This is a genomic window from Ignavibacteria bacterium (assembly GCA_041649015.1).
Taxonomy (GTDB): domain Bacteria; phylum Bacteroidota; class Ignavibacteria; order Tepidaquicellales; family Tepidaquicellaceae; genus CAIKZJ01.
Genome location: JBAZNU010000002.1, coordinates 173,015 through 288,357, shown reverse-complemented (window position 1 = coordinate 288,357; position 115,343 = coordinate 173,015). Strand labels below are relative to the sequence as shown.

The 115,343-nt window shown below is 33.4% G+C and carries 87 protein-coding genes and 4 tRNA genes (2 of these 91 running past the window's edge); 48 read left to right on the top strand and 43 right to left on the bottom strand.

Annotated elements, in window-relative coordinates:
• The 4 genes from WC644_04350 to WC644_04335 all read left to right on the top strand — a co-directional run.
• A protein-coding gene (locus WC644_04350) for a hypothetical protein (GenBank protein MFA5011165.1) crosses the window boundary here: on the top strand, positions 1-189 show its end. The gene continues 681 nt to the left of window position 1, outside the view; only the last 189 of its 870 coding nucleotides appear in the window; its start codon lies off the left edge, out of view; the stop codon is at positions 187-189.
• On the top strand, positions 186-1,220 hold the full coding sequence (locus WC644_04345) for a hypothetical protein (protein MFA5011164.1): 1,035 nt from the start codon (positions 186-188) through the stop codon (positions 1,218-1,220). Before WC644_04350 ends, WC644_04345 begins: the two co-directional genes overlap by 4 nt.
• Positions 1,207-2,430: a DUF87 domain-containing protein gene (locus WC644_04340; GenBank protein ID MFA5011163.1), complete on the top strand. Its 1,224-nt coding sequence runs from the start codon at positions 1,207-1,209 to the stop codon at positions 2,428-2,430. The genes WC644_04345 and WC644_04340 overlap by 14 nt, the downstream gene beginning before the upstream one ends.
• A 296-nt stretch (positions 2,431-2,726) precedes the next feature.
• Positions 2,727-3,509, top strand: coding sequence for a hypothetical protein (locus tag WC644_04335; GenBank protein ID MFA5011162.1), 783 nt, complete (start codon positions 2,727-2,729; stop codon positions 3,507-3,509).
• A gap of 517 nt (positions 3,510-4,026) precedes the next feature.
• Here the strand turns inward: WC644_04335 and WC644_04330 are convergent.
• From WC644_04330 to WC644_04320, 3 genes are all read right to left on the bottom strand, one after another.
• Complete coding sequence (locus WC644_04330) at positions 4,027-5,055, bottom strand: Shedu immune nuclease family protein (protein ID MFA5011161.1); 1,029 nt, start codon at positions 5,053-5,055, stop codon at positions 4,027-4,029.
• An 86-nt stretch (positions 5,056-5,141) separates the two neighbouring features.
• Positions 5,142-5,750 (bottom strand): hypothetical protein, encoded by a 609-nt coding sequence (locus WC644_04325; protein MFA5011160.1) that lies wholly within the window; start codon positions 5,748-5,750, stop codon positions 5,142-5,144.
• An 86-nt stretch (positions 5,751-5,836) separates the two neighbouring features.
• Positions 5,837-6,136 (bottom strand): DUF5663 domain-containing protein, encoded by a 300-nt coding sequence (locus tag WC644_04320; GenBank protein ID MFA5011159.1) that lies wholly within the window; start codon positions 6,134-6,136, stop codon positions 5,837-5,839.
• A 277-nt stretch (positions 6,137-6,413) separates the two neighbouring features.
• On the opposite strand from WC644_04320, the gene WC644_04315 reads away from it, so the two are divergent.
• The 12 genes from WC644_04315 to WC644_04260 all read left to right on the top strand — a co-directional run bounded on the left by WC644_04315 (position 6,414) and on the right by WC644_04260 (position 27,319).
• The gene (locus WC644_04315; GenBank protein ID MFA5011158.1) at positions 6,414-7,214 is read left to right on the top strand and encodes a BrxA family protein; all 801 of its coding nucleotides are present in this window, start codon (positions 6,414-6,416) and stop codon (positions 7,212-7,214) included.
• Positions 7,189-7,767, top strand: a complete 579-nt coding sequence (locus tag WC644_04310; protein MFA5011157.1) for a BREX protein BrxB domain-containing protein — start codon at positions 7,189-7,191, stop codon at positions 7,765-7,767. Before WC644_04315 ends, WC644_04310 begins: the two co-directional genes overlap by 26 nt.
• A gap of 2 nt (positions 7,768-7,769) precedes the next feature.
• A complete protein-coding gene (gene pglX, locus WC644_04305) occupies positions 7,770-11,699 on the top strand; it encodes a BREX-1 system adenine-specific DNA-methyltransferase PglX (protein ID MFA5011156.1) in 3,930 nt (1,309 codons plus the stop codon).
• Between the two features lie 21 nt (positions 11,700-11,720).
• The gene (gene brxC / locus WC644_04300; protein MFA5011155.1) at positions 11,721-15,347 is read left to right on the top strand and encodes a BREX system P-loop protein BrxC; all 3,627 of its coding nucleotides are present in this window, start codon (positions 11,721-11,723) and stop codon (positions 15,345-15,347) included.
• Positions 15,348-15,350: 3 nt separating this feature from the next.
• Positions 15,351-17,921 (top strand): PglZ domain-containing protein, encoded by a 2,571-nt coding sequence (locus WC644_04295; protein MFA5011154.1) that lies wholly within the window; start codon positions 15,351-15,353, stop codon positions 17,919-17,921.
• 10 nt (positions 17,922-17,931) lie between these two features.
• The gene (brxL, locus tag WC644_04290; protein MFA5011153.1) at positions 17,932-19,959 is read left to right on the top strand and encodes a protease Lon-related BREX system protein BrxL; all 2,028 of its coding nucleotides are present in this window, start codon (positions 17,932-17,934) and stop codon (positions 19,957-19,959) included.
• A 1,053-nt stretch (positions 19,960-21,012) separates the two neighbouring features.
• Complete coding sequence (locus WC644_04285) at positions 21,013-21,480, top strand: hypothetical protein (protein MFA5011152.1); 468 nt, start codon at positions 21,013-21,015, stop codon at positions 21,478-21,480.
• Between the two features lie 19 nt (positions 21,481-21,499).
• Positions 21,500-21,721 (top strand): hypothetical protein, encoded by a 222-nt coding sequence (locus WC644_04280; protein ID MFA5011151.1) that lies wholly within the window; start codon positions 21,500-21,502, stop codon positions 21,719-21,721.
• Positions 21,718-22,680, top strand: coding sequence for a tyrosine-type recombinase/integrase (locus tag WC644_04275; protein MFA5011150.1), 963 nt, complete (start codon positions 21,718-21,720; stop codon positions 22,678-22,680). Before WC644_04280 ends, WC644_04275 begins: the two co-directional genes overlap by 4 nt.
• A gap of 122 nt (positions 22,681-22,802) precedes the next feature.
• Positions 22,803-23,603 (top strand): type IV toxin-antitoxin system AbiEi family antitoxin, encoded by an 801-nt coding sequence (locus tag WC644_04270; protein ID MFA5011149.1) that lies wholly within the window; start codon positions 22,803-22,805, stop codon positions 23,601-23,603.
• Positions 23,593-24,381 carry a nucleotidyl transferase AbiEii/AbiGii toxin family protein gene (locus tag WC644_04265; GenBank protein ID MFA5011148.1) on the top strand — a complete coding sequence of 263 codons (789 nt, stop codon included), beginning with the start codon at positions 23,593-23,595 and terminating at the stop codon, positions 24,379-24,381. Before WC644_04270 ends, WC644_04265 begins: the two co-directional genes overlap by 11 nt.
• Before the next feature lie 28 nt (positions 24,382-24,409).
• Positions 24,410-27,319, top strand: a complete 2,910-nt coding sequence (locus WC644_04260; protein MFA5011147.1) for a DEAD/DEAH box helicase family protein — start codon at positions 24,410-24,412, stop codon at positions 27,317-27,319.
• A 300-nt stretch (positions 27,320-27,619) separates the two neighbouring features.
• Here the strand turns inward: WC644_04260 and WC644_04255 are convergent.
• The 14 genes from WC644_04255 to WC644_04190 form a co-directional block, all read right to left on the bottom strand.
• Positions 27,620-27,692 (bottom strand) — tRNA-Thr (locus WC644_04255).
• A gap of 14 nt (positions 27,693-27,706) precedes the next feature.
• Positions 27,707-28,981: an adenosylhomocysteinase gene (locus WC644_04250; GenBank protein ID MFA5011146.1), complete on the bottom strand. Its 1,275-nt coding sequence runs from the start codon at positions 28,979-28,981 to the stop codon at positions 27,707-27,709.
• Between the two features lie 61 nt (positions 28,982-29,042).
• A complete protein-coding gene (gene aspS, locus WC644_04245; protein ID MFA5011145.1) occupies positions 29,043-30,839 on the bottom strand; it encodes an aspartate--tRNA ligase in 1,797 nt (598 codons plus the stop codon).
• A gap of 323 nt (positions 30,840-31,162) precedes the next feature.
• Positions 31,163-33,988, bottom strand: a complete 2,826-nt coding sequence (locus WC644_04240; GenBank protein ID MFA5011144.1) for a response regulator — start codon at positions 33,986-33,988, stop codon at positions 31,163-31,165.
• A 134-nt stretch (positions 33,989-34,122) separates the two neighbouring features.
• Positions 34,123-35,586, bottom strand: a complete 1,464-nt coding sequence (hppD, locus tag WC644_04235) for a 4-hydroxyphenylpyruvate dioxygenase (GenBank protein ID MFA5011143.1) — start codon at positions 35,584-35,586, stop codon at positions 34,123-34,125.
• Positions 35,587-35,646: 60 nt separating this feature from the next.
• Positions 35,647-37,032, bottom strand: a complete 1,386-nt coding sequence (locus WC644_04230) for a sigma-54 dependent transcriptional regulator (protein ID MFA5011142.1) — start codon at positions 37,030-37,032, stop codon at positions 35,647-35,649.
• 38 nt (positions 37,033-37,070) lie between these two features.
• A complete protein-coding gene (locus tag WC644_04225; protein ID MFA5011141.1) occupies positions 37,071-39,437 on the bottom strand; it encodes a phospholipase D-like domain-containing protein in 2,367 nt (788 codons plus the stop codon).
• A 44-nt stretch (positions 39,438-39,481) separates the two neighbouring features.
• The gene (locus WC644_04220) at positions 39,482-41,272 is read right to left on the bottom strand and encodes a hypothetical protein (protein MFA5011140.1); all 1,791 of its coding nucleotides are present in this window, start codon (positions 41,270-41,272) and stop codon (positions 39,482-39,484) included.
• Positions 41,273-41,275: 3 nt separating this feature from the next.
• Complete coding sequence (locus WC644_04215; GenBank protein ID MFA5011139.1) at positions 41,276-42,283, bottom strand: hypothetical protein; 1,008 nt, start codon at positions 42,281-42,283, stop codon at positions 41,276-41,278.
• A gap of 68 nt (positions 42,284-42,351) precedes the next feature.
• Positions 42,352-43,350: a PorV/PorQ family protein gene (locus WC644_04210; GenBank protein ID MFA5011138.1), complete on the bottom strand. Its 999-nt coding sequence runs from the start codon at positions 43,348-43,350 to the stop codon at positions 42,352-42,354.
• Positions 43,351-43,364: 14 nt separating this feature from the next.
• Positions 43,365-46,214: a TonB-dependent receptor gene (locus WC644_04205; protein ID MFA5011137.1), complete on the bottom strand. Its 2,850-nt coding sequence runs from the start codon at positions 46,212-46,214 to the stop codon at positions 43,365-43,367.
• A 3-nt stretch (positions 46,215-46,217) separates the two neighbouring features.
• A complete protein-coding gene (locus WC644_04200; protein ID MFA5011136.1) occupies positions 46,218-47,594 on the bottom strand; it encodes a hypothetical protein in 1,377 nt (458 codons plus the stop codon).
• 57 nt (positions 47,595-47,651) lie between these two features.
• Positions 47,652-49,934, bottom strand: coding sequence for a T9SS type A sorting domain-containing protein (locus WC644_04195; GenBank protein ID MFA5011135.1), 2,283 nt, complete (start codon positions 49,932-49,934; stop codon positions 47,652-47,654).
• Between the two features lie 37 nt (positions 49,935-49,971).
• Positions 49,972-52,017 carry a hypothetical protein gene (locus WC644_04190; protein MFA5011134.1) on the bottom strand — a complete coding sequence of 682 codons (2,046 nt, stop codon included), beginning with the start codon at positions 52,015-52,017 and terminating at the stop codon, positions 49,972-49,974.
• 329 nt (positions 52,018-52,346) lie between these two features.
• Between WC644_04190 and WC644_04185 the strand changes: the two genes are divergently transcribed.
• From WC644_04185 to WC644_04165, 5 genes are all read left to right on the top strand, one after another.
• Positions 52,347-54,110 (top strand): sodium:solute symporter family protein, encoded by a 1,764-nt coding sequence (locus tag WC644_04185; GenBank protein MFA5011133.1) that lies wholly within the window; start codon positions 52,347-52,349, stop codon positions 54,108-54,110.
• A gap of 1 nt (position 54,111) precedes the next feature.
• The gene (locus WC644_04180; protein ID MFA5011132.1) at positions 54,112-54,984 is read left to right on the top strand and encodes a permease-like cell division protein FtsX; all 873 of its coding nucleotides are present in this window, start codon (positions 54,112-54,114) and stop codon (positions 54,982-54,984) included.
• Positions 54,985-54,995: 11 nt separating this feature from the next.
• Positions 54,996-55,448 carry a thioredoxin-dependent thiol peroxidase gene (bcp, locus tag WC644_04175; GenBank protein ID MFA5011131.1) on the top strand — a complete coding sequence of 151 codons (453 nt, stop codon included), beginning with the start codon at positions 54,996-54,998 and terminating at the stop codon, positions 55,446-55,448.
• A gap of 10 nt (positions 55,449-55,458) precedes the next feature.
• Complete coding sequence (locus WC644_04170) at positions 55,459-56,595, top strand: hypothetical protein (protein MFA5011130.1); 1,137 nt, start codon at positions 55,459-55,461, stop codon at positions 56,593-56,595.
• A gap of 271 nt (positions 56,596-56,866) precedes the next feature.
• A complete protein-coding gene (locus WC644_04165; GenBank protein ID MFA5011129.1) occupies positions 56,867-57,205 on the top strand; it encodes a DUF2007 domain-containing protein in 339 nt (112 codons plus the stop codon).
• On the opposite strand, the gene WC644_04160 is transcribed toward WC644_04165, so the two are convergent.
• On the bottom strand, positions 57,202-57,720 hold the full coding sequence (locus WC644_04160) for a hypothetical protein (GenBank protein ID MFA5011128.1): 519 nt from the start codon (positions 57,718-57,720) through the stop codon (positions 57,202-57,204). The two genes, WC644_04165 and WC644_04160, sit on opposite strands and share 4 nt — an antisense overlap.
• 137 nt (positions 57,721-57,857) lie before the next feature.
• Here WC644_04160 and WC644_04155 point away from each other — a divergent pair, with 137 nt between their 5' ends.
• A complete protein-coding gene (locus WC644_04155; protein MFA5011127.1) occupies positions 57,858-58,487 on the top strand; it encodes a T9SS type A sorting domain-containing protein in 630 nt (209 codons plus the stop codon).
• 57 nt (positions 58,488-58,544) lie between these two features.
• Here WC644_04155 and WC644_04150 read toward each other — a convergent pair whose 3' ends face one another.
• From WC644_04150 to WC644_04130, 5 genes are all read right to left on the bottom strand, one after another.
• A complete protein-coding gene (locus WC644_04150; protein ID MFA5011126.1) occupies positions 58,545-60,593 on the bottom strand; it encodes a S8 family serine peptidase in 2,049 nt (682 codons plus the stop codon).
• Positions 60,594-60,745: 152 nt separating this feature from the next.
• On the bottom strand, positions 60,746-61,090 hold the full coding sequence (locus WC644_04145) for a nitrous oxide-stimulated promoter family protein (protein ID MFA5011125.1): 345 nt from the start codon (positions 61,088-61,090) through the stop codon (positions 60,746-60,748).
• Positions 61,091-61,216: 126 nt separating this feature from the next.
• Positions 61,217-63,103 carry a T9SS type A sorting domain-containing protein gene (locus WC644_04140; GenBank protein MFA5011124.1) on the bottom strand — a complete coding sequence of 629 codons (1,887 nt, stop codon included), beginning with the start codon at positions 63,101-63,103 and terminating at the stop codon, positions 61,217-61,219.
• A 168-nt stretch (positions 63,104-63,271) separates the two neighbouring features.
• On the bottom strand, positions 63,272-64,336 hold the full coding sequence (locus tag WC644_04135; GenBank protein ID MFA5011123.1) for a hypothetical protein: 1,065 nt from the start codon (positions 64,334-64,336) through the stop codon (positions 63,272-63,274).
• 805 nt (positions 64,337-65,141) lie between these two features.
• On the bottom strand, positions 65,142-65,381 hold the full coding sequence (locus WC644_04130) for a DUF559 domain-containing protein (protein MFA5011122.1): 240 nt from the start codon (positions 65,379-65,381) through the stop codon (positions 65,142-65,144).
• 224 nt (positions 65,382-65,605) lie between these two features.
• Here WC644_04130 and WC644_04125 point away from each other — a divergent pair, with 224 nt between their 5' ends.
• From WC644_04125 to WC644_04105, 5 genes are read left to right on the top strand one after another with little or no spacing between them, the layout of a single operon-like run.
• On the top strand, positions 65,606-65,836 hold the full coding sequence (locus WC644_04125; protein ID MFA5011121.1) for a hypothetical protein: 231 nt from the start codon (positions 65,606-65,608) through the stop codon (positions 65,834-65,836).
• A gap of 3 nt (positions 65,837-65,839) precedes the next feature.
• Positions 65,840-67,810 carry a hypothetical protein gene (locus WC644_04120; GenBank protein MFA5011120.1) on the top strand — a complete coding sequence of 657 codons (1,971 nt, stop codon included), beginning with the start codon at positions 65,840-65,842 and terminating at the stop codon, positions 67,808-67,810.
• Positions 67,800-68,669, top strand: a complete 870-nt coding sequence (locus WC644_04115; protein ID MFA5011119.1) for a hypothetical protein — start codon at positions 67,800-67,802, stop codon at positions 68,667-68,669. The genes WC644_04120 and WC644_04115 overlap by 11 nt, the downstream gene beginning before the upstream one ends.
• A gap of 11 nt (positions 68,670-68,680) precedes the next feature.
• Positions 68,681-69,424 carry a DUF6339 family protein gene (locus tag WC644_04110; GenBank protein MFA5011118.1) on the top strand — a complete coding sequence of 248 codons (744 nt, stop codon included), beginning with the start codon at positions 68,681-68,683 and terminating at the stop codon, positions 69,422-69,424.
• A 17-nt stretch (positions 69,425-69,441) separates the two neighbouring features.
• Positions 69,442-70,500 (top strand): DNA cytosine methyltransferase, encoded by a 1,059-nt coding sequence (locus WC644_04105; GenBank protein MFA5011117.1) that lies wholly within the window; start codon positions 69,442-69,444, stop codon positions 70,498-70,500.
• A 6-nt stretch (positions 70,501-70,506) separates the two neighbouring features.
• Here the strand turns inward: WC644_04105 and WC644_04100 are convergent, their stop codons facing one another.
• The 11 genes from WC644_04100 to WC644_04050 all read right to left on the bottom strand — a co-directional run bounded on the left by WC644_04100 (position 70,507) and on the right by WC644_04050 (position 82,366).
• Entirely contained in the window at positions 70,507-70,923 is a 417-nt protein-coding gene (locus tag WC644_04100; protein MFA5011116.1) for a very short patch repair endonuclease, read from the bottom strand.
• A 17-nt stretch (positions 70,924-70,940) separates the two neighbouring features.
• Positions 70,941-71,396, bottom strand: a complete 456-nt coding sequence (locus WC644_04095) for a hypothetical protein (GenBank protein ID MFA5011115.1) — start codon at positions 71,394-71,396, stop codon at positions 70,941-70,943.
• Between the two features lie 2 nt (positions 71,397-71,398).
• Positions 71,399-72,070: a hypothetical protein gene (locus WC644_04090; GenBank protein ID MFA5011114.1), complete on the bottom strand. Its 672-nt coding sequence runs from the start codon at positions 72,068-72,070 to the stop codon at positions 71,399-71,401.
• A 76-nt stretch (positions 72,071-72,146) separates the two neighbouring features.
• Positions 72,147-73,925: a phosphoenolpyruvate carboxykinase (GTP) gene (locus WC644_04085; protein MFA5011113.1), complete on the bottom strand. Its 1,779-nt coding sequence runs from the start codon at positions 73,923-73,925 to the stop codon at positions 72,147-72,149.
• Positions 73,926-74,671: 746 nt separating this feature from the next.
• On the bottom strand, positions 74,672-75,757 hold the full coding sequence (locus WC644_04080) for an AI-2E family transporter (GenBank protein ID MFA5011112.1): 1,086 nt from the start codon (positions 75,755-75,757) through the stop codon (positions 74,672-74,674).
• 2 nt (positions 75,758-75,759) lie between these two features.
• On the bottom strand, positions 75,760-76,455 hold the full coding sequence (queC, locus tag WC644_04075) for a 7-cyano-7-deazaguanine synthase QueC (protein ID MFA5011111.1): 696 nt from the start codon (positions 76,453-76,455) through the stop codon (positions 75,760-75,762).
• Entirely contained in the window at positions 76,443-77,756 is a 1,314-nt protein-coding gene (locus WC644_04070) for an acetyl-CoA hydrolase/transferase C-terminal domain-containing protein (GenBank protein MFA5011110.1), read from the bottom strand. The genes queC and WC644_04070 overlap by 13 nt, the downstream gene beginning before the upstream one ends.
• Before the next feature lie 608 nt (positions 77,757-78,364).
• Positions 78,365-79,756, bottom strand: coding sequence for a class II fumarate hydratase (gene fumC, locus WC644_04065; GenBank protein MFA5011109.1), 1,392 nt, complete (start codon positions 79,754-79,756; stop codon positions 78,365-78,367).
• Positions 79,757-79,780: 24 nt separating this feature from the next.
• On the bottom strand, positions 79,781-81,454 hold the full coding sequence (sulP, locus tag WC644_04060; GenBank protein ID MFA5011108.1) for a sulfate permease: 1,674 nt from the start codon (positions 81,452-81,454) through the stop codon (positions 79,781-79,783).
• A gap of 19 nt (positions 81,455-81,473) precedes the next feature.
• Complete coding sequence (gene queF / locus WC644_04055) at positions 81,474-81,851, bottom strand: preQ(1) synthase (protein ID MFA5011107.1); 378 nt, start codon at positions 81,849-81,851, stop codon at positions 81,474-81,476.
• Between the two features lie 68 nt (positions 81,852-81,919).
• Positions 81,920-82,366 (bottom strand): hypothetical protein, encoded by a 447-nt coding sequence (locus WC644_04050; GenBank protein ID MFA5011106.1) that lies wholly within the window; start codon positions 82,364-82,366, stop codon positions 81,920-81,922.
• Between the two features lie 98 nt (positions 82,367-82,464).
• On the opposite strand from WC644_04050, the gene WC644_04045 reads away from it, so the two are divergent.
• The 4 genes from WC644_04045 (at position 82,465) to WC644_04030 (ending at position 85,897) form a co-directional block, all read left to right on the top strand.
• Positions 82,465-82,536: transfer RNA gene (locus tag WC644_04045), tRNA-Gly, on the top strand.
• Between the two features lie 77 nt (positions 82,537-82,613).
• On the top strand, positions 82,614-83,498 hold the full coding sequence (locus WC644_04040) for a proline iminopeptidase-family hydrolase (GenBank protein MFA5011105.1): 885 nt from the start codon (positions 82,614-82,616) through the stop codon (positions 83,496-83,498).
• A 10-nt stretch (positions 83,499-83,508) separates the two neighbouring features.
• Positions 83,509-84,591: an aminotransferase class V-fold PLP-dependent enzyme gene (locus tag WC644_04035; GenBank protein ID MFA5011104.1), complete on the top strand. Its 1,083-nt coding sequence runs from the start codon at positions 83,509-83,511 to the stop codon at positions 84,589-84,591.
• A 1-nt stretch (position 84,592) separates the two neighbouring features.
• Positions 84,593-85,897 carry a replication-associated recombination protein A gene (locus WC644_04030; protein MFA5011103.1) on the top strand — a complete coding sequence of 435 codons (1,305 nt, stop codon included), beginning with the start codon at positions 84,593-84,595 and terminating at the stop codon, positions 85,895-85,897.
• Between the two features lie 2 nt (positions 85,898-85,899).
• Here WC644_04030 and WC644_04025 read toward each other — a convergent pair whose 3' ends face one another.
• The 5 genes from WC644_04025 to WC644_04005 all read right to left on the bottom strand — a co-directional run bounded on the left by WC644_04025 (position 85,900) and on the right by WC644_04005 (position 91,224).
• Positions 85,900-86,844 (bottom strand): polysaccharide deacetylase family protein, encoded by a 945-nt coding sequence (locus WC644_04025; GenBank protein MFA5011102.1) that lies wholly within the window; start codon positions 86,842-86,844, stop codon positions 85,900-85,902.
• Entirely contained in the window at positions 86,844-87,866 is a 1,023-nt protein-coding gene (gene ltaE / locus WC644_04020; GenBank protein MFA5011101.1) for a low-specificity L-threonine aldolase, read from the bottom strand. The genes WC644_04025 and ltaE overlap by 1 nt, the downstream gene beginning before the upstream one ends.
• Positions 87,866-90,349 (bottom strand): DNA gyrase subunit A, encoded by a 2,484-nt coding sequence (gene gyrA, locus WC644_04015; protein MFA5011100.1) that lies wholly within the window; start codon positions 90,347-90,349, stop codon positions 87,866-87,868. Before gyrA ends, ltaE begins: the two co-directional genes overlap by 1 nt.
• 41 nt (positions 90,350-90,390) lie before the next feature.
• A tRNA-Ala gene (locus tag WC644_04010) sits at positions 90,391-90,463 on the bottom strand.
• Between the two features lie 113 nt (positions 90,464-90,576).
• The gene (locus WC644_04005) at positions 90,577-91,224 is read right to left on the bottom strand and encodes a hypothetical protein (protein MFA5011099.1); all 648 of its coding nucleotides are present in this window, start codon (positions 91,222-91,224) and stop codon (positions 90,577-90,579) included.
• A 75-nt stretch (positions 91,225-91,299) separates the two neighbouring features.
• Here WC644_04005 and WC644_04000 point away from each other — a divergent pair, with 75 nt between their 5' ends.
• Positions 91,300-91,719, top strand: a complete 420-nt coding sequence (locus tag WC644_04000) for a DCC1-like thiol-disulfide oxidoreductase family protein (protein MFA5011098.1) — start codon at positions 91,300-91,302, stop codon at positions 91,717-91,719.
• A gap of 35 nt (positions 91,720-91,754) precedes the next feature.
• Positions 91,755-92,258 (top strand): cupin domain-containing protein, encoded by a 504-nt coding sequence (locus tag WC644_03995; protein ID MFA5011097.1) that lies wholly within the window; start codon positions 91,755-91,757, stop codon positions 92,256-92,258.
• Between the two features lie 6 nt (positions 92,259-92,264).
• Here the strand turns inward: WC644_03995 and WC644_03990 are convergent, their stop codons facing one another.
• Positions 92,265-93,341, bottom strand: a complete 1,077-nt coding sequence (locus tag WC644_03990) for an Omp28-related outer membrane protein (GenBank protein ID MFA5011096.1) — start codon at positions 93,339-93,341, stop codon at positions 92,265-92,267.
• 148 nt (positions 93,342-93,489) lie between these two features.
• Positions 93,490-95,601 (bottom strand): elongation factor G, encoded by a 2,112-nt coding sequence (gene fusA, locus WC644_03985; GenBank protein MFA5011095.1) that lies wholly within the window; start codon positions 95,599-95,601, stop codon positions 93,490-93,492.
• 147 nt (positions 95,602-95,748) lie between these two features.
• Here fusA and WC644_03980 point away from each other — a divergent pair, with 147 nt between their 5' ends.
• From WC644_03980 to WC644_03960, 5 genes are all read left to right on the top strand, one after another.
• Positions 95,749-97,278, top strand: a complete 1,530-nt coding sequence (locus tag WC644_03980; protein MFA5011094.1) for a serine hydrolase domain-containing protein — start codon at positions 95,749-95,751, stop codon at positions 97,276-97,278.
• 31 nt (positions 97,279-97,309) lie between these two features.
• A complete protein-coding gene (gene def / locus WC644_03975) occupies positions 97,310-97,873 on the top strand; it encodes a peptide deformylase (GenBank protein ID MFA5011093.1) in 564 nt (187 codons plus the stop codon).
• Between the two features lie 12 nt (positions 97,874-97,885).
• Positions 97,886-98,809 carry a methionyl-tRNA formyltransferase gene (gene fmt, locus WC644_03970; protein MFA5011092.1) on the top strand — a complete coding sequence of 308 codons (924 nt, stop codon included), beginning with the start codon at positions 97,886-97,888 and terminating at the stop codon, positions 98,807-98,809.
• Between the two features lie 92 nt (positions 98,810-98,901).
• On the top strand, positions 98,902-99,753 hold the full coding sequence (locus tag WC644_03965; GenBank protein ID MFA5011091.1) for a WYL domain-containing transcriptional regulator: 852 nt from the start codon (positions 98,902-98,904) through the stop codon (positions 99,751-99,753).
• 121 nt (positions 99,754-99,874) lie between these two features.
• The gene (locus WC644_03960; GenBank protein ID MFA5011090.1) at positions 99,875-101,770 is read left to right on the top strand and encodes a M1 family metallopeptidase; all 1,896 of its coding nucleotides are present in this window, start codon (positions 99,875-99,877) and stop codon (positions 101,768-101,770) included.
• Here WC644_03960 and WC644_03955 read toward each other — a convergent pair.
• Both WC644_03955 and WC644_03950 read right to left on the bottom strand, forming a co-directional pair.
• Positions 101,767-103,128, bottom strand: coding sequence for a sigma-54 dependent transcriptional regulator (locus tag WC644_03955; GenBank protein ID MFA5011089.1), 1,362 nt, complete (start codon positions 103,126-103,128; stop codon positions 101,767-101,769). The two genes, WC644_03960 and WC644_03955, sit on opposite strands and share 4 nt — an antisense overlap.
• Positions 103,128-104,318, bottom strand: a complete 1,191-nt coding sequence (locus tag WC644_03950) for a response regulator (protein MFA5011088.1) — start codon at positions 104,316-104,318, stop codon at positions 103,128-103,130. Before WC644_03950 ends, WC644_03955 begins: the two co-directional genes overlap by 1 nt.
• Before the next feature lie 200 nt (positions 104,319-104,518).
• On the opposite strand from WC644_03950, the gene WC644_03945 reads away from it, so the two are divergent.
• The 10 genes from WC644_03945 to alaS form a co-directional block, all read left to right on the top strand.
• A complete protein-coding gene (locus WC644_03945) occupies positions 104,519-105,796 on the top strand; it encodes a hypothetical protein (protein ID MFA5011087.1) in 1,278 nt (425 codons plus the stop codon).
• Position 105,797: 1 nt separating this feature from the next.
• On the top strand, positions 105,798-107,105 hold the full coding sequence (gene purD / locus WC644_03940) for a phosphoribosylamine--glycine ligase (GenBank protein ID MFA5011086.1): 1,308 nt from the start codon (positions 105,798-105,800) through the stop codon (positions 107,103-107,105).
• Complete coding sequence (locus tag WC644_03935; GenBank protein ID MFA5011085.1) at positions 107,102-108,028, top strand: NAD-dependent epimerase/dehydratase family protein; 927 nt, start codon at positions 107,102-107,104, stop codon at positions 108,026-108,028. Before purD ends, WC644_03935 begins: the two co-directional genes overlap by 4 nt.
• Positions 108,025-108,969, top strand: a complete 945-nt coding sequence (meaB, locus tag WC644_03930; protein MFA5011084.1) for a methylmalonyl Co-A mutase-associated GTPase MeaB — start codon at positions 108,025-108,027, stop codon at positions 108,967-108,969. Before WC644_03935 ends, meaB begins: the two co-directional genes overlap by 4 nt.
• A gap of 120 nt (positions 108,970-109,089) precedes the next feature.
• Entirely contained in the window at positions 109,090-109,353 is a 264-nt protein-coding gene (locus WC644_03925) for a hypothetical protein (GenBank protein MFA5011083.1), read from the top strand.
• A 105-nt stretch (positions 109,354-109,458) separates the two neighbouring features.
• Positions 109,459-109,540 (top strand) — tRNA-Leu (locus WC644_03920).
• Positions 109,541-109,558: 18 nt separating this feature from the next.
• Positions 109,559-110,839, top strand: a complete 1,281-nt coding sequence (gene clpX, locus WC644_03915) for an ATP-dependent Clp protease ATP-binding subunit ClpX (GenBank protein ID MFA5011082.1) — start codon at positions 109,559-109,561, stop codon at positions 110,837-110,839.
• A gap of 185 nt (positions 110,840-111,024) precedes the next feature.
• Positions 111,025-112,620: a carboxyl transferase domain-containing protein gene (locus tag WC644_03910; GenBank protein ID MFA5011081.1), complete on the top strand. Its 1,596-nt coding sequence runs from the start codon at positions 111,025-111,027 to the stop codon at positions 112,618-112,620.
• A gap of 316 nt (positions 112,621-112,936) precedes the next feature.
• Positions 112,937-113,656: a hypothetical protein gene (locus WC644_03905; GenBank protein ID MFA5011080.1), complete on the top strand. Its 720-nt coding sequence runs from the start codon at positions 112,937-112,939 to the stop codon at positions 113,654-113,656.
• Between the two features lie 138 nt (positions 113,657-113,794).
• Positions 113,795-115,343: the 5' portion of an alanine--tRNA ligase gene (gene alaS / locus WC644_03900; protein MFA5011079.1), read on the top strand. 1,181 nt of this gene lie beyond the right edge of the window; the window shows 1,549 of its 2,730 coding nt (coding positions 1-1,549); its start codon is at positions 113,795-113,797; its stop codon lies beyond the right edge, outside the window.

Sequence of the window (115,343 nt, the reverse complement as noted above, 5' to 3'; positions counted from 1 at the left end):
ACTACATATATAGATTTTATGTTTTACTCTGATCATATTAATGAGTTATTTAGTCAAACATTAGAAGTGTGGGAAGGTGTAAGTAATGGAAGTACAATTTTGCCATCTCAATTTGCATATAATAAAAAAATTGAAACTAATAAATTAAACAAAAATAAAAATTCGAAAAATAAAAAGAATAAAAAATGATTTGGTTTATTATAGGATTAGCAATAGTTGTTTTTGTTGGAAGTCTAATTGATTTTTCTTGCAATGGTTGGGATTTAACTAAGCAATTTTTTACAGATTCAGGATGGGGTATGATTGCCATAATTGCAGGGTTCATTTCATTATTATTATTCTATGCTTCTAGTAAATCATATAAAGACCTAAAAATCAATGAATCTTTTTTACCAAATCCGAAAAATTTTAATAAACAAAACAAAGGGAGATCAGCAATGTCAGTATTAAATAAAGATAACCAAATAATTGAATATGATTTATCGCAGTTAACAATGAAATCATTAGTCAAAAAAATGGCTTATGAAATGACTAAGCCTGGTCCGGTATTTTTTAAGGGTTGGGGTAATCATAGATTAGAATTCGATGTTGAAAGAGTTAAGATTATCGGTCGTTATATAACATCTCTTAGGGATACTGGAAATGAATTAATGCAATTACACGCTGATTCTATTTTGAGTTTTGAGACAATAGAAAAATTAACTTTAATAAAAAGAAATGATTTACAAAAACAATTAGAACAATCTAAAGTCGATTTGAATTTCGTTAAATTTGAATATCAACATAGAATAAAAATAATGAGTTTAGAAGAAGAAAGATTAGAAGAAGATATTTTAATGCAAAGAGCTTTAAGAGAGAAAGTTGAGACAGAAAATTTAGTACTTAAATTAAAATCAGAAGCCGAATATCAATTAATGATTGCTAAAGGTTTGAAAGAAACACAGGTGGCTCTAATTTTAGCTGAAGCTGTAAAATATTTTAATGAATTACCCGCAGTACTAAAATCATATGTGACTGTTCAATTAGGTAATGAAAATGCTGAGAATCCTGATAAAGATATGGAATTGCAAGAGCAAGTTAAAGAATTCGTAATTAGAAAACAAAATGCAGAAGCTAGAAAAATCGAATATGAAGCTGATGAAAATGAAGCAAAAAAAGATACTCTTAAAGCAAAATTAGAAAGAGAAAGGTTAAAATATTTAGATAATGGAAAGATATAATCTTAGTTTAGGATTTTTAAATGATTTTAATCATGAACAACCAGAGATATATGATCTAAAAGACCGCTTTGAACATACTTATATTGTGGGTAAAACTGGTATGGGTAAGTCTTCCCTACTGGAACGAATGGCTGAATATGATATTAAGCAAGGTATTGCCACTATTTTTATTGACCCTAAAGGTGACAGTGTTAAAAAACTTTATGAACTAACCGAAGACAAATCACGAATAATTTATATTTCGATTAAAAGCCCAATTGTTATAAATCCTTTAAATAAAGAAGGCTACAAATTAGATAATATAATTCAAGAGTTTATTCAGATTCTTGATGTTTTAGTAACATTAACCGCTTCTAATCCTGAAAGCACAGTTTTAATGAGAGAAATAATTGGAGTTGCTATGAGGTCAATTACTAAAGAAGAAGATAAAAATCTTGAATACCTTACTAAGTTTTTATTATATCCCGAAACAAGACAAAAGCTTTTAAGCACACTAAGACCAATGAGTGATGAGTATATTTATTGGAAAGATTTTGATGAAAAAGATAGAAATATACCTCGTAATAGATATAAAATTGAAAGCGCGCAGAGATTAGCTTCCCGTTTAATTGAAATCTCAACAGGTGAAATGAAAGATTTTGTTATTGGTAAAAACGAATTAGATATAACAAACATTGTAGAAAATAACAAAGTTGTTTTAGTAGATACTTCACGAATGAATCGTAATAGTAGAATTTATTTATCTAATCTTATTGTATACGCTGTACTTTCTTATTGTGAATTTGCTGATAAGAAACTTAATCCTTTAATGGTTTACGTTGACGAATTTCAAATAGTAGTTTCAAGTCTTTTCTCTGAACTATTAGCTAGAAGTCGAAGCTCTAAAGTAGGTTTTACTTTAGCACACCAAAACTTTCAACAGATACCTAAAAACATTCTTGGCTCTATTTTTGGAAATGTCGGAACAACTATTTGTTTTCGTTGCGGTGATGAAGAAGCAGAACGCTTTGCACCTATTTTTGATGTAAAAACTAAAGACCTTTTTAATCTTCCGAAATATCAAGCGCTAGTCAGACTGGGTACCAATAACATTTTAGTAGAAACATATCCGCCTAAACTTGAAGACACACCCGAAATAATAATAAAAGAAAAACCTACCATAACAAATCAATCATTTATGTTTTTAGGTGACGAATGGATTAATTTTTGATATATTAAATATGTAAGTCTGAAATGTGTTGCTTGACTTGGTAGTACTTTTAAGATTGAGTATTATGACCGTATATTCAACTATTCATTTGCACGCCCTTTTGGTGTAATGCCTTAGGGGGCTTGGGATATATGGGAAGAAGGACTTGCTCAAAATTGCGGTTAAGACGAGTTAGTCCCACAAACTTTTCTTAATTGTTAGACTTACTTAAAGCATTAGGAATAGCATCACAAAGTTTGCTATTTCTTTTGCTATATGGTACAATAAAATAAACTTAAAATAAGGAGTATTGTACCTTGTCAAACACATATCTTAATTTCGCAGAAATAAGCACAGTTCCTTTCAAAGATTTATTGGACTGGCTTAATATCCCCTATCAACAGGATAACGGGGAATTAAAAGGAGATGGCTTTATTATCAATGTCTCTAAGAACCTTTTCTTTGAACCTAAAGGTCAAAACAAAGGCTCAGTAATAAACTTTCTTTCTAATATAAAAGAAATTGATTTAAGGACAGCCGCGCTTGAAATCAAAACTCAATTTCAATCACAGGCTCAAGAACAAAAGAAAGAACTTCCTAATCTCTTACTTGAACATCATAAGATGTTAGAGCCTTACGGGATTACAGAAGAAATCGCGAAAGAGTATGAAGTAGGTATTGTCAGGCAAAAAAGTATATTTGCCGGTAAAATTGCTTTTAAGGTTTTTGATGAAAACGGAAATCATACTGGTTACATTGCTTATGACAATAAAACAGGAAATTGGCTTTTCCCTAAGAATTTTAAACGAACTGTTTATAACATTCACAGGGTAAAAGAACCGTTCGCTATCTTAGTACCAAGCACTTTTGATGTTTTTCATCTTTTATCAATCGGATATCCTAACACCGTAGCTTTAATGGCTAAGTCAATGACTGAAGAACAGGAAAGACAGCTTAAAGCATTTAAGCATATTCTTTTACTTCATTCTGAACCTGACAATATCGTCATCAGACTATCTAAGAACCTTTTTATACAAGCACCCCAGATTGATAAAAAAGTATCTGAGCTCACAGAAGAAGATATTAAGTCTCTTTTGTAAACTAAAAGCCCTGTTATCCTCTTGACAGGGCTTTTTACTTGCAATTATTTTCCTGTTTGATATAATATAGCTAATAAATCTTAAACTAACATTATGATCGAAATCCTGAATTTAATAAGAAGAATAAAAAATCAGAATAATATTAACATTATATTGCTTTTGATAATTATTTACGTATTAAAAAAAAGAAATCATTAATTATATGATTCGCTTCATACTTTTCCTTATTTTTATATATATAATATTTTTCGTTTTCGGAAATGAGACTCTTGAATTGATTAGTTCGGTGATTTTATTATTGACAAAATTCGTAAATTATTTTGCGAGTATTATTCCAAGCACATATACTTTTTGAATCATTAGGCAATTATAGACTTAGTATGTGCAAATAACACATTACCAGAGGCTAAAAATTGCCCTATAACGCACGAAAACACAAAAGAGGTATCAAAGTACCTCTTTGTTACTTTAGGCTCAATATTCTTTAATTGGACGTAAGATTTTACGGTGAACATGCTTAGAATGGAAAATCGTCAGCTTCAATTTCTCCTATGCCTGTATTTTGATTTGTTTCCTCGGTATCGTTAATTCCTATAATCCGTTTGGCTCTACTCAAAACATGGTCGTAGGTCATTATCGATAAATTATGATAGCTAGAATTCAAAATTCGAAAAGCTTCTCTTTGTTCATTGTTCCAATTATATGATCTTCCAAAAATCAATATACAGCGTGGTTTTATCGTTTTAACATTACCAACTCGTTCCAAGAATTTAATACTATTTGCTTCACGCTCCACCTCGTAAATATATTTCGTTGCTTGCGTGATAGCTTTGGTTAAGTCGGCTGACGGCACATAGTTCCCATGGTCTTGCGAGTCGGCCCAATACCTCAAACTGCCTTCGGGTCGTTTGATTTCGATGATATCCAAAAAACCATCATAAGCTTGCATTAAATAATCTGTTATGTTTTCGGTATCAATTTCTCTCTCGTCTAAAATCCTTACGAATTCGCTCCCAAGCACCCAGTCATTATTTTTCAACCATTCTTGCCATTTTTGTTCAACTAAATTTTGGTTGAGCATATTCTCGAATTCTCTGACTGCATTTATTCTTGTTTGATTTTGTAAACTAGCGATGAGATCTTCCGGTAAGATATTATTCTTCGCGATAAAGTCTAAAACTTTCTGTTTGTCTGGATCAGCAAAAATTGCCTTTAAATGTTTAACTTGTTGATGGTCAAACTTTTCATCAATTGGAATATATTCCTTAACTCCCTTTTTGAACGGCTCGTAGTTTTCTGATAAAAACGCAAGCAAATTTTGAAATTCCTCATTGTCTAAAGTCAATTCACTTTTGGGATTTTCAACTTCAGGTGTATCTGGTGCAAAATTATTTTTGCTATATCTTCCAATTTTTAAGCAAATATCCTCTTGGTGTGCCTTACGAGGAATCTTCCAAAAGGCAACTCGCGTAAGCGTTTTCGTCTTTACTTTAAGTAATCCGAAAAGATACTCAATTCCGCTATCAGTTCTTTTTATCGTTGCCATTTTATTATTCCAAATCTAATTTATCCAAATTATCACTTACACCCATAATATTTTATATTTCACAATGATGTATCAAAGTACCTCTATTATGCTATATTCTCTATATTATTTAATTCTTTTAAAAATTCTTCAGCATCTTTTTTGGATTGTTCATCAGTATATCTCCTATCTGAATCTTTTCCTTCAATAAAATAATTCAATTCTTTTTTTACTTCATCAGTATTAATATGATTATTATCTAATAGATAGGAAGTAAGTCTTCCTGACGGAAATCTTTCAATAATTTTTTCGAATAATTTGATTAAATCTTGTTTATTTTCAGTAACCATCTTCAATATTGGTGTTTGTTTTCTTTCGTTTAGGTAATAACTTTTAACATATTCACAATCACCCCTGTTAAAAAGAACATCAAAAAATTTTGCCTCTGAGAAATAATCATATGCTTTTGTATAATATATTATTGTTATTCTAACAATACCACCATGCCCGTCAATCTCTTCAAATTTTATATCATCTAATAATCTTTTTTTTACTGGATGAACACTATAGGCATTCACTTTTTCTTTAATATTTTTTGATTCATTGTAAATATTTCCATTTATATTGATTTTTATGTCTACTATATAACTAGATTCTGAACCACTTTCACTTATAGCATTATTTATGCTTACCTCAATTAGATCAACATTATTCATAGATACTCCCTTTTATTTTGTTTAATTTTTTAAAAGTATAGAGCTAATATTTAGCCCAAAAATATATATTAAATTATTATTATTAATTATTTTATATACAATTGTCTAAATTCCTTTATCGCATTAATTACCACTCCACCAAAATTAGGAACGTTTTTAAATAAAAAGTCTTGTATTTTATCTTCATCTTCAGTGTCTAAGAGATTTTCAAATTCTTTTTGTTTCTCTTTAGGAATATTATCTAAAATTGCAATATTGATTCTATCTTCTATTCTAGTTCTATAATCACTTTTTAATTGTTCAACAATTTCTAGGCTTAAATCTTCATTCATCGTACTAATAATATCGTCAATACATTGTTCTATTATTTTTTCATTATCTTCCATAGAATATCCTTTCTTATAATAATTTTAAAATTAGCTTTTAATTGTATCGATTATGTTTATTTACTGTAAAATACATATATTATAGTTTAATTTAACTGATAAATTATCAGGAGGTTATAAATTTCTGACAATAAGGTAAATTTTAAAGAATAATCTATAAATAAATCATTGCGTTCTATTTAAAATTCAAAAATAAAGAATTTTAATTGAATTATAATTGAATGCTATTTTTGCTAAATTTCATAATATATGTATCTTAATTAGATGCAGATAATTAATGAAGAATATTACTGAGAAAAAATATAATTCCAATTTAAAACGTGCCGGAGCAGCGATCGAGGATTCCCTTGAGCTTTTGCGGAATTGGACAGATGAACTACCTGAACTTGATTTGCGTAAAAAATTAGTTCATGAAAATGTCTTAGCAAAAAAGAGTTATAGACGAAGAAAGGATTTCCTTGATTTTATATTTTTACCAAGATATATCAGGGCTTATCCGGAAGGTCATTGGAAATATTTACAAATACTTGATAAAGCAAATATACCATATGAGATTTTAACACAGCTACTTTACTTTTACACTGCTCTTAATGAACCCTTTATACCTTACTTTATTAATAACTATCTACTACCGCGATATGAGCAAGGTATTTTGGAAGTTACATCAAATGGAACAAGTAATTTCATTAGGGATGCAATTAGTTCAGGTGATATCAATGTTAATTGGACTGAAAGTGTCTTGGGTGGAGTAGTAACAGGTTTATTGAATGCTTTAGCAGGATTCGGTATATTACAAGGGAAAGTGAAAAGAACCATTGCTCCAACTTTCATTCAGCTTCCGGCATTTTATTATATTTCTTTTTTTATTCATACTGAAGGTTTTTCTGGAGAAAAAATACTGAAACATGATTATTGGAAGTTCTTTCTTTTAAACGAAATTGAATTACGACATTTATTTCTCGAAGCACATCAACAAAAATATTTATGGTATGAAGAAATAAGCAATATATTTAAAGTTAGTTTTTTTGAAAAATCATTTGAGGAAGTTGTAAATGTCATCATTAAGAGAACAACTTGAACAATTAGAAAAGGATTTATCTTTTGATAAGATTGCTATAAGTCCTTACCACGATTTACCTTTTGCAATTTTTAGATATGAACCTAATTTGGAATTTGAAATGCGAAAGGAAATCAAACTATTAGCAACACGTCTGAATAATAAAAGCAAAAACATTGAATTAATATCTTTAGCTGACTTATATTATGAATCCATATCAAATGAAGGAGGAATAGAGTCACTCTCAAATGAAGAAAAAGAATTCAAATTTGAAAGAGCTCAGGAATCTTTAAATGTTATTTTATCTGATCCAGACTATACTCCAATAACAAAACTTTTAGAAGAGAAGCTTAATAAAATATCAAAAAATAATACAATAGTATTTCTATATCGCGCAGGAGTATTCGCACCGAATGCATATAAAATATCTGTGCTATTGGACTATATGAAAGGTAAAACAGATATCCCTTGTGTTTTATTTTACCCTGGTTCGTTGAAAGATAATATTCTTTATTTTATGGATTTATTTGATCAACCACCCGGTAGTTATCATGTAAATATTTATAATAAATAAATATGGCTAATATTCAAGAAATAATTAAAAGTTCAGGATTTATTAATGAATCAAAAGCAATTTTGATTGAAGATTGTTTAACTCAATTAGAAGGTACATTTGGAATTAAATCTGATGGTAGTTTTGAAAATATTTCTTCTTTACCTAATCTAAAAAAGTTTTTAAAAGATTACGAAATAAGAGAAAAACTCGAGGAATATTTTAATATTCAGGTCAGTACAGGGAAAAAAACTATTGAAATAATGTCTTCAATAGTTAAAGAATATGCTTTTACTTACCTTAACAGGTTTGTTGCTTTAAAAATGATGGAAGAACGAAAGATTATTAAGCAATCCTTCTCAAGGGCTTTTGAATCCAACAATTTTAAATTCTATTTGGCTGATAATCCGGAAATAGAAAAAATCTGGAAGCAAGGAAAAGTATATGAATCTTATGAAAGATTTTTAAATTGGCTTTTTACTGATTTATCGAAAGATGAAGAGATAAAAGTTTTGTTTGATCCTGAAAATATTTGTTCTTTATTATTTCCTCAAGAAAAAACATTAAGGAATTTATTTGAGATATTAAACAAAGACTCATTGAAAGATATTTGGAAAGAAGATGAGGTAATAGGATGGGTTTATCAGTATTTTATAGAAGATGAGAAAGAAAAAGTATTTAATAAAATATACAAAGAAAAGAAAAAGCTAGGATTAAGAGATATTCCGGCAGCAACTCAGATTTTCACTCCTAAATGGATAGTAAAATTTCTTGTTGAAAATACACTTGGAAGACTTTGGATTAGAATGCATCCTAATTCAAAATTGAGAGAAAAGATGCAGTATTTTGTTCCTAATGAACAAGATAATGATTTAATTCCTCTTAAAAAAGTTTGTGATATTACTCTTCTTGATCCGGCTTGTGGAACAATGCATTTCGGAATGTATGCATTTGATATTTTTTACGAAATGTATCTCGAAGAAATTAATAATGCAGGAAATGATGGTTGGTTAAAGGAAGTATCAGTCAAAGATTTAAATCAAATTCCGCAATTTATTATTGAGTATAATATCTATGGGATTGATATAGACCTCAGAGCAATTCAGCTTTCTGCTTTATCGCTTTATTTAAAAGCAAAATCAATAAATAAAAACATATCTCTTGGAAAATATAACCTGACTTATACCGATATTCCCCCGTTTTCTGAAGATGTACTCAATAAATTTGTTAAAGAACTTCCAGTAGAACATGAAATAACAAAAAAACTACTTTTACAAATTCTACCGGTATTTAATAAAGCTTATTATTTAGGTTCATTATTAAAAATTGAAGAATTAGTTGAATCTTTTGTTGAAAAAGAAAAAGTAACTCTTGAAAAAATATACCAATATGATTTGTTCAGTGATGGAAAAAAAACTAAGCAAATGGAATTAGACCTTCAAATTGATAGGAAAATTATATGGGAAGATGTAAAAACAGAAATTAGAGAAGCATTGTTTAAATTTTCGGAATCCAATAAAGAAAAAACTGGAGCGTTTATTGCGGGTGAATCAGTAAAAGGAATAAATTTAATTGATGCGTTAATCAAAAAGCATGATATAATAGTTTCGAATCCACCTTATAGTGGTAAGAGAAATTGGCCGGAATATCTAAGTAAAGATTTAAAAGAAATATATGAAAAAAAATCCGGCGATTTATACACATGTTTTATTGATAGATGTATTGATTCTGTAACATTTGACGGTTTTCTCGGGCTTGTTACTATTCACACATTTATGTTTACAAGTTCAAATGAGGAGATAAGAAAAAGAATAATTGAAGAAACTCAGATAGAAACACTAGTCCATTTAGGAACAAAGACAGAATTCGAAGTAGCGAATAAGACAGCTCAAGGATTCGTAATGTATGCATTACAGAAAAAAATAAAAGATAACTCAAAACGAAATGGAGTATATTTTAGAGTCGTTAGCGAAGAAGATGTTGAAAAACAAGTAGCTTTTTTAAATGGACTAAAATTATTGTTGAATAAATCTGACAACCAATATATAAATTATTATATTATTGACCAATCTAAATTAAAAATTATTCCTTCTTGGCCTTTTGTTTATTGGATAAGTGATGGGATAAGAAATTTATTTTCAAAGAAATTATTGTCAGATGTTGCTATTGCAAGGCAAGGGCTTGCTACATCAGACAATTTTAGGTTTTTAAGGTTATGGTGGGAGGTAGATAAGAATAATATTTTCTTTAATTGTCACGATAAGGAGGAATCATTAAAATCTGATAAAAAATGGTATCCTTATATGAAAGGAGGAGAAGTTAGAAAATGGTATGGTAATCAAGAGTATCTTATAAATTGGAAAAAAGACGGGAAGGAATTAAAAGAGTGGGCATCTTATCTTTATAAATCGTGGTCACGTATTATTAAAAATGTTGATTTATATTATAAGGAAGGGGCAACCTACTCATTTTTAACAATAAGTAATTTAAGTGTAAGATTTTTACCTATTGGCTTTATTTTCGATGTAGCTGGTTCTACAATATATCCCCAAAAAATTGATAACATAGTACTAATTGGATTGTTGAACTCTAAACTTCTATCTTTTTTAATAAAACTTATAAGCCCTACTGTGAATTATCAAGTCGGTGATTTGTCTCGATTACCAGTTCCGGATATAAATTCTTCAACATATAATATTATTAACTTCAAACAATCTGTTCAAAATTGTGTAGATATAATGAAATCTTTAGTTGATAAAGATGAATTAAGTTGGAATTTTGTAAATCCGACCGACTGGACTTCAGGATTAATCGAAGCATTAGAATTTGAGATGAAACTATTAAAATATGAAACCGAAATAAGTAAATATTGCTATAAATTATTTAATGTTTCGACCAAAGATATTAAAAGTATAGAAGAAGATTTTGGAAAACTACCAGGAGATATGGATAATATTAATGATATAAAGAACAAAAGTTTAGAAAAAATTGAAATATATTATTTAAAAAAACATATTCCCTCTGAAGTATTAAAACAGACTTCTGAAGTAGTTAATGAAGATGATATTGAAGATGAAAACAGTGAAAATAAAAATAATTTAAAAATTTCTAGAAAAATATTAAGATTTCTAACTTTAGAGGAAATTTGTCTTGCCTCCGGTTTTCATCCGGATACGGTGTGTAATTATATAATTACAAATAAATTAGAAAGACCTGAAGAAAAATACGAACTGGCGGTAAGGTGGATATCTTATGCAATCGGAATTTTAATGGGACGATTTGATTATAAAGAAGTAAAAGCTGACGATGATGGAATTTGTGTTTTAGATGAAGGGCATGCTGACGACCTTCCAAAAAATATTTATAACTCACTTGAAATAATACTGAATGATAAAAAAGCATTAGAAATTGTTGAAACAATTAATCGAGGAACAACTGACAATCCTATAGAGGTATTAAGAAAATTCTTAAGCAGAGAGTTCTTTATTGATTGGCATTTACCCATGTATAAAAAGCGACCAACATACTGGTTGTTACAATCGAAGAAAAAAAACTATGGATTTTATATTTATAATTTAAAATTTACGAACGAATCTCTATATTCATTAATTCAGAAATATATAATTCCTAAATTACAACTTGAAAATGCTAAGCTAAAGGATTTAATCATTAAACGTAATACTTCTTTTGGAACGGAAAAAAGAAAAATTGAAACAGAAATCTCCAGAGTTGAAGATTTATTAGATGAAATTGAAATATTTAAAAAAGATATTCAAGAAGTAATTGATACAGAATTTAAGCCGGATATAGATGATGGAGTAATTCTAAATATGGCTCTTATTTATAAACTTATACCAAGCTGGAAAGAACCAGAAAAGTTTTATAAAGAATTGAAAGAAGGAAAATATGAATGGTCATCTGTATCAAAAACACTTTTTCAAAAAAAGAAATAATAAATAAATTAATATTATATTATGAAAATTAAAGACATTTTTGAAAAACCTGTAGACAGGAAAATAGAAGAAGTTATTAAAGTCACACAGGATAATGAAGAGACAGTTTTTGATGAAATACAGGAATACGTTGTCACCGATAAAATAAAAACGCACTATCGAGATATATTAAAATCCGTTATAGATGCAAAAAGTGCTCCACACGAAGGTATTGGGATATGGGTATCCGGCTTTTTTGGCTCCGGTAAATCCAGCTTTGCAAAAATATTAGGGTACATACTTGAAGGAAGAACTGTTGTAGGAAAAGATACGCGTGACTTATTTAATCATCAGGCAAATGATAAATTCATAGCTGATAATTTGAATTTTCTAAAAAAAGCAATTCCTATAAAATCTATAATATTTGATATCTCGATGGATAGAGGTGTAAGACAAAAAGATGATAGTATTACTAAAATTATGTACAAAGTATTTTTAAGAGAATTAAACTACGCTGAAGATTTTGATATCGCTAAGCTTGAGATAGATTTAGAGGAAAATGATAAATTAAACAAATTTATTGAAATATATGAAAAAGAATATGAATCGAAATGGTCAAAGGGTAGAAAAAGAGCTAGTGCTTTAAATGAAGCCAGTGCAGTGCTTCACTTAATGGAACCTAAAACTTATAATTTACCTGATTCCTGGGTTAAAACTATAAAGGAAGGGCGAGCAGATATTACACCTATTAATTTTGCGAAAATTGTTTTTGAGTTAATGGACAGACGGCAAAAAGGTACTTCGGCAGTTTTTATCGTGGATGAAATTGGACAATATGTTTCAAGGAGTGTTGATAAAATGCTTGATTTACAGGCGATTGTCCAAGCGTTAGGTGTTGAAAGTAAAAATAGAGTAAAAGCTAAGAAAGCTATTGCACCAGTTTGGTTAGTAGTTACTTCACAGGAAAAATTGAACGAAATTGTCAGTTCATTAGACGATAAACGAATAGAACTCGCAAGATTAAGAGATAGATTTCCAAACGAAGTGGATATTGTACCAACAGATATTGCAGAGGTTACAGGGAAAAGAGTACTTAGAAAAAAAGCTAATGCAATTTCAAATCTAAAAACATTATTTGATGCTAATGAGCACAAACTTAATCAATGTTGTAAATTAGAGCATACTTCAAGAAGTTATAAAATAACACAGGATGATTTTGTAAATCTTTATCCTTATTTACCACATTTTATTGAATTATCTATAGACATAATGTCTGGAATAAGATTACTCCCAGGAGCGCATAGATTTAGTGGAGGTAGTAACAGAACTATTATTAAACAAGCTCAACAAATGTTAATAAATCCAAAAGTAAATCTAGCCGATGAAAATATTGGAACATTAGTTACATTAGACAAAATCTATGATTTAATCGAAACAAATCTAAGTAGTGAAAGACAAAAAGATATTGCAGATATATCAAGAAGATTTGCAGATAAAGAATGGGTTTTAAAAGTTGCAAAAGCAATTTGTTTATTAGAATTTGTAAGAGATTTACCAAGAACAGCAGAAAACATTGCAGCAGTGCTTTTCCCTCATATTGATTCGGATTCAGTTTTGTCCAATGTAAAGCTATCAATAGAAATACTTGAAACAGGCAAATTTATTAAATTGACTGAAGACGGATATAAATTACTAACAGTTCAGGAAAAAAACTGGGATATAAAACGAAATGACCTCTCTCCGAAACCATTAGAAAGAAATAAAATTAAAAAGGATGTTATAAGCGACATCTTAAGCGATTCTAAAATTACAATTTATAAACATAATGGAAGATCTTTTAAAATATCTTTTAAATTAGATGACCATAATATAAGTCAAGAAGGTGATCTTAAAATTGATTCATACTGTATCGATGAGAAAAATAATAAAGCAAATGCAGTGAATGATAATAAAATATTATCTCGGGAGGATCGTAATAAAAACAAAATTATTATGGTTTTTTCCCTAAATGAAGATATTCATAATCTAATTGATGAAGTGTTCAAATCCGATAAAATGATTGAAAACCATAAAAGATTAGCTGCAGAAGGAATGTTGCCTGCTGATGAACATAAATGTTTTAATGATGAAAAAATTAGAAAGGATAAATATTCAAGGAGATTAAGAGAATTAATTGAACAATCAATATATACAGGGATTTCGCTTTTTAGAGGAGTTGAAAGAGATATGGCATCACTTGGAATTAATTTAATTGAAAGTGTAAAAAATTTGATTGATACATATTTCAGTGACATTTTTCCAAAATATGAATTAGGGGCTAAACCATTAACAGGTAAAGAAGCTGAGCAAATACTCACTGCGAATAATTTAAATGGTTTACCTACTGTAATATATGATTCGGGAAATGGAATTGGGCTTATTAAAAAAGAAGGTGGTAGATATATAATTGATACTAATATAGATATTTCTCAAGAAATCATGAATTTTGTTAATCAAAAACATTCATTCGGAGATAAACTAACGGGAAAAATACTGGATGAATATTTTAGTGGATATGGTTATGGTTGGCAAAGAGATATGCTTAGATTAGTCTTAGCTGGACTATTTAGAGCGGGTAAGATTGAAATTAGTTACCAGGGAAAAAGATATCGCGATTATACGGAACATTTAGGTAGGGAGGCAATTACAAATAATAATGCGTTTAAAGTCGCTGCATTTATGCCAAGAGAACAGACTTTAACGTTACAACAAATTAAAGATGCTTGTTTTAATTTTGAAGCTATAACAGGAGAAGAGATTGATGCTGATGAAAATACAATTTCCAAAGCATTAAAAATATTAGCTGAGAACGAAAAAGAAAATCTTTATTCTATCAAAGCACTGATAAATGCAAATAATTTACCTTGTAAAGACTTCATTGAAAATTTACTGGAGACTTTTAAACAAATACCAGAGAATAGTTCAGATGATTGTGTGAAATATCTTGCTGAGGAAGGGAAAGAATTAAAACAAAATCTTGACAAAGTAAAAAAAATAACAGACATATTAACTTCTAATATTCAATCAATCAAAGATTCAAAAGTTATTCTATCTGATTTAGGAACTTTTCTCTCTGCAAGATCTGAGAAAGACGATAAAATATTAAATACTATTCAAGAACTTAAAGAGAACTTAAATAGTGAAGATTTCTTTGAAAGAATACCTAAAATAAAAACCGATACTGAACTTATTAAGAAAAGATATGCTGAATTATACACTGAAGTTCATAATACAAAGAATGATAAATATAAAGTATTAAAAGAAAGGATATTAGGAGACATAGAGTGGAATAATTTACCACCGGATTTGCAGGAAAGTATTTCAAAAGAAATTCAAGCACATATATGTGAAAAGATAGATTTATCACTTTTAGGAGTATGTAATAATTGTAGTAATAACTTACCAAAAATAGAATCTGATATAGATGCCTCAGTTGGAATTGAACAAAAAATTAAATCAAGAATTCAGGAATTTATTAAAATAAACAATGAAAAGGTTGAAATCATAAGAATAGTTGATTTCATTGACAAATCTGTAACTGATATTAATGAATTCAAAGTACAACTTAATAAATTATTGAACCATATAGAAGAACTATTAAAAGAAGGTAAAAGAATAATTTTGGAATAACATATGGCAAATGAAATTAAAAAATATGTAATAAATTTAATCGACGATAATCTTAAAAAATTTGGGTTAATTGTCTGGTATGATCCCGAAGAATACTTCAAAGATATATTTAAGAACACTTTTAAAGATTATACCGTTGTATATTTTGAGGGAAGTTATTATGAGCTAAGGTATAAAACGGAAAAGTACTTTGATGATATAGAAAAGTACAAATTAATAATTTATATTAAAAATTCTCGAGATAAGCAAAATTATCCATTAATAGAATTTGAAAGAGCAGGTGTGATTTTTGAACCGGAAGGTGCACTGGAAAATAATTCGGAACCCTCAGTATTAATTAGAGAAGCGATAAAAGAGATTGTTTCAAAAGATTTTGTAAATGAAATAATCGAAAAGATAAAAAAAAGACTTTTAACATTAGATGAAGTACAAAGCTTAATTGATAAAGCAGAGCCATTAAAAACAGGAACATTATCTCTTATTTTCCAAACTGATAATCCAAAAAACATAGTTCTTAATTTTATCTCTTCAAATAATTATGATGCAGAATTAGATAGAAAAGAAGCTGTAAGTGAATTACGAGAACTGAGCGAAACATTTCTTGGGGTTTCATTTAAAAATTCAATGGATTTAAACACTCTACGTAATTCCATTGTAGAAAGTCTAATTTTGAGTGAATTTGTATGTATCCTTGAAAATGAGGATAAAAATAAATTTGTAAAATTAAATCTAATTCAAGAAATTAATCAAAGATCTGAATTAATAAATATATTAAAAGAATGGCGACAAAGAATAGACATACAGGATAAATATTCAGAATACGCTATAAATATACAGAGTAAATATTTTCCAAATGGAATTACAATAGATTTTCGTAAATTAATTAGTATTGATACTTTTCTTCTTGCTGATACACTAATAATAGATTCTTTGGTAAAATTAGATATCAACACGGTAAAAAATGATATTATAGATATAATAAAACTTAGAAAAAATTTATATTGGTCTAATATCAAACCCGAGATAAAACTTATTTATACAGTATTAGAACTTTCATTTGAATTAATACTGCAAATTAAAAATGCAATATTAGAAATTGGTAATAAATATTTTAATACTAAAGAACTCTTCAAAAAATATTCTGATTATAACGAGAATAATGCGTGGTTTTATATAGATCAAAAATATAGAATTATCGAGAACAAATTTTATGAATTAGACCTTGACCCCAAAATTTCCGATAAAGTTGAATTATTAATTAATAAGTGTAGGTTTTTATATACAGAATTAATTAATAAACAAATTCCCTTAGTAATAAAAGAAGTTTCAAATAACCAATTATCTAATTTTGGAATTAAGTTACAAAGAAATATATATAATGATATAGTATTACCTACTTTAGAAGATAAAAAAGTAGCATATATTCTAGTCGATGCTTTGAGATATGAAATGGGTGTTGAGCTTTGTAAACTTATTAATAATTCCGAAGAAATTACTATAGAACCAGCAATAGCTAGTATTCCAACAATTACTAATATAGGAATGCTTTCTCTTCTTGTAACCGGTGATAAAAAAATATCTTTTGAAAACGACAAAGAAAAAATGTTTTTAAAAGTTGAAAATATTAGAATTAAAGATAGAAAAGATAGAATAGCATATTTCGAGAGTATTCAGAAACAAAATATTCTCGTATTAAAGTTAGATGATGTAGTAAAACCAAAGAAGAGTATTCAGGATAAAATAAAAGAAGCAAATATAATATTAATTACTTCGCAAGAAATTGATTTGCTAAATGAAGCAGGGAATGAAATATTGACAAAAAATTTAATGAGTGAAATATTATTGAATATTAAAAGAGCTATTAATCATCTTTCACAATTAGGTGTTGAATACTGCATCATTTCCGCAGATCATGGGTTCCTTTTAGGTTCAGAACTTGGTAAAGATAATAAAATTGATTCACCAAATGGACGAAAATATGAATTACATAAAAGATGCTGGATTGGATTGGGTGGCGATAATCCGGAAAATACAATAAGGATATCAGGAAATAAATTAGGATTTGATACTGATATCGATTTTGTTTTCCCAATTGGAAATGGAATATTTAATTCTCCAGGAATTGAAAATATATATGTGCATGGTGGAATTTCATTTCAAGAGATAATTATTCCGGTTATAAAAATAAAAAATAAAATCACTTCAAATATTCCAAAATCTTTAAAAGAAGAATATCAATTAAGTTCTTCAAAAGAAATTATTACGAACAGAATATTTACAATAAAGGGAGAATATTTAAGTAATCAGTTGGAATTTGATGAGTCTAAACATAAGTCAATTAAAGTTAGGATTATAGTTTTCCTTGACAATGAAGTTGTTGGTAAAGCGGAAACTTCTGAATATGGGTATAACGAGAATACTAAGGAAATTGAATTAATCGAAAATAAACCTAATGTAATTACGATTGTATTAAATGAGAAAGTAAATAAAGGTAATTTGGATATTATAATGTATGATTCGCTTAATGATTTAGAAATAAAAAAATTAAAAATACCTATCAATATAATTATATAAGGAACTAAAAATGGAAGAATTAAAAAGTAAAATTAATTCTGTATTTTCTGGGAAAGTTGTAAGAAAAGACCTTGTAAGAAAAGTAAAAGTAGGAGCTAATGTCCCTGTATATGTTTTGGAATATCTTTTAGGAAAATACTGTGCTTCAGACGATTCCAATATTATTGAAGCTGGTTTAAAATTGGTGAATAATAAATTATCTGAGAATTATGTTAGACCCGATGAAAATATGAAGGCACAATCTAAAGTAAAATTAAACGGGAAACATACCTTCATTGATAAAATCTCTGTTAGATTAGTTGCTAGTGAGGATAAGTATTGGGCTACTTTAGTAAATTTTGGGTATAAAAATGTTCATATAGCTGAAAGAGAGATTAATAAATATGATAGATTACTACAGGGTGGTATTTGGGCAGAAATCGAGTTAGAGTATTTATATGAAGAAGAAGGTAAAGGAACCAGAAGTCCATTTAGAATTAGAGATTTAAGACCAATTCAGATTGCTTCTTTTGATATGAATGAATATATAGAAGGAAGAAAAAAATTTTCCACAGATGAATGGATTGATTTATTAATTTTAACAATTGGTTTAGAACCTTCTAAATTTGAAAAAAGAGTTAAGTTACATTATTTGTCACGACTGATTCCTTTAATAGAAAACAATTATAATTTCGTTGAATTAGGGCCTAGAGGAACCGGGAAATCATATGCTTTTCAGGATATTTCACCATATTGTATATTATTAACGGGTCCAACTACTGTTGCTAATTTATTTTATAACATTAGCAAAAGTCAAATGGGACTTGTTGGAACCTGGGATGCCGTAGCCTTCGATGAAATAGCAGATTTACAAAGTATGCCGAAAGAAGTTATTACTTCTTTAAAAACTTACTGCGAATCAGGAGCTTTTGCAAGAGGAAAAGAATCATTGGCCGGTAAAGCATCCATCGCATTTTTTGGTAACACTAATCAACCTGTAGATGTGATGGTTCAAAGTTCCCACTTATTCGCACCAATGCCTGATGTAATTAGAGAAGATTTAGCATTTTTAGACAGGATACATTATTATTTACCAGGGTGGGAAATTAGTAAAATGAGTAATGATTTTCTGACCGATAATTATGGATTTGTTGTTGACTATTTTGCTGAAGCTATTAAAGAATTACGTAGTAGAAATTTCTCTGAAAGCATTGACAAACATTTTATTCTTGGCACACACTTAAACACAAGAGATACAAAAGCTGTTAGAAAAACGGTTTCAGGTTTATTAAAATTAATTCATCCTAATGGTGAATTTAGCAAAGAAGAATTAAAATATTACGCAGAGTTTGCAATTGAGGGAAGACGTAGAGTAAAAGAACAGTTAAAAAAATTAGCGCCTTACGAATACTCTAAAACAAGTTTTTCTATTATAGATAAAGAAACACTTGAAGAAATGTATGTTGGAGTTCCGGAGGCAGGTGGAAAAGGAATGATATCTTCTGATCCTCTCGCACCAGGTACTGTTTACACAATAGCTGTAGGCGAGCAATCAAAGGTTTCTATTTATCGAATCGAAGTAAATCAGAATCCCGGAACCGGTAAGCTCAGAACATCGGGTTCGATTGGCAAACAAATTAAGGATTCTTTTAATAGAGCTTTCGAATATTTAAAATCCGTAAAAAATCAAATTGGAATTGGTTCAGAGATATATAATAATGATTTCAATGTTGAAGCTGTAGATTTGCTGGGCACTTCTATAGATACTTCAACAGGAGTTGCTTTTTTTGTCGCAATGGTATCTTTAATTAAACGACAATCTGTTTTACCTGGCTTAATAATACTCGGTGATATGACCGTTCAAGGTAATATAAAACCGCTATCATCATTAGCAGAACCTTTACAGGTAGGACTTGATAATGGAGCAAAAAAGGCAATTATACCTATTGAAAATAAAAGACTATTTTTCGAAATATCTTCAGATATAGTTGAAGCTGTTGATCCAATATTTTACAAAGACCCCACAAGTGCGGTGTTTAAAGGGTTGGGAATTTCTTAATTAAATTTTTATTATTTATTTAATTTAACGTGAGATATTTCATAAACACTAATATGCCTGATAGTTTTTTTAAAAATACAACTCACCTATTAACGCAATTACTAAATTGCCTTAACTGAAATTTTATATTTATCAATCTCATTACAAGCCCTTGAAGGCAACGCTATAACGCAAGAGTGCATATTATTCTCAAAATATTTTCTTCGCCTCAATACTATAGGCAATTTCAACAACGCAAAAAAACATCCACTTAAAAGTGATGAGTTAATTTCGGAATTGTTTAATAGCTTTGTGTACATGTCATTAAGCATTATCTTTTGAAAGTCTAATGTATTTTATACAGGCCAGTAAACTTATCCACTGGTAGTTTGTATTGTCTATTTTGTAATAAGAGTGTGAAATAGTTTGAAAATTAAAAAATCCACTAACTTAGGCTCTTTTTAACTACCCCTATAGGGAATAGATCAGCGAAATGCCAATTAAGAGCCTAAATCAATGGACTTTTTCGTCAAGATTTTCCATAAATAGTTTTAAGTCGTATTATCATTATAGAATACCAATTATTTTTGTCAAGCCCGTTTATTATTACTTTATTAAGTTATCAACATTATCTCTACTTAAAACCATAGATACTAATCTTTTTAAATAATTGATATTTTTAATAAATATTGTTTGTAAAAATTATCCAGACTTGCTATACTAATTGTATAGCTCGTTAAAAATTTTCTTTTCCTGATTCTTGCCTGAACTTTGTCTGAATTTACGGCTATTCCTTTTTCTGTATTTCTGTTCGTTCATTCCAACCATAAAATATTAAACTTTTCTTAACCCGACAGGACAAAATCAGATTTCTTTAACCGAAAAAGGCGAAGATATTCCTAAATTTACTTTCACAGAGAAAAGGGTTTAATGTACTTTTACAATCTTATATATAATTTTGAGTAACCCTAAAAATTAAAAAAGAAAGGAGTTACACAATGGGTAAATGGTCAAAAGAATTCAGGCGACAAGCCAGTGGTTTTGGTAGAGAATTTAAAAGGCAAGTAGGAATATTTGCTTCTGGAAAATCTCATAGACCAAACAGAACAAAACATCATCCAAGATGTTCCAGTACTCACCGCAGATATTGTGGAAAGAGGCGTTAAAAAAGCCCGCCCCAAAAAGGGCTGGGCTCATAGGTTATCGGAGCAGGTGGTGCTTGTCACCACTCTCCGAAATCTTTTTAGCTGTATGTTTTACAGTAGCTCTAGCTTTCAAATCCGCCAAGAAAACTTCTTCATCAATCAAATGGATACTATCGTAATTAAAATGACCAGCTATATAACCTTTGTTTATCAGTTTATAGATAGTCTTATTACTAAGTCCAAGGATTGCTGCAACTTCCTTAACGGACAGGTAGCGGGTAGGTTTCATAACGATTCCTTACCCAACACCCTTTTATTTTTTCAAAAGCTATCCACGCCACCATCACACATAAACAACCAAATTTTTACCACAAACAAAAATAGTTTATTAAAATAAAAACTGAAAGGAGAATAAAATGCTACATTTAGAAATACAAGAATATTACTATAAGGAAGAAGAAGAGAATATTGTCTTTCACCCTGTAATAGTGAAAATCCCGACTTTTGCTAAAGACATAGATGTTTTGGAATTTAAACTTAGAAACACTTTAAGTATTAACCGCCAATTATATGAAGCATTAACTGACTGTATTACTGAAAAGGTAAATAAAAAACTAAAGAAAAGAGGTAAAAAATGAGCCAATATTCCCGTAAACTTAAAACAGGTATTAAATACTGGTACAAATTTTCATATTCAGGAAAAACCTATATCTCTAAATGCATCTATATTTCCAAAGCCGAAGCAAAAAGAGCCGAAAACAGGAAATTTGATGAAGTATCTAGAAAAGCCCGTGATTTGGACTCCGAAACTACCTCAATCACACTTCTGGAGGCTATAAACGCCCGCCTGGACTACGTTAAGACTAAAAAGTGTAAAGCATACTATAAAGACAATAAACGCTACTATAAGGTAATTTTAGAGGTTTTAGGGAATATTCCTATTGAGAACATAAAACGAGCTGACATTGAAAATTTGCTATTGCAGACTTCCCAAAGACTTCAAAAACGTAATAAAGATAACTATGTTGTTAATGCAATGCTTGCTATTTATAAAGCTCTTTTTAATCACGTTATAGACCAATATGATCTTTCTATAAAAAATCCTTGTCATAGAATTAAACATTTTTCGGTAGTAAAAAGATTGAAATATATACCAAAGGATAAAGACATAGAAGCAGTTAAAAAAATATGTGATAATAATCAGAAATTTTTAATTGATTTCATAGTCGAAACCGGTGCCAGAATAAACGAAGCCCTGAAAGTAAAAGGTTCTGATATCTTTGATGAATATGTTGTTCTTTATACAAGAAAAAGTAAGAACTCGAATTTAGTACCACGAAAAATACCACGACCTAAATGTCTGAAACGTATTAGATTAAAACCTGATGAATTACTTTTCCCAAATTGGATTGAACAACCGAAGTTCCTGGAAAGAAAGGTTAAAACACTTGGGCAGAAATCCTGGGGATTTCATAACTTAAGACACCGTTACGCTTCCCTACTATCCAAACAGGGAAAACCTTTGTATGAAATTATGAGTTTATTAGGACATTCTAACTTATCAACAACTCAGATTTATTTACAGCTCATAGCTTAAAGGGGATTTCAAAATCCCCTTTTTTATTATTTTTGAAAATTTATTTTTAATTTTCCTTTCTTTTTAAGTTTATATATCGTATTATTGAAGTGTCAAAAAATGACACCTGACTAATACGTTATATGGATAAAAATAGTAACGAAAATATTGATTTTATTGAGTTTAACCTTAAAAATGGCAGAAAATCCTTTTCGATGAAAGAATTGGTTAATTTTAAAGGAAAAAATTTTAATGCTGCTAAACAGTATATTAAATACTCAATTAGCATAAATTTGATAAAAAATTTGTCCGAAGGGTTTTATGCTATATATTCCCCATCTGAAAAAGATTCAGGAAAAATATCGCCGGACGATTTTATTAATCAACTAATGTCTTATAAGGAAATAAATTACTATGCCGGATTATTATCCGCATCTGCTTTTTACGGAGCAACTCACTACAGACCGCTTGTATATCAAGTTATTGTGGATAAACAGATACATACTCCTAAAAATATTTTAGAAGGAATTAATTTTCACAGGAAAAAATATTTTCCTGAACATTGCATTATTAAGCAGAAAGGTAACTACGGATATATTAATTATTCTTCACCTGCATTAACTGCTTATGATTTAATTAAATACGAAAATGAAAGCGGGACCATCAGCAATATTATTCTTGTAATTTCTGATATACTTTCTCAAATAAAAATAAGCGATATTAAAAATTTATTAAAAAATAATTTAGAAGTTGCTTACATTCAGCGTCTTGGTTTTATTCTCGAAAAACTTGAAGCTAATGAGCTTATTAATCCACTATTTGAATATTCTAAAAAAGCAACCTCATATATCCCTCTATCTCGAATTGGAAATAAATCAGGAAATAAAAATATTAAATGGAAAATAATTGAAAACGTAAATTGGAAGGATTTCATTGCTCCCTAAAGCATATATAGAACAATGGAAACTTTATTCACCCTGGCAACAAGATGAATTCGTAGAACAAGACTTAATTTTATCAAGACTTCTTATCGAATTATATTCAAGTAAAATAATTTCAGAAAATTTAGCATTCAGAGGAGGGACAGCATTACATAAGTTATTTCTTAAAATACCTTACCGGTATTCTGAAGATTTAGATTTTGTGCAGATAAAAGCAGGGGATATTGGAACTATTTTGACAGAACTTAGAAAAATTATAAAGCGTATAATTCCATCTACACCAAAATATAAAAAGTCAAAAAGCAATAATACTTTGATATATTCTTATGATGCAGAAAACCCGCCAAATCCTAAAATGAAAATTAAGATTGAAATTAACACACGAGAGCATTTCGCTGTTGATGGAATCAACAATTTAAAACTGGAAAGTAAATCTGATTGGTTTACTGGTTTTGCTGATATTGTAACTTTTTCTAATGAAGAATTACTTGCTACTAAACTTCGCGCATTATATCAGAGAAGAAAAGGCAGGGATTTATTCGACCTGTGGATTGCACGGGAATTAAAACCTAAATTTGAAATAACTATCAAAATATTGAAAGTTTATCTCAATAATGAAAATTTAAGTATTACAAAAAAGGAATTTTTAGATAATTTGAGTGCTAAAATTGACGACCCTATTTTTCAAAATGATATTACACCGTTAATCCGAAATAGTTCTGATTATAATTTAAAAGAAGCATTTGAGTATGTAAAGAATACTTATCTTGCTTTATTATAAATTCTTTAAAAAATTTTAATATCGATATATGTCACATTTTATAGAAAACTATCAATTCGTAAAATATCCAATTGAAGATGGGGAAGAACCAGGCTTGCGAAAAGCTCAACTTGGAGCAATTCATTCTATTTCCTCTCATTTTACTTTAAATAAAGCCCCTGCTTTAATAACTATGCCTACAGGTTCAGGTAAAACTGTTGTTCTTATACTAACACCTTATATATTACGTGTTCATAGAGTATTAGTTTTTACTCGAAATAAATTAGTCAGAACTCAAATTTATGATGAATTTAAAAATTTGAAAAAATTAAAAGAAATTAAAGTATTTGAAGATGATGATATTAAACCAAATATTAAAGAAATTAAAAATAAGATACAAATTGATGAAGAATGGAATGAGTTGAGGAATTTTGATGTTATAATAGCCACTCCAAATTCAATCAGTCCCGAATATGAAGATATCCCACAGCCCCCTCAAGATCTTTTCGATTTAGTTTTAATTGATGAAGCTCATCATTTTCCGGCAAAAACGTGGCAATCTATTGCTGCATCTTTTCCAAATGCGAAAATAGTTCTTTTTACTGCTACACCTTTTAGAAGAGACAAAAAGGAAATAAAAGCAAAATATATATTCACTTATCCTATTAAAAATGCAATTGAGGATAAAATCTTTGGTGAAGTTAAATTTTATCCGGTAACTACAAATATTCGTGAGGAACCAGATATTTCTATTGCTAAAAAAACGGAAAATTTGTTTTTGATTGATAAGCAAAACGGATTTAAGCATTTTATTGTAGTTAGAACTGATTCTAAGAAAAAAGCAAATGAACTAAAAATCATCTATGAAAATAATACTTCGTTAAATTTAGAATTAATACACTCTGATCATTCATATAAGAGAATTCTTGATTCAATCGAGAAATTAAAAACCGGAGCATTAGATGGAATTATATGTGTTGATATGTTAGGAGAGGGATTTGATTTTCCTAATCTGAAAATAGCTGCTATACATTCACCTCATAAATCATTAGAGGTTACTTTACAATTTATTGGCAGATTTGCGAGAACAACTTCTTCAGAAATCGGGGAAGCTAAATTTGTAGCGATTCCGCAAGATATAAAATCAGAAATAGGCAAATTATATAAAGAGAGTTCTGAATGGCAGAATATTATTGTTGAATTAGGTACAGAAAGAATTTTGAGAGAAGAAACAATAAGAGAGACATTGGACAAATTTAATACACCAGATTCGCTTTATTTTAAAACTGATGAATTATCTTTATATGGTATTAATGTATATCATCATGTGAAAGTTTATCAGGTTAATGAAGATTTTGATTTATCTTTAGATATTGAATTAGATGATCAATTAGAAGTAATCTATAAAAATTATAGTTCTGATTTAAATTCGGTTATATATGTAACAAGAGAAATTTTACTTCCAAAATGGACCGAAAATGAAATATTCAGTAGTTCAAATTATGATTTATTTATAATATTTTTTGATCAACAAAATAGATTGCTATATATAAATTCTACCCGAAAAACAGATAAAATTTATCAAAATATAATTGATCAGTTTAATATATCAAATTATAAACCTCTTCCTATTCATATTGTTGATAGGGTTTTACATGACTTAGAAAATCAGAATTTCTTTAACATTGGAATGAGAAATAAAATATTAAACAGTAATACTGAATCTTATAGAATAATGGCAAGTAAAAATGCAGAAAATGCTATTGATCCTACAATTGGTAACCTTTTTGATAGAGGCCATATATTTTGCAAAGCCACTGATGATGGAGAAGATATTACAATTGGATATAGTAGTAAGTCTAAAATATGGAGTAATATGGTTAGCCAAATTCCAACATTCATAGAATGGTGTAAAACAATATCTACGAAATTAATTAATTCATCGGAAGTCATTACTCAAACGCGAATAGATTTCTTAAAAGCACCAGAAAAGTTAACTCATATTCCCGAAGGTATTATAGCTGCGATTTGGAATGACAAAGTGTTTAAAAACCCTATTAATATTCAGTATATAGATAATGATGGAGTAAATAAGTCAGCTTTATTAGCTGAGTTGGATATTAATATTGTTCAAAATGAAACATTAAATAATATTATTACATTCGAAATAAATTGTGATAATTTTAATTCAAAATATATATTTAATTTAGATTCAACTCCATATTTTTTGGAAACAAATAGTAATACTGATAGAATAACAATTATTTCAGAACGCGAGGAAATTGATTTTATAACATTTATTAATAATAATCCAATAAGTTTTTTTACTTCCGATTTTTCAAGAATTACAAATGAAGAAATATCAAGATACGATAGCGATAATATTATTTTTGATACAGAACAGATAATTCCTTTTGATTGGGATCAAAAAAATGTTGATATTACAGCTGAATTTGGAGATTTAAATAATGGAAAAATATCAATTCATAATTTTTTAAAAAGCTATTTGAATTCAAATGATTACGATGTTGTCTTTTATGACCATAGATCGGGTGAAATTGCAGATTTTGTAAATATTAAAGAAGATAATAATTCAATAATAATATCACTTATACATTGCAAAGCATCTCAGGGAGCAAATCCTGGAAATAGAGTAGGTGATGTTTATGAAGTTACAGGTCAAATAGTTAAGTCTCTCAAATGGCTAAGTTTTGATTTATTGTTAAATAAAATTAATAACCGGAATAGTGGTGGTTCTGAATTTATAAAGGGGGATATTAATTTAGTAAGAACAATTTTAAATAATAAAAGTAAAACGGTAAGCTATAAAATGATTATTGTCCAACCAGGAATATCTAAAAGTATAATTGAAGATACTTTAAAAAATCCTTTAGCATCTGCAAATAAATTTATAAAATATGGGAAATGCGAAAATTTAATTGTCTGGGCTTCAAATTGAATTCTTTCGTTGATAATCTTTTATATAACTTTAAAAAATTTTAGTTTTTTTCTTTTATTCTTTTTCGGCTTATCATATACAATTTAAGTTGACCTTCACTTTCACAACACTATTTCAGTTCGTGTACTGGAGCTGTAGTAGGTTTTATATTAACAATCCTTTTTTGAGCCAATAAAAAGTAATCTTCATCAATTTCAATCTATTTACTTCTAATACAAATCGTAGCCAAATCGTAGCCAAATCGTAGCCAGAATTTTTTGAAAAAAGAAAGGGAGCTTATAACTCCCTTATTTTTCTATGAGCTAGCGGGGGGATTTGAACCCCCGACCTGCTGATTACGAATCAGCTGCTCTACCAACTGAGCTACGCTAGCTTAAAAATTACATATTACGTTCCTTCGGAAAAATCTTCGTTATATTTAATCTGGTCCTTTGTTAACTTATCAATCTTAATGTTCATAGTAGATAACTTAACGCCTGCAATCTGCTCATCCATTTCTCTTGGTAATACGTGTACTCCTAGAGTAAGTTTCTTACCTGCTTTGTATGAAGAGACAAGAGCCAGCTGAGCATTAAATTGATTTGCGAAAGACATATCCATAACTTCAGAGGGATGTCCTTCTGCAGCTGAAAGATTAACCAATCTTCCTTTTGCTAAGATATATATTTTTCTTCCATCTTTCATTAAATATTCTTCGCAATTTGGTCTTATAGTTCTCTTTGATTTCTTCATCTTCTCCAAATCAGTAAGGTTAATTTCGCAATCATAATGGCCAGTATTACATACTATTGCACCATCTTTCATAGAAGCGAAATGTCTTCCTACGATAACATCTTTCACACCAGTTGCGGTGACGAAAATATCACCAACTTTTGCTGCTTCATCCATTTTTAACACCCTATGTCCCTCAAGAGTTGCTTTGAGTGCTGCTGTTGGTTTTATTTCAGTAGTAATTGTAGATGCACCGAGACCTTTTGCACGATTTGCAACACCACTTCCACAATGACCGTAACCAGCTACTACAAAATTCTTTCCAGCTATAAGAACCGAAGTTGCTCTTAATATTCCGTCGATAGTTGACTGACCAGTACCATAAACGTTATCAAAGTCCCATTTTGTAACTGAATCATTAACAGCATAAACAGGATATTTTAATGCACCTTGTTCAGCCATCTTTCTTAACCTATGTACGCCTGTTGTAGTTTCCTCAGTACCCCCTATTATAGAAGGAACTAAATTCTGATATTTATTATGAACTGTAAAAATTAAGTCAGCACCATCATCAAGAGTCAGTTGCGGTTTGAAATCAAGAGTCCTATCAATACACCAGTAGAATTCTTTAGTATTCATTCCATGCCATGCATATATTGAGACACCATCAGCGGCTAAAGCTGCAGCAACATCGTCTTGAGTTGAAAGAGGATTACATCCGCTCCATGAGAGTTCAGCACCAGCATCAATAAATGTTCTAATCAAAACAGCAGTTTCTTTTGTTACGTGGAGGCAACCTGCAATCTTAAAGCCTTTGAAAGGTTTTGTAATTTTATATTTTGCTCTTAAAGCTGCAAGTACCGGCATTCTCGATTCAGCCCATTCAATTTTTGTTCTACCCTGAGCAGCCAGCTTCAGGTCCTTAACTTTAAATTTGTTAATCTTTGCCATGATATATATTTAATTATAATAAAATACTATATTTCTTAATTTGAAAAAATTTATTTATTTATCACTTTTTCTTTAATTCTATACCGAGTTCATTTAGCTGTTCTATATGGACTACGCTAGGACAATTATCCATTAGAGAAGAAGCGCTTACTGTTTTTGGAAAAGCTATTACATCTCTAATTGATTTTGTACCACAGAGCATAGCTACGAGTCTATCAAATCCGAATGCAACCCCACCGTGAGGCGGAGCACCGTATCTGAATGCTTCAAGAATAAATCCAAATTTTTCTTTAGACTCATAATCTGATAGACCAATTATGTTGAATACTTTTTTTTGAATATCACTATTATGAATTCTAATACTACCGCTTCCAATTTCATTACCGTTGTATACAAGGTCGTAACAGTTAGCACGAATACTAAGGATTTCATTTTTATCTTTGCTATCAAGGAAATGCATGAATTCATCTTTAGGTGAAGTGAAGACATGATGTTCACCTGCAAATCTTTTTTCCTCTTCATCATAATTGAAGAGTGGGAAATCCGTAATCCAAACGAATTCGTGTTTGCTGTCATCAAGCAACTTGAAATCTTCAGCAATTTTGGTACGCAGCTGCCCTAGTCCTTGTAGAACTTTTTTCCTTTCACCTGAAAGAATGAAAACGTAATCCCCATTCACAAGGCTCAATGAATCCTTCATCTTATTAATAATATTTTCATCAAGAAACTTAAGGATAGAGGACTGCAGTTCTCCATTTTCATTGACTTTCATGAAAGCCATACCGGAAAAACCTAACTTTTTGACAAACTCAGCGTAAGAATCAGAAATCTTTCGAGTTATATCAATTTTTGAATGTGATGAGCCAGAGTTTATCTTAATACAAGATACTGAACCTCCATTATTTATTACATCATTGAACACTTTGAATTCTGAATCTTTTACAACGTGGGTAATATCATTAATTAACAAAAGATTTTTAATACGCATATCCGGTTTATCAATACCGTATTTATTCATCGCTTCGTCATAAGTAAGCTTTGGAAATTCAGCGGGGAGGTTATATCCTAAAACTTCAAACCATATTTTGCGAAATAATCCCTCTGAAATTTTAAATACATCTTCCTGTTTTACGAAAGACATCTCTATATCAATTTGTGTAAATTCAGGCTGCCTATCTGCACGGAGATCCTCATCACGAAAACATTTACAAATCTGAACATACCTATCTAATCCAGAGACCATGAGTAACTGTTTATACGTCTGCGGAGATTGAGGGAGAGCATAGAACTTCCCAGTATGAACACGTGATGGTACAAGATAATCCCGAGCACCTTCGGGAGTAGATTTCATCAGAATAGGTGTTTCAACTTCGATGAAACCAAATTCAGCAAAATAATGATGAACAATCTGATAGACATTGTTTCGGAGAATAAGATTATCTAGAACTTTTTTACGCCTGAGATCCAAATAACGATATTGTAGTCGTAAATCTTCACTTGCTCTTACATCTTCTTCTACTACGAATGGTGTAATGTCTGATTCATTAAGTATCTGTATTTCACTTACATCAATTTCAATACTACCTGTAGGTATGTTTTTATTAACACTTTCCCTTTTTATGACTTTACCAGATACAGAAATTACATATTCATTGCCAAGTTTTTCTGCTATCTGGTGAATGAGAATATTTTCTGGCATTACTTTAATTTGAGTAATACCGTAACGATCTCTTACATCGATAAAAAAGAGACCACCTAGGTCTCTTTTCTTTGCAACCCAGCCGTTAATTGTCACTTCCTGACCAATAAAAGCATCATTTAATTCACCGCAAGTATTTGTACGACTTTTAAAACTCATTTATAATTTTTTTGGATAATTTATAAGATACCAAAAATAATGCTTAAATGAGAGGAAAAAAGAGGTTTAAGTAAGAAAAAGGCTGATTATTTCATTCGTAATAGCGGTCGGGTTTTGAAGATGGTATTTAATGAACGGATTATGCAACTATTACTGTACCTTTATCTGGTTTTTGATGAGAATTATAGGAATTGTTATAATAACAACAATTTATTTTTGGGATAAGTAAATATTATAATGAATAATATTTTTTGAATAGATTTATTACCATTTTTTAATATAAATATATTTTTGACAAAATCTTAAAGTACGGAATAAGATTGCTAAGATTTTATCAACTCGTTAATAGTGATTTTATAAACACTATCAATTCTATTAATCAAAGTTGCCAATTCACTACGTGTTGCATTCCCATTCAACGATTCAATTTTCAAGCAAATATCGGCTAATCTTTCAGCTCCTAAGTTAATACTTATTTTCTTCAGATGCGATGAATATTTCTTCATTTCATTAAGATTATTATTACTAAATGAAGATTTAATATTTTTTATGAGTTCGGGAGCAAGATTTAAGTATAACTCATTTATATTATCAAATTTATTTTCTATATTTAAATCTTTTAATGCATTTAAAATATCGGCATCAACCTTAAATCCTTTTTTAATGTTTTTCTTCCTTTTTAATTTTCTTTGATTTATTGTGTCAATCCACTTTGCAAGTATTTTTTCGACGTCTTCAATAATCACAGGTTTGCTAAGATAATCATCCATACCTGCATTGATACATTTATCTTTGTCTCCCTGCATCACGTTGGCTGTCATTGCTATAATTACCGGTCTTTCGTTAACTTCCCAGTTTTTAACAATATGTTTTGAAGCTTCAATACCATCCATTTCAGGCATTTGAACGTCCATGAAAATTATATCATAACTTTTTTGATTTAGTTTATCTATTGCTTCCAGACCATGCACAGCGTGTTCTGATTCATAACCAATCTGAGATAAGATTTTATGAATCAATTTTCTGTTAATCATATTATCTTCTGCAACAAGAATTTTTATAGACCTGTCATCTACATCCTCAACGATTGAATTAGCATTTTCTTTTACTTCGAGTGTCGCAAATTTTTCTATTTTGGGCTTTTCCATCTTCTCCTCTGCAATTGGAGTTTCAATTTCCTTTACATTTAAAGTTTGAAACAATAAGTTTTGAAGTTGTGTTTGTCGTATGGGCTTTCTCAAAATAGCGTTGATATAAATTTCCTTTCCTTGATGGTCATTAACCAAACTGTCAGAAGAAGTGAAAATAATTATTGGTAAACTCTTATCATCTCTATAATTTCTGAATTTTCCTGCGAGTGTAAGTCCGTCAATATCGGGCATCAACATATCGAGGACAGCTACATCAAAAGGATCGTCGTTTACAATCCATTTTAGTGCTTCCTGAGGGTTTTTTGTAGATCTTGGAATCATACCCCAATTTTTGCACTGAATATTCATGATATGCAAATTCGTTTCATTATCGTCAACGATAAGAATTCTCTTATTTTTTAACGGGGTTGAAGAAGATTTAAGAAATATCTTTGGAGAAGTAACTTTAGGAACTTTAGACTTTATTGTAAAACTAAAAACTGAACCAACATTCTCTAAGCTTTCGACCCATATTTCACCACCCATTAATGTAACAAGTCTTTTACAGATAGCAAGTCCGAGTCCGGTACCACCAAATTTTCTTGTAACCGATGAATCAGCCTGAGTAAAGCTCTGGAAAATAATTTCCTGTTTATCATTAGGAATACCGACACCAGTATCTTTAACAGAGAACTGAAGTTCTACTTCGTCTTTAACATTTTTAAGAACTTTTACAATTACAAGAACTTCACCTGTTTCTGTGAACTTAACAGCATTATTAACGAGATTCACTAAGATTTGTCTTAACCTTGATACATCGCCAAGAATCATTTCAGGAACATTAGGTTCTATCATGTAAAGTAAATCCAAATGTTTCTTAACTGCAATAGGAGCTACAAGTTCAAAAGATTCTTCAATACAATCTCTTATTTCAAAAGGTGCTTCCTGAAGATCAATTTTACTGAATTCAATCTTAGTAAAATCAAGAATATCATTAATAAGTGTGAGAAGTGTATTTCCACTATTTTTTATAGTTTCGACATATTCCTTCTGCTCCGGATTCAGCTTTGTTTCAAGCAAAAGATCAGCCATACCTAGGACACCGTTCATAGGAGTTCTTATTTCATGACTCATTACAGACAGAAAATCTGATTTAGCTCTAACCGCCTGCTCAGCTTCATTTTTCAATCTGATTAGTTCTTCTTCGTTCCTTTTCCTATCAGTAATGTCAGTTATGATTCCATAAAGACCTGAAACTCTACCCCTTTCATCGAACAACATACGAGCAAAAACATCAGCCCAAATTATATCTTTTCTTTTGCTTAATAATCTAATCTGAAAACGAACAAATTCCCTTTTTTTACTAACTAATTCATTAAGATTTAATTTATAAATATCCAAATCACTTGATAACATAAACCGCTCAAGCAGATTATTCATTGTATCTTTTTCATTAAAACCGGTAATGTCAATCCAAGCATTATTCGCATAAATAATCCGTCCTTGAGAATCAGTTTGAAATATGATATCTTTTAATCCATCAGCAAAAGTCTCGAAATTCCCACCTGAAATCAAATTATTTGATGCCTGATTCGACAAATCTGTTATTATGGTAGTGATCAGGTCGAGCATTTGCTCGGGATTCAGACCTTCGATATATTTATCGCTTTTACCTACATGCTTAAGTAATAAAAGCAAAACTTCTTTTAAATGAAGATGAATGTATTTCTGTCTTTTGGCATCACTAACAACTAATTCACTTGATTTTTTAAGTTCTTCTGCAAGAAATTTCAGGTCTTTTATTTGTCTACTCGTCTCTTCTTCAAGAGCTGAGTAATTCTTATCAATGAGGGTAAATAAATCGTTAATTCTGGAAGGAACATCTGAAGCATAGTTAGGTATTCTAACATAATCACTAATACCGGCAAACCAATTCAAGAAATTTGTAAATTCTTTTTCTGATTTCAGATCAAGCAATGATATAACATCATCTCTAAGATTTATACTCTTAAAAGTCATAGTTCTCTAACTATATATTTAATAATCATACTATATTAATAATTCAGTTATCAAAAGATTAATGCTATAAAAACAATTATTTAAATTAATTGATATTAATATATCACATAATCTTTAGCAAAAACTATACCATATTACAATTTTTTCAACTCAGAAATAGTAATCGTGTACAATGATTCAATTTCTTTAATCAGCTCATCATATTCCATCGATTGTTTTTCGTGAGAATTTAATTCCATTGTTTTGCAGACATCTGCCAGTTTTTTGGCACCGATATTCAAGCTTGCTCCTTTTAAAGCGTGAGCAGATTTTGAAAGATTCTCAAAGTCACGTGACATGTTATAATTCTTGATTTTATCAATTAATTCAGGATACTGGGTGATATAAAGATCAATGATTTCTTTAAAAAAAGAATTATCATCACCACCAAGTTCCTTAAGACCATCAATAATCTGTAAATCGAGTAGATCTTCAATGTTGTCATCAGCGGCAGTATCATTTTCCAGAGTTCCTCTTAAAGCCTGTTCTCTTTCGATAGACTCAAACAAAGCTTTAAAATTACCTTTACCGAAACTACGAGCACCTTTTCTTTGAATGATTTCAAAGAATAGAGTAGGTCTATCTTCAACGGGTTTCGTAAAAATCTGTAGTAAGTATCCATCATCATCCTTATCAACGAGAATACCGAGATCCTGCAAAGACTTAACATCTTCATCAATTTTTCCGATTCTGCTTTCAAGTTCAGAATAATAAGTTGTCGGTACAGTTAGAAATTCAACACCTCTGTCTCTTAAACTGTTAACAGTACCAAGTATGTCCGGTGTTGCAAGAGCAATATGCTGAATACCGGGTGATTTATAGAAATCAAGGTATTCTTCAATCTGTGATTTTTTCTTGCCTTTAGCAGGTTCGTTGATTGGTATCTTAATCTTACCAGTACTATTTTGCATAACCTTGCTCATCAGTGCAGTATATTCAGTTGAAATATCCTTATCATCAAAAGATAATAACTGATTGAAACCGAGTACTTTTGCATAGAACTCAACCCATGTCAACATTTTCCCTAATTCAACATTTCCTACCATATGGTCAACAGCTTTTAAATTAGTGTCCGTTATTCCTTTCAGAGATCTGTGGGAAGCATCCACAAAACCGGGAAGAAACAATCCCTTAAAATTATTTCTTTCTATGAATGAATGTATTGTATCTCCAAAAGATTTTATAGATGACTTAACAATTGTTCCGAAATCATCTTTAAATTCGGTCGGTTCCAAAACGGGAACTGCACCTCTTTTGACTGTCTCATGGAACGATTTAGCGGCATCATCGACTTCAAATGCTACATCACGAACTCCATCGCCATGCAATTTAACATGCTCAGGAATAAAACCAGTATCATGATAAGCCGTAGTGAGGATAAATCTTATTTTTCCTTGTTCGAGAAGGTAAGAAGCGAAATCTCTGTTTCCAGTTTCGAGTCCAGAATATGCGGTTAGTTTAAAACCAAAAGCGTACTGATAATAAATTGCAGATTGCTTTGCGTTCCCGCAAAAGAACTCAATATAATCTATCCTTTTTAAAGGGAGAAAATCTTCCATAGTCTTTAAGTTATTTTAATTATAATTGAAACAACTAAATAACACAAATTAATTCCAATTTTAATACTTATAATCCCGAGGATCAATGCCCAGTTTTGTAAGCTTCTGCCTAAGACTAACCGGATGAAAATTTATTGTTTTTGCAGTTGCCGCAACATTACCGTTACAGAGCTTAAGATATTTCTTTATAAAAGTGATTTCAAAATCTTTAATGATATTTTCCTTATTCTCGTTGTAATCAGCAGAATAGTTTCTTTTACTTTCATTACTAAGAATATTAGAAGGAAGCAGATCAAGAGTTATCTTCCCATTATCACACAGAATTGAAGCTCGTTCCGCAACGTTCTTTAATTCACGTATATTGCCTGGCCATTCATAATTAAGCAAAACATTCTCAACAGAAACATCTATTACGGGAATAGACTTTTTCAGTACGATACTCTGCTCGGTAATAAATTTATTAAAATAGAACTTTATGTCTTCCTTTCTGTCCTTCAGACTAGGCAGATGGAATTCGAAAACATTAAGTCTGTAATATAGGTCTTCCCTAAATTTACCTTCAGCTATTAACTGCTTAATGTCTTTATTTGTTGCAGCAATAACGCGGACGTTAGTTGATTGTATGCGTGTATCACCAACTTTCGAAAACTCTCTTTCCTGCAAGACTCGTAGTAGTTTTACCTGAATGACCGGGTCGATTTCACCAATTTCATCCAAGAATATAGTACCGTTATCAGCAATTTCAAAATAACCTTTACGGTCTTTAACGGCACCAGTAAACGAGCCTTTTACATGTCCGAATAGTTCGGATTCAAGCAGCTGAGGAGGTAAAGCAGCACAGTTCAAAACTACAAATTGCTGGTTTTTCCTGTTACTCATTTTATGAATATACTTAGAGAGTACCTCCTTACCTGTTCCATTAGAACCTGTTATAAGAATAGTTGATTCAGTATTAGCAACTTTTCTTACCTCGTTAAGCATTTCTCTAACTTCCTTGTTAGCAGTAAGGTATTCAAATTCTTTTTCACTACTATGTTCTACAGATTCAAGTCTCTGTTTCAGAAGTATATTCTCCCTTAAAAGATGAATCCTTTCGAGACCACGTTGCAGAGCTAGCAACAATTCCTCTTTGTTAATAGGTTTAGTGAGGTAATCGAAAGCACCAATTCGAATGGCATCGACTGCCGATCGGATTGTGGCAAAAGCAGTTATAAGAATAACGATTAAGTCTTGCTCAATCCTTAACGCTTTTTCTGTAAGTTCGATACCGTTCATTCCCGGCATGTTAAAATCAGTTATCATAACATCATACTTAAACTCATTAATACGTTCAAGAGCCATTTCACCGTTATTAACAGTTGAAACCACATGCCCCACATCCTCGAGTACTTTTTTAAGTATTGCTATAGTTGTTGCTTCGTCGTCAACAACCAAAATTCTCCCCATATCCCTTAAATTTTAGTTTGACAGAATTATATATTTTGTTATTTGTTTAAAATCATTTTTTTCGTGTTGATATTTTCTCCATCAACGTTTAGAATATAGAAATAAACTCCGGATGGAAAACTTGCTGCATTCCAGTCGGCGGAGTATTCGCCAACGGTCAGCATTTTATTTATAAGCACATCTACCTCCCTACCTAGAATATCATAAATCGATATTTTTACAAGCGATGATTTAGGAATACTAAAATTAATCTTCGTTGCAGGATTAAACGGATTGGGATAGTTTTGCTTTAAACTAAATTGGTTCGGAACTACATCAGCAATCTTGTTAATATCTACCGAACCGCCAGCATCAGAAAGTCTTTTAGCGAAATCCTGATAATACTGATTTGCAATTAAAGAATCATATATTATCATCATGTTTTCATCGTTACCATTATCAGCTGCGTTTGAATAGTTAAATGAACCTGTTTCTACAACAGGATTGCTTGATAACAAATCGGCATCAATAACAGTATATTTACTGTGCATCTGTGCACCATAATAGTTTTCAAGAAATACTTTTGCCGGAGGATTCCAGGGTGAAGAGCCTCCAATTCCTTTCATTTCAAGATAAAGGTTATTAGAAACATTTGCTTGATCAAAAACACCCCTTACCATTAATGAAGGTGGATTATATTTTGCTTTCATCTTATTAGCAATAGTAAATAAGGTGTAAGAAAGGATAGCAAAATTAATTGATTTATTTGGTTCATTATCGATTAGTACTCCAAGCCTTGTAGCCTGGTTGGAAGGTCCAAAGTATATTTCCCATCTTTTACCATTAACATTAAAAATCTTAGGGGTGTTATCAAGTTTAGCACTACCCCATTTTGAATTTGCAAGATTATTTATGTCGTTGTGTGAACCCCACATTTCTTCGAATTCACGTGTATATGCATTACAAATTGATTCATCCTGAACAAGAATTACATTCTGTGCATCACTGTAGAACTGCTCGTTTGTTATGTTTGCAGAGCCGCCCCAAAGCCATTTCCTGCTACTCGCAGAGGCAGATGTATCCCTTCCGTCAAAAATTAAGAACTTATGATGCATTATATATGAGCTTGAAGGTCTGATTTGAACCCGTACTCCGGCATTTATTAAATCCTGCATTAAAGGTTGTATACTACCATCCCTGTAATCATAAACGATTCTTAATTTTACACCACGAATTAAAGCATTAATTAATTTATCTCTAACAGTAGTAATTTCGTTGAACGAGTATATTGCAAAATCTATAGAATACTGTGCAGAGTCAATCCTTTGTCCAAGACGAGTCACGAAATTCGAACTGCCGTTAGCTTTATTATTCGGTAGTGCAAGAGACGTATCAGATGGATAATTGAAATAAACTTCCACCTTGCCTGTAGATGTTGGATTAGAAGCAGTAGAAAAATATTTATTTGCATATTGACTCGTACCGTTAGTATTTGTAGAAGTTATCAACGCCTGATAAATCTTTCCGGGTTTTAAATTAGTAAGATTAATACTGTGCGATGTAACCTGATTAGAGTTATATACTGAATCTGTATAAACTTCGGGTTGTCCAATTGAGTCTGAAACAAAATATTTTACTTTTGTATCACCAAGAGCTAATGTTGAAAAACTCATAGTGATAGATGTAGACGTAATATTAGATTCCATAGGTACACCGGTAATGGAAGGACCCCCGGAAGTTATTATTATATCATTCAAATCTCTTGGTAGTATTTGATATCCACCTATATAAGGGGCACTTGATTGAAACTGGCTATTTAAAGCAATAATAGAGAAAGGATACTCTGGAATCTGTGTGTTGGCAATATTCGAAGAAGCATTTATTCTAATATCGCACGAATCGTTGCCAACAAAAAGTCTGTAATTTCTACCCGAACCGGAAACTGTCCACTGAGTAGCGATTCCATACGGAGATATACTCTTAATAGCTGTAATACCGTTTATTCTAATTAACCTTGCTTCATAGGTTTCTCCGTCTGTTCGTATCTGCTCTGGAGTGACCACAATAGGAACCGGAGTGTTTATTCCTGTTGCCAGTACCTGATACGAAGTAACCGGCTGAAGTTCAGTAAGACCGTTGTACTGAGTAACAACTCCTGTTACCTGAACGCTGTCACCTCTATTAACATTAGGACCGAAGGTTGCATCGTATCCAACCAAACCTGCTGATGGTACCTGAAAATAAACTGTAGGAACACCAAACTCACGACTTGTAGTAACAACACCTCTTACAGTAATAGTTTGTCCCAATAGTAAAGATACACCATCCGGACCCTGACTCCTTGCAGAATCAATAGTAATAACTTGAGCATAAACATTACCTATTAATGCAAAAAGTACAGCAAAGAAAATTGATTTATTAAGCATAAGTATAATTTTTAAATATTTGTAGTTTCAATATAACAATATAACTATAATTTAATTCTGTTTCCGTAAACTTTTAGAGTAGATGAAATAATAATACCATTTGGTTCTTCTTCAAGTTTTCTTTCAACCTCTCTTTTCAAAACAGATATATCTTCATTGATCCCTTTTTCAAGAGTCATTTTATTATAAGCATAATTATAAGGCGATAAATATTTATACTCATATTTGTCAATAAGCTCCTTAAACTTAGGTAAATTCTTGACCCATAAAAAAGATTTGTCATCCCAAAATATAAGTTTCCAATTAGGATGTTTAGAAAAATATGATATACAAGTGCTTTCCATTTCTTTGGGATCACGAACAAGATCGGGAGCAAGATATATGACATAATCAATATTATACTCTTCAAGTTTTTGCTCAAAGCCGGGACGTTTCAGAAGAATTTGCTGATATTTCGTAAAAATATCATCATTAAGGTTCCTACTGTCTATGAAATTCTGTTTTCCTTCAAAATTCCATACGAAAAATCCACCGGTGCCAAAATGATTAAAAATTCTTTCTCCTATGTTAGTAACATTATTATGCTTCATAAAATCGAACATTGCAGTCGGAATAAAATCTGAATTTATACCCGTACCGGAAATCCTGTAATACGTGAGATGTTCAAGATAAAGTTTATTGTTCGGAATATTAAAAATAAGAAAAAGAATGAATACACCTAAAGTAATTTTTAATGGAGGTCTATGAAGAATAAAGTCCTTAATGTTTTCGTTTTTCAGTAGACTAATATAATAGTAAACCGAAACTGTGGTAAATACTAACGTAATAATAACAAAATCAACAGTAAAACGCATAGCTCTCACCGAATAAAAAGCAAATGCAATATACAGTATTGCAAAGAACCAATCCTTTTTCTTAACTGCATAAAAAATATTGAAGACACCAAAAATAAGAAGAGTTTTATAAATATACGAAACAAAACTATCTGTATACCTTGAAGCAAAAGGGGACATCCATTCGTTTACTGTTTCAAGCATTTTCATCTTGGTGTGTTCGTAAGCATAAACGTAAGTCTGCACGAAATTTGGATTAACAAGAACCATCAAAGCAGAAATGCTAAGTATTGTAAAAAGAAAAATCAGTTCCTTCTTTGAAAGTGGTTTGATTGAAGAATTATTCCCAGGTTTGTAAGTACCTGCAATTTCAGATAAGAAAAATATTACCATCAGAAATCCGCCTGCAATAATTCCCATATGAAAATTAGCCCAGAGAAGAAATATAAGAGGAATAAAGTAAAGAATTTTTTTGTTACCTCTGTTGAAATATCGGAAATAACAAATAATGTAAATAAGCAGCGCAAAGAAAATATACGACATCAAATGAGGTCTCGGAGTTAGCCTGTCAATCATTCCAAATGAGAGCACAAGCAGAGCAAAAATGCTTAATATGCTACTTACATTAAACCTTTTTAGTAAGATATAGAATACGAGGAAAACCAAAATAATTAATAAAGATCTAAATACAGACAATCCTTCGTATCCTGATAATGAATAAATGAAATATGTAATAACATCCCAGCCCCATTCAAAAGGCATCCATTCTTGACCCTGTGTCATGTATCCGAAAACATCAACTGAAGGGACATGACCTGTTTGTAAAACTAATCTACCTGTAGCGAGATGCCAAAAAACGTCATCATCACCTGTGATTTTGAAAGTAGTAAAAAAAACAAGGAAAATTAGAAAAATTCCTAATAGTGAATAATTTAGAATGGGGTTTTCCTTGTAGTCATGTACTTCAACGCTTTTTATTGATTTTTTCTTTACTTTAGCCATAACTTAATTCAAATCCGTCGAAAGTCTGTACCTGACAATTCTGTTATTATCCGTATCTGCTATATATACTACTTTATTATAGAAGGCAATTCCTTTCGGATTGTTGAATTTTCCGGATTCTGTCCCTAAACCACCGAAAGATTCGGACATTAATTTTCCCGTAACATTGAATTTCCAAAGATAATTTCTGTAAGAATCAATAACAAAAACACTCTGGTTAGGATCCTGTACAACATCATCAGGTTTTCCGAATTTGGCACTAACAATACCCAATGATGATTCTGTATACTTTGGATCATATGTTCCATTTACGTTATCATACGTAAACCAAAGAACTTTATTAAGTGTCGTTGTATCTGGAGTGCTTCTCGTAATAATAAAATCAGTTAAACTATTTCTTACTCCACAGATACCGGAAACATTTTCAATTGAATAAAAACTGCTACCAGAGGACTGAAAACCTGGAAGGACAGTTACAGTTTGAGCTGTAGTTCTGCCAGTAACTTTTAAGATCGCATTCCCAGGATCAATACCAAATTGATCTTCTGGTCCAACTCTTGTTATTAAAACTGAATTATCAGTTAGAACTGCAATACCCGTAAACTTCCTAAGAGTGCTTGAATTAGGTGTGGCATATGTTGACTTTATATATGTTGACTTAGATGCATTAGAAATATTTCCCCCTGCTTCAACAATATTAATTCTGTATACTATACTTACAGTATCACTTGTCGAGACGACAGAATCCGCTATCACAAGCAGGTCGAAATTATAATCCTGAGCAAGTTTTCTGGGATTATTGATTGCAATCTCCCCTATTGTTCCCCCTGCAATATCCATCTGAACAATTCTGTTGTTCTTTGTATCAGCAACATAAACGAGAGGTTCATTTCCTAGAAGTACATCTTCAGGTCTGTTAAACCCATTCCATACCGGAGTCTGAAGAATATATAAAGTGTCAGCAACGTTTATGTTACCGTTATTAGAAATAGGAAATTGCGCGAGATCCAACTTTTCCCCGCACCCATTCAATAACAAAACTGTTATCAAAAACAGAAAAATATTATTAACTATTTTCATTATTTATTTTTCTCCGGTAATATTAAGTTTATTGAAAATCTGTGCATGTATCCCCAGTCACCATAATTTGCGAGTGAATAATTAACACCTACCTTTGCGAATGAAACAGGTACATTTACACCCGCTCCTACCGAAAAGTTTTCAGCATCTACATTAAATTTATAACCGCCTCTAATGGTAACCATTTCTTTATAGGAGTACTCAGCACCCACATTAATATATTCTTTGTTATCATTAGGGCTATTAAGCTGAATGCTTGTGGTAACTCTATTATTTTGATTCATCCACGGTTCAAAAGCAAAACCAATTTTAAATAATGTTGGTGGAGGAAATTTCTGAAATTCAGAAACTGTCCTACTGCCAATCAGGTCAACAGTTCCGGATGGAGAAACCTGTGCTCCAAAGTTAGCAATAACAACGGCAAACCTTGTTGTGCCAAGACCTGTTTTGTAAAAAGTTGCTAAATCACCGAGTACTGTTCTCATTTTAAGTTCACCTAAAGCTTCTTCGACATACTTTACGGTAACACCAAAAGAAAACTGATCGGTAAATTGTCTGGAATATGAAAGTCCAACTGCAAGGTCCGAAAACCTGAAATAATTTCCTGTCCCGTTAGGTTGAAATTCAGTCGTTACTTTCATGTCTTCAGTTCTGAATGAAGTAACACTTATACCAACGGCATTGTTACCCCCAAAATGATAAACGCCGCCAAGATGCTCGATTCGTGAATCCGCAAACCATGCAGTATGAGTAAATGATAAGCCATTATCTTTAGTAAGAACGAGTCCTGCAGGATTATATTGTAAAGCAGAGAAATCGTCTGAGACAGCTACAAAAGCTTCCCCCATCCCAGTCGCACGAGCATCCGTTCCTATTTTCAAAAACTGAAGCGAAGAAGTCCCGGTTCTTTGTCCACCAAGGTTAGGAATTAACTGCGCATGAACCTGACCAGCTATCAGTAGCAGAACTAAGATTAATATTTTATGCTTTATTGACATTATATTTAAACTTTTTAGAATTTAATTGATACTCCGAATTTAATAGTGCGCGGTGCAAGATACCTTGCCGGGTTAAACGGATAAGGATCTAGTGGTGCCTGCAAGTCCGGATACAATGGATCGTTCCATGAGTTCGGAGTAGGATCTCCATACTCATAAGCTCTTCCGGTTACCGGATTTAATATTGTTGAATTATTGTTGTTAAATAAATTTTTTATCGACAAATTAAAAACCACATCCAGATTATAGATGTTAATATATTTATCAATATCAAGGTCAACATAGAACCAGTTTTCACCTACATTGGCATAAAGATTATCATAATCTGTTGTATATTCAGGTCTTCCATCGTCAAAGTATCCTGTCAATATCTGAGGTGTATACCGCTTCCCTGACTGGAAGAATAATCTTGTTTTGATGTTGATGTTATCAAGAATATTTTTTCCAAAACCAAAAAGTCCTTTTCCTTTTTCAATTTTAAAGAATAGGTTTGCAGACGCTGTAATTGGCCTATCCCAGCCTAAAAAGTTTTCAGAAATGGTTTCCTGTAAACCACGGGTAGCGACTAAATATCCCTGATCAGAAGTAGAACTTTTTCCCGTCGCTACGGAATAAGTGAAATTAAACTTACCATTAAACCAGCCACCGATTCTTTTCTTATACTCAATCTCAATACCTCTTGTTCGGGCATAATCCTGATTAAAATAACTGATAAAAGATTTACCTATATATCTTCCGTCATTAATAATAATGTTCTTTGTTGATACATAATCATAAATGTTCTTGTAATATGCGGTAATTGTTAATACGTCATCGCTGGTAAACTGATTTCTTATACCAAGTTCGTAAGAGACAGTTGTTTCCGGATCCAGGTCAGGATTGCCAAACTTCTGGTACGATGACTGCGCTGACTGCGGATTTAGCTTTGCATAAACAAACTGAGGTTTAGGCCGCTTATTAAAGTGACCATAAGAGAAAAACAAAGTCTGATTGTTTGTAATAGGATGCGAGATTCCAACTCTGGGTGATAAACGACCTTTCCATCTCATTCCAAACAATTCATAAGTGTTTTCAAGATAACTCTTTCTAATGTCATCAGGAATTGTTACAACGTCAGGATTCTTTACTGCATCATCAACCATTTTTCCGGGGAACCAGTAATCAAACCTAAGTCCGTAATTTAAGATCATACCTTTTATCTGAATTGAGTGCTGGGCATATATATCACCAAATGCAGGATAAACTTTGTATACATCATTATTAAGACCAAAAGGTTTTATCCAGGGTTGATAAATATCTATCAGTTGCATTTCCTGAAAACTTGCTTCAATACCTGCTTTAAATTTGCTTGAAGGTGTGAAATTATTAACAATATCAGCTTTTGCAGTGTATTCAACAACGTAGTGATCATGCCACGTATAGGGATTTCCTACATCATAAAATCCGTTACCCGGTATAATACCCGTCCGTGTAGAATCGATTGGATAGTAAACAAACGGCGGTTTAACTATATCGAATGGTTCACTGTACTGATCCCAGTTTAAGCCGTTTGCATCCGAACGAAGATTTGTAAAGAAACGAGTTAACTTAACTTCGTAGTATGTTTTAGGACTTGTAGTATGAGTCCAAGCTAAAGTATGAAATATAGAATTAGATGAGTAAGTGTTCGCATTATCAAGAATTTCCTGGAACTGAAACTGATAGCCGGGTGATGGCTCAACATATTCAAGATTGTTCTGTAAAGAACTTGAATTCTGGTTTATGGAAACAGACTGATTATAAGAATATGAAAGTTTCATTTGTGGTGTAAATTTCCAAGTAATCTTGCCAAGCCATAACCAGTTATTATCTTGTCTTGGAGCAAATTTAGTTCCACCGAAAATACTGGAATAAACACTATTAGCTTTTCCGATTCCGTTCGAGTATAAGTTTTCTGATTTTAATCTATTGACAAAGAAACCGTCCGATAGTCCCATGTAAAAATTACCAAAAAAAGTAATCTCTCCTGGAACCTTTATTTTAAGTGCTGGAAGTATATACTTAGAAATTGGTTCGGGACCTCCAAGGTTGAATTCAACAATATCAGTATTAAAGCTTACTCCCGAATTTGGACCCCAGCCAAGAAAATCACCGAGATTATCACGTGAATATGAGAGAAACATGTTGTATTCAGAGAACCTGCCCTCTTTTGTTCTTGCGGTAATGACACCGCTTGTAGCCTGTCCATATTCAGCATTGTACCCGCCTGTTATGACTTCAACCTCTTCGAGAGAGTTGGCTGATAGCTGAAGACCAAAACCTGTTCCGGACAGCGGATCCTGTACAGATACTCCGTCAAGAAGGAATGAGTTTTCATAATTACGACCACCTCGAATAAAGAGTTCGTTGTCATCCTTAACAACTCCGGCTTGTTGTTCGACAATATCCTTAATGTTATTTACTATATTTTGAGTAATCTCATCACTTGAAATTATATGAGAACTTGATGTCTGCTCGATATCAAGTAATGGTCTGTCACCTACTACAACAATTTCCTGATCGACAGTAAAAGAAGTCACTATTAGAAAAATGTTAAACTCTCTGTTTTCAGCTTGTGATATTTTAACATCCGTATACTCTACTGTTTTGAAACCAATATAATCAACAGCGAGTGTATATGAACCCGCAGGAATATTTAATATTGAGTAGTTTCCTTCTGAATCAGAAACTGCACCTAAATATGAACCTTTAATCTTTAGCGTGACTCCTTCAAGAGGAATACCTGCAGAATCCTTGACAATACCAAAAAGCGAACCGAGTTGATCCTGTGCATTTGCAGAAACAACAAAAAGGATAAAAATTAGAATTAGAAAAACTTTTTTCATATTTTATTGATAACCAAATTCGTTAATAATTATTTTACGCATCAAAGCTTTTGAGTTTACCGGATTTCCGTTAAGAAAATAAACCGGCATACCCATAAAAACAATATTCGGGTTTGAATCAGTATTTTTTATAGCTATGATAGGACCTCCGCTTGAATCTGAACAAGCAACTGTATTAGGCAATCTATAAAGAACAACAGCATTGGATATTTTCAATCCCCTAGTTCTTTGAACAAGTGTGCTTGTCGAAATAACAGGATAAGAAGGATCTACGTTAACAACACTGACATTACTCAAAAAGGCAATTGTACATGCAGCAACACTATCAATAGGTGCAAAATTTATAAGAGTACCCTGTTGAGCGGTTTCAGTATTAGGAAATCCCGTAGTGAAAAAAAGTTTTTTCCCTGCTTGAGTAAAAAAAGGAAGACTTCTTTGAGCGAGGTCAAAGTTTGCATTATCTGAAGAAATATTCCCCCTGCTGGCACTCCAGATAACAATATCGTAAAGTTTCAATGTCTCGATAAACATTGGATTAATAATCTTAGGTATGAATTTACCGTTGCCTGACCTAATATCGAGTGTATCATATTTTATTGTATCCATAGCATTATAAAAGAAATCAGCTGCTGTATTCATTTCAGCAAGTGGTTGATCTTTTACAATAAGTATCTTAGAGTTTACTTTCTGTACATAGAAGAACTTAGTCGTATCCTTCGGCATTCTAACAATTTTACTGTATGCTCCAGCATTATCCTGTACCTTCATGTATAACGCATTGGGTGCATTTAGTACAAGACCGCTGTCTTTTGTTAGAGTCATTGTGGTTACTGAACCGTTTATAATTTTAAAATTATTGGTATCATTTAATGACCAATAAAAATATCGTAAAGTCGCATTTCCATCCGGATCTGTCGCAGCCCATTTGAATGTTGTAACCGGATAAACGGTATCAGGTATTTCAGTACCGGCAAGAAAATCCATCGTTGGTACAGAATTTAAAGTCGGATAAAGATTTGATGCAGGTGTAGGATCGATTAAGCCTTTATCATCAACAGCAGCAACATAAAATCTGAATGTTGTATCATTACCGTTCATCTGCAGTAGAAATGTACTGTCACTTTTTGTTGTAAATGACCATTGTGAAACCGGCGTAGTTGAATCGAAAGAAAAATAATATCCTGCAATAAAGCCCTGAGGGGAATCTCCCCACCATGATATTTTTCTCAGTGTAGAACCGGGTGAAATAATACTGTCAGGAAATAACGATAAATACGTGTTAGGAGGAAAACTTCCAACATCACCTGTAATTGGATCCGAACAGGAAATTATGTAAACGCTGCCAATTACTAATAAAATAAAGAGTAAACTTTTTTTCATACCATATATTTAAGCTTGATTCCCGGCATATAACCGGGAATCAAATCTTTTAAAAAACTATTTAATTAATACCATTCTCTTCGTGTTCACAAATCTTGAACCATCGTTACCATCAGCGACAACCTTGTAAAAGTAAACACCGCTTGCAAAGTTGTTAGCTGTCCAATCAACCGTATATGAACCAACAGGCATACTTCTGTCAACAAGTTTAGCTACTTCTTTTCCAAGAACATTGTATACCGTTATTCTCACATTGCTATTAACCGGAAGTGTAAACCTGATTTTTGTCACAGGATTAAACGGATTAGGATAATTTTGCGAAAGTGAATACGATTTTACTATTTCATTATTGTTGATGATACCAACTGGTATTACAGTACCGAAGTCAGTATTCCTTCTTGGAACCATTTTATAGTTACCAAATGAATAGTATAAAATACCCTGAGTAAACATAATACTGTCATTCTGAGTGAGTAATGTCTTTCCGGTAGTAACACCGTCCCAATTATTCGTAAAGGTATGTCCACCGTCCTGCAATTCAATCCTTGCATCAATATTAGAATTATCTCTTACTAGAATTTCACCATAATTCCTCCTGAATGCAGTGTCTATTAATGTTTGCCTTGAGGTGCAGGAAATACCGGAACCTGCATTTATACATGTAATCCAGAAAGGTGTATTAAACCTCACAAAAACGGATTCCCATTTTTCTATTGTTGTATCACCATCAAGTTTGTTGTTAGCGAGCTCAGCAGTCGTAAGGTTCTGTACGTCTGGCAGAGGATTACCGGTTGAAATTAAAGTAATATCTGAAGCTGCTGCAACATTAATTCTTGTCATACCGTTTGATTCCTCAACAACACCTTTTACTCTTACTCTATCACCTCTTTTTAATACATCAGTTGCATTATTGTATATCCAAATGCCACTCCAGACTCCTGTACCATTTTGAATAATTACTCTTCTGGGTGATGTCTGAGAACCACCACTTGAACTAAAACTAAATGCACGGATATCAGAAGTATCAGCAGTTACAATTCCTTCAATACCTCTGACTGTAGCACCATTGAAGCCGCTGTATCCGCCATTATTAGGACACCACTGCACATCCTGAATAGATAACGAATCGTTTGCAAAAACTTTATAAAAAAGTTTTGATTTTAAAGTATCTGCAGGGAAATTTTTCGAACCACCGTTGTTATCAGTTGCCTTTATAAAATATTCAACTAAATTTCCAAGTGCCTGAGGAGGCATTTTTGTGGAATATAGATTACCTGTTACGAAAGGCATTACTTTACTTTCAAAAGCACCTCCATTTACCTTCCAGAATACTCTTACTTCTGAAATTGAATTTGGATTTAATGCTGGGTCTAATACTGAACAAGTAACAGAAACGCTATCGTTTGGAGTTGGAACTCCCGGATTTCGAGTCACAGAAGATATCTGTGGTGGAGCATTACCAAGACTTAAATCGCTTGGATATATCGGAACAATCGCGTAAGGTAATTGTGTCCCAAATGCGCCTTCATTATTTGCAGCAATGATTACACCTCTAACGTAATTCACATACGTTCCTGCAAGAGGATGAGTCCATGGTCGAAGAGTATCACCTGATGGTTGTGTAGAAAAGAAATTTGAAAAATCTCTCATATACAATTTATTACCATTTTCATCCACTACACTCCACGGTTGACGATTACCAATACCAGTACCTATTGTAACGTTCCTGATTTCAACATACATACCTTCGTATTTCTCACCGTTTACATAATTTATTGTTCCGCCGTTTGGATAATCACCCTGATTAAAATCTGTAATATTTACGAGTTTCGGTATTGGACGTGAACCCGTGCTTTGAAGGACAGTTATCGTATACCCTGAAGTCGTGTCATGGTCGATCTGTGTTAATGAATTTGAATATCCTGTTGCAGGAAACTCCTGTATTATACCGCGAACTTTAATTATTGCACCGGTATCAACCAGGTCTATTCCTGTTTGGGGACCTCTGCCGCCCTGACGAACAACAATACCGCCAAATAGTCCATTTGCAGTATCTTGCATGTAACATGTCCATGATGATGTTCCCCTGAGTAAAGTCCTGAAATCATTTGTCGCAGGTGAAACCCTCGGTGGAGCTAATACTCTTGCAACGATCTCTACCGAGTCGCCAAGTTTATCTGACCTGTCTTTACCGAGTGCAAGAGAGTCATCTGCTTTATACTGAAAGAATTGAATTGTAACAGGATTCCATGTAAGCACTTGTTCATATATATTGAATCCAAGTGAATAGACAATCAATGTTACAATTGCTGCTAAAGGTAAAAATTTTAATTTCTTCATTTTGATTTTGATATATTTGTTTGAATTTAATAAAATTTTATTTTACAACTAGAAATTTACCCTTTTTAATTTCTCCCGTAACACTATTCTTTACCGTGAAGAAATAAAGACCGGAAGCTATCGATTGCTCGTTTTTCGAAATAAGATCCCATGCATGTTCCCCTCCGGCAAATTTCTGAGTTCCATCAGAATAAGTTTTGAACCATTCAATATCATTTCCATTATATGTAGCAGCATCGTGGTCAAACCTGTCAACAAGGTCCCCGGCAATTGTCCATATTGAAATTTCACATTTCGAAGGTAAATTAAAGAAATATATTTTTCGAGTAATCTCTTTTTTAGTACCTGTACCGTCCCATATAGCACTCCCGTAATACGGATTAGGATAAACTCCGATATCCTTGGAACCGTCATCAACCGGAGTTGTACCTACGACTATTCTTTTTGTATTAGATAGAATACTGCTTTCAAGTGAAGAAAGGTTTTGTGAAGAATCCCCTTTATCGTATGAAGTTATAGTATAAACATACTGAAATCCATTTAACTGGTTTGGAAAATCAAATTTATACCAATATTTATTTGTGTCGTTTGGAAAAGTTTTAAAGGAATTCATTTTAATAAATCCAAAACCTGTATTATTATAATAATTATTATGGGAACTGTCAAAATCAGCAATAAGCTTCATTTGTGACAAAAGATCTTGATTTAAATTGTTATTTGATTGCGGATCAGTCCTGTATAGTTTGTACCCTTCAAAATCATATTTACCTGAAATTGGGTCTTTTGAATACTCTGAATTGTTTGACCAGTAAAGAGTAACATTATTGCTCGTTACTTCTGCACGAGTAATTGGAATATCAGGTGGGGACGGAAGTTTGTATCCATTGTCATACGCACGTTGAGCCCAAAACGCATTATTATACAATTCGCTCTTTTGGTAAGATGAATCCCATTGAGCCGGGTCTGTTCCGTATTTCTTCGCACATACTACTGCAAAAACTACATTCATTGTATCTTGCTGGTATCTGAGCGAAAACGGTGAACCATCATTCTTTTTGTAAGGTCCGTATGAAAGCAATGTCACCCTGTTACCAGGATTCAACCTTAATTGGTCTATTCTGGTTGAATCTATAACAACTCCCGGAGCAAGAAATCCCCTCAATTTGCTGTATCTTTGCTGGTCGTCAGTTGGTGAAAAATAAACGGGATCAGTTGTATTCCTAAACTGCCAAATAGTCCATTTTGACCTTACTGTATCTGTAGATGGTTTTGGATTAACGCCAAGAAGTTTCACAGAAGCGTAATTGTCAGTGTAACCGATATCACCCGAATGGTCGTACGCATATTCAAGATTCATCGTATCTATATAACCATTTGCATTTTTCGAGAAAAATGATGTTCCTGGATTACATCCTGGAGTAACATTGATATTTCTAACAACTAAATCTTTCCACATTCCTACATAAATTGAATCTATCTGAGAATTATCACCGTTATAGCCAATGTTAACAATCTTATAATCCAAAATTACAAAGAAATTTGCAAAATTCAGGTCATAAGTATATGATTCAAGCATTACCTTTATGCCGAGTGGATTATGATTTTGAACTCCTGACGTAGTTGTATCATAAAATTCACAAATGAAATCTTGATGAGAAACTGCATCCGGTGCATAATATGGTGATGTTATAAGAGAGGATTTTTCAGTTATTATGGATCCCGGGGCATTGAAAAATTCAAATCCTTCTTGCTTTGAAGGATTGGATACATCAATAGCACCTGTAGAAACTCGAATTTGTCCGCCCTTAACACCCCCTACCCATAAACCTCCTAACCATACATTTTCAATACCTGAGTTCTTAGGAAACATACCTGAAGGTTGTGTTCCGCAATATCCTTTACCTATAGTTCCAAAATTTGTAACTGTAAGTGAAATATTTCCTATTGTTGTGTATTTGTTGTTAATGTCATCCTGTGGTTTGGTATGAAGAGTTCTGAGACTTGCTAAGGTAAATGATAATACTGCAAATAAGAAAAATACAGCAATAATCACCCTTCTTATGCTTTGAAAATGCATTTTCAATTTGTAATTAATTTTCGATAAATGTAATAATAATAATTGCTTAATTTAACGTATTTATATTAAAAATTCTATCAAAATATTAGATTATTAATAGTTTTACGATTTCTTTAAGTGTACTAATAATAGTATTGCATAATATATTGACTTACTTTATGCATCGATTAATAATTAAGTTTTAAAGAGTAAGCAGACTACGCATTAGATGTAGTCAATATAATGGCATAATATTAAAATTAAAGTAGCATTTTGAAAGAATAAACCCTGTGTGAATTATTTTTAACGACAATTTTAAAAAATAATTAAGTATTTTGGGATAAAATAATACTTTAATGCATATAACAGACTGGTTAATAATTGCAGTATATTTCGTTATATCTTTTTTAATAGGATATATTTATAAGAAAAGAGCTGGAGCATCAACCGAAGATTTTTTCCTGTCCGGGCGTAAACTTCCTTGGTGGATTGCTGGTTTATCTATGGTTGCTACAACTTTTGCCGCAGATACTCCGCTTGCGGTTACAGAGCTTGTTGGTAAAAACGGAATTGCGGGCAACTGGATTTGGTGGAACATGCTCATTGGAGGAATGCTGACGGTATTCTTCTTTGCACGATTATGGAGACGGGCAAATATTCTGACTGATGTTGAGTTTATTGAACTCAGATACTCGGGTAAGTCAGCCGCATTTCTTAGAGGATTCAAAGCCGTATATCTTGGTGTTTTTATGAACACAATAATAATGGGATGGGTGAATCTTGCCATGATAAAAATTCTTATGGGTATGTTTCCTGAATATATTAATATGGACAATGTACTTATTTATGTTGGACTTTGTATGCTTGTTACCGCTGTTTATTCGGCTCTATCTGGTTTGTGGGGTGTTGCTGTTACAGATGCGTTTCAGTTTATTCTCGCAATGATCGGTTGTATTGTACTCGCAGTAATAGTTGTTAATTCAGATCAAATTGGAGGCATTGCTGGACTCCAGTCAAAACTTCCTGATTGGGCATTAAAGTTTACACCGGTTGTAAATTCTGAAACTGAAACCACATCTACTGCGGGAGTCCTCGCAATATCGTTGTCATCATTTCTCGCATTTATTGCAATTCAATGGTGGGCTTCCTGGTATCCCGGTGCGGAACCTGGAGGAGGAGGTTACGTTGCCCAAAGAATGATGTCTGCTAAAGATGAAAAGAATTCCTTGCTTGCAACATTTTTCTTTCAGGTCGCTCATTACACAATACGTCCATGGCCATGGATACTCGTCGGACTTTCAGCTATTATCTTATATCCGGATCTATCTATGAATGATAAAGGACTTGGTTATGTAAAAGCGATGAATGATTTTCTTCCTGTTGGATTGAAGGGACTTTTGCTGGCTGCTTTTTTTGCTGCTTATATGTCAACAATTGCCACACACTTGAATTGGGGGGCATCATATTTTATTAATGACTTTTACAGAAGATTTGTTAAGAAAGACAAAAGCGAGAAACACTATGTCCTGACTGCAAGAGTAATGACAATGATTTTTATGATGCTCTCAATTGTCATTACATTAATGATGGACAGTATTTCCGGAGTATGGAGTTTTGTTATGGAATGCGGTGCTGGGCTGGGACTCGTACTGATTTTAAGATGGTTCTGGTGGAGAGTAAACGCTATTTCTGAAATTGTTGCTACAATAACACCTTTTGTCGTTTACGCTGTTCTATTTTTTGGAAAAATCAATGTACAATTTCCGAATTCTCTTTACATAATCGTTCCGATAACAACAGCTGCATGGTTGATTACTGCTTTCTTAACAAAACCAACTGAAGAAAATATACTCGCTAATTTCTTAAAACAAATTAGACCGGGTGGTATTGGCTGGAGAAAATATAAAAATAAATTTCCGGACGTTAAAACCGATAAAGGCTACGGTTATTTATTTTTAAGCTGGTTTCTCGGAGTAGTACTAGTTTATATGTTTTTATTTGGTATTGGAAAATTTATTTTTGGAGAGTATTTAAATGCAATGGTTTTGATATTAATTGGAATTATTGCGGGATTTTTAGTTTTTAAATCTATTAACAAACAAGGGTCAATACTCGAATAATTTGAAATTACTTTACTTATTCAAAGAGGCTATACGTGGATTTTCAAGTGCGAAATTGTCGACTATCGCATCTGTAATTACTATTATGCTCTCGATTATACTTATTTCGATTTATTTTCTGTTTACTATTAACTCAAGCAGAATTATTAAGGACATAAAAGATAAGGTGGAACTTGAAATATTCCTTGAGGATGAACTTAGTAATGAAGAACTAATTTCTCTTCGTGACAAAATTAGAATTATTGGGGGTGTAAAGAGTATTAATTATATCTCCAAAGATGAGGCTGTAAAAATTTTCACAGAGGAGTTCGGCTCAGAAATGCTGGAAATTTATGATTACAATCCCCTTCCTGCCTCTTTCAGAATTAATCTCTATGAAGAGTATAAAACAATTGAAAGGCTAAACAGGATAAAATCTCAACTCGCTGAAATGAAATTCGTAACAGATGTGAAGTTTCCGGAAGGAAATCTTGAGCTGATTGAATCTAAAACCTCAGGCTTTTTATTTATTAACCTGATTATAATGATTGTGATTACAATTTCTTCTGTATTTCTGGTTTCAAACACAATACGACTTATAATTAATTCTCGGAAAAAGATTATTGAAACATTCAAACTTCTGGGAGCGACAAGAGTTTTTGTGATGATTCCGTTTTTATTTGAGGGTTTTATTCAGGGACTTATTGGCAGTCTTCTTGCAATTGGTACTATGTATCTGTTTTTGACAATGTTTGTCATGAAATTTCAGGCATCAGAAATTAAATTCACTTTTATGGATACAGACATTATATTGTATCTGATATTAACAGGAATAGTGCTTGGTGTTTTGGGTAGCTATTTCTCTGTATTAAAATATTTAAAAATTCAAAATTAAAACAAAATGATATGTTAAAAATTGGCGATAAAGCACCCGACTTCAGCCTTCTTTCCGACAGCGGTAAGAAGTTTTCACTGAAAAATCTTAAAGGACACAAAATAATTCTTTATTTCTACCCAAAGGACAATACTTCCGGTTGTACGAAAGAAGCTTGCGACTTTAGGGATAGTATTAAAACGTTCGAGAATAAGGAAACTGTCATTCTTGGTATCAGTAAAGACAGCATCGAATCCCACAAGAGTTTTAAATCAAAATATAACCTTCCTTTTGCGTTGCTTTCTGATGAGGAAGGGCAAATGGTTAATGCTTACGGTGTGTGGAAAGAAAAGAACATGTATGGAAAGAAGTACATGGGAATCGAACGTACAACTTTTCTTATAGATGAAAAGGGAAAGATAAAGGAAATCTGGAATAAAGTGAAAATACCCGGACACGTACAGGATATAATTAGCAAATTATAGAATCATTTATATGGGCGAGATAACGATTAAGTCAGTTGATAATGAGATAGATAAAATGCGTTTTATTAAATTTCCTTGGGAAATTTATAAGGGAGATAAAAACTGGGTACCACCGCTTATTTACGACGTTAGAAAGAATCTCGATACTATGCGTAATCCGTTTTATATGCATGCAAAATTGAAATTGTTTCTTGCGATGGACGGTAATACTATCGTCGGTAGAATCGCCGCCATAATCAATGATCACCATAATAAAAAATACAACGATAAGGTAGGATTTGTAGGATATTTCGAATGCATTAATTCAAAAGAGGTCTCTGCAATGCTATTCGATGCTGCAAAAGAATGGCTTCTGGATAATTTAATGGATACGATGCGTGGACCTATTAATCTTTCTATTAATGACGAAGTCGGACTGCTTATTAATGGTTTCGATAAGTCTCCCGTTCTCCTCATGCCTTATAATCCTGAATATTATATAAAACTTTTCGAAGGCTATGGATTCATTAAAACTAAAGATTTCTTCGCTTATATTTTCACTCAGGATGATGCTGTGAAAAATCCAAAATCAATGGATAAATTGGAAAGAGTTGGACAAATTGTTCTTAAACGTGAAAATATTAAGATAAGAAAAATTGTTCTCAAGAACATCGAAAATGAATTGATGAAAGTTATGAAAATTTACAATGAAGCATGGGTTGATAATTGGGGCTCGGTGCATATGACCGCTGATGAATTTAAGTATGTTGCTTCATCTTTAAAACCATTAGTTGATGAAGATATCGTTTATTTTGCGGAAGTCGAAGGCGAACCTGTCGGGTTTTCGTTATCATTACCGGATTATAATCAGATTTTTAAAAAAATTAACGGAAGACTCTTTCCTTTCGGCGCTTTTAAAATCCTTACTGGAAGGAAAAAAATTAATTTTATTAGAGTCATGATAATGGGTGTTATTCCTAAATACCAGAAAAAAGGTATTGAAGCCGTTTTCATTAACGACACTATTAAAACCGGTTTAACAAAAGGTTATGAAGGTGCTGAAATCTCTTGGGTCCTGGAAGATAATATTCCTATGGTACAAACCGCTGTAAATCTTGGTGCTAAGATTTATAAGACCTACAGAGTATACGATAAGAGAATTTCGTGATGATTTTTATGTATATCTTTGACTCTGATTGTTGTTTTATTTTTTCCTGTAAATAACCCGCCTGATTTTTTAATTAAGTTCTCATACCTTTACTTAACTTAATATTTTATCTGTTAACATTAATTAGTCTTTTGTAAATTTCCCCCATTTTTCAGAGAGCATACCCATTGATTTAATCGTCACAATGCCACCTCAATAAACCTAAAACTTATTATTGCAATTACTAACAATATTATATACATTTAATAAGATTAAATGAAAGGAAATTATTATGGAAATAAAAAAATCAAATGGAAAAATAAACATCTGCTCAGAATGCGGTGCGGAAGTTTCAATTGACGATTTAATTTGTCCTTTCTGTAAAGCTGATTTAACTGAAATTCTTGAAACGTTTGGTGAAGTTGAACTCGTCAAATCCTATCAAAGTGATTTTGAAGCTCAAACTGCAAAAGCACAACTCGATGAGGCAGGTATTAAATGCTTTTTATCAAGTGATAATGAAGGTGGTATGATTCCTGCACTGTCTTTATCTATAGGTATCAAACTTATGGTTAATAAAGATGACGTCGATAAAGCTAAAGAGATTCTAAAGGCAATGAATATGTTTTAGTTACCGATGATTTCTGATTTCTTGGATTCAATCTCTTTCCATATTTCATCGGGAATGCATTTGAATAACGCTTTATAGATTTTATCCAATGATTCTTTGTATTTTGAATCAGGATATGATGGGACAGAACTGATTAATTCATCACCGTTATATATCTGTAAATAATCAGAATATCCACCGTCAGGTATTTCGCTGCTCGGCATCTGTTCAATTCGTTGATTAAGTACTTTGCTTTCTCTAATTTCATTTTGCAGAGTTTTAAACATATAATCGTTAATTTCAACATTGTAATTAAAAGTACTTTTTTCATTTCCCGAATACCCGGTTTTATATACCAGCTCTGCATTGCCGTCATTACTTATTGTTAAAGTATAGTTATACTTGTAAGGTGGAGGCAAGGAACCGGCATCGTATGTGTATTTTATCTTCGTCCACGAATTCTGTGAACATGCTGAATCTGAAATTAATAGTGCTGTAAACAGCATAAATATTCCAAACTCTTTTATACGCTTCATACCCATCATTCTTTGAACTTTTAATTATAATTTATACCTGACATTATTTACTTTTGTTCCCAATATATAATTTCTTTTAATTAATGGAACTTTAATGAACATACTACATGTTATATTCACAACTTAACAATAAAACAATGAAAAAAACATTAGCTACAGCTTTTTTACTGATGAGTCTTTTCTTGTCAGTTAGTCATTCTGCCACTTATAGGATAATGGTAGGTGCGGGAGGAGATATGGTGTTTTCTCCTCAGAACATTACTACAGTGATGGTCGGTGATACTATTAGATGGGTTTGGGAAACTGGTTTCCACAACACTACATCTACAACCATACCGGGAGATGCAACTTCATGGACATCACTTATCACAAGTACAGATACAGTATTCAGTTACGTCATTCAAGTTCCCGGAATTTACAACTATGAATGCACATTTCATCCGGGAATGGTAGGCTCTTTTACTGCTGCTATGACTGGAATTGAACAAACAGGTGTCACGGCAAATTCATTCAAGCTCTCTCAAAATTACCCAAATCCGTTCAATCCTGTAACTCGGATTAGTTTTTCAATACCCCAAAATAATGTTGCCGTTCTCATAGTGTACGATGTTACAGGTAAAGAGGTCGCAGAATTATTAAATGAGAACCTGAATGCAGGAGTTTATAACGTTACATTCGATGCTTCTAAATTCGCTTCGGGTGCTTATTTCTACAAACTTACCTCGGGAAATTTTACAGATATTAAAAAAATGATGTTAATAAGATAATTTGTATTTTATAATAAAAAAGGACAGGCAGCCCCTGTCCTTTTTTATTTTGTCACTTTATTTCAAAAGAATCATAGATTTAGTTTCACTGAATTCTCCCGCTTTTAACCGATAGAAATAAACTCCGCTTCGAAAGTTTAATCCGTTAAACTTCACGGTATAGCTTCCTGCCTCCTGTACACTATTCACAATAGACACAGCCTCTCGGCCAATTGCATCATATACTTTTAAGCTTACAAATACCCTATTCTTTATCGTATAAGTGATATTAGTTTCCGGATTAAAAGGATTCGGATAATTTTGTAATAGAGAATATCTTTCAGGTATTTCATCGGAATTAATTCCAATGGATGTCGCACCTGTATTAAATGTAAAATAATTTAAAGGAGCATCTCCGGGAAGTTGTGCTCTTATTCCTAATGTGTCAAACGCTCTTATAAAATATTTATAATTTGAAGGAGTACCGTTGCCTGCTATATCTGCATAATATACATTTCCTGTATCTCGTGTCATTACAGTGCTGTCGGTTATATTGCTTGAATTTCGGCTCCAGAATAATTTAACCGAGGCTGGATTTGGATTTGCATTAACAACAGTCGAATTGCTTAATTCAATTCTTACCCTGTATGGTCCCGCTGTAATAATAGTATCATTAAGTTGAGTATGCGTTATCGTAAGTCCGAGTAGTCTCATAGCATTATAAACATTAATCATTCCCATTCCGTATGTGTTGTCTTCTCCCGCAGTTCCTAAATCTGTAGCACTGAAATATAATGCTAATAATGCCATTTTCCCTGTTATTGCTGGTGCAAATGACCTTAATAGTGCAACCGACCCGGCAGCATGAGGTGCTGCCATTGATGTCCCGGACATCGTTCCATAACTCGGTGAAAGTAAACTCGACCTGACGTTTACTCCCGGTGCTGAAACCTCGGGCTTTATTAAAAGTGAACCTGTTCCCCCGCATTTAGACGGTCCTCGGCTGCTAAAGCTTGCAATCGGATATGAAACATTATTTCCGTCAAGCGCACCTACAGTAAATGCATTCACTATATTTGTGTTTATATTCTTTGGTGCAGTGACGCTCGAAGACCCGGGACCGCTGTTGCCGGATGACCACACCACTGGAACTCCTGCTGCCTCTAAAGTTATTAGAGTTGCTTTAAATGTTCCGTTGCATTCATTGCCTGTTGGATCACTCGAGTTCCATGAACAGTTTATTACACTCGCCTCATCTCTGGTACTGGAATTTGAATCCGGGTCCATACCCCATTGGAAAGCGCTAATCCCAAAGTTCGTATAGTTTCCGGAACAGCTTCTTCTTGCTGCTATCCATTTCGACCCGAATGACACTCCCACTGTATCCCCTGTTGCAATACCAAGTCCGCACATTATGCCCATTGTATGCGAACCGTGGTTCGTACAATATGTCGGGAATGACGTACCCGCTGCATCGTACCATGCGTGATACCAGGGAACTGTTAAACCTCTCCATTTGTAATTGAACGCAGGATGATTTCCGTCAACTCCGCTGTCAACATTCATCACAATTGTTCCCTCTCCTGTTATACCAAGCTTCCAGAGTACATCAGCTTTAATTGCCTTCAGTCCTATCTCTACACCGTTTATGCTGTTCGATATAACAGCTTCCTGTATATTTTCATCATCAAAGTTTAATGGATTATCAACCTCAATGTAGCTTACATCCCCTCTCAGTGATATTTGCTTAATAACTTCAGCTTCTGCGTATGCAGATATTGCATTAATAATCCAGAAATCTTTTATTTCGGTCACTCTGTTTAAACTGCCGTTATACCTAAGATAATTAAGAAGTGATGATTGAGTCTGCCTTGCTTTATCCTTTAATCCGTCAAGCAATAAACTTGTCCTCGTATCTTTATCAAGATTATCCGTTTTCGCTTTCACCATAAATCCGTCAACATCAAATTTATCCGATAGATGTACTATTATCCGTACTTTTTCCGTATTATCATACAGTGTTATTATATCAGCAAGCTGATCTGTCATCTTTCCCCTGTTATACTGTGGATAAGCAAGTGAGACGAATAATATGAAAATTAATAATGTAAATATAAATTTTTTCATATTTTATTTATTTATTTGTTTATTTTAATGATTGATTCTATAAGTAATAATCTTAGACTTTTTGAATCAAAAATAAAGGCAAAAGTTGTACTTCTTATATTTTCATTTTTTTATACTAAAGGACTTAATATATTTTGGATTTTATTCAAAATTCAATTCTTTGAAAGGATAGCATTTTTACCAAACTTTTCATTTATCAAATGCATCACTGCAAGATATGGGTGTCTGAAAAGCATCCTTGGTCCTGAAAAACGCATTACGTTTTTAACCTTTTCCCTCATCTCTGGTTTATAACAGTGAACGGCACAGTTCGAACATACAGGTTTGCTGTCCTCAAATGGACAATTTAGTAACCTTGCAAACGCATACTCATTTAATTCCTTGCATTCATTACATAAATTTTCGGTATGATTCTTTTTGCAATAATACCTGATCATTAATTCAATCGTTTCTCTCTCCCTTTTTAGTCTCTTGCTATTTAATTCTGTTTTCTTCACTTCTTATAATTGCAATACCTGACTTTACGTTGAAAATACTCACATTTTGCTCAAATTAAAAATCAATTATTTTGAGCTGTAGGTTATTATATCAAATCAGTTCGTATCTCTGCTGTTTGTAAATAACTATTTCACCAATAGCATCTTCATTGTCTTCGTGAAATTTTCTGACTCAAGCACATAGAAGTATACTCCGCTCTGCAAGTCTGTCCCGCTGAAATCAACAGTATAATTACCGGCTTCCTTCTGTTCGCTCACGAGTGTATTTACTGTCTTTCCAAGAATATTGTAAACCTTCAACGATACAAATCCTTGTTTTGGGACGGAATATGAAATCTTTGTAGAAGGATTAAAAGGATTCGGATAGTTTTGCTTTAATGAATAGGTTAAATGACTTTCATAATTTGTTATCCCCGTTAATGTTCCTGAACATCCGTGAGCAGCATAAACATTAAGCGGTCCTGAACCTGAATAAAGAGCAAAACATGAATCATTAACCGCAAACCTTATACCAACAGCAGGAGCAAAGTATCCTGTCGTAATGTTTATTGTATTCATTCTGTCTGAAATTGTCGTGAAAGAACCGGCTGAATTCACGGATACGTATTTCAAGGAATCCGTGGAGGTTCCCCAAAAAAAGAAACCGAACTTGTGTGTGTTTGCTCCTCGGATACCCGCAATATCAGGCATTGAAACACCGTTTGATGCTGTCCAGATTATGCTTTGGTTTATTGTATTGAAATCCCCGTAATTCGTAGTTCTGAAATATTTCACTCCGTCAGTTGTTCCGCTTTTTTGATTAAATATAAATATAATACTTCCGTTGTTGTTTCCGTTCGAAGATAAACGGCCCCCGTACTTTACGTAGTTAGGTTCGCTGCCCCCCACAAATCCAACGTACTGACCCGGTTCACTCGGTGACGTCAAACTTCCGCTTGCACTCATCTTTGAAAAAAATGCTTTTGTACTGTCAGGCACACCGCAATAAGATATTATCAGAGAATCAATATTATTTCTCTGGAAAAATGCAATGTCCGTGTAAAGATTCTGTTGTACATTTGTTTCTGCTACCCAATATATTTTGCCTCCCTTGTAGCTAAAAACCGGTGTAACTGTGTTCGGTAAGTTAAGCTGTGCAAACTTCTGAGTGTTGACTCTGCCCGTTGTTCCGGCTGAATCAAATGATACGGCTATATAAGCCCATGGAGCTGTAGGCCATATAAAATTATCTGAAGTAATTTTTGGTGAATAATATCTTTTTGTTGCATCATCACCCGGCCATGTGAATGCCCAAAGTGTTCCGGCAAAAGTTCCGGTCAATTGAATCGAAGCACCTCCCGCAAACCATTTTCCCGTACCTCCGTTTGCTCTTAAGCCGTAAACTATATGCAAATACTTATTCGTGCCCCCCTCTATAAGCTCAGCATCTACATCACCGTAATTAAATTTATCCGTTCCTCCTAAAGTTATATTTGCATACGGTACCCAGTGCTCTCCGTTATCCGTTGAGTACAACACCCTCATTGAATCGGGAGTCGAACTCGATCCGGTACCCTGAAATCCTGCTACAACCCATATTCTTCCGGCGGTTGCTCCCACGTATTCCGTTACCGTTGCAATGCATTTTACGTTACTTTTCGAAAGTATCGTAGTGTTCCCAATGGATAAAATCTGCTCTTCAGGATTAGCTTGAGAAACTATTCCCGGATAATAACCCGCGGATAGGGTTATGCTTTCTCCCGTGATTCCGTCTATCTGCTTCTGAATTTTCATAATAGCTGAGTTGTCCGGATTCTGAGATTTTCTGATTTCGTGTATCTTTTTCTCAAGTATGGCAGCCTCCTGCTGCTTACCTGCATCTAAAGATATTTTATTGGCTTCTTGTTTTCCGTCGCTTCTGTATGTGTTTTTATTCTCACCCACAAAATTAAAAGCGTTAGGTACTTCCTGTGATAAAAGAAATGAATTAATTGAAAGAATTAATGCTAAAGATAGCAGTATTTGTATTTTCATTGTTTTCTCCTTTTTCAATAAAACATTTATTATTGAAAATAGTTCGGTATATTTTCATTTATTTTTGCTGTTTTTTATCGGTAATGTCTGTCCCGGTAGGTTAGAATATTGCGTTTGATAAATCTTCAAGAACAATAAAATTCCCTCTTTCTGTTAATTGCGGATTTTTTACGTACCGTATTTCTCTTTTAGAATTTTAGTACTTCTTTGAAATAAATAATGGCTGATTGAATTTATTCTATCTTTCGGTATGCTTTTCCATTTTTCAATATCTGCATTAAACTCCGTATCGAAAATCTCTTTTGACAAATCATCAATCACTAAATAATTTGCCTTTGCATGTGAGTTGTCGCTGTCTTTAATAGAATTGTTAACGAAAAACTCAATCGTTTTATACAGTATTGTATCTGCAAGTGATAACTCTGTTAGCTTGGCTCTGTATTCAAGCTCAACCCCGTCAAGTTTCGGCAGTAAAACATAATCACTAAAATGCCGCCCCTCATGCGCTAAATAACTGATTAGAAACTCTTCACTCTGCAGGTCATACGCATCCTTTACGCAAAAAAGACCTTTTTCATTTGCCCAGCCTCCCGGATAATATTTCCCGAATGTTGCATACTCTTCCCATCCAAGTGTTGCAAATTTTTCCATAAAGGTTACTTTCACCCTAATTGTGTCATCCTTAATCGCAAAAGTATACATTGAATCACACTGAGATTTCCATATTAAAAGGTCAAATAATTTTCCGGTTTTCGCATATCCGGTTGTTAAAAAGCCAAGAGAATTGATGTAGTTTGTTAATACAGTATTAATACTGTCGTCTGATAGACTGTCGGATTTCACAAATTCACTCGCATTTCTTTGAAGAAATTTCTTCAGCGATAATGTAAAACTGCTGTCATGTTTAGATGCATCGGATTTTAAAGCACGATGCCAGTATTCTGAATACAGCCCTATCAATGGCTTAAGTTCTGTCTCAATATTATTAATATAATCGCTTCTGTCTTCATCATGAATAAACCTCAACTCAAATTCTTTCTTAAACTTAAAATCTTTTTCGAACAATAATGTATCAGGGACATCCAATAGTCTCAATGCACTTGTTACATCCGCATCAAGAGTATGAGAATACAATTTAGAATATTTTATCTTTATACTGTCCGCTTGCTCTGCCGACAAATTACAAATGGTAAGAAATAATAAAACTGGTAAAATTGTAAAAAATATCTTCACTGTCAAAAAGTTTAATTCTAAGTGATACGGAAATAATTAGTTGTGGGTTGCATTTAAAACCACAATAATTTTGCCCGAACAACCAAAGATTGTGAGCAGCAATAAAACTGCAATACTTTTATATACTGTTCTATCCTTTCGAATTTACTTCTTATAAATTCTAAAAAGTAAAAAAGGAACAGTTATCAAACTAAAAACCAGCATAGAATATTCGGCAAGAGTATTAGCTTCCCCTTTTATTATATCATGAAGTGCCGCCCAGTCAAGAAGTAAAATAAAATGAATTGCAAATATATATAAGGCTTTGTGTGGTTTTTTACCCGCAGATTTTTGAATGATATCCATTTCTCAAATATTCTTAAATTCAAAACTTTTGCTTTCAAAGTTAATCTAAAACAAATTTCTAACATTATAAATGCATATATCAAATCTGTATTTTTTCAGACTTCGTCTTCTTTAAAACAAAAAGGCACAAACCTTTCGGAACGTACCTTAACATTTGTATTTCTATAACATTATTTCATTCTTATTCCTTACGTTTCCTGAGTGCATCTATCCTTATAAGGTTTTAATAAAAACAAACTCATTACAAAAATAATAACATTCAAATTTTCTACATGTTTTCTCTGCGGTCCTTACTCTTCGAGTCGTAGATCCGACGCGGCGGACGGTCTTTGCGTTAGAATCTCTATCATTTTTTTTCTCTGTTTTGATTGTAGCCCTAGACCACGCCGTGATCTTAGTCTTGGACGCTCTGCAATTATATAATAATTCTTGCTTTTGTTTTCTTTCGATCTTTGCTAACTCAGCGGTGAGAGATATCTTCAATCCCGCCCTTTTTTGTGATGGCTTCCCTTATTTCAGCGACGCATTCGTCTTTGTCCTCTAACTGAGCTGTGGAATAGCGAAGAATACTCCATCCTTTTTTGGTAAGATAGTTATCACGTTTATTGTCTTTTATTGCTTTGTCTTTGTTTATATGGTATGCATCGCCGTCGCATTCAACGTTTAGGTTTCCCTTCCTGCAGAAAGCAGCAAAGAACAAATCTTAATATTTTTGACTTGCGAACTTTGATATATATCTCACTACGGATCGCAAAAATGATTGACTGTTAGTATATAAATATTATATATTACATATAATATAATATATAAAATATATGAAGTATATATAGAATATATATGTTATTATTAACGTTTATATTGTATAATAATAGGCTTGATATTAATATTTCATCATTATATATTGAACAATATAATATAAGTGATATGAATAAATCAATAAGAAGACAAAGATTTGAGAATGTAGCTTCTCGAAGAACTCAACGAATTTTAGATTCGCTCGATTTATTATCTAATTGCTCAAATAGAAGTAATTATGATTTCAACGATGACGATGTAAAGAAAATGTTTACTGCTATTAGAGAGAAGATTAAATCAGTTGAAGCAATTTTTGATAGAGAATTAAACAAACAAATTAAATACAAATTTAATTTTTAAGTTATGGGGAATAATCTAATTTGGCACTTTGGAAATAGTGGAGCTGAAGAACATGGTCCTAACGATTCTATAACGACAACATTTAAAGGGGATATTTATTATTCTTTGGCAAGAGAAGTTATTCAAAATAGTTTAGATGCTATCGATAATGACAAGCTACCAGTTAAAGTGAATTTTGAATTATTTGAAATTCAAGAAGATATCTTTCCTGATTTTTTCAAATTAAAGGATAGATTTAAATTATGTTCAGACTATTTTTCAAATGACAAACCATTTGTAGATTTCTGTTCTGAAGCAATTTCCGTTCTTAATAAAAGATTTATAAAATGTTTAAGAATTAGTGATTATAATACTTCAGGGCTTGAATATAGTGCTGATAATAAAAATAAATTCTACGCATTCATGAAAGCCGTAGGTGTTACTAATAAAACAGGTTCAGGTGCTGGTGGTTCATTTGGATTTGGGAAAGGCGCATATTACGCTGCATCTTCAGTCAGAACTATAATTGTTTCAAGTATATACGGAAATAATTTATCCATTTTTCAAGGAAAGGCTAGATTGACTTCACATGAATTATTTGATGGTACAAAAAATATATTACAAGATTATACTGGTTTATTTGGAAGCGAAGCAGGAAAACCAGTTACTAATATAGAGCATATACCAGATATATTTAAAAGGACAGAAAAAGGAACAGATATAACTCTAATGGGATTTAGAGATTCAGAAGAATGGAGAGACAGCTTAATTAAATCAGTTTTAAATAATTTCTGGTTTGCAATATTCGATAATAAACTCATAGTAGAAATTGATAATATTTTGATATCAAAGGATAATTTAGAACAAATAATATCTTCTTATTATTCTGAAAATGATAATGATGGGAGTGTAAATGATGCTGAAACATGGAATCCATATCCATTTTTTAAAGCCGTTAAATATCATGGAGATCCTACAAACACAAAATGTTTTGTAAAGGATATAGAAATATTAGGGGAAGTAAAATTATATATACTTTTAAAGGAAGGATTACCAAGCCGAACTGTTTTTTTAAGAAGGCCAAAAATGATAGTTTACAAAAAAACTGATAGAAGAGGAATAGATTATGCAGGTGTATTTGTATGTGAAAATGAAAAAGGTAATGAGATACTAAGACGAATGGAGAATCCGCAACATAATGAATGGAAGAAGAATAATTACAAAGAAAATGACAAACCTCATCCTGATGCTAAGAAAGCTGAAGAGGAATTAAAGGCTTTTGTTAAAGAATGCATGGAATCTTTAATGTCTAATGAGAGTGGGAAACCTCAACAAATACTTGAATTAAACAAATATATTAATATACCAGAAGATTTGTTACCGGATAATGATGGTAATGGTGATGGTTCGGGAAGTGGCAATAAGTCACAGGAGGAAGCTGCTAAGGAAACAGCTTTAGAGAAAACTAATATCATAGATCATTCCCCGACATTTATTAAAATAATAAAAGATGATACTATTATAGAAAAAAGTACTGGCACAATAGATAGTGAAGGAGAAGATATTATTTTGACTGGAACGGGTAGGACTGAAGTCGATCCCCCAATACCCCCTCCTCAACCTGGTGAATTACCAGGTTATAAACCTACAAAAGGTTCAACTAAAGGAGAAAATGAAATAAAAATACCTTTAAAAGTAAAATATAGAGTAATGGCTCAAAAGGATTCTAGTGGTAACTTCGTTCATATATTAAATGTAGAAAGCCCAAAACGAACACTTGCAGAGTTAGAATTATTTGCTGGTGTAGATAGTGATAATGAATCTAAAGATAATTTATTGAATATAATTGAAGCATCATTAAATTCCGAAGCACTGAATACAATTAAAAATAACAGATTAATGAAACTTTCACTTGTAGAAGGCTCAAATTTAATTAAAATTAAGTTAGATAGTGACCATAAACATTCATTAAAAATAAATTCATATGAAATTTGACGGTTTTTCGTTCCCACATCCAGTTTTAGGAATAAAAGACGATATAGAAGGAGTATCTTCGGTTGATGAAATAAAATTGGATGAAATGTCTAATTCAGATAATTATATATTAAACATTAAATATAAATTATCAAATATAGATTTGGAAGAAATGATTACTAAGAAGAGTGCTTTTTTCCATTGCGAATTAAATTGTTCTTCCACTTTATTTAGGAAATCTTATTTAAGTGATACATCTCATCATGAAATTTGGATACCGAAAGATTACGTTAGGGACAAAGTCGAGTTACTTTTTACTTTAATATCAACTCATGCATTTAGTAATTATCAAAATTCAAAAGCCCATTGTGATTTTCTAAATTTTAAGTTTGATATTGACAATGGAGATGTATTAGCTTATTTAGGGAAAGGTTATTTTATTGCTGGTATTTCATATCATAAATTGAAGGCTGTTTCATCCTTTATGGAAATTGAGAAAGGAGAAAATGAAACTGGGGATTACAATGTTATTCTCGATAACCCTAAAATATTAATTAAATTGTCAAAAAATGATTATATTAAATATTGTGACAGCAGAATAGGAAAAAATCGAGAATGTGCTACAATTTTTCATTCATCAATTGTTTTACCAACATTAATTCATGCACTTTATCAATTGACAATTAATGATGATTTGAAAGATAAATCTTGGGCAATTCAAATATTTAATCGATTAGATAACGATGAATTATTTATCGGGCTTTCACTCAATGAAGACAATATTTTAAAGATTTCACAGCTAATACTTGGCATGCCTATTGAAAGGCTGCTTAATGATTTATATTTCCAACTGAATACAAAAACGGATACTGATAATTAAATTTAATTAAAATGAAATTTCAAAATATATTCAGAACAGAATATGTCGAACACTTACGAAGAGGAGTCAAAGATGGCTCTTTGATAAAATATTACGAAAGTGATACTTTTCTTTATGACAATGAAAAAATATTACAATTCCCTGTTGAATATTACCCTGAGAATATCAAACTTATTATACCCAATAATAAATCCAATTATGATTTTGAAAATTCAAAAATAATTTACGAATCATATAAATCACTAACACCTTTACAAGCATCAGATATTCGCTTATGGACATATCTTTCCCATATAGATTATTTTGAATATATGAGTAAAAGATGGCCGAGCATTAAAGAGCATTCTGCTGTAAATCCATCTAAATACATTCTTGATCATTGGTTCATTCCATCACCTTCTCAATCTAATTTCTTGAGACATGGGATTGCGGGTTTATGGTGGGTTTCATATCTAACATATGATGAAAATAGAACTGATCATTATGAATTAACTAAAGTTATTTATAGACAATTGGATTTTGCTACCAGAACGCTAGGAACATATAGCCTTGCTAGACACAAAGAAGCGGTTTTTGGAATATTAGAATTTATTTTGGACAATTCTTTGTTATTCGCTAATAATTTCGAAGCAAAATCAAGATACATAACAAAATTAATTAATCAATTAGGAGGTATTAGACCGCTAAGTTATTTTGAGAAAGATTATTTCAAAGGAATATTAATAAATGCAAAAGATAGAATTGGGAATATTTAATTTTATATTGAATTAACATGGCATTAAAAGCTATTGATTTTTTTTGCGGCATCGGTGGAGTAACCCGAGCATTTTTAAATAAGAATATTGATGTAATTGCAGGTATTGATAATGACATTACATGTAAAGAAACATATGAGATAAACAATATTCGGCCTAATGGATTGCATACAAAATTTTTACATGAAGATATAACAAATTTTGACGTGAAAATTGTAAATTCCATGATAAGTAAAAAAAAGGATGACTTAATACTTATTGGCTGTGCACCTTGCCAACCATTTACACAAATAACCAAGAATCTTGGAAAAAGGCATAAAGAAAGAGGACTTCTTAAATGTTTCTCTGATATAATATTAAAATTAAAACCAAAATATGTTTTTCTTGAAAATGTTGAAGGATTAAAATCGGATAAAAACAAAGAGATCTTAATAAATTTTATTAATTCGCTCAAACCTTCCTATAATCTAATACCTCAAGTAGTAAATGCAAAAAACTACGGTGTACCTCAATCAAGGAAAAGAGTTATCCTATTCGGTAAAAGAAAAGGTATAATCTCTTTTCCTGATATTACTCATTCTGATGAATTAGGTTATAATTCAATAAAAACCTTATATGAAGTTATAGGAAATTTACCTCATCTTCATGCAGGTGAAACACACAGTTCTTATAGAAATCACACTGCGTGCAAGTTAACTGGTATCAGTTTAAAAAGGTTGCAATATCAAAAAGAACCAGGTGATGGAATGACAAAATGGCCAATTGAATTACAATTAAATTCAAGAAGATCAAAACAATATAAAGGACATAATGACGTATATTCGAGAATGTTTTGGGATAAACCAAGTGGAACTTTAACAACGAAATTTGTTAGTATCAGTAATGGAAGATTTGCACATCCTGAACAAAATAGGGGTTTGTCAATTTTAGAAGGATTATTAATTCAGTCTTTTCCAAGAAATTTTAAATTGTTACATAAATCAATAAGGATTCAAGCAAAACAAATTGGGAATGCAGTACCGGTCAAATTAGCAGAAGCATTTGCTCAAAAAATAATTGAAGATTATATCAACTAATTTATTTTAGAAAAGATTCTTTTTTATTGTTTCTTCAAACTTTCGTATACAATAATCAATTCTTTTCTCAATATCATTTCCCCAAAATCTAATTACTGTCCAACCTTCAGACTTTAATCTTTTGTTGACAGCTTTATCTCTTTTTATATTTCCCTCAATCTTTTTAATCCAAAACTTCCTATTTGTTTTATGGTCATATTTTCTAACTTTCCAATTCTTCCCGTGCCAGAATTCACTATCCGCAAAAACAGCGATTTTATATTTTTTAAAAGTTAAATCAGGTTTTCCAAAAACTGTTTTATCATTCTTTCGATATCGATATCCTAAATTCCAAAGCACTTTAGATAGTTTAATTTCAATTAAAGAACCAGAACTTTTTATTGCTTGCATATTTTTTCGTCGTAATTCGTTTTTCAATTTCACATTCCCTCTTTACATATTTATAAAAAATTAATACGAATAAATTCTAAGATATTTTTTGAATCATAAGAAATTTTAGCTGATAAATAGAAACTTATATTACTTAATAACCCGAATAGTATTACCGAATGAATTTTATCAACACCAATAATAAATTGATTATTTGTACTTAATTTTTCAGACATCATATTTAGTAACATAAAGAGAATTAACAAAACAAATATATATATTATTGCTAAATTTTTTATTTCCTCACTTGTATATGACAATATTGAGAGATTTGTAATTAATAATCCCATAGAACCAAAAATTAAATTGATATACCAAGAACGGTAGAAATTAGGAGTTTTAAAATAGGAGAATGATTGATAATCAGCAAAAGAATTATCAGTTCGGGATTTATATGCTCCTTTGCTAGAAATCATTGCTGAAAACAATGCAACCAAGTAAAAAATTAAATTTAATATAGTTTTCATAATCAAAAAGTATTAAGAAATGAATATATCTTTTCTAAATATTTAATATCAACAGGTGTTAACAGGTCTTGACGCACATTTGGAGTAGAATAAGGTTTGTATATCAACTTTATAATTGAATTATCTTCAAAAATTACTTCAATAATCCCAATCTTATTAAATTTCATAAGCTTTGAGATTATTTCTTCAGGTATCTCAAACAAGAAATAGTCAGGAAATATTATTAAGGATTGATCTAAACTAATTTTTTTTCCAGAAAGTGTGTTTTGAAAATAACGAAATAGTTTTACATGATGTTCTAGATAGTTCCCAGAGTTGGTAAGATATGGATAAATACTATTTAAAAAATTGTCTTTGAGCAATAAAGAAAATTTTGTTTCCTTTGCAACATCACAACACGCTAAGAATAATTGATAAGAGGCTGTTGAATTAATACGTTCAAAAAGCTTTATAACATCAACATTAAAAGAACTTACAGCATCTTTCATTCTCAATACTTTAAGAAATTTTAACTCCAACACAATATCTAAAAAAGCATTAAAATCAGTAATATCAATTACCGCTTCAGAGTCATTAAAATTAATTAATATTTTGTCTTTCTGATTGACAATCGAAATTGATATTCGTTCTAAATTTTTATTATAATCTCCAGTTTCTAATCTTAGTTTTAACATTTCCAATTACAATATTAATAATGCAATAAACACAAAAGGACCGTCAGGGATTTCTCCCTGACGGATGATTTATAATTTACTTCTTTAATCTCTCTTCTATCTTATCAAGTTCTGCTGTGAGTTCTTTTGGGAGTCTGTCACCGAAGATTTTGTAATATTCGCGCATTTCAGCTACTTCTGCAAGTCCGTCTTCCTTGTTGATTTCAAAGAGTTTCTTGAAGTCCTCGGCTGAGATGTTAAGGCCGTCCATGTCAATTGCGCCCTCTGCTGGTAGTCTGCCGATTGGTGTTTCGATGAATTTTCCTGTGCCGTTCACTCTTTCAAGTGCCCATTTCAACGCACGGATGTTATCGCCGTAGCCGGGCCAGATGAATTTGCCTGCTTCGTTTTTGCGGAACCAGTTCACGAAGAATATTTTTGGTAGTTTATCTGGTGATGATTTCTTTCCGATTTCAATCCAGTGTTTGAAATAATCGCCCATGTGATATCCGCAGAATGGAAGCATTGCAAACGGATCGTGTCTCAGCTTACCCACCGCTCCGGCCGCAGCAGCTGTGGTTTCTGACGCACATGCTGAGCCTAAATATACACCGTGATTCCAGTCGTATGCTTCATTGATAAGCGGTACGAAACTTCCTCTGCGTCCGCCAAAGAAAAATGCACTGATAGGAACGCCTTTCGGATTTTCCCAGTCGGCATCTATTACAGGGCACTGCTTTGCTGGTGCTGTGAATCTTGAGTTCGGATGTGATGATGGCCTTCCTGAATCCGGTGTCCAGTCGTTTCCGTTCCAATCGATTAAATGCTTTGGCTTTTCATCCGTCATTCCTTCCCACCAGATATCGCCGTCATCCGTGAATGCTACGTTTGTGAAGATTGAATTTTCTTCACATGAAAGCATTGCGTTTGCGTTTGTCTTCATCGAGGTCCCCGGTGCAACGCCAAAGAATCCGTATTCGGGATTGATTGCATAAAGTCTTCCGTCTTCCCCGAATTTCATCCATGCAATATCATCGCCGACTGTTTCAACTTTCCATCCCGGAAGTGAGGGCGTAAGCATTGCAAGGTTTGTCTTTCCGCATGCAGACGGAAATGACGCCGCTATGTATTTCTTCTCGCCGTTTGGCGGTGTTAAACCGAGTATCAGCATGTGCTCTGCAAGCCACCCTTCATCATGCGCTAAAACCGATGCTATGCGAAGTGCAAAACATTTTTTCCCGAGAAGTGCATTGCCGCCGTATCCCGAACCGTACGACCAGATTGACCTTTCTTCAGGGAAGTGGCAGATGTACTTGTTTTCATTGCAAGGCCATGCAACGTCTGCTTTTCCGTCTGTCAGAGGCATTCCGACAGAATGCAGGCATGGTACAAAATGACCGTCATCGCCAAGTATGTCAAGTACTGCTTTTCCCATACGTGTCATTATGCGCATATTTACTACGACATATATCGAATCTGTAAGTTCAACTCCTATATGAGCAATCTTTGAACCAAGCGGTCCCATCGAAAATGGAATCACGTACATCGTGCGACCTTTCATGCATCCGTCGTACAGTCCTGACATAATCTTCTTCATTTCAGCTGGCGCCATCCAGTGATTCGTCGGACCTGCATCTTCCTTCTTTTCCGAACAGATGAACGTTCTGTCTTCAACACGGGCTACGTCCTTCGGGTCTGAAATAACCCAGTAAGAATTCGGACGCTTTGGTATCGGTTTGAAAGAACCGTTATCTACGCATTGTTTAATAAGTGTGTCGTTCTCTTCCTGCGAGCCGTCGCACCAGTGAATGTTGTCGGGTTTGCAAAGTTTTGCCATTTCATCAACCCACGCTATGAGTTTCTTGTTGTTGGTCATTGTGTACCTTTCTTTTATATTATTTATTTATGTAATAAATTTTGTCTTCAACTATCAACTTCTAAGTAACTTAAATAAGCTTTTGTTTTATCAAAATAATAATTTAACCCTTATGTCATTCCCGCGTGTTCTTGGCGGCCTGCCTGCCGCAGGTTTACCTTTAGGTTTACCTTTAGGCAGGGAATCTTATCAAGATAGCTTGTTCTCCTCTGCGGCCTTTGCGGTGAAAATCTCTATAATTTGTTTTTCTCTGTTTTGTCTGTATCCATCGCATCTTAGTTTTATATCCATAAAAATGTTGAAATAAAAAAATCTTTTATAAAAATAATTACATTCCAATTTTCTACTTGTTCTTCTCTGCTTCCTCTGCGGCCTTTGCGGTTAAAATTCTCTATCCTTTATTTTTGCTTTTGTTTGCAGCCCGCTTTAGTGGGCATCTCCATTTTCTTAGTCCCCTTTGTGTCCTTTTTGCCCTCAACGCCTTATTGGAAAATCTTCTTGCTTCTAATAAACTTAAATAAGTAATTATTTTATCAAATCCCCATATGTCATTCCCGCATGCTCCTAGCGGGAATCTTATCAAGATATCTTGTTCTCCTCTGCGTCCTTTGCGGTGAAAATTCTCTATCTTTTATTTTTATTTTTTCTTTTGTTTGCAGCTCGCTTTAGTCAGCATCTCCGTTCTCTTAGTCCTCTTTGTGTTCTTTTTGCCCTCCGTGTCTTAACGGAAAATTTTTAGCTAACATCTACTCCTTAAACTCCATCTCCGTCTGATTCGGATTCTTCCTCTCCTCCACAACGTTCGACATCAATATCGCTATCGGCTTCGTCGATTCAAACTTGCTCATAACAATCTTTATCATACTCATCACTGGCACCGAAAGTATCATCCCTACTACTCCCCAGAGATATCCCCAGAATATAAGTGAGAATATTAAAAGTATCGGACTAAGGTTCAGCTTCTCTCCCATCACTTTCGGCTCAATCACATTCCCAAAAACAAATCCAACCGCTGCCATTATTATCAAAAGCAGCACAGGCGTAAAAACATTGTCATACTGGACAAGAGCCGTAAGGAATGGCAGTAGAGTTGCAATGAATGCTCCTATGTTTGGTATATATGCCAGCAAAAATGTAAGCAGTGCCCATACAAGTGCAAAATCAAGCCCGAATATCCAGAACACAATCAATATTGAAACCCCGTGCGAGAAATTTATAAGCGTCTTCCCGATTAAATATTTTCTTACATCCTTAAAAATATCTGCAAGCGTATCGTTTATTGACTTTGCTTTTTCAGAATTAAATGCCTTTGCGATTCTTTTCCTTATACTGCCGACCTCCGTAAGTAGAAACAGTACATAAATAAGTATTAACAGAAAATTCGTGAAGAGTCCCGCGACCCCTGTAATCAAAGTCGTTAAGATTCCTCCTATCGATTCCGGATTCAGATACTTCTTTATATCAATTGCTTTCTCTCCCTCAGGTAGGAGACCATACTGATGAACAAAACTTTCAAATGAATTTAAAAGCGTCTCGCCCTTAGTTATGTACTTAGGTATTTCTGCGTTGAATGATGAAATGCTCGTGAAAATGAATACACTCGATATGTTTGCAATTATTAAAATCGTCAGCAATACTATGATTAGCGCAACCGGTGTTGGTATCTTCTTTCTCTTCATCCATTCGTAAAACGGCTCGAACAGAAATGTAATTATCACAGCCATAAAAAACGGCAGAAGTATTGCCTGAAGTTCTTTCAGTAAATAAAATGAAAAACCAACAAGAAATAAACCCGCAACGATATTTAAAAATTTACTGTTCTTATAATTCATCTTTAAAGATACTTTAAGATTTTCTTATATTCAATAGGGTCTTTCTTTCCTGCCTGCTGAAACCCCCGCAGCCTCAAAGCGCAGCTGTCGCATTCTCCGCATGCTTGTCTCTCGCTCTTGTAGCATGACCATGTTAAATGAATCGGTGCTTTCATCTGTAATGACTTTTCAACTATCTGCTTCTTCGTGAAATTTATAATCGGCGTCTTTATCTTAATTCCTGAACCGGGCTTCGTTCCCAGCGTTATCATTTTCTCGTAAGCCCTGAAAAAACTTTTCCTGCAATCAGGGTAACCGCTTGAATCTTCCTCCACCGCACCTATGTAAATCGCTCGCGCCCCGATTACCTCCGCCCAGCTTACTGCTATCGCAAGTATGTTTGCATTCCTGAACGGAACGTAACTCGTCGGTATCTTGTGAGTTTTTAAATCTGCCTTCGTAACCTCCTCATGCCTGTCAGTTAACGAAGAACCGCCTATTTGCTTTAAATGTGAAACATCAACTACAAGCTTTTGCTTTACTCCGTAATACCTCGCTATTTCGTTGAATGCCTTTAGTTCACGCCTCTGAGTCCTCTGCCCGTAATTTACATGTAAAAATGCCGGCTCGTATTTTTCAAAAGCGTAAGCGGCGGTAAGACAACTGTCCATACCGCCGCTAACCAAAACTATTGCTTTTTGTTTCCTTACCAGAGCCACTTGAACTCTCGTGCTTTTTGTTCGAGTTCGTCCCTGAATTTTGGATGCGCAATGTTGATAAGCAGTCTCGTTCTTTCTCTTAACGTCTTTCCGTATAAATCTGCAATTCCGTATTCAGTGATTATTGTCTGTACGTCTGCCCTCGTAGTTACTACTCCCGAACCCTGTGTTAGCATCGGTACTATCTTTGATATAGTGTCATTCTTCGTCGTAGATGCAAATGCTAATATTGATACACCGCCCTTACTCCTCATCGCTCCCCTCACAAAATCTACCTGACCGCCGAATCCCGAAAATATTCTCGTTCCCATCGAATCTGAACATACTTGTCCGCTTAAATCAACTTGTATCGCTGAGTTTATCGAAATCATATTGTCATTTCGGGAAATATTTACTGGGTCGTTCACAAACTTTGATGAACGGAATTCTATAAGTGGATTGTTATGTATGTAGTCGTGAACTTTGTTAGTACCTATAACGAATGAAGACACAACTTTATTCGGAATAAAAGTTTTTTTCTCGCCGTTTACAACTCCCATGTCTATAAGATCTATCAGACCATCCGAAAACATTTCCGTATGTATTCCGAGATTTTTCTTTTCTCGCAAAAACGGTAGTACTGCATCTGGTATGGCTCCAATTCCCATCTGCAGCGTTGCACCGTCGCAGATTAATGAAGATATGTACTCCGCTATCGTACTGTATATTTTCTTCTCTTCTTCTGTTGCGTTAGCGTCAACCATCGGAACTTCAAGCAATGGCTCATCAATTTCAACTATGTATTTTATCTTGCTTACATGTATAAAGTTGTCACCTAATACCCTCGGCATCTTTGGATTTATCTGTGCAATTATTACCTTCGCATTTTCTGCCGCAATTTTTGTAACCTCATTGCTGACACCAAAAGAACAGTATCCGTGCTCGTCTGGCGGTGATAAATGCAGCATGCATACATCAACATTAAGTTTACCAAGTTCATACAACCAACCTATTTCCGATAAGAAAACAGGATAAAAATCTGCTCGCCCTTCATTTACGGCTTTTCTTACGTTACCCGAACAAAACAATGCATGATGCGTAAAATGTCCTTCCATTTTCGGGTCAACGTATGGCGCCTTGTGAAATGTCGTCAGGTGACCTATCTTTACATTTTCCAACTCTTTATACCTGTCAGTCATTGCATCTATTAAAACGTCAGGATATGCACTGTTTGCATGGATGTGTACGTAATCATTTGATTTTATTACTTTTACCGCTTCTTCAGCTGATACTACTTTACTGGCGTAATTGAGTTTATACATTCTTCGAGGAAATTAATGTTTTTGGTAAAAATTTCTATCTGCAAAATTAGTGATTTATTAAGATTTATAAAATACCTTTCCAAGTATCTTTCCAATTATTTTTTATTTTCTGTCTCCTCCTAAATTCCATAATCAATCTTATACATTTCTGTCGTAATATGTCGTTCACTTTTATTGAATGTTCTGTTTACTGTCCGATGCTAATTTATTTTGAAATTTCCCTTGACTTTTACAAAAAATATTCCTATTTTATTCTAACGAAGGATAATTGCTTTATCCCGTATTCTCTAAATTCGGGATTTAATTTGCAGTTATTTTTAGATGTGCTCTATGCTCTTTAAAATATGAGTGTTTCATGCATTCAAGTAATTATTTAAAGATTTCGCAAATAATTCAGATTTTACATAAAACAAAATAGTCTGAATATCAAATATCTCAAAACCCACTTAAAGTCCACTTCAAACCCACTTCCTGTTCACTTTATATCAAGTTCATTCTCGACAAATCCTCGATGAAAGCTAAACTATTCCTCAGTTGCGTCCAGTTCACCAATAAAAAACAGGAACATTTCTGTTCCTGTTTGTTAAGTTTCTTATTTTATTATTGTTTTAAAGGTTTCCAACCATATTCTTCGGTACTACCCACTTATCAAATTCCTCGGAAGTCAAAAATCCAAGTTCAAGAGCAGTTTCCCTCAATGTCTTGTTTTCTTTGTGTGCCTTCTTAGCAATCTTTGCCGCTTTCTCATAACCAATGTGTGTATTCAATGCAGTCACGAGCATAAGTGAATTCTCTACATGTCTGTTTATAATGGAATAGTTTGGCTCGATTCCAACTGCACAATGTTTATTGAATGAGTCGCATGCATCTCCCAGCAGCCTCGCCGAATGCAGCAGGTTAGTTATCATCACCGGCTTAAACACGTTCAGCTCAAAGTGTCCGTATATTCCCCCCGTCGTTACCGCGACGTCATTGCCTATCACCTGCGCACATACCATCGTCATCGCCTCCGCCTGTGTCGGGTTTACTTTCCCCGGCATTATTGATGAACCCGGTTCATTCTCGGGAATTATTAACTCCCCTATTCCGCTTCTCGGTCCGGAACCCAGCAGCCTGATGTCGTTTGCAATCTTCATCAAACTGACAGCAAGAGTCTTTATTGCTCCCGATGATTCCACCATCGCATCATGAGCAGCAAGCGATTCAAACTTATTCTCCGCCGTCTTGAAAGGATGACCCGCCAGCTCTGAAATGTACTTTGCAACTATCACATCGTAATTCTTAGGAACGTTTAAACCCGTGCCAACCGCAGAACCGCCCAGTGCAAGCTCTGACAAATGAGCAAGCGAATTCTTTATCGCCCTTAGTCCGTGGTCTACCTGTGATACATATCCTGAAAACTCCTGTCCTAAAGTAAGCGGTGTGGCATCCATTAAATGTGTCCTCCCAATCTTCACAACGTCCATAAACTTCTCCGACTTCTCTTTAAGCGTCCTCATCAAGCTCGTTGCCTTTGGAATTGTGTTCTCAACTATCATCTTGTATCCCGCAATGTGCATCGCAGTCGGAAATGTATCGTTCGAAGATTGTGATTTGTTTACATCGTCATTTGGATGTAAAACTTTCTTCTCGTCCGTAAGCTTTCCTCCGCTCAAAACATGTGCCCTGTTTGCTATTACTTCATTCACATTCATGTTCGACTGCGTGCCCGAACCCGTTTGCCATACAACAAGCGGAAACTGGTCATCAAGCTCTCCGTTTAATATTTCATCGCATACTTTCCCAATCAGTTCCATCTTTTCTTTTGGAAGTACACCGCATTCATGATTCGCCATTGCAGCTGCTTTCTTTAATATCGCGAAAGCGTAAATAACTTCCTTCGGCATTAGTTGTGCACCGATTGTGAAGTTCACTTTTGACCTTTGGGTCTGCGCTCCCCAGTACTTTTCCGCAGGAACTCTTACTTCACCCATTGTGTCATGCTCTACTCTGTAGTCCATAATTCTTTGTTTAAATTAATAATATTATTTATTTGCTTTTGTATTATTCTCTTCAATATAAGCTAAAGCTTCTATTACGCTGCCGAATAAATGCTCATCTCCTATTTTATCCAGTATACCCGATTGTACCATCGCAAATAACGGTTGCTTGTGCAAACCTGATATGAGGAACTTTGTCTTCTGAACCTTTAAAGTTGATTCAAGGTCCTCAAGCGCTCTCAATCCGGTCGCATCTATAAGCAGTAAATGCTTCATTTCAAGTATTAAATATTTAGGCTTCTTTTCCACAGGTCGCAATGATTCCGTGAACTGCTCCACTGCTCCGAAGAATAACGAGCCGTGTACCTCAAATATATCAACTCCCTCCGGTAACTTTATATCGCCTTCGTCGCTGTCATACTTGTCCTCTAATTCATCCTTTATATCTTTTGTTATTGCATTCACCTGTGATACTTCTGCCATTCTCCTCATAAAGAATAACGCCGAAAGTACCACTCCTACCTCTATTGCAACAGTTAGGTCAACTACTACTGTTAGTATGAAAGTTACTATCAAAATTATTATATCACTCTTTGGACTTCTTAAAAGTTTTTTAAATGAACGCCACTCACTCATGTTGTATGATACTATAATGAGTATCGCAGATAATGCAGGTATCGGTATCAGTGCCGCCCACTTGCCAAAGAATAACATTATTAACAATAAAACAACTGAATGAATTATTCCGGATATTGGTGTTTTTGCTCCGTTCTTAACATTAGTCGCTGTTCTTGCAATCGCACCCGTTGCAGGAATCCCGCCGAATAAAGGAGAGAATATATTAGCTGCTCCCTGTGCTATTAGTTCCATGTTAGAACGGTGCCTTGAACGTATCATACCATCTGCTACTGATGCTGAAAGCAGCGATTCAATCGCTCCCAGTAATGCTATAGTCACCGCCGGAGAAAACACCCCCATTATCTTATCCAGCGTTATATTCGGTATATGAGGTGTTGGTAACGAATTAGGTACTGCTCCAAACCTGCTCTGTATTGTATCCACTTTTATGTCAAATACCTGCACTATAACTGTCATGACAATTATCACAACTAACGGCGATGGTATTTTATGAGAAACTCTCGGCCAGAAAATAAGAATTAAAAGCGAGATGCCGCCGATAAGTAGTGCATTGTAATTAATTGCTGTGAATTCCTTGAAGTAAACTACCCACTTCGAAATAAAGTCTGCTGGAAGCTCGGCTATCTGTAATCCGAACATATCTTTTATCTGCGATGTAAATATTATAACGGCAACTCCGCTCGTAAATCCAACTACTAAAGGATATGGTATAAATTTTAATAGTGTCCCAAGTCGGGCTATTCCCATTAATACAAGTATCGCTCCTGCCATAAATGTTGCTATTGCAAGACCGTCATAACCGTATTTCTGTACTATGCCGTATATTATTACTATGAATGCACCGGTCGGACCAGCTATCTGAACTCGGCTGCCTCCAAGTAGTGAAACCAAAAATCCGGCAATAATAGCTGTATAGAGTCCTTGTTCCGGCTTTACACCCGACGCTATTGCAAATGCTATTGCAAGCGGTAATGCAACTATCCCGACAATAACACCCGCAGATAAATCTGAAAAAAACTTATCTCTTGTGTATCCTTCCTTGAGAGCTGTCCATAACTTTGGTGTGTATATCTTTTTCAATGAATGTTTCCTCTTTGTTTTATCTCTTTTTTCCGTGCGTTGCAACCACCGTAGTAAACAGTCCCCCGCGTCTCGAATATATTCCTTTCACCTCCATCCACCTCGGCTTCAGCACATAAACCAAATCATCCAGTATCCTGTTTGTAACGTTCTCATAAAATATACCCTCATTCCTGAATGACTGAAGGTAAAACTTCAGTGATTTAAGCTCAACACACTTTCTATCAGCTACATACGAAATAATTATCGTCCCGAAATCAGGCTGACCCGTTTTTGGACATACCGAAGTGAACTCATCTGTCTGATGTACAATCACATAATTTCTCATCGGATGCGAGTTCTCAAATGTTTCCAGTAACGCAATCTTTTTCTTATCTAATACCGATTTATTCTTCATTTATTATATTATTATTTATTTTTCTTAATTTACTTATTTCTGGAATCAAATAAAATAAACTATATCATTCACGCCAGTATCAATATAACCGCTGCAAGCGTACCCAATACTGCCTGCCACACCAATTTCCTATACATAATCACATCACCCTTCTTAGTAAACAAAAGACCATAAGGAGTCCACCAAGCCCATTTCACACCGTTACTTTTTACTTCTTTCTTGAAATTCCCCCTGTCATTTCCATAATTAAACATTTCACAGTATAGATAGTAAAGAAAATCGCATCCCCACGTCCACCAGATTATATTAAATCCAATCGCAGCCCTCCATCCCGAAATATAATATAACAGAATGGTCAAGAATAATTGAAACAATCCCTGCACAACCCTGTATCCTCTATCCTTGTTGAATTCTGCCCACCCTTTCTTCAAACTTATATTAAATCCAAAATAATCAAATAATGCAAAGACTGTTGAAGCAAGAACTGTATAAAGTAAACTAAATATAGTTTCCATAAATTAAATTAATAATCTCTGCAAAAACAAAAAACGCACTATGATTCACTTATTATTATATAGTAATTTAATTTTAACTTCTTTATTTTTAATCATAAGCGGGAGTAATTCAGCGGTAGAATGCGACCTTCCCAAGGTCGACGTCGCGGGTTCGATCCCCGTCTCCCGCTCAACTTTATCCTCTCTTGTTATGAAAAGGGATTTTACGGTATTTACTTTTTAAACCCTGTTGTTTATTTTTAATTCTATGAATGCTCAAAACATCTCCGAAGTAACCGGTTTTTGTAATGTTAAAGGCGGTAAGATTTGGTACAAAATTATCGGTACAGAAAAACAAGGTACTCCGCTTATCTGCATTCATGGCGGTCCCGGTGGCAGTCACGATTATTTGCTAACATTGACTCCACTCTCTTCTGAAAGACCCCTCATCTTTTACGACCAGCTCGGTTGCGGTAACTCTGATAAACCTTCTGATAATTCTCTTTGGACTGTTGAAAGATATACTGATGAACTGAACCTGCTTGTCGAGCATTTAAAATATGACTCGGTTATTCTTCTCGGACAGTCATGGGGTACTGTTCTAGCTCTCGAATATCATTTGTTATTTCCTCAAAAGGTTAAAGCTTTAATATTATCTGGTCCGCCTGTAAGTGCGGAATTATTCATCGAGGGGGCTCGCTCTTATCTTCCTATGTTGCCTGAAAACATTAGGAATACAATAATTGAATATGAAGATAAAAAAGACTTCACAAATCAAAAGTATATTGATGCAATGAACTTTTACTACAATCTGCATCTTTGCCGTATGAATCCTTGGCATCCTTTGTTATTAGAAACATTTGGAAAAATGAATGCAAATATTTATAACTATATGTGGGGACCAAGTGAATTTACGGGAACAGGCTCGCTAATGAAATATGACAGAACTAATGAACTTAATAATATCTCTATCCCCGTCCTTTTTACCTGTGGCGAATATGACGAAGCGGCTCCTTACATTGTCGAAAGATACAGTAAAACAATTCCTGATTCTGAGTTTGTTGTTATGAAAGATTGTTCTCATAGTCATCATCTTGAAAATATTGATGAATACAATTATATTGTTAAATCATTCATCAATAAATTAAATTGATTGTCAATTAGTGACTATAGGAAAAAAATATTTCACTGTCGGTCCTACTGAACTCTCAGATGGAATACTGGATTACTACAAAGAAGCTGTAGAAAATAATTTGTTTTCGGTTTCTCACCGCTCTGCAGAATTCGAAGAAATAAACTCTCATACCGTAAATTCCCTTAAATTACTACTCGGAATACCGGACGACTTCTACGTTTTCTTCCTGTCATCCGCAACAGAATGTATGGAGCGCTCACTGCAAAGTCTGGTTGCCGAAAAATCATTCCATTTCATTAACGGATATTTTGCTCAAAGATATTTCGATATTGCAAAAGCGCTCGGAAAGTATCCCGTATGCGCCAAATCTGATTTCGGAAAGAGTTTTAATTATGACAGTATCGACATACCAAAAGAAACTGAAATGTTATGCATTACACATAACGAAACAAGTACAGGTACTGTATTTAATACCGATAAACTATATGAACTGAAGCAGGTTAACCCTCATATTATTATAGCAATTGACGCTGTTACTTCAATTCCTTATTACAAGTTTGATTATTCTTATATTGACCTTCTGTTTTTCTCTGTTCAAAAGGGATTCGGTCTGCCTCCCGGACTTGGCGTTATAATTTGCAGGAAAAACCTTATTGAGAAATCGAAATCTCTTTCCGGAAAAGGATTAAACATAGGCTCATATAACAGTTTCGTGAAGCTTGCCGCTAATGCTGATAAGAATCAGACTACTATGACTCCTAACATCACTGCAATCTATTTACTGGGTCGTGTATGCAATGATTTGTACTCCAAAGGTCTCGATATTATTAGAGAGGAGACCCTGAAGAAAGCAAACTTGATTTATAGTTTCTTTGATAAACATCCTAACATTAAACCGTTCGTTAAAGATGAAGACTTACGATCAAAAACAACTATAGTTCTTGAATCAAATGTTGATACGGATAAAATACTTTCTAAACTCGAGTACAACGATTTTGTTGTGAGCAGCGGTTATGCAGATTATAAAAACAAACACATCCGTATCGGTAACTTCCCTATGCACAAATTCGAAGATGTAAGCAACCTTCTTTACTTATTTAAGAAATTCTGATATGGATCTTTTCGACGATAATCCTGATTTACTTAATGATAGACCCTTAGCGGAAAGATTGCGTCCAAATAATCTCGAAGAATTCTTCGGTCAGGACCATCTTATTGCCAAAGGAAAACCTATCCGTCAGATGATAGATAACAAATCGATAGTGTCTATGATTCTCTGGGGACCACCGGGAATCGGTAAAACTACCCTCGCCTTAATCATATCAAAACTTATCGATGCTGAATTTATCCAACTGTCAGCTGTTTCATCAGGGGTTAAAGACGTGAGAGAGGCTATCAACAAAGCTGAGAAGAATCAAAAGTATTACAATAAGAAAACAATTCTCTTCATTGACGAAATACACAGGTTTAATAAATCTCAGCAGGATTCTCTTTTACACAGTGTCGAAAAAGGCTTGCTTACTCTGATTGGTGCTACAACAGAAAATCCATCTTTTGAAGTTATTTCACCTCTTCTTTCTCGTTGCCGCGTTTTTACTCTCGAAGAACTCGGAAAAGATGATTTCGAAAAGATTATTAAAAGAGCATTAAATTTTGACTCGGTCTTTAAGGACTTTAATATTAAAATCATTGATGTAAACTTCTTAATCTCAATGTCCAACGGTGATGCTCGCAGACTTCTGAACGGACTCGAATTCGCCTTTCGTCTTACACAGGCAGAGCATGGTGTTTACAATATAACTAATGATATTCTAAAAGATGCTTTTCAGACAAACTACATTAAGTACGATAAGAATGCCGAAGAGCATTATAACATAATATCCGCCTTCATTAAAAGCATGAGAGGCAGCGATCCTGATGCCGCTGTTTATTGGCTTGCGCGTATGCTTCAGGGTGGCGAAGACCCGAAGTTTATAGCAAGAAGAATGATTATTCTTGCCTCTGAAGATATTGGTAATGCCGACCCATATGCTATTACTATTGCTGTTTCAACTTTCAACGCAGTTGATAGTATTGGTATGCCTGAAGCCCGTATAATACTTTCGCAATGTGCAACGTATCTTGCTTGCTCTCCTAAAAGTAATTCTTCCTACATTGCTATTAGCAGAGCAGAACAGGATGTAAATGAACTGCCCGCTTACGGTGTTCCGCTTCATCTTCGTAATGCACCAACTAAACTCATGAAGGAACTTGGATATGGAAAAGAATATAAATATGCACATGATTACGAGGGACACTGGATTAAGATGGATTTCCTTCCGCAGGAAATTAAAGATAAAATATATTACGAACCATCAAATAATGGTCGCGAAGAAAAGTTTAAAAAGTTTTTACAGGAAAGAAAGAGAAAGAAGTGAGTTTATTGTTTTATAAATGATTCTATATAATCAGGAACGACTGGCTCGCCTTTAAAGAAATCTCCCCTCTTTCCTGCTGTGTAAGCCCATCTGTGGAGCCATGATATTCCCGCCCTTTTATAGAACTCGTCTTGCATTTTGTAACAATCATCTTGTAATGCTTCATCGATTGTAATAAACTCATAACCCTCCCTTTTATACATTCCAATAACCTTGTCAAAATAATCTGCATTTAATAAATTCGCATGCATCAGTAAAATATGCTTTATATTATATCCAAAAAGTGCTGAAGACTGATTTTCATAATATTTTAATACATCTCTCATATAATCGACATAATCATTACCAATTCTTTCCGCTAAAGAATCATTTCTTTCATATTTAGCTTTTTCATATGCCCACGAAAAGATATAGTCTGAATTGTCTATAGTTACAGGTGCTACTATGAATCCCAATGAGTCCAGAAATGCCTGTAGTGAATCTGCTTTTGTCTTCGTATCACCCCTGAATAAAAACGGATGTCTGAAATATTTTAATGTTTTTCCTCGTGATGCAAGGAGTTCCTTAAGGATTATTTCTCCATCAAGTATATCATTCTTGAATTCTGAGAAATATAAATTATTGTAATTTTTATGCGCATAAGTATGGTTAGCAAGAACCATCCCTTCATTAAGCCAATCTTCAAGAATTTTTACTTCGGAGGAATCTGGTATATTATTTAAGAATAGTTTCCCTGAATTAACTGAACCAAGAACTGTAATATTGTAATCTTTAAACATTTTCAGGAGTTTATCCGTTATGTATCTGCCTGTGTTATTTTCTCTAAAGTATTTTGTATTGTAAGGCAAATCATCACATGTTACACATAAATATTTGTGTGATTGAGGATAAACGAACCTAATTGCTGAAATTAGGAATATAAATAAGAATAACTTTTTCAATATCATTACAATATTTTCTTAATAGTCTCTATAGAATTTTTTACTTCCTCAAATGTTACATCAAGATGAAAAACTGCTCTTAAGTTTTCATAACTCCCCGAAGATATCCTTACTCCGTTATTTTCAAGAAGATTAATAAATTCTTTCTTGCTTTTCTTGCTATATGAGAAAACAACAATATTTGTTTGTACATTATCAAGATTAACATTAAAACCGTCTATCTTGGATATTTCCTCAGCAAAATATCTCGCTTTATCATGGTCTTCACTCAGTCTTTCAACATTATTCTCAAGAGCATATAAGGCTGCTGCAGCTATAATACCGGACTGACGCATCCCGCTTCCTAATATTTTCCTCCATTTATGTGCAGTTTCAATGAAACCTTTTTCTCCACATAAAATCGAACCCACAGGAGCTCCCAATCCTTTTGAGAAACAAAATGATATGGAATCACAATATTTTGCATATTCTTTTAGTGATATCCCTGTCGCAACTGAAGCATTAAATATTCTTGCTCCATCAATATGTAACTTGATTCCGTTATCTTTTGCTAATTCATATATTTCCTTTAGATTCTCTAACGGTTGTATAGTACCTCCTGCTCTATTGTGTGTATTCTCAATACATATTAATGTAGTCTTAGGAAAATAATACTCACTCGATCTTATTGCAATTCTAATATCCTCGGGATTCATTACTCCATTAATACCGGGGACAATGTGTAGTTGTACGTTTGAAATAATTGATGGAGCAGAGGTTTCGTAATGAAATATATGTGACTCAGATTCACAAATTACTTCATCCCCCTGTTTGGTATGACTTTTAATGGCAAGTTGATTTCCAAGGCAGCCTGTTGTTACAAACAAAGCACTTTCCTTTCCTGATATATCAGCACATTTTTCCTGTAGCTTTATGACTGTTGGATCTTCTCCGAAAACATCATCACCAACCTCAGCATTAAATATTGCCTCCCGCATCTTTTTGGAAGGCTTAGTAACAGTATCGCTTCTAAGATCTATCTTATTCATTATTGACTAAACATTTTTTCCTGATTTCCGCCATTACCATTTTCCTTGTCCTCTTCAACAATCCTTGCAACGGCAGAAATTTTATCATTTTCTCCAATTCTTATTAATCTAACCCCTGAAGCAGCACGTCCCATAACTCTAATATCTTTTATTTTCTGTCTGATAAGAATACCACGTGATGTTATTATCATTAAATCATCTGTATCCGTTACTTCCTTTATTGAAATCATCTTTCCGACTTTATCCGAAGTTTTAACTGTCTTTACGCCCTTACCGCCGCGTGCCGTTATCCTGTAATCAGCTAAATCACTTCTCTTACCGAATCCTTTTTCTGTTACTACTAATATTGTTGCACTTGCTCTGACAACTGCAATCATTCCTACTACATAATCGCCTTTCGCAAGCTTTATAGCTCTTACACCCGTAGCAGTCCTTCCCATATCCCTAACTAACGATTCGTTAAATCTTATTGCCTGTCCGAAATGTGTACCTATAACTATTTCCTGACTGCCATTTGTTAATTTAACTTCAACTAATGAATCTCTTTCATTTATATTTATGGCATTTATGCCGTTTCTTCTAATATTTGAGTAAGCATCCAGTTTTGTTTTCTTTATTACTCCAAGTTTAGTTATCATCGTTACGTACAAATCTTCTGCAAAGTCTTTTACCATTAGGAATGCAGAAATATTCTCATCTTTTTCCTTCTCGATAAGATTCAATATTGACTTCCCTCTCGATGACCTTGAACCTTCAGGGATGTCATATACCTTCAGCCAATAACATTTACCCCTGTCTGTAAAGAACATTATGTATTGATGTGTTGACCCAATAAACATATGTTCGATGAAATCCTCATCTGTACTGCCGGTAGATGCTGCTGTAATTCCCTTTCCTCCTCTGCCCTGTGCTTTGTATGATGTAACTGGAATTCTCTTAATAAATCCCTTATTTGAAATAGTAATAACAACATCTTCTTCTTTTACAAGTTCTTTGATCATTTCATCATCGCTCATCTTTTTCACATCATAAATAATAGAAGTTCTTCTTTCGTCGCCATATTTCTCTCTAAGTTCCTTTAAATCGCCTATAATAATTTCTCTCCTTAAATCTTCACTTGCAAGAATTCGCTTTAATCTTTCAATAGTCTTAAGTAATTCCTTATACTCTTCTTCAATCTTCTTTCTCTCTAATCCTGTAAGTCTCTGAAGTCTCATTTCCAGAATAGCCGTTGCCTGCATTTCTGATAACTTGAACTTCTTCATCAATGCTTCTTTTGCAGTCGGCGTATCCTTCGACTTCTTTATTACCTTAATTACTTCATCAATATTATCTAATGCTATTATATAACCTTCTAATATATGTGCTCGCTTCTCAGCTGCATTAAGTTCAAACTTGGAACGTCTTACTATTACATCAAGTCTGTGCTTAATGAAATACTCCATCATTTCTTTCAGGTTTAATACCCTCGGAACTCCATCAACTAATGCAAGACTTATTATTCCAAATGTCAGCCGCATCTGCGTATGTTTGTAAAGATTATTCACAATCACATTTGGATTTGCATCGCGTTTCAATCCAATCACTATTCTCATTCCGTCCTTATCACTCTCATCATTGATTGATGCAATATCATCAATCTTTTTATCCCTAACAAGCTGAGCAATATTTTCTATAAGCGTTGCTTTGTTGACCTGATAAGGCAGTTCAGTTACGATAATATTCTGCTTGTTTCTATCAGGCTCTATTGATACTTTTGCTTGTAGAATTACTTTTCCCCTGCCTGTTTCATAAGCATCAATTACGGGCTGGTATCCGTATATAATACCGCCAGTCGGAAAATCCGGAGCAGTTATATACTTCATAAGTTTCTTTATTGTAGCATCGGGGTTTTTCAACAAATAGATTAAACCGTCGCATACCTCGGTTAAATTATGTGGCGCTACATTCGTTGCCATCCCTACTGCTATACCGTTTGACCCATTGACTAATAAATTCGGAAAATTACAGGGTAGTACGGAAGGTTCTTTGAGAGTTTCATCAAAGTTTGGAACAAAATCAACCGTATTCTTATCTATATCTGTTAATAAAGTCTCGGCTATCTTTGACATACGGGCTTCTGTATAACGCATGGCTGCTGCTGAGTCTCCGTCAATTGAGCCGAAATTACCCTGCCCATCCACAAGTGTATATCGCAATGAAAAGTCCTGCACCATTCTAACCATCGTGTCATATATTGCTTTGTCGCCATGTGGATGAAATTTACCTAATACTTCACCAACAATTCTCGCCGATTTCTTGTATGGTTTATTTGAGTAATTTCCAAGTTCACTCATCCCAAAAAGTACTCTTCTGTGAACTGGTTTTAAACCGTCACGAACATCAGGCAATGCTCTCGAGACTATTACAGACATAGAATAATCTATGTATGATGATTTTAATTCATCTTCAATATTAACAGGTATTATCTTTTCGTTTGGCATTTAAGCTTTTTTTGAATATCCCTAAAGGAAATTTTTAAAAGTGGAGATAAGGAGATTCGAACTCCTGACCCCTTCGTTGCGAACGAAGTGCTCTACCAGCTGAGCTATACCCCCATAACAATCTGTAAAATACGAAAATTAGAGCTCTTTCTCAATGAAATTATTAATACAAAAAGGGTTTAAGAATGTCCTTAAACCCTTATAAATACTGTATTTAAGAATAATCTTTACTGTCCCAGATTTTTCAAATCATCCATAGATTTAAATTCAATATCTTTTGGTGGATCAAAGAAATCATCACCTAATTTTGCGTCTGGCTCAAATTCCTTTGCCTCCAATGTTGATTTACCGTCCGTGAATTTCAATGCTATCATGTCCTTGTAAATCCAGATTTTTTCTTCTCCTTTTGAGTATACATCACATTTATACCCAAGTACATCCTCACTTCCGCCCTTTGTGTAATCTTTAAGATGTTCTTTTACATCATAAAGTTTAGCAAAATCTTTCTGGAAGTTTTCATCTTTTGAAACATCCATCTTCATACCCATTTTTTGTCCCATCATATCCATTACCATATACATCATTCCGTCTTTGATGTACATTAAGGTACTTACATCCTGTCCTGCCTCTTTGGCTTTAATATCCATTTTGGCATTCTTTCCTTTTACAAACATGTCAAGAGTTCCTTTGCCCTTTTCATCTGTCATTTCATATTTTAGATGAAATGGGGTGTTTTCACTCATTGAAACATCTTTTTTCTCTTCCGTTTTTTTCTCTTCTTTGTTTCCTGCTGTATCTTTCTTGCCGCATCCTGCTATCAGACTTAATGATAAGATAGTTACAGCAAACAGGTAGAACAAATTCTTAATTTTCATAACTTTTTAATTTAAGTTTTTGTTAATATGTATTATAAGATACTAATTTTTGTTTTAATAAAACATAAACTTATTTTGTCTAAAAAAGAGGGTAATGAAATTAATTATGTTATACTTTTCGACGGAGTCTGCAACTTCTGTAACTCCTCCGTAAACTTTATTATCGATAATGATAAGTCCAACTTGTTTAAATTCGCTTCACTCCAGTCAAGCTATGGACAGGATGCTTTAAGCAAATTTAATCTTCCCACTGATAGTTTTTCTACTCTTATTTTAGTTGATGGTAATACTTTTTATACTCGTTCAGGTGCTGCTTTGCGTATATCAAAACATCTGAGGTTCCCTCATAATCTGTATTATGCCTTCATTATCGTTCCACCTTTTATTAGAAATTTCTTTTATGATATTGTTGCTCGAAACCGGTATAAGTGGTTTGGCAAAAAAGATGCTTGTAGAATACCCACTTCAGAAGAACAAAATAAGTTCATAGGATAATCTTATAAATATATTTATATTAAATAAAACAAATCATGATTCCCATAGCAGAACATATTATTGAGAAGTTTAACCTTGTTAAGCATCCCGAAGGAGGATACTTCTCCGAGAAATTCCGTTCCGATGAAAGTATAGAATCGGGACTTCCTGAAAGGTTTAAAAACAATCATGTTTTATATACATCAATTTATTTCCTGCTTGAAGAATATGATATTTCCGCTTTCCATGTACTTAAGGCAGATGAAATCTGGCATTTCTATGAAGGTACTTCACTCCTCATTCATTCAATTACAAAAAGCGGAATACTTGAAACAATAAGACTCGGAAGGAATTTCGATAAGGGTGATGTATTCCAGCACATGATTAAAGCAGGCACTAATTTCTGTGCTGAAGTAGAAAATAAATCTTCATACTCATTCGTTGGCTGCACTGTCTCCCCGGGCTTTGAATACTTCGATTTTGAATTGTGCAGAAGAAATGATTTGATAAATCTCTTTCCTCAACACAAAGATTTAATCACAAAATTCACAAGAGTATAAAGAATATTACTTCACAAGCATTAGCATCTTTGTATCGTTGAATCCTTTTGTCTCCATTTTACTATAATATATTCCGCTGCTGAATCTGCTCATATCAATCTCAAGATTGTACGTTCCTGAATTCAGATGACCGCTGAAAAGAACGGCCTTCTCCGCACCCAGTGAATTGTACAACGTTAATTTTACGTACTCGCTCTTCGGTATCGAAAACTTTATGTTAGTAACAGGATTAAACGGATTGGGATAGTTCTGCCAAAGCGCATAACCTTTCACTTCTGAGCCAATATTATTAATACCTATTGAACCCGTCACAGAACCCTTTGCCGCCTGTTGAACTTCTGAATGCCTTAACAATGATACTCTTTTGTAAACATATATATTGAAATCACAGTTTTCAGGAACCCATCCTGTATCAAGCGGATACGTAAATGTTTTCGTTAATGTCTGATTCAGATTCCATGTTCCGTTAATAAGCTGCTCACCATCGTATCCGTTCGCATTTGTTCTTATTACCCAGTCATGGTCAAAATTAAAATTCTGTTCGTTACAGGGCCCGCCTGCCTGGTATGATAAAAGGTTGTTTTCAGATATTACAAAGTTTATCCTATACTCGCCCGTTAATGTTTGCTCAGCCCGCGCATTTATTACCACCGTCAGCATCCTCGTAACAGGGTTGAATACCTTTGAAACAATTGTCAATTCTATTGGCGAAACGGGCGAAGTTGTGTACCTGTAATTCAGCGAATCCCTGTACCTGACATAACTAGTGTAACTCCAGAAGCTTCTGTCAATAAAAGACATCGGTGCGCTAAATCCTATTTCCGGTCCTATTAATGAATCACGAAGCGTGTTTCCGAAATAGATTGAATAAGGGTCAACCGGAGGTCTTATCGTACCGTGCATTGCAAGTATTACTGTTTGCGGGTATTGTAAAAGAGTAGAGGTTTTTAAGAGTGAATCCATGCAGCCGCAATATTCACAGGTATTAGAGGTTGTAAACTCAAGAAGTACCCTGCGTGGTGAAGCATAGGAGTTCAACGTAAGTAAGAGCAGTAAAACCGGAATAACCGTAACTCTTTTCATTTCAAATATTTATTATACGTTTATGGGACTATTTGAAAATAACTTCATTAAAACGTTTTTAAAAAGAAATGTACAAAATTATCACTTTAAGCATAATAAAAAAGGGCTGAATTTTTCAGCCCTTTCTGTATTAATAATATATTTATTTCTATTTCTGCTCTTCTGCTCTCTTCTTCTCGTAGTCAGCTATTATCTTGGTTTCCACTTCTTTCGGTACTTCTTCATAATGCGAGAATTTCCTCGTATATGAACCCCGTCCTTGTGTGAATGAACGTAGTTTTGAAGAATATCCGTTCATTTCCGATAATGGAATGTGACATCTGATAACCTGTAATCTTCCTTCAGATTCCATACCAAGTATCTTTCCTCTGCGTGATGATACATCCCCTGAAACAGCACCCATGAATTCCTCGGGGAAGTATATTTCAACTTCATAAACAGGTTCGAGTATTACAGGACTGGCATCCTTGAAACCTTTACGGAATGCCTGTGATGCAGCTAGCTTAAATGATAATTCATCTGAATCAACATTATGGAAAGAACCGAAATGAAGAGTCACCTTCACATCAATAACTTTACAGCCAATCAGCACACCGGATGCCATTGTTTCTATTATACCTTTTTCAACAGCCGGAATAAACCTTCCCGGAATTACTCCACCTACAATTGCATCAACAAATTCGAATCCTTCACCTCTGGGTTTAGGTTCTACATTTATTACGACGTGCCCAAATTGTCCTTTACCACCTGTTTGCTTCTTGTGCCTGTACTCAACATCATTAGCTTTTCTTTTAATCGTTTCTTTATATGGAATTTTTGGTTCCGTAAGTACTACATCAAGTCCGTACTTTGCTTTCATTCTGTTTATGATCGTGTTAATGTGAATCTCACCTTGCCCATGAATAATAGTCTGACTGATTTCTGGATCATAGTTCATCGCAAATGTCGGATCTTCTTCATGGAATGAATGCAAGGCTTGTCCAAGCTTGTCCTCTTCACCTTTTCTCGCTGAAGCTATAGCAAGAGACATATTCGGTAATGGAAATTTAATCGGCTCAAGTACTACTGGAAACTGCTTTGAAGAAAGTGTGTTGTTCGTATGCGAATCTTTTAACTTTACAACTCCGGCAAAATCTCCCGTTATTACTTCCGATATTTCTTTTCTGTCCTTTCCGTTCATCGTATATGTCTGTGCAAGCCTTTCCGATTTTCCCGTTGCCTCATTTATTAAATCCATTCCTGGAGTCACCTTACCTGAATATACTCTGAAAAATGAAAGCTCTCCTATATTCTTTTCAGAAATAGTTTTAAAAATAAATAAAACTGGTTGTCCGTTTACATCAGGTTTTACTTCAACTACTTCATCACTGTTTGGCTTATGACCTTTTTCTGCTGGTCTCTCCACCGGTGATTCTGTGTAATCAGCTATAAAATCCATAAGTGGCTTAACGCCTACATTCGTTGATGCTGATGTACAAAATACAGGAAACAGCATCCTGTCTTTCAGCCCTATCTTTAATCCCTCCGCAATCTCGGATTCAGTAAGTGAACCTGACTCAAAAAACTTCTCCATTAATGCATCATCTTCAGAAGCAATCGCTTCTATTAACTTTTGATGATATTCATCAGCCTTTTCTTTATGATTTGCTGGAATATCTTCAATAGTATAGTCGCCTTTTCCGTCAGTAGTAAATTTATACATCTTCATTTTTATTACGTCTATCACTGAATTAAATCCTAATCCGTGATTTACTGGATAAGATGCCACTGCTACCTGAGGACCAAAACTTTCTACAAGCTGATTTACCGTCTCTTCAAATACTGAGTTTTCAGTGTCAAGTTTATTGATTACAAATATTATATTATTGTGAAATTCTTTAGTAAATTTGAATGATGATTCTGTACCTACTTCTATACCCTTAAAAGCATCTACAACCATAATAGCTGTTTCTGTTATCCTTAAGGATGATTTCACTTCACCTGTAAAATCCATAAATCCCGGAGTGTCTATTATATTAAATTTAACTTTCTCTCCGTCACCCTTTTTCCAATAACAGTTCATTAGTGAAGAATTTATCGACATCTGTTTTTCGATTTCATCCTTGTGATAATCGCTGACTGTATTTCCTTCCTCTATCTTGCCGAATCTGTTGGTTACTCCTGCCGAGTGTAGAATTCCTTCCGTTAGTATTGTCTTACCGCTTCCCCCATGACCTATTACGGTTATATTCCTTATTTGTTCCGATTTAAAATCAGGCATAAGATTTTAGCTCCTTGCTTGCTTATTTTTAAAGTTATTCAAAATTATCAAAATTATATAAACGATTAAAATAATAATTGTGACTGTGATTTTAAAGCCACTTTTTAATAATATTAAATATTCTTAATTTTAAGAAATTAAGATATTATGAAAAAAATACTATTATCGGCTATTTTCATTTTAATCCCTGTGCATATTTTTGCTCAAATTATGTTATTGGGAAAAAATATTGACGAGTATGTTGAAGAATCTATGATAAGATGGAAAATTCCGGGAATGTCTGTAGCAATTATCGAAAACGGGATTATTACTTACGTAAAAGGTTATGGTCTCAATGAACTTTGTAAGAATGATAGAGTTGATGAAAATACCCTTTTTGCAGTTGCTTCAAACAGTAAGGCGTTTACTGGTCTTTCAATAGCAATTCTGGAAAGTGAAAATAAACTTAAACTTGATGATAAAGTTAATCTTTATATACCCGGCATTAAGTTATATGACAATACTTCAACGCAACTCTTAACTATAAAAGATGTTCTGACACATAGAATAGGTACTGGGACATTTCATGGTGACTTTATTACATGGGGAACAAATTATTCTGATGTTGCACTAATAGAAAAACTACAATACGTCAAACCCGTATTTGGTTTTAGAAGCGGTTATGGTTATTTCAATACTGGATATACTATTGCGGCAGAGGTTATTAAAAACATAACAGGAAAAAGTTGGGGCGAATTCGTTCAGGAAAGGATTCTGAACCCGCTCGATATGAAAAGAACTCTTATAAGTATTTCCCAATTAAATAACACGCAAAATATTGCCTCTCCTCATACTTTCGATTATGAATATAATATGGTTCCGATAAAATGGCGCAATGTAGATAATCTCGCAGCTGCTGCAGGACTCATCTCCTCTGCAAGTGACATGGCAAAATGGGTTGCAATGCAGATTAATATGGGTACACTGAATAATAATGATATCTTCTCCAAAAAACTTATATTGTCAACACACATTCCTTATAACATTATACCATCTCCGACTCATGGCACTGGAAGACTCACAAACAGGCATTTCAATACTTACGGTCTTGGATGGGGTATTGCTGATTATAAAGGTGAACTCATGATTGAACACTCCGGTGGTTACGATGGTATGTTGTCTCGGACTGCATTTCTTCCCGATAGGAAATTCGGACTTGTTATACTCACAAACAATGACCAAAACGAGATCATCACCTCTCTCATGTATCAGCTTTTTGATTATGCACTGAACAAAGAAGTTTTCAATTGGGATAGTCTCGCGTACTTAAATAGTACAAAAGACGGTGTACCTTACGATAAAATAACTTGGAACGAAATATACAATAAAAAGGACCCAAACCTAAAATCCAATTTTAATCTTAATGAACTGGTTGGTACCTATTCAAACGTACAGGCAGGTGACCTCTTGATTTCTGCTGCAGAGAATAATCTTAATTTCACATTGTCATCTCGGCCGGAAACGCGTGGAGTATTAAGTCATTGGAGAAACGACACTCTTATTTGTGAATTTGCTGACCTTGTTATTGGAAGATGCCTTGCACCTGTTTATTTCAACGATGGCAAAATAAAAAGCATAAAAATAAAATCATCGGATTTTGTTGACCCTCTTTATTATGAATTTATCAAAAAGGATTAAACGATTTTAAAATATTTTTGTTTTTATATATATGAATTTCAATAATATTCCGGAGCAACTTCCGATTACGACGTACGGTATGGAAATACTTCGTAAAGAAGTTAAACCCATTAAAAAAATTGACAAAGAGATTATTAAACTCGTACAGGATATGTATTTTACCATGGCAAGTGCCGAAGGAATTGGTTTAGCGGCTCCTCAGGTAAATTTCGATAAATCGCTTTGTGTCATTGACATTTCCTGCATAGATGAATACAAGCATGTAAAACCAATTACTTTAATAAATCCTGTCATTACTGATAATCATGGGGAAATTGCTATCGAAGAAGGTTGTCTTAGCATACCGGAAGTAAGAGCTGAAGTAAAAAGACCTGAGAAAATATTCGTTAAGTATAATGACTTTGACATGAATGATGTTTCTCTCGAAGCAGATGGTATGCTCGCAAGAGTCATTCAGCATGAAATAGACCATCTGCATGGTAAACTGTTTGTTGATCATCTCGACGAAGATGAACTGAAGAAACTAAAAGCATCACTTAATAAAATCAAAAAGCACAAAGTATTGCCAAATTATCCAATCTTTAACGGGAAATAAATTCTTATCATTATGCGAATAATTTTAATGGGTTCGCCGGATTTTGGGATACCTGCTTTCAGAAGGATTGTACAAAGTGACTATGAAGTTCCCGCAGTTGTCACGGTTCCGGATAAGAAAAAAGGCCGAGGACTTAAATTGAATTATTCTGATGTCAAAAAATTCGCTTTGGAGTACAAAATTCCTGTACTTCAGCCTGAGAACCTTCGAGACGAAGATTTCATTAATAATTTGAATTGTTTGAATCCTGACATAATTGTTATAATTGCTTTTCGTATCCTTCCAAAAGAGATTTTTACAATTCCTAAACTAGGTTCGATTAATTTGCATGCATCTATGTTGCCTAAATATAGAGGTGCTGCACCAATAAACCGCGCTATAATGAATGGAGAATCAATGTCTGGCATAACCACTTTTTTTCTTGACAATAGCGTTGACACTGGTAGTATAATTTTACAGAAGGAAATTTCTATTAACATTAATGATACTTTTGGAGATGTATATTATAGAATGTCAGAAGAAGGTGCCAACCTGATAATTGATACAATTAATCTTGTTAAAAACGGAACTTACAAACTGATTAGTCAAGATAATTCAATTGCAACAATAGCTCCAAAGATATATCGTAAGGATTGTTTAATTGATTGGAATAAAGATTCGATATCATTACACAATTACATAAGAGGTCTATCCCCGGCTCCTTCAGCTTATACAACAAGTAATGGAAAAGTATACAAAGTTTTGAAAAGCCTATTGAGTAATATAAAATCAAATAAAATACCAGGAACATTGTTTTCTGTTGATAAAAAACTTTATGTTTCAACCCTTGACAATGATCTTGAAATATTATCTATCCAACCTGAAGGTAAAAAGGCAATGAATGCAACAGATTTTGTTAATGGAATGTCTAACGATTTTATTATATTCTCTTCATGATTTTGTGCAGTTTCCAAAACCGCTAAAGCAAAAGACTTACTATGAAACAATAATATTTATTTTATTTGAAAAGTGATTTTTTATTATAATATATGCCAAAAGAAATTTCAAAAGAATTAATAAGACAGATTGACATTATATCAATGGTTCTGGATAAACCTGATAATTTTTCCGAAAATGATATATCTCGATTAGTATCTGAAAGCCTGACAACAGTTCGTAGAGATTTCACTAAGATTAGAGAAATTGGGATCCCTCTACACTCATCAAAAAGAAGGTTAAAAATTAATCAAAAAATATCTACGAAGCTGCTCAATAAACTCATCAATACATATCTGGCTCTTAATGATACTGATACAATTAAGAACTTAAAAGGAATAAGACAAATTTTTAAAGATGAGACGCTGAAATACTTCGTTCAAATCGTAAAGTCAATAAATCAGAAAACAAAAATCGAATTCGATTATGAAAAAGATGAGAAAAGGATTACTTTAAGAAGAAATGTAATACCTGTTGGATTATTAAAAACTAGCCGTTCTTTTATCCTGGTAGGACTTGAAAATGATGATATTCAAAAAGTAAGGTTTTATCTAATTGAAAAGTTACAAAACATAAACTTCACCTCAAAAAAGTCTGCACACAAAAGCCTTCCGTCAATGTATGAGTTTCTGAAAGATTCCTGGGGAATTTACCAGTCAGGTGTTGTAGAGAACGTAGAATTGCTTTTCGATAATTCTTGCACCAATATCAAGAACCGAGTCTTCATTAATAATCAAATAATTTTAGAAACCGAAAAAGGAGTACTTTTTAAAGCAAAACTAAAAATATCACGCGAATTCATATCTTGGATACTCGGCTGGGGAAACAAATGCAAAGTTATTAAACCTAAGTCACTTAGAAATGAAATAATAAAGACAGCTAAAGATATCATTAAGAAATATTGACTCGGTTTTATATAAATATTTAGTTCACTGGGTAATATTATTGTAATATTATTAAAAATTGGATTTTTTGAACAATATTGTTTCTGCAGTTTACAATCCTTATTTTATTTCAAAATTTATCATGAAATACATTATATCAATCGCACTTGCTTTCTACTCACTTTCACTAAGTGCACAGAATATCTTTGTTCCGAATGAAATTAATAATGCTTACGAAAAGCAAACTCGGTCAGTAACCGGATCTCCGGGTGTAAACTATTGGCAAAATTCTGCTGATTATGAAATTGATGTGTTCATTAATTCATTTACACAAAAATTGACAGCAACAGCAAGAATCAAATATTATAATAATTCTCCGCATTCTCTCGATAGGATTGTTTTTCGCACGTATCAGGACTTCTCTAAACCCGGTAAATCTCGTGATTGGGAGGTTAATGAGAAAAATCTTACCAAAGGATTGGAAATTGCAAAACTTGTCATAAACAGTAATGATGTTGACCTTAAATCAAATAGTGTCTCCCGTGGAGGAACAAATCTCGTTGTTAAATTAAATACTCCTTTATCCCCTAAATCTTCTTGCAATATTATTATCGACTGGAGTTTCATAATCCCTGAAGACTTCCCGCGGATGGGTAAATATGATTCCACATCTTACATGATAGGTCATTGGTATCCACAGGTTTCGGTCTTTGATGATATTGATGGATGGGATATGATTGATTATAAAGGTCAGGTAGAATACTACAATGACTTTAATAATTTCAACGTTAAAATAACAACAGATAGACCCAATATGTGTGTTTGGGCAACAGGATTATTGCAAAATCCTGATGAAATACTTCAAGATTATTATTTGAAACTGTATAACGCTGCTGTTAAGGATGATGATTTCTTTGAAGTTGATTGTTCAGTCCTTAATTCGACTAATCAATTAACAAAAAATAATGGGAATAATGTTTGGTATTTTAAAGCTGATAATGTACCGGATTTTGCTTTTGCAATGAGTGATCACTATAAGTGGAAAATGAAAAATGTTAATTCCGGAAAAGTTAATCTTCATACAGCTTTCAGACCAAATGCTCTGGCTTACAATAAATACAATGTATTTAATATTGCAGAAAAATTCATTGAATATATGGGGAACACATACCCTGGCGTTCCATATCCTTATTCTTCAATGACTGTTTTTAACGGCGAGGGGGGTATGGAATATCCGATGATTATTAACGATGATGATACAGAGACCTGGGAATCAACTGTTTACCTTACTTCTCACGAAATGTCTCATACTTTTTTCCCTTTTTACATAGGTACTAATGAGCGTAAGTATGCTTGGATGGATGAAGGATGGGCTGTCTTCCTGCCGCAGGAATTTCAAAGTTTAATGGAAAAATTTGCCCCTGTTGATTCTTTTAGAGATACTAACAGAATAGATTCAAGAGCCTACAACGTTATCTCATATCTTAAAACCGCAGGAACGTTTTATGATATTCCAATGCTGTCTATATCAAATCAGTTGCGCTCCCCTTCTTATCGTCTCAATGCATACAATAAAGCCGCTCTGGTTTATGATATACTCAAAGAGATGGTCGGCGATGTAATGTTTAAAGATTTTTTAAAAGAGTACATTCGAATTTGGAATGGTAAGCACCCGACTCCATACGACTTTTTTAATCTTTTTAACACGTTTACAAAAACTGATTATAACTGGTTCTGGAAGAGATGGTTTATGGAATTCGGTACTGCGGATTTAGGTCTGTATAAATTCAATCAGAATGATGACTTCACTCTTAGTTTTGTTGTTTCCAATAAAGGTGGGATGCCTGTTCCGGTTCAAATTAGTATTACAGACGTTAATAATAGAAATATCGTAATTAAAAAAAGTGCTTCTGTTTGGGAAAACACTAATTCAATCTCAATTAGCGATAAATTTACTGGTAAAGTTTCGGTTATAATATTGGGGAGTAAATATATTCCTGATTCAAACTTAAATGATAACGAAATCAGGAACAATTAATTTTGTTTCAGTTGTTTCAATCCGTATTGCTCTATCTTCCTGTATATTGTTGCTTTACTAATTTTTAATACTTCACATGTTCTATTTACATTCCAGTCTGTACGGGTAAGTATTCTTTTTATATATTCTTTTTCAAGCTCTTCAAGTGAGATGTTTTCCCTCGCAAGTAAGTCACTGAATTCATTATCGGTGTATTTCTTCAGTAATATATTTTCCTTCTCAAGCATATCTGATTTAGATAGAACAACCGCTTGCATTAGTGTGTTTTCCAACTCTCTAACGTTCCCTCTCCACTCGTGATTCTTTAAAAGATACATAACTTCTTTCGGTATTTTTCTAACGTTTTTATGAAGCTTTGTGTTTATCTTTTCAATGAAATGCTTTACAAGTAATTCAATATCATTGCGTCTGTCTCTTAAAGGTGGTGATGTGATAGAAAAAACACTTAACCTGTAATAAAGGTCCTCTCTAAATGTTCCTTCATTTACCATTTTACTGAGATTTTTGTTCGTCGCGGCTATTATCCTCGCTTTTAGCTGTATTGAATTTTCACCTCCTACTCTTTCGAATTCATGCTCTTGAAGAACTCTTAGCAGCTTTGCTTGAAGTTTGAATGACATTTCCGATATTTCATCTAAAAATACAGTGCCCTCTCCTGCTAGTTCAAATTTTCCACGCTTATCTCTAATAGCATCTGTAAATGAACCTTTTACATGTCCGAATAATTCTGTCTCAAGTAGGTTTTCGGGCAGTGCTGTACAGTTAATCGCTACAAACGGCTGATCTTTTGTTATGCCGCTTTTGTGTATTATTCTCGCAATTAATTCTTTTCCTGTTCCACTCTCTCCCTGTATAAGTACAGTTACTCTGTTAGCAGATGATTTTCCAATTTTCTTAAATATTTCCATCATGACAGATGATTTTCCTACAAGCTGTAAACTGTTCTCGCTTTCCGTTAGGTTTTCTGGTTCAAGTAATTCAAGCTTCTGGCTCTTCTTCCTGTTTTCTATTGCCCTTCTGACTGATAGTTCAAGCCTTTTAATATCAAGTGGTTTAGCAAGATAGTCGTAAGCACCTTTTTGTATGGCTTCTATAGTTGTGTCCATATCATCAAAGGCTGTTATAACAATTACCTGTATCATTTCATCATATTCTTTTATAGCCGATAGTACTTCAAGTCCTGACATATCTGGCATTTTTATATCCGTTACTACTACATCCGGATCAAAACTCATTACGTGCTCTATTCCTTCTTTACCTGAGTATGCAGTTTTTATACTGTATCCTTTATCCTCAAACCATGAGGACAATGAATCCGCTGCGTCTTTCTCATCATCTATTAAAAGTACTTTTTTCATTATATAAATATGATATTATTTAATGGTAACTCAATTCTGAATATTGTTTCGTTTGGTTTACTGCTGAGTAAGTATAGATTACCATTATGTCTTCTTAGTATATTCTGGGATATTGGAAGACCTAAACCGGTTCCGAGGTTCTTTGTCGTATAAAAGGGTTCAAAAAGCTTATTCGTATCCGCAATTCCGCAGCCATTATCCTTTATTTCAATTATAAATTTGTCATTGCTGTTTGTAAAAGAATTTATTTCTATCCTGCCGTTTTCATAAATCGCGTCTATTGCATTTATCATTAAATTAAGGAAAACCTGTTTGAGTTTCTCTATATCGCCCCTTACTTTCACCTTAGGAGTTTTAAATTCGATGACGATTTTCTTTTCTTCAAGTATTGCCTTAAGCTGCAAATGTATTGTTTCAAAAAAGCTCTCAAGCATAAATTCACTCAATAAAAGGTCACTTTGCCTCGAAAAAAGTAAAACGTCCTTCACTAAATTGTTCAGTCTCTCAACCTCTTTGTGTATAATTTTAAGTCTCTTTTTTTGACTCTCAGTAAAAGAATCATTATCAATAAGTATATCAGCGTTAATCTTAATCGAATTTAACGGATTTCTTATTTCATGAGCAAGGACAGCAGACATTTTTCCTATTGTCACTAATGTATCTGCTCTGCGTAATTCTTTTTCTATTCTTAATCTTTGCTCAATCTCGTTTTTCAAATTTTCATTAGCTTTGTATAACTCATTAGTCCTCACCCTGACTTTCGATTCTAGCTCATCATACGCTTTCTTCAGCGTTTCTAATAGTTTTTTATTATGCGAATATTGCTTCTGGAGTATTAGTTCGATATTAGTTATTAGAACTACACTATCAACTGGTTTCACTAAATATCCGTGAGGTTGTGTTATTTTGGCTCTTTGTATTGTCTCATCACTTGAATCTGCTGTGAGAAAAATAATCGGTATTTCCTTTTGATTATTAATTCGTTTTGCTACTTCAATGCCATCTATACTGTTCTTTAAGAAAATATCTAGTAGAATTAAATCAGGATTTGAATTCAATGCTAAGCTGACAGCTTTTTCTCCATCTGAAGTTACATCGATAACATTATAATTACTTCTTTCTAAGTATGTTTTAATTAACGATGCTATTATCTCATCATCTTCAACTATTAATATATCTGCTTTGGTCATATTATATGTTAAATAACATATTGTAAAAGTACGATTTATGGATATATATACGCTTTTATTATAATATTATAGTAATCTTAAAATTAAATCAATTCATTAAATATTCTTTTCGGTACTTTTACTTCAAATCTGCGTAATGCAGTTGAATTGAGTTTTTTTAATATTTTGAGTAAATTTATAATTAAATACATTAAAATACGTTGAATAAAATATTAATTATTTCCTATTATTTTCCTCCAATGGGTATGGGTGGTGTGCAAAGAACTCTTAAGTTTGCCAAATATCTCTTGAATTATAACTGGCAGCCTATTGTACTCACAATAAATCCCAAAAAATATTTCGCAATTGATGAATACCTGCTTGACGAAGCTATTAATAGTGGAATAATAATTGAAAGAACTGGTAATGACGAATTAAATTTATCCAAGATCGTTACTAGGGTTCCTAAAGAAAAATTTAGAAAATTACGTAGCAGGATTGCTCAGGTGTTTTTTATTCCTGACACAAAGATTTTATGGAAAAGAAAAGCTCTTAGAAAGATTGACTCAATATGGGATAAATATAATGGCTTTAATCTCGTCTTTGCAACAGCCCCCCCATATACTGATTTTCTAATTGGACAGGAAGTTAAAAGAAAGTATAAAATTCCCCTCGTTATAGATTATAGAGATGCTTGGGTTGACAGTCCTGTACTTAATTTCTACCCAACTCCGTTACACAGAAAAGCAAATGAGAAACTCGAACGAAAGGTTATTAAAGATTCTAACATTGTAATAACTACTAATAGAAGAGTTAAGGAAATGTTAATAAGGAGATATGAAAATATAAACTACAATGATGTCAAAATATTTTCTCATGGATATGATGAAGAGGATTTTGAAATTGCTAAAGGAAAAAAACTTCCATTAACAAATAAAATGAGGATTACATATTCGGGAAGTTTTTATACACGAAATCCAAAATTTTATTTTAAAGCTATAAGAAATTTATACGATAAATATCCCGAAACTCGCGGAAAGATGGAATTCCTCTTTCTTGGCATTTTTACAAAAGAACTTATTAACCTTGCTAAACATCTAAACATTCAGGATAGTCTGAATCTGCCGGGTTATATAAACCACTCGGAATGTGTAAAATATCTCCTATCTTCCGACATTCTTTTCTTGCTTGTTTCAAGAGGTGAAAATGAAGACGCTGCTATGCCGGGTAAAGTTGGCGAATACATTGGTAGCCGCAAAAACATAATAGCATGCGTACCTGAAGGTGTAACTAAAAAACTTCTGGAAAAATATAATGCCATCAGATTTATTCCTGATGAAACTCCCGAACTGATATCAGACACAATCTACGAATATTTTAAACTGTGGTTGAATAACGAAATGCCGGAAGCTAACGAAGAAATGGTTAGATTGTACAATAGGAAAAATATTACTGGAGAACTCGCAAAAGAATTAAATTACTTACTTGACGTTGAATAAAATGAAGATATTAATCGTTGGTAACGGAGGTAGAGAGCATGCCATCGCTTGGAAAATATCAAATTCATCGTCCTTCAAGGAATTAAATTGCTCCCTTTATTGTACACAGGGAAATCCTGGCATTGATAAACTAGCTATCCCTGTAAACATTAATTCAGTTGATATAAAGGGGATTACTCAATTTGTTAATAACGATAATATCGATCTCGTCGTAATAGGACCTGAAATTCCTTTATCATTAGGTCTTGCTGATTCTCTTTACAAAATGACAAATGCGAAAGTATTCGGTCCTTCAAAAATTGCTGCCGAAATTGAAACAAGCAAAGTCTATGCAAAAGATTTTATGCTGAGGTACGGCATTCCTACCGCATCATATAAATCATTCGATAAGAATAACTACTCAGAAGTTGAAAGTTATCTTGATAATATTACCTTCCCCGCAGTTTTAAAAGCTGATGGACTTGCGGGAGGTAAAGGGGTTTATATATCAGTTGATAAAAGTGATGCTGTCAAATTTATAAAAGATATTCATACTGCAAAAATTTTTGGAGACTCTGGTGAAGACTTTATTATCGAAGAATTTCTCAGTGGATTCGAATTATCTGTTTTTGTTATTACAGATGGCAAAGACTACATAGTTCTTCCTTTTGCTCAGGATCACAAAAAGATTGGTGAGGGTGATACTGGTAAAAATACAGGTGGTATGGGCGCTTACTCTCCTGCTGATAAACTCATTAAAGATAGTATCTTCAATAAGATAAAAAATAAGATCATTGAACCGGCATTAGTTGGGTTGGACAAAGATGGTAGAACGTTTAAAGGTTGCCTCTATTGTGGATTAATGATTGTTAATAATAATCCGTATGTGATAGAGTTTAATTGCAGATTCGGTGACCCTGAAACTCAAGCTGTTCTACCGTTAATTAAATCGGATTTTTTGGAAATGATTATTTCGGTTCCTGATAACAAAATCAAAAATTATAAGCTTGAGAAATACGAAAAATTCTCTGCATGTGTTGTGATCGCTTCTAAAGGTTATCCGGATAATTTTGAAAAGGGAAAAGAGATTCATGGTCTCGATAATTTTGAAAGCGATGCTTTAGTTTTCCATTCAGGCACTAAAATAGAAGACGGTAAAATAAAATCAAACGGCGGAAGAGTTATGTCAATTGTATGTTTGAGCGATATATCAATCGATGATGCACTCTCAAAATCGTACAAAAACATTAAAAACGTATCTTTCGATAATATTTACTACAGGAAAGATATTGGGCGAAAGTTTTCTGAATTAATGAAAAATAAAATATGAATATACTTGTAACTGGAGGAGCAGGATTTATTGGTTCTAAAATTTGCGATGTATATTTGAAAAAAGGTCATAATGTTATAATACTCGATAATATGTCAAACAGCAGCGGTGAGTTTATTAACAATGATTGCAAATTTTATAAGAATGATATTTACTCTGATGATATCGAATACATTTTTAAAGAAAATAAGATTGACGTAATTAATCATCAGGCAGCTCAAATTGATTTAAGAGATTCGATTTTTAATCCGGTGAAGGATTTAAGAATAAATGTTGAAGGTTCCCTCAATCTCCTACAGCTTTCAGTAAAATACAACATTAAGAAATTTATTTTCGCCTCTTCTGGAGGAGCCGCGTATGGTGAACAGTTACAGTTCCCCGCCTCGGAAAGCCATAGAATTCAGCCCTTATCACCATATGGTATTTCAAAAATCACGATTGAGAAATATCTATTCTTTTTCAAAAGCTACTATAATATTGATTACATAATTCTAAGATACGCTAACGTTTATGGTGAAAGACAGGGGAATTCAGGTGAAGGTGGTGTTGTATCAGTTTTTATGAAAAACATTATTAATAATAAAACGTCTTTCATTAATGGTGACGGCACAAATACTCGTGATTATGTTTATGTCCGAGATGTTGCCGATGCTAATCTAAAAGCCCTCAAATACACTGAATCTGATGTGTTTAACGTTTCTACTGGTTCAGAAACAAGCACAAATTTACTTGCTAAACATATAATAAAAGTCACTGAAACTAAATCAGAATTCGTTCACAGGGAATCTGTAAAAGGAGAGCAAAAACGTAGTTGCCTTGATAACAGTAAAGCAAAGCGTATATTAGATTGGATTCCGCAATATAATCTTGAAGATGGTCTGAAAATTACTTACGATTGGTTTAAATCCTACAACGTAAAATGAAATCAGATTTAATTGATATTGATAAAATAATTAATGGTGATAAACGAAGTATCTCTAAAGCAATTTCTGTTGCCGAAAACGAATCAGAAAATAAACAATCATTATTAAAAAAAGTTTATAAACATACCGGTAATGCGTATAAGATTGGAATTACTGGTCCTCCTGGTGCCGGTAAATCAACTATTACTGACTGTCTTATTAAAAGTCTCGTCGGTAAAGGAAACAAAGTCGGAGTAATAGCAGTTGATCCTACAAGTCCTTTCACGGGGGGAGCGCTACTCGGCGATAGAGTACGCATGACCGACTCTTCTCTTCTGGGAAATGTGTTCATTCGTTCTATGGCTACTCGTGGATCTTTAGGTGGTTTAAGCAAGAATGTCAACGATGTTTCAAAAATACTCGATGCTGCTGGTAAGAATTTCATTCTTATTGAAACAGTAGGTGTAGGTCAGTCAGAACTTGATATCGCTAAAACAGCAGATACTACGATTGTAGTACTCGTACCAGAGTCAGGAGATTCTGTTCAGGCTATGAAAGCCGGCTTAATGGAAATTGCTGATATTTTTGTACTTAACAAATCTGACAGGCAAGGTGCTGACGAGATTGTAACAAGTATTAAAAATATTCTTCATCTTCGTTCACCTCATAATAATAACTGGATTATTAACGTTTTGAAAACTATTGCCGTCAAAAATACAGGTACTGAGGATCTGCTCTCAGAAATTTTTAGGCATAGAAAACATCTTGAATCTACTGGCCTTTTTGATATTAAACGCAAAGAATATCTGACCAACGAAATAATAGAAATGGTTAATATGAAGATTCAAAAAACATTTTGGAATAGTAATAACTACAACCTCCTTCAAGAATCACTCGATGATATCTATTCCAAGATCAATGATCCATATTCATTTAGTAATTCATTGACATCTGATTTTTAATACAATTTAAATTTGTTCTGCCTTATTTTTCGTGAACTTTATTTTTCGAATTTTGTTTTTATTATTAACTTACAGATTTATAATTATTTGGTAAGTTGAATATTTTAATTATTAACATTAATGAAAAAGAATTCGAAAATTTCTAAGAATTCCAAAATCTCGAAAACTGTGAAGAAAACACCTAAGAATAACGGTGTCTTTTGTACTGAGTGTGGTAGTGAACTTGACGACTTTGCCTTTTCTGCAAAATCTAAAAATAAGAAATCTATTAGAGATAATCATTACAACTGCGTTAAAACAGGTAAGTTTTCAGGCGAATTTTGTTCGAAAATTTTTATTTCTGATGATAACCTTCTCGGAGATTTTTTAAGCGATAAATTGTAAACAGCAAATCATTATTCTGTTTTTGTCCTTCATAATTACTCTCATGAATTAACCTTTAATTGACTAATTTCATTTATTATTTTTAATTATATTTATTGATATGCAGCGCGATTGGCGGAACTGGCAGACGCACTAGACTTAGGATCTAGCGAGGCAACTCGTGGGGGTTCGACTCCCTTATCGCGCACTAAATAATTTATTGATTATGGCAGCTAAGTCAGCTAATAATATTGTTCCAAGATGTTCTTTTTGCGGTAGAAGCGCAGACAAAGTGACAAATTTAATTAAAGGTCCCGCTGATAGATTTGGAAAGGCTCCGTTTATTTGTGAAATTTGTGTTGACGGTGCTGTACATATTATTAAGATGAATACTGATCCCACAAGCAGTGCTAATTTCAATAAATCAAAATCTGGTATCAACCCTGCTGCTATTAAGAAATTCCTTGATGAATATGTTATCGGTCAGGACCGTGCTAAAAAATCGCTCGCCGTTGCCGTTTATAATCATTACAAAAGAATTGATGCAATGAAATCTATTAGCATCGACGATGTCGAACTGGAAAAGAGTAATATCTTAATGATTGGTACTACAGGAACTGGAAAAACTTATCTCGCTCAAACCTTGGCAAAATTACTTAACGTTCCTTTTGCTATCGCTGATGCAACAACTCTTACCGAAGCCGGTTATGTTGGAGATGATGTGGAATCAATGCTGGTAAGACTTTTGCAGAATGCCGAATATGATATTCAGAAAGCGGAAATGGGCATTATCTATGTAGATGAAATTGATAAAATTTCAAGAAAAAGCGAAAATGTTTCTATAACTCGTGATGTTTCCGGCGAAGGTGTTCAGCAGGCATTACTTAAGATTCTCGAAGGTACAATTGCAACTGTTCCACCAAAAGGTGGCAGGAAACACCCTGAACAACCTCTATTAAGCATTAACACAAAAAATATTCTTTTCATTTGTGGTGGTGCTTTTGTTGGTCTTGAAAAAATTATTGAAAGAAGAGTCGCTAAAGGCTCTATTGGTTTCGGTGCTGAAGTATTCGGCAAAAATGATATTAAAACAGATGAGATTTTAACCCAAGTTGAACCTGATGACCTTGTTAAATTCGGTTTAATACCTGAAATTGTTGGCAGACTTCCAATTGTCACCTCACTTGAAAGCCTCGATACTAAAGCTTTGCTGACGATTCTTACCGAACCGAGAAATGCTCTTATTAAGCAATATAAAAAACTTTTCAGAATGGAAGGCGTTGACCTTGTTTTCCATGAAGATGCTCTAACTGCAGTTACCGAAATTGCAATTAAACGTGGTACTGGTGCACGCGCTCTTCGTTCTATCATGGAAAATATAATGGTTGATATAATGTACAAAATCCCTTCAAAAGAAAACCTTGCAAGCTGCATCATAACTAAAGAAGTGATTACCGAACGCAAAGAACCAATTTATCTAAGCCCGAACAAAAAAGCTCTTGCATAGTAGTATTTGAGTTTTTTATAGGTCGGCGCCTAAGAAAATTACATAATTGTATTTCAATTCACACATTATTTTATTAAAATGCAAACTTATTAATTAATTTATACATTTTTTCTATGGCATTATTGAAATCTGATTTAAAGAAAGAGAAATCATTCGCTGAAAGAACCGTCTTTCATAAAAGTTTAATGGTCGATATAACTGCGAAGGGAAAAGTCGTTTCAGAAGGTGGGGGTAAAAAAGCCATAGAAAAACTTCACTCGCAGAACAAGCTTCATTGCAGAGAAAGAGTTAACCTCCTCATTGATAAAAATACATCATTCCTTGAAATCGGTCTGTTTACAGCTTATGATATGTATAAGGAATTTGGTGGTGCTCCATCATCAGGTACAATTTTCGGCATCGGCAAAGTTTCAGGGCGAGATTGTGTTATTGTTGCAAATGATGCAACCGTAAAGGCAGGTGCTTGGTTTCCTTTAACTTGTAAGAAAAACCTTCGTGCACAGGAAATTGCGATGGAAAACAAACTTCCTATAATTTATCTTGTCGACTCCGCTGGTGTCTTCCTTCCCCTGCAGGATGAAATCTTTCCTGATAAAGAGCACTTTGGTCGTATCTTCCGTAATAATGCTGTAATGAGCTCTATGGGCATACCTCAGATAGCTGCAATAATGGGTCCCTGTGTTGCTGGCGGTGCTTATCTCCCTATTATGAGCGATGAAACAATTATCGTGGAAGGTACAGGCAGTATTTTTCTTGCTGGTCCTCATCTTGTCAAAGCCGCAATAGGCGAAGTTACCGATACAGAATCCCTCGGTGGAGGTGAAGTTTCGTCGGCTGTCTCTGGCATAACTGACGAAAAAGTACTTGACGATAAAGCAGCAATTGAAAAAATTCGAAGTCTCGTAAGTAAATTTGGTCACAATACTTTTGCTGGTTTTGATAGAATTGAATCAAAAAATCCTGCTTACGATGTAAACGAAATATATGGTGTTATTCCTGAAGACAGTACAAAACCTTATAACACCTACGACCTGATGGCCAGAATAATCGATGATAGTGATTTTGATGAATACAAACCATCCTATGGCCAAACTATTATTACTGGTTTTGCCCGCATCAACGGTTGGGCCGTTGGAATCATTGCAAATCAACGTGAAGTTGTTAAGAAAAAGAATCCCAAAGGTCACACGGAAATGCAATTCGGTGGGGTCATTTACTCCGATTCAGCTGATAAGGCAACACGGTTTATTATGAATTGTAATCAGAGAAAAATTCCCCTGCTCTTTCTTCAGGATGTTACGGGCTTTATGGTTGGTTCGACATCTGAACACGGTGGTATCATTAAAGACGGTGCGAAGATGGTTAATGCCGTCGCTAATTCTACCGTACCTAAAATAACCATAATTACAGGTAATAGTTTCGGTGCTGGAAATTACGCTATGTGTGGCAAAGCTTATGACCCGCGATTCATTTTTGCATACCCGAACGCAAAGATTGCAGTAATGGGCGGCTCTCAGGCTTCAAACGTCTTACTCGATATTAAAATCGGTCAACTGAGAAAACTCGGTAAAGAAATTCATTCGGACGATAAGAAAAAGTTTCTCGAAGATATATCAAAAAAGTACGATGAGCAAACTAACGTTCTTTATGCTGCGGCAAGACTTTGGATCGACGGAATTATAGACCCCGCTAAAACACGTGAAGTTGTATCACAATGTATATCAATAGCGAACTGTAATCCTGATATACCAAAATTTAATCCTGGTGTGATTCAAACGTAGTGTCTGCACTATTATTGGGTTTTTTTCTATAACTTGCCTTATCTTGCGCTCTAATTAGCCTTATAATTGCCTAATGTTTTCATTTTGACTCTTTTCACTTAAAGCAGTTCAAAATCGAAGGAAATGTACAAAATGAAAGTTACTATACTATATTTTTTCTCTTTTGTTATTCAGATATAATTATCCTATTAAGCATCACTGATTTGCATATAAATTTCATATTTTTTATACTAAATGATTATGCAATTCCTCTTACCTTTATTTAAGTCTAAAAAATTATTATATAGCAGAAGTATAAAACTATTATTTTAAATATATGAGAATAATTATTGTTCTGTTTTTTATCTTGTCATTCCATATTTCATTCTCCCATGCACAAAATTATGTGCAAAGCAGCTTCAGCAAAAAATTTAACGTTGAAGTTCGGGTTGGTCCCAGTTTTCCTTACGGTGATCTGGGAAAAACAGATGCTCTCAACAAAAATTCCGGTTTCGCAAAGCTGGGCTTTAAAGCAGAAGCTGTCGTAGGTTATAAACTCGTTGACGTGCTTGGAATTAATGTTATGGGATTTTTTAATTCGAACGGTACAGATCTTGCTAATCTCAATCAGCTGCTGAGTAGCCAGACTGGTAATGCTTGGACTGCAGATTCAAAAAGTTGGAATATTTTTGGAGGTCTGATTGGACTTGAATATTCTTACCCGGCATCAAAAAGTCTGATTGTTGGATTCAAAGCATACTCCGGTATTATGAGTACTACATCACCGAAAGTTGAACTAACAAGCGGAAGCAATTCATACATTCAGGATGAGAAGTCTACAACAGCTCTCACTTACATGATTTCACTCAGCGGAGCTTATCCCCTGTCTAAAAACATTTTCTGGATTTCATCAATCGGACTAGTTGGTGCTACTCCTAAATTCGAAAACGTAAAGACAACTACAATCATAAATGGAGTTAAAACAGAAAACACTGATACATTCAATCAGGATATGAAGGTTTTCGTCGTTGATACTGGCATTAGAATAATATTCTGATATTAGTTTCAAGCAACACCCTCAACATTTAGGGTGTTGCTTTTTACATTCTATTTTTCTTCACTATTTGCATTTATAATGGTTCCCGTTTAAATTATCTTTAATGTTAAAGTTAAATTTGCAAATATCATAGATATAATGACGTCAAAAGAGATAAGAAACTCATTCATAAAATTCTTTAAAGATCGTGGACATACAGCTGTACAATCGGCACCTGTTGTTCCATTTGAAGACCCGACTTTACTTTTTACAAACGCTGGTATGAATCAGTTTAAAGATGTATTTCTCGGCATTGGTGCACGCGAGTATTCCCGTGCGGTTAATACTCAAAAATGTATAAGGGCAGGTGGTAAACATAATGACCTTGAGGAAGTAGGTATGGACGGTTACCACCATACTTTCTTTGAAATGCTTGGTAACTGGTCATTTGGAGATTATTACAAAAAGGATGCTATAAAATGGGCTTGGCAGCTTCTTACCGAAGTTTGGAAGCTTCCAAAGGAAAAACTTTGGGCTTCTGTTTACAAAACTGACGATGAAGCTTTTGAATACTGGAAAACAGAAACAGATATTGATCCCAAACATATTTTAAAGTTTGATGAAATAGATAACTTTTGGGAAATGGGAGAAACTGGTCCTTGCGGTCCTTGTTCTGAAATTCATATCGATCTTACTGAAAATGGATGCAAATCCGAAGATATTAATGCTGGCCTCGAAGACGTAATTGAAATCTGGAACCTTGTTTTTATTCAGTACAACCGTGATCAGCACGGTGATCTTCACGCTTTACCTCATAAGCATGTCGATACAGGTATGGGACTTGAAAGAATCGTTAGAGCATTGAACGGTAAAAAATCAAATTACGATACCGATTTATTCATTCCAATTATTAATAGCATCTGTAGTATAACAAGTAAAAAATATGAAGGTGAATTAATCTCTGTAATGAATGCCATTGCTGACCACATTCGAGCTTTGATTTTCGCTATAAGTGATGGAGCAATGCCCTCCAACGAAGGCAGAGGCTATGTTCTGAGAAGAATACTTAGACGTGCATTACGTCTTGCACGTAAACTCGAATTCAGTGAACCTTTCATGTACCGTCTCGTTGATGCTGTTATTGAAGTCTTTGGAGATACTTTCCCTGAAATAATTGAAAAAAGTGAATACATTAAAAATGTTATCATGGGCGAAGAAATCAGTTTCAATATTACTCTTGATAAGGGTATTGAACATTTCAAAGAGGTCTATGAACTGATTAAAGGAAATAATGATAAAGTGTTTCCGGGTGAAGTCGCATTTAAATTGTACGATACTTACGGTTTCCCTCTCGACCTTACTCAGGTTATTGCTCGAGAACACGGTTTTGAGGTCAATATAAATAGGTTTAACGAAGAAATGAATAAACAGAAAGAACGTGCAAGGTCTGCAAGAAAAGATGATGTTATCATTGCAGACACTAAGCTCTTTGAACTCGACGAAAAACTTAAATCCGTTAATCCCGTTTACAATCCTTATGAGATTGATGAGAAGGGAATAAAAACATCGCTACTGCAGGCGAAAAGAATTGCTGGTTCAGATATTGAAGTACTTGTACTTAAAGACAATCCATTTTACTCCGAATCAGGAGGACAAGTTAGTGATACAGGTAAAATTATATTTAATGATGGCTATGAACTCGATGTTA

Excerpts from the sequence above, each read along its gene's own strand:
- WC644_04345 (MFA5011164.1), top strand. The coding sequence starts at position 186 with ATGATTTGGTTTATTATAGGATTAGCAATAGTTGTTTTTGTTGGAAGT.
- WC644_04340 (MFA5011163.1), top strand. The coding sequence starts at position 1,207 with ATGGAAAGATATAATCTTAGTTTAGGATTTTTAAATGATTTTAATCAT.
- WC644_04330 (MFA5011161.1), bottom strand. The coding sequence starts at position 5,055 with ATGGCAACGATAAAAAGAACTGATAGCGGAATTGAGTATCTTTTCGGA.
- WC644_04325 (MFA5011160.1), bottom strand. The coding sequence starts at position 5,750 with ATGAATAATGTTGATCTAATTGAGGTAAGCATAAATAATGCTATAAGT.
- WC644_04320 (MFA5011159.1), bottom strand. The coding sequence starts at position 6,136 with ATGGAAGATAATGAAAAAATAATAGAACAATGTATTGACGATATTATT.
- WC644_04315 (MFA5011158.1), top strand. The coding sequence starts at position 6,414 with ATGAAGAATATTACTGAGAAAAAATATAATTCCAATTTAAAACGTGCC.
- WC644_04310 (MFA5011157.1), top strand. The coding sequence starts at position 7,189 with ATGTCATCATTAAGAGAACAACTTGAACAATTAGAAAAGGATTTATCT.
- pglX (MFA5011156.1), top strand. The coding sequence starts at position 7,770 with ATGGCTAATATTCAAGAAATAATTAAAAGTTCAGGATTTATTAATGAA.
- brxC (MFA5011155.1), top strand. The coding sequence starts at position 11,721 with ATGAAAATTAAAGACATTTTTGAAAAACCTGTAGACAGGAAAATAGAA.
- WC644_04295 (MFA5011154.1), top strand. The coding sequence starts at position 15,351 with ATGGCAAATGAAATTAAAAAATATGTAATAAATTTAATCGACGATAAT.
- brxL (MFA5011153.1), top strand. The coding sequence starts at position 17,932 with ATGGAAGAATTAAAAAGTAAAATTAATTCTGTATTTTCTGGGAAAGTT.
- WC644_04280 (MFA5011151.1), top strand. The coding sequence starts at position 21,500 with ATGCTACATTTAGAAATACAAGAATATTACTATAAGGAAGAAGAAGAG.
- WC644_04275 (MFA5011150.1), top strand. The coding sequence starts at position 21,718 with ATGAGCCAATATTCCCGTAAACTTAAAACAGGTATTAAATACTGGTAC.
- WC644_04270 (MFA5011149.1), top strand. The coding sequence starts at position 22,803 with ATGGATAAAAATAGTAACGAAAATATTGATTTTATTGAGTTTAACCTT.
- WC644_04260 (MFA5011147.1), top strand. The coding sequence starts at position 24,410 with ATGTCACATTTTATAGAAAACTATCAATTCGTAAAATATCCAATTGAA.
- WC644_04250 (MFA5011146.1), bottom strand. The coding sequence starts at position 28,981 with ATGGCAAAGATTAACAAATTTAAAGTTAAGGACCTGAAGCTGGCTGCT.
- aspS (MFA5011145.1), bottom strand. The coding sequence starts at position 30,839 with ATGAGTTTTAAAAGTCGTACAAATACTTGCGGTGAATTAAATGATGCT.
- WC644_04240 (MFA5011144.1), bottom strand. The coding sequence starts at position 33,988 with ATGACTTTTAAGAGTATAAATCTTAGAGATGATGTTATATCATTGCTT.
- hppD (MFA5011143.1), bottom strand. The coding sequence starts at position 35,586 with ATGGAAGATTTTCTCCCTTTAAAAAGGATAGATTATATTGAGTTCTTT.
- WC644_04230 (MFA5011142.1), bottom strand. The coding sequence starts at position 37,032 with ATGGGGAGAATTTTGGTTGTTGACGACGAAGCAACAACTATAGCAATA.
- WC644_04225 (MFA5011141.1), bottom strand. The coding sequence starts at position 39,437 with ATGCTTAATAAATCAATTTTCTTTGCTGTACTTTTTGCATTAATAGGT.
- WC644_04220 (MFA5011140.1), bottom strand. The coding sequence starts at position 41,272 with ATGGCTAAAGTAAAGAAAAAATCAATAAAAAGCGTTGAAGTACATGAC.
- WC644_04210 (MFA5011138.1), bottom strand. The coding sequence starts at position 43,350 with ATGTCAATAAAGCATAAAATATTAATCTTAGTTCTGCTACTGATAGCT.
- WC644_04205 (MFA5011137.1), bottom strand. The coding sequence starts at position 46,214 with ATGAAAAAAGTTTTTCTAATTCTAATTTTTATCCTTTTTGTTGTTTCT.
- WC644_04200 (MFA5011136.1), bottom strand. The coding sequence starts at position 47,594 with ATGAAAAAAAGTTTACTCTTTATTTTATTAGTAATTGGCAGCGTTTAC.
- WC644_04195 (MFA5011135.1), bottom strand. The coding sequence starts at position 49,934 with ATGAAGAAATTAAAATTTTTACCTTTAGCAGCAATTGTAACATTGATT.
- WC644_04185 (MFA5011133.1), top strand. The coding sequence starts at position 52,347 with ATGCATATAACAGACTGGTTAATAATTGCAGTATATTTCGTTATATCT.
- bcp (MFA5011131.1), top strand. The coding sequence starts at position 54,996 with ATGTTAAAAATTGGCGATAAAGCACCCGACTTCAGCCTTCTTTCCGAC.
- WC644_04170 (MFA5011130.1), top strand. The coding sequence starts at position 55,459 with ATGGGCGAGATAACGATTAAGTCAGTTGATAATGAGATAGATAAAATG.
- WC644_04165 (MFA5011129.1), top strand. The coding sequence starts at position 56,867 with ATGGAAATAAAAAAATCAAATGGAAAAATAAACATCTGCTCAGAATGC.
- WC644_04160 (MFA5011128.1), bottom strand. The coding sequence starts at position 57,720 with ATGAAGCGTATAAAAGAGTTTGGAATATTTATGCTGTTTACAGCACTA.
- WC644_04155 (MFA5011127.1), top strand. The coding sequence starts at position 57,858 with ATGAAAAAAACATTAGCTACAGCTTTTTTACTGATGAGTCTTTTCTTG.
- WC644_04150 (MFA5011126.1), bottom strand. The coding sequence starts at position 60,593 with ATGAAAAAATTTATATTTACATTATTAATTTTCATATTATTCGTCTCA.
- WC644_04140 (MFA5011124.1), bottom strand. The coding sequence starts at position 63,103 with ATGAAAATACAAATACTGCTATCTTTAGCATTAATTCTTTCAATTAAT.
- WC644_04125 (MFA5011121.1), top strand. The coding sequence starts at position 65,606 with ATGAATAAATCAATAAGAAGACAAAGATTTGAGAATGTAGCTTCTCGA.
- WC644_04120 (MFA5011120.1), top strand. The coding sequence starts at position 65,840 with ATGGGGAATAATCTAATTTGGCACTTTGGAAATAGTGGAGCTGAAGAA.
- WC644_04115 (MFA5011119.1), top strand. The coding sequence starts at position 67,800 with ATGAAATTTGACGGTTTTTCGTTCCCACATCCAGTTTTAGGAATAAAA.
- WC644_04110 (MFA5011118.1), top strand. The coding sequence starts at position 68,681 with ATGAAATTTCAAAATATATTCAGAACAGAATATGTCGAACACTTACGA.
- WC644_04105 (MFA5011117.1), top strand. The coding sequence starts at position 69,442 with ATGGCATTAAAAGCTATTGATTTTTTTTGCGGCATCGGTGGAGTAACC.
- WC644_04095 (MFA5011115.1), bottom strand. The coding sequence starts at position 71,396 with ATGAAAACTATATTAAATTTAATTTTTTACTTGGTTGCATTGTTTTCA.
- WC644_04090 (MFA5011114.1), bottom strand. The coding sequence starts at position 72,070 with ATGTTAAAACTAAGATTAGAAACTGGAGATTATAATAAAAATTTAGAA.
- WC644_04085 (MFA5011113.1), bottom strand. The coding sequence starts at position 73,925 with ATGACCAACAACAAGAAACTCATAGCGTGGGTTGATGAAATGGCAAAA.
- WC644_04080 (MFA5011112.1), bottom strand. The coding sequence starts at position 75,757 with ATGAATTATAAGAACAGTAAATTTTTAAATATCGTTGCGGGTTTATTT.
- WC644_04070 (MFA5011110.1), bottom strand. The coding sequence starts at position 77,756 with ATGTATAAACTCAATTACGCCAGTAAAGTAGTATCAGCTGAAGAAGCG.
- fumC (MFA5011109.1), bottom strand. The coding sequence starts at position 79,756 with ATGGACTACAGAGTAGAGCATGACACAATGGGTGAAGTAAGAGTTCCT.
- queF (MFA5011107.1), bottom strand. The coding sequence starts at position 81,851 with ATGAAGAATAAATCGGTATTAGATAAGAAAAAGATTGCGTTACTGGAA.
- WC644_04050 (MFA5011106.1), bottom strand. The coding sequence starts at position 82,366 with ATGGAAACTATATTTAGTTTACTTTATACAGTTCTTGCTTCAACAGTC.
- WC644_04040 (MFA5011105.1), top strand. The coding sequence starts at position 82,614 with ATGAATGCTCAAAACATCTCCGAAGTAACCGGTTTTTGTAATGTTAAA.
- WC644_04030 (MFA5011103.1), top strand. The coding sequence starts at position 84,593 with ATGGATCTTTTCGACGATAATCCTGATTTACTTAATGATAGACCCTTA.
- WC644_04025 (MFA5011102.1), bottom strand. The coding sequence starts at position 86,844 with ATGATATTGAAAAAGTTATTCTTATTTATATTCCTAATTTCAGCAATT.
- ltaE (MFA5011101.1), bottom strand. The coding sequence starts at position 87,866 with ATGAATAAGATAGATCTTAGAAGCGATACTGTTACTAAGCCTTCCAAA.
- gyrA (MFA5011100.1), bottom strand. The coding sequence starts at position 90,349 with ATGCCAAACGAAAAGATAATACCTGTTAATATTGAAGATGAATTAAAA.
- WC644_04005 (MFA5011099.1), bottom strand. The coding sequence starts at position 91,224 with ATGAAAATTAAGAATTTGTTCTACCTGTTTGCTGTAACTATCTTATCA.
- WC644_03995 (MFA5011097.1), top strand. The coding sequence starts at position 91,755 with ATGATTCCCATAGCAGAACATATTATTGAGAAGTTTAACCTTGTTAAG.
- WC644_03990 (MFA5011096.1), bottom strand. The coding sequence starts at position 93,341 with ATGAAAAGAGTTACGGTTATTCCGGTTTTACTGCTCTTACTTACGTTG.
- fusA (MFA5011095.1), bottom strand. The coding sequence starts at position 95,601 with ATGCCTGATTTTAAATCGGAACAAATAAGGAATATAACCGTAATAGGT.
- WC644_03980 (MFA5011094.1), top strand. The coding sequence starts at position 95,749 with ATGAAAAAAATACTATTATCGGCTATTTTCATTTTAATCCCTGTGCAT.
- def (MFA5011093.1), top strand. The coding sequence starts at position 97,310 with ATGAATTTCAATAATATTCCGGAGCAACTTCCGATTACGACGTACGGT.
- fmt (MFA5011092.1), top strand. The coding sequence starts at position 97,886 with ATGCGAATAATTTTAATGGGTTCGCCGGATTTTGGGATACCTGCTTTC.
- WC644_03965 (MFA5011091.1), top strand. The coding sequence starts at position 98,902 with ATGCCAAAAGAAATTTCAAAAGAATTAATAAGACAGATTGACATTATA.
- WC644_03960 (MFA5011090.1), top strand. The coding sequence starts at position 99,875 with ATGAAATACATTATATCAATCGCACTTGCTTTCTACTCACTTTCACTA.
- WC644_03955 (MFA5011089.1), bottom strand. The coding sequence starts at position 103,128 with ATGAAAAAAGTACTTTTAATAGATGATGAGAAAGACGCAGCGGATTCA.
- WC644_03950 (MFA5011088.1), bottom strand. The coding sequence starts at position 104,318 with ATGACCAAAGCAGATATATTAATAGTTGAAGATGATGAGATAATAGCA.
- purD (MFA5011086.1), top strand. The coding sequence starts at position 105,798 with ATGAAGATATTAATCGTTGGTAACGGAGGTAGAGAGCATGCCATCGCT.
- WC644_03935 (MFA5011085.1), top strand. The coding sequence starts at position 107,102 with ATGAATATACTTGTAACTGGAGGAGCAGGATTTATTGGTTCTAAAATT.
- meaB (MFA5011084.1), top strand. The coding sequence starts at position 108,025 with ATGAAATCAGATTTAATTGATATTGATAAAATAATTAATGGTGATAAA.
- WC644_03925 (MFA5011083.1), top strand. The coding sequence starts at position 109,090 with ATGAAAAAGAATTCGAAAATTTCTAAGAATTCCAAAATCTCGAAAACT.
- clpX (MFA5011082.1), top strand. The coding sequence starts at position 109,559 with ATGGCAGCTAAGTCAGCTAATAATATTGTTCCAAGATGTTCTTTTTGC.
- WC644_03910 (MFA5011081.1), top strand. The coding sequence starts at position 111,025 with ATGGTCGATATAACTGCGAAGGGAAAAGTCGTTTCAGAAGGTGGGGGT.
- WC644_03905 (MFA5011080.1), top strand. The coding sequence starts at position 112,937 with ATGAGAATAATTATTGTTCTGTTTTTTATCTTGTCATTCCATATTTCA.